The following is a 115,343-nucleotide window of genomic DNA, read 5'->3' on the forward strand; positions in this document are numbered from 1 at the left end:
TTGGAGCGGGAAAAGAGATTCGAACTCTCGACCCCAACCTTGGCAAGGTTATGCTCTACCACTGAGCTATTCCCGCTGATTATCGAATCATCGTGTTGTTAACAACTACTCCGTCTCGATAGGCTGGCTATTTTAGCAAATATTCTGTGGGTGTCAACACCTTTTTTAAAAATTATGGCTAATATTTTCAGTCCAGACCTTCGTTTTTGAGAAAATGCAGCATAAGCAATTGATTTAAAAACAGGAATTACTTTTAGAAAGATATAAATTATTTTACATTAATAATAGCACTTTGAGGTTTTATCTTCTTTCATTGATACCTACTACTTCAGCTAAACCTTACTAGTCTACAATTTACCTTATGTGACGTTTGTACATGACTATAATTTTTTTTGCTATCACTATAAGCAAAACGTTACTTCATTATGAGCAATGTCTGTTTCACTTACAATCATACGCTCTATTGTTACTTTTCCTATCTTGGTTTTACTTGGTTAACATTATTATACTTATCTACAATGACAGCTCGAACAGGCTTTTACTGTCTTAGTAGGTGATTGGACGTCGATAAAAAGCCATAAAAAATAGCGCCATTACCTGTTGCAACGCGATTTACTTTGTTTGATTTTGCTTTTTACCATTTATCGAGAGGATGCTTTTTATGAAAAAACTATTGACCACTAGTGTGATGGCGGCTTCATTGTCCGCGCTGACATTGACTGGTTGTACCAGTACGACCAATACTGGTGCTATCGGCGTCGATCGTCAGCAGTTATTATTGGTTTCTAGCGAGCAAGTATTGCAGCTATCTGCACAGAGCTACGCTAAGACATTGCAAGATGCGAGATCAAAAGGTGTATTGGATACCAATACTGCTCAATTAAATCGCTTGAAAAACATTGCTAATCGTTTGGTTGGTCAAGTGGGTGTTTATCGTGCAGATGCGGCAAAATGGAAGTGGGAAGTACATACGATCAAATCTGACCAGTTGAACGCCTTCGTTATGCCAGGTGGTAAGGTTATGTTTTACTCAGGCATCATTGACCGTCTGAACTTAACTGATGATGAGATTGCTGCGATTATGGGTCATGAAATCTCTCACGCATTACGTGAGCACTCACGTGAACGCATCTCACGCGAGTACGCGACCCAAACAGGTATCGGTGTTGCTGCTAGCATCTTTGGTCTATCACAAGGTCAAGCGCAGCTAGCAAGCGTTGCTGGCGATCTAGGCTTAAGCCGTCCGCACAGCCGTACCCAAGAAAGTGAAGCTGATCAAATTGGTCTTGAGCTAATGGCGCGCGCAGGTTATAACCCGCAAGCCGCTATTACTCTATGGCAAAAAATGCAGCGTGCGAGCCAAGGCGAGCCGCCTCAATTCCTAAGCACTCACCCAACGAGCAGCAGCCGTATCGCGGAGCTACAATCGTTGATGCCAAAAGTAATGCCATTGTATCAAAGGTCGCGTCGTTAATACGTCGCCCTTTACTTTGATGTTTGATTTATCAAGTATGTAGATACAAAAAGCAAGGTATAGCCAACACGCTATGCTTTGCTTTTTTATTGGGGTTTGCTTAGACCGTACAGGCTTTTTAATCACGTACTATACCGATTGCTCTGTCTGTTATAATGCTGATAAATATCATTTGTAGATCGTCCAATAGTATTTAGCACAACATATTGAAGGATTATTATGAGTACCACACCTATCAAAGACGCACTTCACAATGAACTACAAGCGCTAGAACCGCAGTATATGGAACTTATCAACGAGTCGATGGCTCACTCAGGTTATTTTGAGGGCAAAGAGAGTCATTTTAAACTCACTATTGTGAGCAATGTCTTTGAAAATAAGCGGCTGGTGGGGCGTCACCAACTCATATATGGACTAGTTAATCCCCTACTAACCTCACAAGGTGGTCAGGTACATGCCCTTGCCATCCATGCATATACGCCAACAGAATGGCAAGGTCAAAGCCCCGATAGTCCGTTATGCGCAGGTCAAAACATATAGCCAACTATCCTACCTGACGATTCAATATCCTAAACAGGGCTACACGTTGCCATCCTAAAGGAGCAATTCTCAATGAAACATCTACATATGCTGATGGCGGTACTGACCGTTGTATTATTTTTATACCAAAGCTACTTAGTACTCAGCGCAAACCGACGCGCGCCACGCGTGGTCAAAATCGCCACTCATATTATCTATGCATTGCTTATCGTATCAGGCGCCATCATGCTCATGCAGCTGATGAGTGTTAATGCTCCTGTGCAGTGGGTATTTGCCAAAATCATCTTACTTATCGCAGCAATTAGCTCAAGCATCAAAGCCTTTAACGCCCATGCGACATCCACTCAAAGCAAAACAGGCATTCTCATTGCAGCTGTTGCCTATGTGGGCATTGTGATACTCGCCTTTGCTAAACCAGCCAATCTATTCTAATAGGTAGTGGTTATTATGATTATTGATTGTTATAGCGACTCTTCAATATCTCGAGTAACTAAGACCGCGCGGTTAAATGAGGTATCTAGATTGCATAGACAATCATGTTGATGCGGTCAGAAAATATGTATCTCGCTATACTTTTTAAATATCTTAATCACGCTATTTTTGCTATCTTAAATAGACATAAATACAATCACTTAGCCTAATGGAGCCACTATGAAAACGTTTATGACAGCGACACTACTGGCAACAGTTAGCGTTTTTGCGCTCTCAGGCTGTGCCTCTACTGGTAATGTCACGCCGCAATATGTGCCACCAAGTACTTATCAAAACTATGATTGCCAAGCATTGAGCCAAGAGTACAATCGCGTCAACCGTTATGTTGAAGCCGCCCGCAATGAGCAATCTACCTTGTCGGCATCAGGCGTGGGCGTGGGTATCTCTGCAGGACGTTGGGGCATCTCTCCCAATATTAGCTTTGGGGTTGGCAAAAGCAACAATACCAAAGCGCGTGATGCAAAGTTATCGCGGCTCTATGGTGAGCGTGATGCCATCGTACAAACTGCCCGTATTCAACGCTGTAGTTTTGCCAATGGCATCAAAATTTATGGTGAATAAGAGTCGGCAAAGAAAAAAGAGCGGTCATATCTCTAAAGCATGATCTCAAAATAAGCAAAAAAGCCAATACGCGCTCAGCATATTGGCTTTTTTATGGTTATAGCATAGTTATCGCTTTGCTAAGCAGTAAACTGCGCTGACGTATACTACTTTACTAAATTCTATTCCTGCAAGCTTTGCACCCACTGGACGATTTGGTTGCTTGGTAGTGCGCCTGACTGACGTGCAACTTCCTTACCACTCCTAAAAGCAACCATCGTCGGTAGGCTACGGATATTATAAGGGGCAGCCGCTTGCTCATATTTATCTGTTTGTACTTTGGCAAAGACCACATGCGGGAGTTGACCTGCAGCCGCTTTAAATTCCGGTGCCATCATAATACAGGGCTGGCACCAGCTCGCCCAAAAATCCACGACAGTCAATACATCGTTTTTTTGGATGACTTTACTGGCCGTTTGCGCGTTGAGCTCATGCGGACTTGCGGTTAATAATGGTTGACTGCATTTACCGCATTTTGGTGCCGCACTGATACGCGTAGCAGGCACACGATTGGTCGCTTGGCAATGTGGACATACTAAATGAAAACTTTGTTCGCTCATAATTTGATTCCTGTTTTAATTATTCTAATCGCTTTACTTCTTAAAGATTCATTGTTGGTATCTACGAATGAAAGCTGTCCGCAAAAGATGCTTGCATGAATAATTTTAACATAGTTGCTAATACTCGTTCTTTATACCACTTGCTGTGCCACACCGCTATATACGTAGCTCATCGGTCGTGGACCGGGTAAGTACGCTTCGCTCAACTCATCGATGACAAAACCACCTGCTCGAATCAATGCTGGAATATCACGATCTAAATGACAACCGCCTGCCATCGGTTTCCAAAAAGGCGTCAATCGATGCTGCCAGCGCTCGACAGAGACATCTGGTGCTAAGCCATGCTCACAGAACAGCAAGCGACCGTCAGGTTTCAGCACACGCGTCATTTCTTGTAATGCTGAGATCGGATCGTCAATACTGCATAGGGTAAAGGTCATAACAATAGTATCAAACCTATCCGTATCAGCATGAATACCCTGCACATCCACCGCTACCACATCAACTGGAACGCTAATGTCAGCTGCTCGCTGCCGTGCTAACGTCTGCATCTGAGCCGCTGGGTCAATACCGATGATGGTAGAGACTTTTTTGGAATCATAAAACTGCAAATTTAGACCGCTACCAATGCCAACCTCTAATACCTCACCGAGCGCCTGAGGAACAATTTTGGACCGAGCTTTCATTACATTGCCTGTGCTACAAGCGACATCTATCAGCTTCGGCAATACATAACGCTCGTATGGATTCACTGTCCTCTCCCTTTATTGAAACACTTAGCGCTTACAGGTATTCATACCAAGCATGCTATACAGAGGGCAAAAACGCGATAATCCTGTTAGTAAAGGAACTAAGCCGATAACGCCCCACCAACTGCCATAATATATACCTAATGCGATAATCACCACGCCAACAATAATACGTAGTAACCGTTCAGTACTGCCGATATTTATTTTCATGGCTGTGCCTTTTATATGTCATTTATTAGGTAGTAATGGTCACCCATAGCGCAACTTGGCTTATTCACCAAGGACATTAATGGGCACTTTTAGATAACGCGTACCGTTATCTTCTGGCTCTGGAAAGTTCCCCGCATCAATATTCACCTGTACCGCTGGGATAATCAGACGTGGCATGTCCAAGGTCGCATCGCGGCGTTCACGCATCTGCACAAACTCTGCTTCGTTGATACTGTCTTTGACGTGGATATTTTCTAATTTTTGGGCGGCAACCGTGGTCGTTGGGCAATGCTGGCGACCCTTACTAGGATAATCATGACACAGATACATCACAGTATCTTCAGGGAGTGCGAGCAGTTTTTGGATAGAGCGATAAAGCGTCTTTGCGTCACCACCTGGGAAATCACAGCGAGCGGTACCCACGTCAGGCGCAAACAATGTATCGCCGACGAACACCACTGTTTTCTCATTATCAGCAGCCATATAAGCCATATCAGCACGTGTATGTCCTGGCACATACATCGCAGTGATAGTGATACTACCAAGCGCTAACGCCTCACCATCGTCCGTCAAAATATCAAACTGACTGGCGTCAGTGCGGAAACTGGTATCAAAGTTAAAGATTTGCTTAAATATTTTCTGTACTTCAGTGATGTGTTGCCCTATGACTAGTTGTCCACCAAGGCTTTCTTTGACATGGATAGCCGCGGATAAATGATCAGCATGCGCATGAGTTTCAATAATGTATTCGAGCGTCCAATCATTTTCACGTACGAACTCAATGACCTCGTCAACGCTGCTCGTGCTCGTCCTGCCTGATTTTGCATCAAAATTTAATACTGGATCGACAATCGCACACACTTGCTGCTCGACATCGGCAAGTACATGAGTGTAGGTTTCTGTGTCTCTATCTAAGAAAGAATGAACTTGCATGGTTGCCTCTTTACTTATCTATGAATGTTTTTGCTATAGGGCTTTTTTTATCTCTAATTAACCCTTAAGTATGATATTGAGTCGTATATAATGTTTGCTTATATTTACGACTTTTTGTTATCACCAATATAGCAACTGCAATACATTTTATCAATTTATATAATGTAAATAATGATATCTTGCTATGTGGCGCGATATCATTGATAATCAACCATATATTATTAAAAATAATATGGCAGTGACTGCCCTATTATATAAGGAGCTTATTCTGGCTACTTCTAATTCAGCAATGAGTATGTCTACTCACAGCGCTAACGATGATGTGTCATCTGATAGCGCAGACTTTTCATCTATCGATCTTGCTAAACAAATGCAACAAGCCTCGATGCAAGCAAGCCAGCTACTAAAGTCGCTCTCGCACCCTGATCGTCTGCTTCTGCTTTGCCAGTTGACACAAGGTGAATACTGTGTCGGTGAGCTTGAAGGACTGGTCGGTGTTGGACAACCAAGCTTGTCGCAGCAGCTGGGTATCTTGCGTAAAGACGAGCTGGTTGCGACACGCCGTGAAGGCAAGCAAATCTACTATAGCATCGCAAGTGACGATGCCTTGGCCGTACTAGAGCTGCTTTATCAGAGATTTTGTGCCAAAACCGAATAATGCCGTACTCGCCTGACTGTTTTATACTGCTTTCTATCTTGGTGATGTATTGATATGTCTTTTATCGCTGCTCGTCTGATTCCTACTTGGCTGCGCCAATACCAGCTCAAAGCGTTACCGACCGATCTCGTCGCAGGACTGGTGGTGGGCGTACTGGTGATACCGCAGAGCCTAGGCTATGCAGTCCTTGCTGGTCTACCGCCCGTGTATGGTCTATATTCTGCGATCGTGCCTGTGCTCGTCTATGCTTGGCTGGGTTCTAGCAACGTACAAGCTGTTGGGCCCGTCGCGATCACCGCTATTATGACGGCCAGTGGTTTGCTACCTTATGCTGAGCAAGGCACAGAGCAGTATGCTCTGATGGCGAGTTTGCTGGCACTCATGGTAGGGGCGCTGCTGTGGATTGCAGGGCGGCTGAAGCTTGGCTGGATTATGCAGTTTATCAGTCGCGGGGTATCAGCAGGGTTTGTGAGCGGCGCGGCAGTGCTTATCTTTGTCAGTCAGCTAAAGTATCTGATGGCCATCCCCATCGCTGGTAGCAGCTTGGTTGGCTATTTATCTACCATGCAGCGCTATGCCAGTCAGGTGCATCCGCTGACCTTGGTGATTGGTATTATCGCATTTGCGCTTTTGGTCGCTAACCGCTATGCGAGTCAATGGGTATGGCGAACGTGGCTGTCATCATCGTATGCCAAATGGGCCGAACGTTTATTTCCACTGGTTTTACTGGGTATTGCCATTGTTCTGAGTATGCTATTGCACTGGAATTCGCTAGGGGTTGCGACCATTGGTAGTATTCCACAAGGTTTACCCAGCTTTACGCTACCGCATATGACCGACCTGCAAGAAGCGCTCAAGCTCTTGCCGACCGCAGGGTTGATGGCACTGATCGTCTTTGTCTCTAGCAGTTCCGTTGCAAGTACTTATGCACGCTTACGTGGTGAGAGCTTCGATGCCAACCATGAGCTGACTGGTCTTGGTCTTGCCAATCTGTCTGGCGGGCTGTTTCAAAGCTTTGCGGTCGCAGGTGGCTTTTCACGCACGGCGATCAATGCTGACTCAGGAGCAAAGACACCCCTTGCCAGCCTTGTGACGGTGCTGGTAATGATTGCCGCGCTGATTGCCTTTAGTAATGCACTCGCACCCTTGCCTTATGCGCTACTCGGTGCAACCATCATGGCTTCTATCATTGGCCTAATAGATATTGCGACCTTAAAGTCTGCTTGGCAACGCGATCGCTTGGATGGGTCTAGCTTCTTGGCAGCGTTCGTCGGTGTGCTTATATTTGGGCTCAATACAGGCTTGGTCATCGGGCTGATGGTGTCATTTGCCAGCCTTATCTGGCAATCAAGTAAGCCACATGTCGCCATCGTGGGACAGCTGGGCGGTACGGGACACTTTCGCAATATCAATCGTCACGATGTGGTGACTTTTAACAACTTATTGATGCTGCGTATCGATGAGAGTCTGTTTTTCGGTAATAGTGAATCGGTACATCGTCGTATTCTAAATGCCATGCAGCAATATCCAGCAGCGCAGGAAATTATTTTGATTATGGCCGCGGTCAATCATATTGATCTGACAGCACAAGAGATGCTCAGTACCTTGAATAAAGAGCTTGCGCTGCAAGACAAGCGCTTACATTTTAGTTTTATCAAAGGGCCTGTCATGGATGTCATCGGCCAGACTCCGCTCATTAGCGAGCTGTCAGGGCAGGTCTATCTCAGTACGTTAGATGCCGTCGATGCTTTAAAGGATAGATAGCGGCGTCATTATTTTTGTACCACGCTTTTAATCGCTACTGTCGTCTATCGTACAATATCGCTATGATATAGCCTGTGCTATGCTAGACCGACTGAATATAGATAATGGTACATAAACATATATCACCCTGTCGTTTCCGTCTCAACAATGCATGACCTTATTTTTATCATCTCTGCCAAGACCTCAATAATAAATATATATTAACAACGATAACTGAAGCTATTTATGACCGATGACATAACGATTTATAAGCAAATCTATCCAAGCCAATGTATCAAAATTGCCGAGCTTGGCTATCGCTCAGTGCTCAATATACGTCCAGACGCTGAGATCGAGACACAGCCCAACAGCTGTGATTTAGCGACCGCTACAAAGGAAGCAAATCTAACCTATCATCATCTACCATTTGATGATGAGCGTTTGAGTATGCTGACCGTAGAGCAGTTTGCTGACTTTTACCATGCGATGCCAAAGCCCATATTGATGTTTTGCGGTACTGGCGCGCGCGCCAAACTGTTGTATCAAAGCGCATTGATGCAGGGCTTGCTATAGTCATATTGCTCGTTTTGTCTCAATCACCAACGTATTTTACACCACCAACTGAACCAATAAAAAAGGAGCTCCTATGAGCCATGAAGTTAGCTTTACCGGACAGATCACCCCTGACCAAGTCCCTATGATTGCCGAAAATGGCTTTAAAACCATTATCAACAACCGTCCTGACGGTGAAGAACCAAATCAGCCAACCAGTGCAGAGATTGAAGCCGCTGCTAAAGAAGCAGGACTTGCGTATAAAGAAATATCATTTGCAGGTAACGAGCTGAATCAAACCCACGTCGAAGCATTTGCAGACTTCTTCAATCAAGCTGAGCAGCCAATGCTCATCTTTTGCCGTACGGGTAACCGCTCAAACGGTATCTATGAAGCCGCCAAGCAAATGGATTTATTAGACGACTAGTCTTTTGTCAAATTAACAAAATCTCCTACTACTTAAGATTAAAAATACCCGTCCACATATTGGATGGGCTTTTTTTTTGGGATATCATTTAAATGATAGAGATATCACGCAAGTTATAGACTGGTTAATTTTCGACATTGAGCACATAATCAAAAGTCACTGTGATCGTTGAATAGGATTTAAAAATGCAAAAACCACTACTGATTATCGGCAATAAAAACTACTCATCTTGGTCGCTGCGCGCTTGGCTGTTGTTAAAAGCGTTCGATGTTGACTTTGACGAGCAGCTCATCGAATTACTTCATCCATCGGCCCATCCAATACTTTAGGCGCATTCGCCAACGGGAAAAGTTCCTGTATTGGCCTATGGTGAAGGCAATGAAAAAGTCACTGTTTGGGATACGCTCGCCATTGCGATGCATGTTAATGAGTATTTTACGGACATCAATATTTGGACAGGCATCAAAAAATCTGACACTAACGCTCAAACTGACCATCAAAACAGAATCAACAATGCTTATTGCCAAAGCATCATTGCTGAGATGCATTCAGGATTATCAGGTATTCGTAATGAGATGCCGATGAATATCAGAGCAACTACTAAAATACATCCAAGTGAGGCGTGCTTATCTGATATTGCTCGTATTGAGGCTATTTTTGCCGATTGCTTAAAGGAACGTTCAGAAGACAGCTATTTGTTTGGACATTTCACAGCAGCTGATGTCTTTTTTGCCCCAGTAGTGCTGCAATTACAGACCTATGCTGATGCGTCCAATATCACTTTGCAACCATTGACTAAGCAGTATTACCAGACCATGCTGAATAATCAGCATATCAAGACTTGGATTCAAGCAGCACTACAAGAGACACGGATTATCAAAGAAGATGAAGCGGGTGAGATTGTCTCATTATCGGGTGTTTTGTCAGCTAAATAATACTTTCCACAAAAAAACCACTTCAGCTGAGCCAAAGTGGTTTTTTTTAATAAGACGTTGAGCGTATTACTGTTTTTGCTCTAACGCCTCTTTTACTGCTTTTTTGCCCCATGCACTCAGATCGAGATCTAATTTCTCATACTCTTGCGCATCGAATAATGGCTCTTTGACGCCTGATTTTAATTGACGGGCAAAGTCGTCAAGTAAGCGCTTGGCACGTGGGAACAGCATAATTAAGGCGAGTAAGTTGGCTAGTGCGAGTACGCCCATCAATGGATCAGCGAAGAAGAAGACAGTGGTTGCCGCAGGTGCTACCGCGCCCAAGAACAAGATCGCAATCACCACAATGCGTAATACCAAGGTCGCTGCTTTGATATTCTTCTTGACCAAGAAGTTAATCGCATTTTCGCCCATATAGTAGTTATACATGATAGAGCTTAGTGCAAACAGCAATAGCGAGATGGTTAACACATACTGTGACCAGTCGCCCAGCTGAGCGGTGAGCGCTTGCTGCGCCAGTACAATACCATCAACTTCGGCACCTGGTTGATAAACGCCGCTGAGCAAAATCATGAATGCCGTAGCACTACACACAACAATCGTATCAATAAATACCGATAGGGACTGCGAGATACCTTGGCTCACAGGATGCGTGGCATAAGCGGTCGCCGCGATGTTAGGCGCAGAACCCAAACCTGCCTCATTAGAGAACAGACCGCGCTTCATGCCTTGCTCAATCGCCACACCGATACCACCGCCAACGACGGATTCAATACCAAATGCATTTTTAACAATCATCGCCATCAATGCAGGCAGATCGGCGATATTCAACACGATGATAATTAGTGCCATCCCAATGTAAATCAGCGCCATTACAGGAATCACAACGTCAGCGACTTTTGCAATACGCTGGATACCACCAAAGACGATAAATCCACCCGCAACCACCAGTACCGCACCTGATATCCAGCGATCAATCCCGAAGCTCTCAAGCGCGGAACCTGCTACCGTATTACCTTGGAATGCGATAAATCCAATGGAGAAAGATAGGAGTAAAGCAATAGCATAAATGACAGCGAGCCAACGATAATCTTTACCTAAACCGTGTAAAATATAAGTTGCAGGGCCGCCGCGAAAGTTACCATCATTATCTCTGCGCTTGTAAAGCTGAGCCAAGCTACACTCAACAATACTGGTCATCATGCCGATGAGGGCCACAACCCACATCCAAAAAACCGCACCGGGACCACCCAAAGAGATTGCAACGGCAACACCAGCAATGTTACCACCGCCAACACGTCCACCGATCGATACGAGCAACGCCTGACGGGCAGAAATCCCATCGTCTCCTACTTCGTCCGTCTTAAACACACGGAACATACGTTTAAAATATGTAAACTGAGCGAACCTGCCCACAATGGTAAATAATAGACCAAAAATAATTAACATAGGCACGAGTGCCCAGCCCCACGTTAGATCCCCGACTAGGGCAAAAAAAGATTCTATATATTCCATGCCTATTTTCCTTATAGTTCATGACGCTATGATAGGTTTTATTGGGCTTATTATCGCATCTAAGACCCGTATTTGTAACGCAAATGGCGCATTTGTAACGTAAATGATGACATTTTTCGAGAAAAATTGCTTTATTCACTCATCAAAATGACTGGTTTTTAAACTTTAGGCGCTATTCTATAGAAAAATTCCTATAAAAACGCAAAAAAAAGCCACCTCAATTGAGGTGGCTTTTTCTTCTGATACTGAAGCTTACTGCATAACCAAATATTCAAACGCTGACAATGCTGCTTTACTACCCTCACCCATTGCAATATTAATCTGCTTGAATGGTACGGTAGTTACATCACCACAGGCAAAGATACCTTTGCGATCTGTACGGCAGCGCTCATCGATCTCAATCTCACCAAAGCGGTTTAAATCGACAAAGCCTTTGATAAATCCAGTGTTTGGTACGAGACCGATTTGTACAAACACGCCTGATAAATCACGCTCATGCGTCTCGCCTGTGCTGCGGTCCTGATAGACGATGGACGATACTTTGCCATCAGTCGCCTTAATTTCTTGTGTCGCAGCACCAGTGATGAATTCAATATTAGATTTTTCTTTGGCTTTGTTGATTAACACTTGGTCTGCTTTTAACTCATCAGCGAACTCTAAAACCGTGACGTGCTTGACGATACCTGCCAAATCTAGCGCGGCCTCAACGCCTGAGTTACCACCGCCGATGACTGAGATATCTTTACCTTTGAAGAAGGGACCGTCGCAGTGGGCACAAAACGCCACGCCTTTACCGATGTTTTCTTCTTCGCCCGGTACGCCAAGCTTACGCCACTGGGCACCTGTCGCTAAGATAATACTGCGAGTCTCAAACGTCTCACCAGTATTTAGGTTGATGCTGTAGTTCTCTTCTTCTGTCTCGCCGATATCTTTCACACTGACATGCTCTTTTAGCGTGATATTGTACTCAGACAAGTGCTTAACGAAATTGGTCGATAAATCAGTACCATTCGTTAAGGGCACAGAGATTAAGTTTTCGATATCTTGCGTGTCTTTGACCTGGCCACCGATACGATCAGCAACCATGGTCACTTTCAGACCTTTACGCGCGGTATAAATAGCTGCTGCAACGCCCGCAGGACCCGCACCGATGATAGTGACATCTTGCTGCTCTAATTGCTCAGCGTCATCTTCCACATCTGCCAGCAAATCTGGGAACTGCTCTTGTAATTTTCCAATCAATTTAGCCGTGTCGATCAACCCATTTGCAAACGGCTTTCCGTTCAAGAATACGGCCGGTACACCTTGGATTTTGTTTGCTTCGACTTGCTCTTGGAATAGCGCGCCATCGATCATCTCATTGCTGATACCATCGTTTAGTAGCGCAAATTGGTTCAACGCCTGAACCACTTCTGGGCAGCTATGGCACGATAATGACACATAGGTCTGGAACTGTAATGGCTTATTAAAACGCTTGACCAGCTTTTGGATACCGTCGTCCAATTTTAGCGTATGACCACCCGCTTGCAAAATGGCTAGGATCAATGAGGTAAACTCATGACCACCAGGAATACCACTGAATACGATACCTGTGTCAGCAGTCTCTCCATCGATATGACTGACTACTTTAAAACTAATCGCGCTTGGCAGGCTGTCGTCAGTCGCTTCTGCATCGAAGTTAATTTTGTCAGTTGTACCAGCAATCTTGGTCAAAAAATCAATGAGTTCAGCGCGTTTGTTGTGCTCACCGCTACCCAATACAAAAGTAATCGGGCGCGTCATGTTTTCGCTATATGTCTTAACTGCGTCTAATAAATTCTGATCTATCATGTTTGTTCCTCATTATGACTGAATATGTAACGGCAACTGTCATGCTGCACGCCTAAATATGAAATTCTTACACTTAATAATTTTATAAAAAATATTGTATATATCGAGCTTTCGCTCTTGAATGACCCTATTATCAGGTGTTCTCAGCATTTGGGCAAGCTGAGAAACTCAAACCTTACGTTTTATAAAACCAATCGTTAATAGTTTTAATTAATTAAATGCAAATACACTGGTGGATAATAGCGATAGTAACTGGGTTATTTTTTCGCTAAAATCGAGAATAGTTCTTAAGTTAAGCCGTCTTTTTAAAACAATACGCACTGCTTGTGACAAGCTTGCGTTTCATGACAAGGATGAACACATGAGAAAAACAGATACTTTCCACGATAATAGAGATATTATTGCCGAACTGAAGCTCAAAGACAGTCATTTTGCGAGTATTTTTGATGAGCATACCGAGCTTGACCAAAAGATTAATTACCTCGAAAAAGATCTAGTCAAGCATGCTAGCCGTGAAGAAGAAATAGAGCAAATGAAACGGCGTAAATTACATCTCAAAGACGAGATTTATAAGATTATTGATAAAAATAAAGAACAATCTCGCGCCTGATACTACGCCTACTACGCTTATGATCAACAAATAAGACTCATAAGGTTGTAGCTAGCGCCATAAAAAGACCCCATCAACATCAGTTAATGGGGTCTTTATTTGTAGAACTGATTCATACTAAAAGTATGAATCAGTTCTACTTTATCTAAGCGATGAAATAACTACTTAGATTTTACCAACTAGGTCAAGACTTGGCTTAAGTGTATCGCCGCCTTGTTCCCAAGCTGCTGGGCAAACTTCGCCGTCGTTTTCACGAACGTACTGAGCTGCTTTTACTTTACGTAGCATGTCTTTTGCGCTACGGCCGATACCGCCTGCATGGATTTCAGCGACTTGAATCAAGCCATCAGGATCCACTAGAAATGTACCGCGCTCTGCTAGACCCGCTTCTTCGATCATCACGTTAAAGCCGCGAGTGATTTTACCAGTAGGATCGCCGATCATTGGATACTGTACTTTGCCGATTGCTTCTGAAGAATCATGCCATGCTTTGTGCGTGAAATGCGTGTCAGTTGATACTGAGTATACTTCAACACCCAAACCTTTTAGCTCGTCGTAATGAGCGGCCATGTCTTCTAGCTCAGTTGGGCAAACAAACGTGAAATCAGCTGGGTAAAATAGGAAAATTGCCCAGTTGCCTTTTACGTCTTCTGAAGTGATAGTTTTGAACTCACCGTTTACATACGCATCTGCTGAAAATTCTGGGATTGCTTGATTAATAATAGACGCCATGATTGGCTCCTCTCTCGTTAAGTAAATTAAAATTATTTATAGGGATTTTTTAACTAGCCCTTTAGCTTTCTGGGCTACCCGACAAACTATACGCGAATTCTATGGTTAATCCAGTTAAAAGTTTTTAATGTGATGTTTTGTTTTATTAAACTTGTTAAACTATTCTCTCTATATCCTATCATTGGTACATAACTGGTAATTTGCTGCCTTATAAAGGTTGGCTGACATGATAAATTACATTAAAAACCCATTAAAAGAGAGGTTTTATGATTACTTTACGACAACTTGAGTTTGCCCTAGCCGTGGCCAAACATCGTCACTTCAAACGTGCTGCCGAAGATTGTAATATTTCGCAGTCTGCCCTGAGCTTGGGTATCGCAGAATTAGAAAAACAGCTGGATACGCAGATTTTTGAGCGCAATAACAAACAAGTACTGATTACTCCTATCGGTCAAGAAATTCTCACAAGGGCGCAGCGAGTGTTCTCTGAAGTGAGCGATTTGACCACGCGCGCCCATAGCCATCAGACACCGCTGGCGTATCCAATGACTGTTGGTATCATTCCCACGATTGCGCCTTACTTGCTACCAAAAGTATTGCCTGCCCTGCGTGCTCAATATCCAGAGTTCCGCATGACCATCGTTGAGCAGCAAACCGAGCGGTTGCTCGAACAAGTGCGCTACGGTCATATCGATACCGCTATCATTGCGCTGCCTTATGCTGTAGATGGCCTGCACAGTTTTGAGTTTTGGAGTGAAGACTTCTTTGCCGTCTTCCCAAAAGACGATGTACATGCCAAGCTTGATACCATCAATGCTGACGAGTTGGCCACTGCCAATCTCATGCTATTAGGCGAAGGGCACTGCCTAACTGATCAGACGCTATCTGTCTGTCATTTTGACCGTGCACAGATGAAGTCAAGCTTCTCGGATGCTAGTCTAAACACTTTGATTCAAATGGCGCTTGCCAATATGGGCACGACGCTAGTGCCTGAAATGGCGCTCGATCAGTTGCACCTGCAAAACCAAAATGCCGTCGCTGTACCACTGGCTGAAGAAGGACCACACCGCCATATTGCTTTTGTCACCCGCTTAAACTATGCGCGTGTCGATGATGTTAGCTTGCTTGGCGAAGTATTTAATAAAGCGTTTAAAGATGCGGCCAATACAAAATAAGTGGCAGGCGAAAAAGGTTAACTATGAATGAATTGCCACTCATAAATATGGATCTAGGCAATCGTTTTTACTTATGCTTGTCTGCTCTCAATAGTGATGTAATGCCAGACAATGCACAAGCGCTCTGGCAAGATATCTCTGTGCGTTATGGCGAATCACAACGTGCTTATCATACCCTGAGTCATATTGAGCAGTTATTAGTACAATTCGACAATATTAAACACTATTTGGCTGAGCCGCATATTGTGGCGTTGGCACTGTATTATCATGATGTAATATACGACCCAACACGCGCAGATAATGAGCAAAAAAGCGCTGAATATGCAGTAGACGCATTGAGTTCTTATCTAAGCCCAGAGCAGTACGAACATATCTACGTATTCATCATGATGACGGCCAATCATCAAATAGATGAGTCGACAGATAGTGTTAAATACAGTAGTGTTAAATACAGTGATGCGGCATATCTGCTAGATATGGATTTGAGTATTTTGGGTGCGCCTTGGTCTACCTATGAACAGTATGCAAATGCCATACGTCAAGAGTATGCGCATGTTTCAGATATTGATTACCGTGATGGGCGCACTGCGGTATTACAAGGATTATTAGCGCATCCCAAACTTTATCTGACTGATTATTACTATAATCAATTAGAAGCGCAAGCTCGGGATAATATCAACCGTGAGCTTATTTCGCTCGCAGCTTTATAAATAACTCACTGCCCTGCCGTGCTGGATGTGAATTATAGCTCGTCTCCATAATATCGATATCAAAATGGCTTTGAAAACGCTGCTGGTACTCTTCTTTATTGCCACCAAATGGTGGTTCCTCTCGCCCAAAGTCAGTATCAAATAACAAACCCACCAGTTTGCCTTGTGGCTTTAATAACCTTGCCATCTGCTGCACGTATTCATCACGGCGCGCTGGATTAATCGCACAAAAAAACGTCTGCTCAAGTATCCAATCAAATTGATATTGCTCATCTGATAAACTAAAAAAATCCGCACAAATTAACTGCTCAGATGGGAAATCAGGATAGCGCGCTGCAAACGCCTCAATCGGTGCAGGTGCAAAATCGACCAACGTGACATTGGTAAATCCTTGCTCATATAGATAGCCTACCTCGTAAGCATTACCAGCACCTGGTACGAGTATCGCCTCATCCTTGGCACTTTCGGGTAGCTGGTCAATGTAAGCTTTGAGCGGGGGCGATACTTGTCCCATATCCCAGCCAGTGCTGTTTTTTTCGTAGCGCTGCTGCCAAAACTCAGCTTGGTTGACGTTTTCCATATGACATCCCTGTATATAAAACTATTATTTAAACGACACAATTTGTATCGTTATTTCTTATCATATCAGGATTGTCGAAATTATCTACGTTATTTAGATAGTATATTTAATCTAGATATCCTGATTTGCCCGCTAATATATTATGCCATTTTTGATAATCTGGCATCGCGGTTGCTACCGTTTGCCAAAACGCTTGGCTATGGTTGGCGTGATGCAAATGGCACAGTTCATGGACGATGACATATTCTGTGCACTCGATAGGATAAGCGGGGAGATAAACGGACAACCAAATTCGCTTCGCGCGCGTGTTGCAACTACCCCAGCGTGTGTGCATTTTCTTTAATCGTATCTCATTGGCGTAAGTGCCAACGATTGGCTGCCATTTCTCAAATAGCGACGGCATGACATCGGAAAGCTGCTGTCGATAGTAGGCTATTTTTTCATCATGACTTAATGTAAGTGGCTGTATTTTACCCCATAGATAAACAGGGTTCTTAGCAGTTGCAGGATGTGGTGACGCGCTTTGTTTACGCTGGTGTTGCTCTAGTACTTGCGGGTGATTCGCAATCGCCCAAGGTACTCGCTTGGCAACAGCATGAAGTGTTTGCGATGCGCTGATATGGATTGGCACAGAGACCATCAACGTATGAGGCTTTAAACGAAAATTGATATTTTTGACACGCTTTTTGCTGATATGCAGCTCAATTCTTGCCTGTGCAAGCTGCTGTCTAATAGTATCTAAACGGATCTCTAGGCTAATGCTTCATCTCCTCAATGGCCGTAACTGTACCGATGACCACGCACTACAAAGCTTGCAAATGGTTATCAAAGGACATCATATGCAATTTACTATCCTTTATAATACGAGCATGTTGTTCAATATCGTTTGCGTCTAATTTGACTTCTGATGAAACACTTACTCTTAACGCTGTTAACTGCCCTTGCCCGTCACTTACAATAAATCCTGATGACCCGATAGGATCGTCGATTTTGTGAGTTGAGCTACCAGCACTAGATAAGACGGATGCCCCTGCACAATCTGGCAAGCTCATATCATCAATCAACTCTCGAGTATGTAAGTTATAAATTGCCGCACAGCCACCAATCGGTGTCGTCACACAAAGTAAATTGCGGTCGCTATCGACTGCTACGCTCGCGATATATTGGTGAAAGCGTTGCCATTGATTGTTTGGCATAGTTAATGGTGTAAAATTAGCATCACCGCGCTGGTGAGTCAGTACCAACGGTACATTGATGTGCTTTTCGCCTTGGAACTGAATACCGATCATGACAGTGCCATCATTGTGCATCGCTAAATGGCGTATGCTCATCTGATTATGCTCGGGAGTCACTTGCTCAAGCAGTGTGCCATCATAACGATTCAGGTAGACCAGCGATGGTCGCATAGTATCTAAATTTAACTCTTCACGTGAGGCCTGCTCGGTTTTGATGCCCCCATTTGCAATGACTAGCGTTTCGCTATCAGGATGCATAATCAGTTCATGCGGCCCGATACCATAGGAGTCAAACTCTGCTACTTTTTTATAAGCGTCGTTGACATCATAGATACCAATTTTACCTGCCAGACTCACTGTGTCATTTTCAGTTACGTAGAGCAACTTTCCATCTAAGCTATAACAAGCATGACCATAAAAGTGACGGTTTACGTCCGCTTTGATCGCATATTGCACTTGCCCATTTGAGGTACTCAGAACCCAGAACCTTTCGCTTGGACGACGACCCATTACGACGACGTCGCGTCTTTGTTCGACATTGGTATGCTGAGATTGAGTATCCGGTACAGTAACAGGTACAGGCTGAACAACAATGTCGTGGACACGCTCAGGCATAGTCGTTTGCCAAACGATTTGTCTATCGGCATCAATACCTACCACGCCAAAATCATGCTCATCTTGATTCAATGAAGCGGTATTTTTTGGCATAGATGCAACACCGCTGACCCAGCGAACAGGCCGTGCGAGCATCGTCGTTGTATGCATAGCAGTAAGATCAAGCACGTCACTCTCATTATCATCTATCGCTTGATGATAAGCCTGCTGCCATGTCACCGCTGCTTGCTGACAAGCATAGCGAAAACGTTTGAGGTTTGGCGTTGACCCAGTGGCCGGCTGCAATGCTTGTAACTGCGCGCGCATACCCGTCACATAATCTTGCAGGCTGGCATCTGGATGCTGCTGCTTACGATAACGATGGTGAATACCGACCAGAGCCGCGGTGCCGACTGCCGTGAGCATTGACGTCGTCAGGAGCTCACGGCTTACTGAACTGGCTTTTGGCTTATATGAACTGTCATGACGCTCATCTTCTGACATCGTATTGCTTTTAGTAATAAACATTACTTAATCGCCATCGGTGCTATTAAAGCCCACTCGGATACCGAGTGCTGGAATTAGTTCGCGTTTAATCAAGCGAGTGACGGTAGTGAGATGGTCATATAGCGCCTGCTGATCGTCTTTATTTGCGGTTGATAAGTCTTCTGGCATTTGTGCCAATAAAGTGGTCGTGTCAGCCAGTGCCGTCGATAGATTATTAGCGACTGTGCTCTCATCATTACTATTAAGTATCGCCGTCAATACGGGATCCGTCATGGCTTTATTGATGGCGTCTAATTTTGCATTGATAATAGCGCGGCTTTGACCAGCAGTCGCCGCTGGTAAATGACCTTTTGCTTTACCCGTCAGACCGAGTGGCTGGTCAATGGCGTTAGACTTCATGGTCTCAACCAGTGACAGTAGAGAGTTGATCCACTGATTTAAGCCTCTATCGCTCTCTGCTGTTTGATCTATCGCCAATAACTCAGTAGCGTTTTGCTGCCAGTTTTTCTCGATGTCTTTTAGGCGTGTGCTCAAGGCACTACTCGCACTAATCACGTAAGCACATTGTCCAGCATTCAAGCTCTCATTAGCAAACAAGGCCTCTTCCAATCCTGGTACACCTTGTACGATAGCGCTCTCGCCCGCGAGCTGCTCTGGCGTTAGCTTTGGATTGGCAGCAATCAAATCAGCCACGCCACTATGTACGAGTCCGCGCTCATCAGGATAATAGTTGATGTACAAATTGCTCATACTGGCAGTCGCAGGACCAAAATTAATCATCTCAGCACCTGACCATGCTTGTGCCAATACTAACCACTGCGCGCGTAATGCTTGTAGCTCAGCGCCGCTGACTGGTGCTTGCTGACAATGTTTCTGTGCCAATTCATTTAATAGATCACTTTGCTTTGCTGCATCAGCATACGCAGGAATCACGATATCATCTGCCACATGCGTCAAATACGTTTTTTGAGTCTCAGGGCTAATATCTACCGCAACGATCTGCGTAGTGCCTTCCTTACTGCTTTCTGCTGAGCTGTCAGTAGTCGAATTATTCTGTGCAACTTCTTGACTATCCACTTCTGCAGATTTATTGTCGTCGGCAGGTTTAACACAGCTGATCAGCAGCCCGGCACTCAATGCAGATAGCGCCATCGCCAAAGCGTGATTTATTTTCATAGATTTCTCGGTAATGTTATAGGTAGTAATTTATAGCGTTTTTATGCTGACTTTATAATAGTGACTGTATTACAGTGACCTTATTATAGCGACTTTAAGAACGCATTTAGCTCAGCGCGACCTTGCTTGTCTAATTTCAATACTTGTTGCTGTTGCTTTTCGGCTTCTCCGCCGTGCCAAAGGACCGCTTCCATTAGCGTACGAGCGCGTCCGTCATGCAAAAACGTCGCTTGTGGATCAACCGTTTGTGCAAGTCCCACGCCCCAAAGTGCGGGCGTGCGCCATTCATAAGAATTGGCTAAAAACTCAACTTGAGCGTCTTTGGGTGGTAGCTTACCCGCGATGGTACGATCAGCGAGAGCATCACCCATGTCGTGCAGCAATAAATCGGTATAAGGATAAATCACTTGTCCATGCTGCTCAAGATGGTCATCGTCAGTTTTTGGCAACTGATATCTTGGTGTATGGCAGCTTTGACAACCCATGTCATAAAATCGTTTTTTGCCCGCTAGCACAAGCTTATCATCGGCATTGCGGCGATGCGGCACCGCTAAGTTACGGGTATAAAACTCCACAAACTTGGCAACATCATCATTCACTTCCACAGGCGGTTTGCCATTGCCTTGCTCATCAGCGCCTGTTGTCGCATTTAAGCAGGCGGTCTGGGTCGGCATACAGGATTCATGAGGACGAATGTTTGACGTCAAACCCATGTCTTCGTTAAAGGCACTTTGATTTTGGGTAATCAGTTTGGTTTGACCAGCTTTCCAGCCAAACCGTCCAAGCGCACGTTTGCCAGTCTGTGGATCCATTACCCAATTGAACTTACCACTAATGTCGCTATTACCCTTATTGTTTGCTTGTTTCTTAATATCATTATCAGGTATTTGCTCTAGTAGCCCAAGCCCAATCATCGGGAGCGCCACTCGCGGTGATACCATCATCGCTTCGTCAAAAGCGCCATAACCAGGGTTGGTCAGGTTAAAGATTGGCGCACGTAGCGTCTCAACATGCCCATCAGCAAAGATGACTGGCTTATCTGTCCACTGCACCGCAATTCTGGCTTCAGCAGGGACACCCTGAATACCGCGGTCTTGCAATTGTCCACCATACATGGGGTGGACGACCTTTTCAATCAGCGAGTCCTGTAACTGCTTACGCTGTTCATCCGTTGTTGCTGGCATCGATAGACGAAGCAATAAACTGTCCGCGTCATCATCGGCAGTCATAGGGGCATGACCACGACCATCTTTGATATGGCAAGACTGACAAGCAGCAACGTTGAATAGCGCACCAAGCCCATCTCGACTGTCGGTACTGGCAGGAGCGACGACCCAAGGCTGCTTAAAGAATGCATTACCAATGAAAAACGAGCCCTTACGCGACGCTGTTAGATTCGATGAAGGCTTAGAGTAGCTTTCAGCACTGGTAATACTGATACCAGAGTCGCCACCCTGCTTGATCTCCTGCGGATCAAAGCTGATCAGTTGCTGCATCGGCACGCCAGCCAGTGCTTCGATATTTTCGGCACGTTCAGAGGTGAGCGGTTGAGCTTTTTCACTGGTGCTTGCGCTGCTCTCATTATCCGAGGTCTCATTCGACACGCTATCAGCCGGTTGACATGCGCTCAGTGCTACCGTACCCATCATCATAAGTGCAAGTTTGGATGGCAAATTTTGTATTATGCTAGAGGAGAAAAGAAAAGCAGAAGATTTGGTATAAATGGCTTTCATAAAAATTAAATGCCTTGGTTTTAGAGTAGAACCATAAAAGTCGACTACATATCTAGTCATCGACTTTTATGGTTCGGAACACCGACCTATCGGCCTATTTTGATACTTGCAAAAATACGTTGCCGACCGTAATCGACAACGTATATATGAGATCCAATCTATATTTTTATAAAAGTGAGCCTTGTTACTTGATAACAGTTGGCTCAGCATGATGAATATAATAAAAAGCCTTTAATCATCAAAAATGCGCTTAAAACTGTGACCCTGCGTCTGCATCAAGATTATCAATACCAACGGCTTTTGCAGCGTTTTCGATACCAGCGGTCAGTTCTTGCAAGCTATTAATACCTGCTTCTACCCAGCCGCGACGGATATTTTGTTCTTCAGCAGAGACACCTTCTTGACTTGCTTGACCAACCATTGCAATCATTTGGTCAATTTTGATGCCTTCTTTCTCGCCCTTTTCAACCATGACGTTGAATGCACCTTCGACTTTACTAAAGTCAGCAGCCAATTTATCAGCTTCCTCTACATGACCGCTGTCAACGAGATAGTCTTTAATACCATAGCCACCGACTGTTTTACCAGCGACGGTCTGGTAGCTACCATTAAAGACATTTTGGATACCGCGGGCATTGTTGGCATAGCTCAGATGCGTCAAGTCACTAAAGCATTCGTGCTCATCTTCGGTAGACCCTGTGACAAAAGCGACCTGCATACGCTCAGAAGCCAACTCACCCAATGCTAAACTGCCCATTTGGTACATAATTTGACGCAGGCCATTATCATATTTACGCGCCATCAAGTCACTGCGTAAAGTATTTTCGTTATCAGGCTGCCACTGGGCTTCCATCGCCGTCAAATCATCCACCAGTAGTTGAGTCGCGGCTTTTAAAAACTCACCACGGCGCTCACAAATACTGGCATCTTCATTGACCGTATCCCCGCTGGTACATTGTCCATCTTCTGTCATATAGTCGGTGACTGGGCGATTACCCGCGCCTTCTTTTACGCCATTGGTATCTTGACCCCATAGCATAAACTCAATCGCATGGTAGCCAGTCGTTACATTGGCTTCGCTACCACCGATCTCGTTCATTTCTGCAAGCAGCTCAGGTGTAATTGTGCTGGTATCTTGCTTGGTACTACCGACCGTAATGCTGTCGCTATTGATAATGTTTTCTTGACTATTGTACTCACCTTGATAGTCATCACTGACATAATCAATCAGCGCTTCATCCAGTGGCCAAGCATTGATCTGACCCTCCCAGCTATCGATGCTATTGATAGCGCGCTTATCATTTGCCGTCACAAACCCTTCATCAAAACGAAAGATTTCCGTCTGTGAGTACGGCTGGCGCGCAGCTTTATAGGCAGATTTTGCCGCATCAAGGTTGGCTTGAGTTGGCGTTGCGACATAGGTATCTACCGCTGCTTGTAATGCCTTAGCAGTATCTAGCGAGTCTTTATAGGCGGCGTGTGCCATGTTTGCATAGCTGATAACCAGTCTATCAATATGTGCTTTTTCGGCAGCTGATATCTCTGTATTGTCGCCTGTTTCTGTGCTTATAACCTCTGTCTGCGTCTCAGTAGCAGCAGTGTCTTCTTCGGTTTTTTTGGTACAGCCCGATACCATTAACAATCCTGCAAGTGCAACAGCTAAAGTAGTTGGTAAAATCTTACGGCGTGTTTCTGTGGTAATCGTCATACAAATCCTCAAAGAGATAGCAAAATTCGTTTTGGTTAAATGGCTTCCATCATATCGATTATCAAATCACGGCTTAATCAGCTGATTTGATTTCGTATATCTATGCTTATCGCATATTATCAAGCTTGTAACTATTCAGTAATAAAACACTAACAAATTATAGTGTTATTGATAATCATTATCAATACTTAATTTTATATTAATAATCATTAATCCTTATGATGATTTTATAAAACGTTATCAAACGCTAAACGAGCACTATTCTATTTTAGACAGCAGACATTATACCTGCGCTATCCTAACTATCGAGTTTGATTAACCAAAATTTAGCGCATAAAAAAAAGAGCCAGCATATTGCTGACTCTTTTTGCTAGATAAGTGCGTGAAAATCATTCGCACCTATCAGATAACTATATAAAACTGTAAATTAGTTTACGCTTTGTGGTGCATTAACCGTTAGCTCAACACGGCGGTTTTGCTGACGACCAGATTCAGTGTTGTTGGTAGCAACTGGACGTGATTCGCCATAAGCAACTACGTTGATACGGTTAGAAGCAACACCGCGAGCAGTTAGATAGTTAGCAACTGAGTAAGCACGGTCACGTGACAGACCCATGTTGTAAGATGCTGAACCTTGGCTATCAGTGTGACCAGCAATCGTGATTGTGTTCTGGTTATACTGGTTCATGGTTGAAGCAAGCTTGTCTAGCGTTGGCTTGAATGATGAATTAAGCGTTGCATCATCAAACGAGAAAGTGATGCTACCTGGCATAACAAGATCAATGTTACCAGTGGTTGGGTTTTGGTTAACAGTCACGCCTGTACCAGCCATTTGCTGCTCAAGCTGACGAGCTTGACGCTCCATGTAGTAACCAACGCCAGCACCAAGTGCAGCACCGATAGCAGCATCACGACCAGTTTTGTCGCCACCTGTTGCTTTTGAGATAGTTGCGCCACCTGCTGCGCCAACCAAACCACCTAGAGCCGCTTTGTTCAAACGTTGCTGTCCAGTGTTTGGATCAGTCGTACAACCGCTAAGTGCTAGACCTGATGCTACTGCTGCAATCAATAATGTATTACGCATGATATTTCCTCTATAAGTTTAAAAATATTATAAATCGTGCTTTATCAAGATTGTCCGTTAATCTTATTAAGTACTTATTTACTTTTGTCATTATTATGGCAATTACAATCTAACTCTGTGTAATATTTTGTCACACCTATGTATGAGAAGTGCAGATTAACTTTACGGTATTTCTTAGCATCTAGACTATTCAATACCTGTTCCTTGTTATCACTAGTCACGTTTACACTCGTACACTGCGAAACGTTTCTGCTAAAATTATGTGGCCAAATTTCTCATCGTCAAATGGCCGCTGTATCAGGGATTAACCAGCAACGCTTCTATGATTAGCGCTTAGTTCACTGGATTATTGACCATCAATCATATGAGCAGTTTTGGCAATATTTGAACACATCGACTTGTGAAATATATGGCTTACTTATTAATTAAACTGAACCAAGAGGATCAAGCATGCGACTGACATCCACCATTCGAAATCTGCATAAACGCACGCCTAAACTGGGCAAAGCTGTTTCTCTAGCCACGGCAACAGGCGTCATTGCAGCCAATAGCTTCGGTGGTAGTATTCCTTTGTGGTTGATGGGTGTCGGCAAGGTCATCACGGGTGCGCCTATCGCAGATAAAGCGGTCATCAAAATCGCGACTTATTGGATCAGTAGCAACAGCGCCCTAATCGATGACATGCTGCCTCGTAAAGACTGGCGTATTAGCTTACCGGATGATATCCGTATCGATGGTAAATACCTTCTGGTCAGCAACCATCAATCTTGGGTCGATACCAGCATCGTGCAGTATATTGGCGAAAAGCGCCTGCCATTGACGCGTTTCTTTACTAAGTTTGAGTTGATCTATATTCCTATCGTTGGGCAAGCTTTTTACTTTTTAGATTTCCCCATGATGCGCAGGCATTCCAAAGAAGCCATCGCCAAAAACCCTGCGCTCAAAGGTAAAGATATCGAAGAGGCCAAACGTGCCTGTGCCCTTTTAAAAGACAAGCCATTCACCTTGCTAAACTATCTAGAAGGCACGCGCTTTACCAAGGCCAAACATGCCAAACAGAAGTCTCCTTATACGCACTTGCTAAAACCACGAGCAGGCGGCTTATCCCTTGCGATTAATGCCCTAGGCGAGGATATCGATGGGATACTGGATGTGACCATCGTCTATCCTGATGGTGTGCCAAGCTATAGCGATCTGTGGAAAGGCAATATCAAACGTCTGGGTGTGGACCTAAGATATATCGATATACCAAATGCGTTGTTTGAGGGGATTAAGCAAGGCGGCTATGAAAATGATGAAGAAATAAAAGCGCAGATGTTTGACTGGGTTGAACACATCTGGCGTCAAAAAGATCAGCGCATCACCGACATGCTGGCTGATTTTGAGACAAGCCCTGAAACCAGCGCTAAAGCTCAAGACATTTGACAAAGAAAGCATGCCCTTTAATATAAAGCATTAAATACGTTATATACAGGCACAATAAGTCATAGCAAAATAAGTCATAGCAAAATAAGTCATAAAGGCGAGTAGTATTCGCAATGAGTTATGGAGTAATCAATCAAAACGATATTGATAATAATAAGCGAGCATTTTATTTGCGATGCTCGCTTTATAGGTTATAAATTATTATGCGTAAATTTTAATCGCAGATGGGTTGTTTTTTAACCTTATTCATTGATAATGTGACTAATCATGAACTCATAAATTTTTGATGGTTATTTTTGAATCCTCATTAGAAATTTACTCATTTTTTGTACCATTTATCACTTATAAGGTATGACTGTGCCCGCCTCTCCTCCTCCTAGCCCGCCTCTTACGACCGCACCGGTTTCGCCTCATCTTGCAACCAGTGAGCCGCCAAGACCGGATCGCCCGCAGCCCAGTCGCCTAAAGCTCACTTACGACATCGTAATGATCATCGCCATCAGTATTGATTTATTACTGATCAGTATTGACGCAGTACTGATGAGCGATTTTAGTAGTAATGCTGCACAATGGCTGTCAGTCAGCGAGGGGCTCAACTGGTATCAGGCTACCTTGCATGAGCCGTTACGTACCGCTGGTGGGTTTTTTACTATATTTTTGGTTGGTGAGCTGCTGTTACGCTGGGCGATTGCAATCAAAGAAAAAGTCTACTACCGCTGGTTTTTCTTCCCTTTTGTCCATTGGTATGAAGTCTTGGGCTGTTTTCCGCAACTGCGGTTGTTACGGTTATTTAGAGCAGTCGTTATCGGGCGTCGGTTGTACCAGCTTGGCTATCAAGTACTACCGCAGCCATGGATCAACCGTATCAAGTTCTATATTGACCTACTACTAGAAGAGCTATCGGATCGTGTGATCTTGACGACTATCCAAAACTTTAGACAGGAATTAACCAATCCTGAAACGCACAAATCATTCATTGAATCAGCCATCACACGTAACCGTGCTGAGATTGAAGCGGCCGTATTATCTATCCTTCGTTCCGAGCTTGCGCCAAAATTGCAGGAGCTGACTGCCTCATCAGGTGGCGGCAGCATGTTGGCTAGCGACATGGGCAACGCCATTGAAGAAGGCTTAGCCAACACCTCTGAGCTACGACGCTATTTGCGTATGATACCCATCGCTGGTCATTTGATTGAATCACAGCTACAGCATGTCGGACATAATATTGGTGAAAATGTTGTTTATGCGTTAAATAAGCGCCTGCTTGACCCTGAGCGCCTCGACTCATTGATGGTCGCTATTGCCAGTGGTATCGCCCAAATAGATACCGATAATACTGCGCTTGATACATTGATTTCGAGTATCATTGATGACAGTCTGACTGCATTTGAGGCGCAAGTAAAAGTACAGCAATGGAAACACCAAGACATGCTAAATCTATAGTATGTCTACTAACATGACACGATAATAAAAATGACACCGTGAATACAGTGATAGAATTATTTTAAGGGTTTATATATGACAGTTTCAGACAATAATAATCAGACTGCAAGCGCAGCACCAGCCTTGGCCCTATATGGCAAGATGCTGACTTTTTCACGTTTACAGTTCAATACCAGTGAACTAGGCGCTATTGAAGCCCAGCTTGCTGAAACATTGAGCAACAAATCCAGTAATATCCCAATCCTTATCGATAGCGCGGTCGAGCAAGATTTATCGGCCTTAGTAGAGCTATTATGGTCATGGGGGCTGCAACCTATCGGTGTGGTGACAGGCCTACTTGATGATCAAGCGCGCGAGCAACGTTTGGCCATATTTCCAGCAGATGGTAAACGTATCGAACGTATCGTACCTAGCAAAACAGCCCCTACGCCGTCCAATAAACCTAAAGAAGATAATGGCGCAGAATCAGCCAACGCTACTAGCACCGAGAGTGCGACAAATATACCTGCCACTGAAACTACCATCTCTAGTCTTCCAGATGAGACATTATTAAGTGCTCAGCATATAACCAGCCTAATCTATGACCAAATGCTGCGCTCAGGACAAAGCTTGAACCATGTTGGCGGCGATTTAATTTTGACCAACAGTGTCAACAATGGTGCTGAGGCAATAACTGACAATAGCCTGCATGTGTATGGGCGTGCACAAGGTCGCTTAGTTGCAGGCGCAACAGGCGACAAAGATGCCCGCATTTTTTGCCAAGTTTTCAACCCTTCATTGGTTTCCGTTGCGGGGACATATTGCTTACGGGACAATCTACCAGATCACGTGATAGACAAACCGGTGCAAGTCAAGTTTGTGGAAGGTGAAGGTTTAGTATTTATCGTAATGGATGAAGCTTAACTATTACTCGGTTAAAAATAATAAACGGTTAGGTGATTGTCTAGTAAAGTAAACTGGGTAAGGTAAGCCTTAATTATATAAGCTGCTGTGTCAGATAAATAAAACAAGATATATCAAATTAATCGTTACAATTGAGCTATTATTAAGTGTTGGTTTTGACGTTATTTGCCGTATATTTAAATAGCTATCAGGCGGCTAAAAATTATCGCTGTTAACTGTAAAATTTATAAGAAAAAGCCCTTTGTAGCTCATATCTCAGTTGTTTTTCTGCTTTAATATAGACTTGCTATAAATCCTTGTATATTTATGCTAGGCTAGCTTCGCAGATAGTACATATATAATTAGTAGATAAATACCATGCAATTGTGCTATTTATATAAAAGATATCCCATTGATTCATAGGAGTGTGCCATTGTGGCGAAGATAGTTGTAATCACTTCAGGTAAAGGCGGTGTGGGCAAAACCACGACAAGTGCCTCTTTTGCCGCTGGTTTAGCATTGCGTGGCTATAAAACGGTTGTAATTGATTTTGATGTAGGTCTACGTAATCTAGACTTGATCATGGGTTGTGAAAACCGAATTGTTTATGATTTCGTTGATGTCATTACCGGTAGCGCACGCTTGTCGCAAGCACTTGTCAAAGACAAACAGCTTGAAAACCTGTATATCCTTCCTGCTAGTCAGACGCGTGATAAAGACGCACTGACAGACGAAGGTGTCGCAGAGGTCATGACTGAGCTGTCTAAACAGTTTGACTATATCATTTGTGACTCACCTGCTGGTATCGAGCGCGGTGCACAGTTGGCCATGTATCACGCTGACGAAGCCATCATTGTTACCAACCCTGAGATCTCTTCAGTACGTGACTCGGATCGCATCATCGGCATCTTGCAAAGCCAAACGAAAAAGGTTGAAGAAAACCTAGGCTCTGTACGTGAGCACTTGGTCATCACTCGTTACAATGCAGAACGTGCTGCTGCGAACGAGATGATGGACATCGATACTATCTCTAATGATATTCTAAAAGTACCATTGCTCGGCGTTGTGCCTGAGAGCCATTCTGTGCTCGAAGCATCGAACCACGGTGAGCCTGTTATTCATTATACCGACTCTGTTGCTGGTCAATGTTATGATGATATCGTCGCCCGTTTCTTAGGCGAAGAGCGTCCACTACGTCATATTGATGTGAAGAAAAAGAGTTTACTACAGCGCTGGTTTGGGGGTTAATGATGACTAAGAAAAAAGGATTTTGGAGTAGCCTATTCGGTACTGACGATAGCAGTAGCGCAGGCAGTGCCAATCTAGCTACCGAACGTCTCAAGGTTATCGTAGCTAGCGAAAATCGTCTAAATAACCGCCTAACGGTTGATCGTATCGAAAAAATGAAACGTGAAATCTTAGAAGTGGTCAACAAATATGTGAATGGCGTGCAGATTGATGATGTCAATATCAATCATCGCTCGGAAGATAGCTTGGATGTATTAGAGATGAACATCAATTTACCTGAACACAAAAAGTAAATTTGTAATCAGACCTTTAGACAGCAAGCACTTTCATTTATCACTTAAAAAGCCCTAAGTAATGTACTTAGGGCTTTTTTGCATCTTTAAGTTTATTGGTACGGCGTGATGTATACATCGTCCGAACATTGATCAATGGCAGATCATTTCATACGTGATATTAAATTGTCTTTTTTGATAAACTGATGATACAAGGCAGCACCAATATGGAGCGCTGTAAAGCCAATAATCATCGGCCAAATAATATCGGTATGTAAATCATTATAAAAGCGTGCCAAACTCCTATCAGGAGTCACAAACACGGGTATTTGGAATAAACCAAAGATATCGACAGGACGACCACCATATACCGTCATCAATAAACCAGCAAGCGGCATGGCGATTAGAATGGCATAGAGAGCAAAATGCGACAACTTAGAGACCATCGATTGCCATTTTGGCATTGGTATTGATGGTGGCGCTTTGGTAAAGACGCGGTTGATAACTCGCGCAATCATCCAAAACAACAAGCTTATCCCAAACGCTTTGTGAAATCCGATATATAGATTGCTATCGAGATTTTCATACAGCAATATCATTACCCATGTGATCAACAATAAAACTGCACTGATCCAATGAAATATACGACTGCTGAGCGACCATTTTGATACATTAGAATTATTCATGAGCGGCTCTATAGTTTTTATTAAGCGTTATTTATAATTGATATTATATATAGGACAGCAACTCATTCAATAACAAAAAGTAATCAGCATTGCTCGGATACTACCTATGAGGTGAAGCATAACTGAAACTTAGACGAGAATCTAGTTATCTAAATTAACCAAATGATGCGCAATTTTGTCTAAGTCTGGCACCAAATAAACATTGTCGTCAATCATAACGGTTTGATACAGATAAGATAGCACAACGTTTTCGTCGGACTGCCCTTCTGTTTTATCAACACTATTATCCGCAAACTGCTCAGGAAGCTCTGTATCTTTGACGTCAGAAATACGGGCTTGTAATTGGCGCAGCTCACCTGCCGTTTGCAAAGCAAATCGATGCTCTGTGGTATTGCCCTCTAGTACGATGACTTTCTCTGGTGTTCTATCTTGCGGTAACAAGTGAAAGATGGCAAGATTTTGCTCTTGCCACTGATACGTAGATATACGCTCTTGATAATCCTCGACACTCAAAATCAAACTGCTCGGAATGATCCAATCAGGTTGGTTAGATGCTGGCACGATAGTCACATCAAGCATACCATTATTCGTGGTCAGTAAACTTACCGCTTCAAATGAGTGTTTCAAAATTTGTTTCATACGTCGCTCACAATCAGTTAGTGTGAATGGCTTGCTGCCCTTTCACCAATATAATCAGTCAGTTTTTTTGCCAAATCTGTCGGACTACCAACGAAACCACAATACCCTGAATCAATGATAGCCTGAGGTTGACTCGGACATGCACTCAGACTAGGGTCTTGCGCCCACAACTGGCTGTTGTTGTCTTGAACCATATCCAAATACTGAGAGCCATCATTACCCATGCCCGAAAATATAATATTGATTAGATCGCTACCATAAACATCGCTGGTATTTTTAAGAAGCTGACCAATAGCAGGCTTATATTCACCGCTCCACGCCTGCTCCAACAGTATCACCCGACCTGCCGAATCACAGACAATCTGCTTGTCGATCGGTGCTATGAGACATTGCCCTGCTCGCAAACGCTGCGAAGACGCGATAACCTCACAGCGCCAATCATTATGGCGATTGAGTATCCTTGGTAATGTACCAATCATAGTCTGATTGAAGTGATGCGCCAATAAAATGCACACTGGCAGTGTCGCTGGCACATTATCTAAAAACTCTTTTACCGCACTGGGCCCACCCATAGACGCACCCAGAAATACGACATATTGCCAACTTCTTTCAGCATCATCATTTTTATGGGCATCTGTATCCAGTAAAGTTGGTAACGCCAGCAGTTTCGCCAGTTTACGTTTTAACTTACGCTGCCATTTGGCATATTGCTGTGCTTCGTTAAGATAGGGTGCCTGACTAAAACCCACTAAGACAGCAGCAGATTTAGAAGCTGTCGTTGCGGTTGCAACACTATCGTCGTAATCACTGTCTATGAGCCAAATATCGATATCTACATTAGACAGCTCACTTTTTTCTTGCCACTGAGCCCATGACACACAGCCGACAAGCGTGAAACCGCAACTACGTACGGTGTCCGAAAAAGCCACACGCTGGCGATGATCTTCTGCCACCACCAGCACTTTAATCTCATTATTATTTTTTTGTCGCAGTGCTAAAACACGTGCATTATCCTTCATTAGTTAGGCTGACCTCTTCACCAAGTAGTCTTTGGATTTTTTCAAGCAACTCTTTTTCTTGGAATGGCTTACCCATATAGTCATTTACCCCAATCTCTAGAGCACGCTCACGATGCTTTTCGCCAGTACGTGAGGTAATCATAATAATTGGGATATGCTGCAATCGACTATTGAATCTGACCTGAGTCGCCACCTCGAAGCCATCCATACGCGGCATCTCAATATCTAGCAAGATCATATCTGGCGTCGTGTCCTGTAATATCTCAAGGGCATCGATACCATCTTTTGCAACCGCCACATTGAACCCTTGGCGCTCCAAGAAACGAGAGGTCACTTTACGCACGGTCACAGAGTCATCGACTACTAACACCGTCGATTTGGATTCTATACGTCCTCGCTTGGCACTGGCAGATTTCGAACTGTTCTTCACCAACTGCGCATTTCGCATTAACGCAATCAAATCTAAAATGAGCATTACCGAACCATCGCCCATGATAGTAGCAGCTGAAATACCTGGTATATTCGATAATTGCTGGCCTAGAGGTTTAACAACCACTTCAATACGTGATCCTGCAATTTGATCAACTTGTAGTGCGATGTTTTGTCCCGTACGGTTTTTAATAATAATCAGCGGCAGACTGGTGTTGGTATTGACGACTAGCTCATTCAGTTTATTACCTGATAGAATCTCATTTAGGTAGCGTACACGATATTCCGTATCTTCAAAGTTTAGGGTGGCAGCGTCTGACTGATAGTAATCATATAGCTTTTCTGGGTTGACGCGCACCACGCGCTCGATCTGTACCAATGGTATGGCGTAGTAGCGATCTGCTGCGCGCACGACCAAAGCGTCAGACACAGCGACGGTCAATGGCAAACGCATCGTGAAATTAGAGCCTTTGCCAAGCTCTGAAACAACCGAGACGGAACCACCTAATTGACGGATTTCACTGATTACAACGTCCATGCCAACGCCGCGGCCAGAGATCTGTGTCACTTGCTTACTGGTACTCAGCCCAGCATTAAAGATGTATTGCATGATATCAAGATCAGAGAGACTGTCATCGTTTGCATCAATCAGACCTTGAGAGATAGCTTTATTGCGTACCGCCTCTACATCGATACCACGACCATCATCTGATAGTTGGATGACAATCTCGCTACCTTCTCGATGGACCTCAAGCGTAATATGTCCACTACGTTCTTTGCCTGCTTTGAGGCGCGTCGAAGTAGTTTCGATACCGTGATCGACAGCATTTCGTAGCATATGCTCAAGCGGTGAAGTAATACGTTCTAAGATGGTTCTATCCATCTCATCATCAGCATTAATAATGGTTAGCTCAACGGATTTGTTCAACTCATTAGCCGTCTGACGGACAATACGCTCAAGACGCGGTGTCAGACGCGTGAATGGCACCATACGCGAGTTCATCAGCCCATCTTGCAACTCAGTCTGAGTCCGCGATAGCTGTAACAATAGGCTTTCACTATCACGAGTCTTTTCTAATAAGGTATGGTTAATATCAACCAAATCCGAGGCAGATTCTGTCAATGATTTTGATAATTGATTCAGTGAAGAATACTGATCCATTTCTAACGGATCGAAATCCTCATTATCAATGAGCTCATCATCTATCTGTGACAAAATCTGAGCTTCAAGCTCAATCTCCATACGGCGTAACTGATCTGCCAGTCGCTGTACCGTAGTACCCATCTCTTCAATACTGTTAGTCAAGCTACTAATACCCATATCAATACGGGCACGGTTAATCGCTGACTCACCAGATAAGTTAATCATATGCTCAATCAGACCACCTGAGATACGAATCATTTCATTACTACTAGTGCTGTCGTCCTCCTCATTAGTGTTACTGAACATAGATGGCATCTCGCTGATATCTTTTGCAAGATAGTGAGAGTCTTGATTTTCTTTGGCAATCAAAATTGCTTCGCGCTGAGACTGTAGAGATTCTTTAGGAACTTGTTTGAGACTATCAGGGTTTCTCCCAAACTGCACTAACGCCTCGATCAATAGTGCAGGCGTTGGTGGATTGACATTTTGTTGAAGAATAAATATGGCATCAGCAAGCCAATCATGACTGGCAACTAGCAACTCTAATACTTTCTGAGTAGGCGGACGACGGTTACTGACAAAGTCTGTATAAACCGACTCCATCTCATGAGCCAAATCAGCAATACCGGACGCAGTCACCATTCGGGCACCGCCCTTAATGGTATGCAGATCTCGCTGAAGCGCTTGTAATGCTGTGGTGTTGTTTGTGTCGTTTAAGAATAAGTGCAGGTATTTATTGCGATTGGTAAGCTCTTCTGCCTCTTCTAAGAACACCGATAATATGTCTGGATCAGGCAACCCATTAGCCCATGATTGCTTAATCATGGTATCTAGGCTGAGCAATTCTGATGTCTCAGTACTGATATTAGCTTTATCCTCCACTACGTTTTGGACGTCTGGTTCAAAATAGTTTTTCGGTGCTGGTATGATCAGCTCTACCGTTTCTGGTAAAGTTTTTTTCTTTTCAAGTACTTTTAGCTGCTCAATAAGCTCTGAGGTAAAAAAGGATTTTTTATGATTCACGATATGCATTACTTGTTGCGACATCGTGTCTTGCACCATTTGCATAATCTCGAGCCACTGTGTCGTCGGCTCTCGTCTATTTTCTACAAAAGACTCATAAACACTTTCTGCTTCGTGAGTTAGATCACCAATACTACGAATGCCAGCCATCCGTGCGCCACCTTTAATGGTGTGCAAATGACGCTGTAATACTTTTAGCGAGTTGATATTAGTAATATCGTCACGCCATTTATTGAAACTTTCATCTAGCGCGTTATCAAGCTCTTGAGCCTCTTCTAAGAAAATCTCTAATAGCTCAATATCCGTATCAATCGTTTCAAATTGGATTTCAGATGCCGAAATAGCTCGAACTACAAAGCCTTCGTCGTTATCGTCAAGATTATCATTTTGATAGATACCTTGTAGATCACTCATTACCTGCTGGTCTATTTTCAATGACGTACTACCAGCTAGCGCATCGAATAGACCAATCAATTGGGCATGACCTGATAGCAGAATAGATTGGATATCTCTATCTCTCGCTTTATCGATATTATCACTCAGGTAGCTATAGGCATTACCAAGCTCATTCAGAACGGTAATGAATTTTGGAAATGCTTGAGCTTTATCTATCAAACAGGTGATTTGTGCAATTTGCTGCGCGATATAGTCTTGACTGTGTTCTGTTTCAGCATGACCAAGCGCCTCTTCTAACTCCCACTCAGCATCTAATAACGTATCGATATTATTATCTAATAGCTCTTCTATCGTTGGTTTACTATCAGTAACAACGGGCGCATCAGCATCACTAATGAAATACTGCTCAGCCAGCATTGCTTGCAATGACGCTATGTCTTGCTCTTGCTGACTGTGTGAATCTTCTACTATGACACTACGCTGCTGAATATTTTGTTTGTAGCTACGTAAATAACCATTTATCAGCTTGGCAGACTGCGCTAAAGCCTCTAGATGTTGGGCACTCATCGCTGTATCTTGCTGCTGCAATAGCTCCAAACTATGCTCTATTGTTGCACTAACTTCGCTGATAGCAGCCAAAGCACTGGAGCCAGATGCAGCTCGTAATGTGTGAAATGCACGTACTATTTCGTCCGTTATCTCAATAAGCTGCTGATCTTGATTGTCGCTGACAAATTGATCAATGTGATGAAGTAACTCTTCTGCTTCATCAATAAATATCTTACAAAATGCTTTTTCTTCTTCGCTTTGAGGCGTTAGAACGACGGTTGCCTCTGCCATTTTTTCGTTGACAGAATGGAAGGTCTGTAACGTCATGTCTATCGCTTCATTAGTCTCATCATAGTCAGGATTGGCTTCGTCTATACCAGTCTCCAATACGGACTCTTGCGCGGCGTCATCTTCAGAATGGCTTGTTGCTTGCTCATATAATCGAGAGTAACTAAACGCATCACCCTGTTGCTTACTATAGGCATTGGCGCAGGCAATCCATAAAGGTACTAAAGCTGGGTAATCTTGGCTATTATTTTCAAATGCTACTAACATTTCAGGATAAGCGGCCAATACATCTGACATCAGCTGACACATATCGCTTGAGACAACAACACTATGATCCAATACGCGATTAAGCATATTCTCTATCGCCCATGCTAGCTCGGCGGTGTAGTTAGCGCCCACCATGCGGCCAGAACCTTTTAGGGTATGAAAACCGCGACGGATATCTTTTAAGGCGTCTAGGTCAGTCGATGCTAGCTGCCAACCTTCATATAAAGGTACGATTTCGGCAAGTACTTCCTCGGCCTCTTCTATAAATATCTCTTTAATATCAGGATCTGCATCATTCGCATCGGCTGCTAATTGCTCGGTTTCTTGCATAAACGGGACAAGTACTGCTGGAACCTCTAAACCAGATAGCGATGCTGGTGCATTTGTATTATTGCTTTCAGAATCTGTTCCTGCAGCATCATCAACGCTCGAAAGTAATGTTTCTAACGATACATCATCCATTGAATCAGAGTCATTGATACCTAACGCTACTTCAGCTGATGTTTCAGTGATTCCAGTCTCAAACGTATCTAAACCAGCATTAACAGGCTGCTGCGCCATTAGGTTACTACTTTGTAGAATAGTAATAGCAGGATCAGAGCTTGGTAATTGTTGAGCGGCAAAATCTGTCAGTAGCACTGGCAAACGTTCCGCCGTCTCTATCACCAGACGTACGACATCGTCTGTTACAGGGAGTGTCTTATCCAACAGACGGTTAAGTAGGTTTTCTATTGACCATGCCATCTCACTGATGCTAAAAGCACCAACCATACGGCCTGAGCCTTTTAGCGTATGAAAGCTTCTACGCACCTCAGTCAATGGTGTTAAGTCTTGTGCATCCTGCTGCCAAATAGGCAGAAAATCCTCCAGATCATCGATTACTTCAGTGACTTCTTCGATAAAAATGTCACGAATCTCTTCATCAACTTCAAAGTTGTCAGGCTTAACTTGTTCACGAGCACGCAGCAACGCGTCACTCTCTACATTAGGACTCGTATCAGTGGTATCTTGCGCTGCTATCACCGTTTCATCATCTGAACTGAGCACAGGTGCGATCTCACCACTATCATCATAACGAAGCACATTCATCGCGACTGGCTTTTGCGTCAGCCATGTCTCGTTAATCGTTTCTGGTGATGTCACATACGCATGAAGAAGCTGTGATGCTTTCGCTGCATACTCATTTGCCTGCGTCAGTAAGTTTTGATCAAAGACTTGCTGCGCAAGATAGTCGAGTAACAATTCAATCGAGGTCAGACTCTCTGCCAAGGCTTGGGTCACATCCCAGCTAAGTACAGCAATCTCGTGAGTGAGCAGTTGCGTGAATATACTACCTATATTTTCTATCGTCTCACTAATGACTGGCAGTCCCATATCATCAAAAGCATGGGCAATTTTGTCAAAGTCAGCAATGGCTGGTAAAGACTGGATATCTTGACGTTGTATATACTCGTTAAAGCTTTCCTTGATTTCTTCAACGGCAATACGTAGCTCACGTAAGTCACTGTTAGTAGAAACTGACTCATGTCTATCTACACCCTTTACATCACTGATATCGAACGCTTCAGGTATAGTAGCAAAAGAAGCAGCAGCGCCAATTTTGAGTGATATTGCTTGTTCGGTATCATAAATAGCACTATATAGCTCTTGTAGCTTGCGCTCGATATACCATTGCTGCTGCGTAAACTCTGTCTCTGATAAGCGTGCTTGCTCTAAATCTGTAAGGATTGATTCAACTTGCGACGCATATTGTACCCAACCTCGACTCTCAAGCTGGCTCTTTATATGTCGTAGAGGATTTACTAGCGTGTCTGGCTTATCTAGATTAAAGATAAAGGTCTCAATCTCACTGAGTAATCGCGTTAAAAAACGTGAGGTCGCAGGCCCATGCTGTGATATGTCATTAAGGATAGATTGAGTTCGCTCACTACTATTCTCTAAATAGCTGAGCTGGACATAGACACTGGTGATTAAGCTTTTGACAAGGCTCGAAGATAACTGGGCTGATTGAGTAGCAGAGTCTATGATGCGATCAAGCTGACCTAATAGTGGCGCATAATATTCAGGTAACGGCGCTTCATTATGAGCAAGATCACTTAGCCACAACTGAGTCAAATACCATAGGCGCTGTAACTCATCGTCTTGAGTGGTCTGCCATAGATATTGACTAACTTTTTCTAAAACCTGTAGAACAGGTGCCTGATTACTATTGGCAACCAGCAATTTTTGTACTTGCTGTCGCCACACCAGTAACATCTGCTGATAGTGCTGATCTTCCAAATTGGTCGTGACATTACTCGTGGGTACTGCGATCTGAATGCTATTGACAATATCTTCATGAACAATATCTTCTTGAATATCATCGTTATTTCGATGATCGTGCTGGGTATCAGTAGCATCTATAAACGCGCCTGCTTCCACACCTCGTTGCGATAGTATCTGGGCAAGCTCATTAGTCGCTTTATTTATTAGAGCACGGTTGTATTTGCCTACACGCGCATATTGGTTGAGCGCATGTTGCAACAACTTATGAGAAAACTTGCCTATTTGACAGTCTCTAGTAGACAGATCATCACTCTCCCCCAAGCTCGCCATAAGGCTCAACTTATTGGCAATATCTGCTAGTAGAGGCAAGCGAATCATCGTCAGCGCGCCGCTAATCTGATGGTAGTGCGATGTCATCTGTTGATAACTGTCGATGTCAGCACCTGATTGCCAGCCATCAGATATCTGTGATAATTGCTGATTGAGCAGTGGCGACAACCACTCAAGCGTCACTATGTCATTGGGCTGCTTTTTCATAGGTTTATCCTAACTCGTCTAGGCACTAATTTAGGCACTAATTTTTTGCCACACATTCACTTGTGGGTGCGCAATACGGCGCATATTCGAAGGACGCCAAAACAACGCCTCACCTGGAGCCAATATAATATATCCCTCTACCGCACACTGCTCTGATAGCCGTGCCAAAATATCACGCTGATTAAATTTACGAAAATACAGCAACATATTTTGGCAGATAATCACATTTTGGAGATGCGACGTGGGTGGTTTTTGTTCAATAACATTGTGCAAAGCAAAGCTAACATAAGGTCGTAAAGCTGGCGCTATTTGCCAATCAACGTGAGTATTGATAGACTTTTCTACTTTACTAGAAGCATCAGCCATACTCAGCTCATTGCCTGCATTCTTGGTGATCAAAGGGTGAACAAACTGCTGACAATTTTGAGGAATCAATGACTGCTGCCGTTTATCGTATTGTCCTAACCGCGCGTTTGTAATCGCCTGCTCGCTCACATCTGTTCCCAATATCACATGATTGGACAACTGCGCTGCTGTCAGACTCATAGCCAGCGACCAAGTCTCTTGCCCACTTGCACAACCAACGCTCCAAATGCGAAACGGCGTATCCGTTTTATTTGCTCGTTGATAATTTGCTGCATATTTTGTGACAAAGGCTATAGAAGGTCTGTGGCGAAAAAAACGACTCTCATGAATCAGCACCTTATCCAACAACTGCTGGCGAATCTCATTATCTTTAGGCAACTGATGCCAGAGCTGCTGAGTAGTAAGTCCATTTAACGTTGCTGTATGATCAATGGCATTGGTCAACCACTGCAGCTGCATATTTGGCAATATAAAGCCAATCTCTTGTTCTATGTATCGCTGCCACTGCTGCAAATTAGCGCTATCGCCCTGTATCATCTCATCACCCCATACAGGTTCAAATGTATTAGATATAGCCTTTTTTGCTTGTATATGATTGTTCACGTCACCTGCTATTATCACTGCTGCACGGCATCAGTACCTGTACAGCATTTTAATTAAAACCTCATACAAAAAGACGTATCAATACCGCTTTAACATTCAAGCTAAAAGGTTAGACAATTTCTGATAAGGTTCGTTCAGAGTGAATCATTTCATCATCTAACAATTCATCATCGTTCGATACTTTAAAGCCGGTAACAGATTCTTGTAGTGCGGCAGCCATTTCACTCAACTCACCAATAGAACGTGCTGTGGCAAGCGTACCAGATGAGGTTTGTGAAGTAATATCTTGAATGATATTCATAGTATGAGAAATATGACCAGCAGATTCAGCCTGCTGTAATGCAGCATTTGAGATGTTCTGAATCAAATCAGCCAACGTGTTAGAAACGCTCTGTACTTCTTCTAGTGCTTCACCAGCATCTTTTGCCAAACGAGCACCACGTACTACTTCAGATGTCGTCGATTCCATCGACATAACAGCCTCGTTAGTATCCGCCTGAATGGTTTTTACCAAGGTTTCAATCTGCTTGGTCGCATTCGCTGAACGCTCAGCCAGACGCTGAACCTCATCAGCAACAACCGCAAAGCCTCGACCAGCCTCACCTGCCATCGATGCCTGAATGGCGGCGTTTAATGCCAAAACGTTGGTTTGGTCTGCAATGTCGTTAATCAAGCCAACGATATCACCAATCTCTTGCGAAGACTCACCAAGGCGTTTGATACGTTTAGACGTCTCTTGAATCTGATCACGAATAACGTTCATACCTTCAATCGAACGCTGTACAACTTCTGCCCCATTATAGGCAATGGCAACTGAACGCTGAGCAACCGTCGCAGACTCTGACGCATTGTTCGAAACTTGGTCAATTGACACGGTCATCTCATTAATAGCGGCTGATACGCCAGCAATTTCTTGCGCTTGATGTTCAGAAGCTTCAGCAAGCTCAACAGCGTTCATCTGCGTTTGATCTGAAGACTGTGCAACTCGGTCAGCGGTACTGTTAATAACCAAGACCAATTGACGTAATTGGTCAATTGCGAAGTTTACTGAGTCAGCAATTGCCCCTGTAAAGTCTTCTGATACGGTAGCATTGACCGTCAAATCACCTTCTGCCAAATCACCCAACTCATCAAGTAGGCGTAGAATAGCGATCTGGTTACGTTCGTTTTCTTCTTGAATTTGACGAGCTCGTTCAGACTCTGCTTCTGCTTCTTGACGGCGGCGTAACGTTTCTTTTTCAATCAGTAAACGCTCCGATCCACCACGTTGCTTGAGCAACTGATATGAGGCAAACATAATACCCACGGCTCCGACTGCAAATATCGCCGCCGGTAAAACAACCGATTGATCAAAGCTATCAAAGTATTGACTTACCGTTGATAGGGAGTTGATCAGCCAAATCAGACAAGCCAAACTTAATAGCACAAAAAATCCTAACAACAATTTCCATGTACTATCAGAGCTTTTGCCATCTACTGCTGTTTGGCCCACGCCAGCTACAGGTTTTCTTTTAACATCACTCATCTTGCGTATTCCTTTCAAACAATCGTCAAAGTCTTATCGTGACTGACTTTGACAATCTTATTGTTATCAAAACAATGATTAGCAAAGCCTGTATAAATACTGACATCCCACTGTATCGTGTCAGTCGCTATCAATCTGTCGTTACCGAATAAATAGATCTTCTATTATCGATTACTATATCGCAGCATCTGAATACTGCAGATCCTGTGCCAGCAAGCTTGGCATGAAAACGTACCACTCTTGCTCGTCTTTCAAAAACTTACCATGGTTATAAGGTGCAAATGGTGAATTGGAATCAATCGCTTCTGGGCGATATTGTTCCTGAGTGAACTGTTCGATACCAAGCACTTGATCGACCAGTAGCCCTGAAAAGTTATTGTCATGATCGATTACAATAACTTTGCGCTGGCTTAGCTGTGACAAGCGACTCGGCACTTGTAAAAAGTGTGACAAATCCGTCAGAGGTAGTAATCGTCCGCGAATATTGGCAATACCTAGCATCCAAGGCTTTACTAGAGGTAAGCTAGTATATTCTGGCATGGATAATACCTCTGATACCTGACCCATAGGGGCAACTAAGCGCTGCCCACCAATCTCAAATACCACCCCTTGCCAATCAAACTCTTGACCACCGCGGCGACCACTTTTGCGCGCACGTGCCAAGTCTGCTAGACGCAGAAGCTCAATAAATCCTCTAGAGGCCACAAGTTACTCCATCACTTTGCGAATCATATTGACCAATCCATTTTCATCGACTGGTTTATTCATATACTCTTTGGCACCTTGACGCTTGCCCCACACTCTATCGGTTTCTTGATTTTTGGTACTAATCATAATGACAGGTATATGAGCGGTGGTTTTACCACGAGTGATTTTTCGCGTAGCCTGAAAACCGTTCATTTCTGGCATGACTACATCCATTAAGATGACATCTGGCAGGTGATCAGCTGCCATTTGACAGCCCTGCTCGCCATTTGATGCTTCTAATACTTGAAAATTATTTTTGGAAAGCATGTCGCGAAATTTCGCCATTTCTGATGGCGAGTCGTCAATGACTAAAACGGTAGTCATAGGATTTTCCTTTATTTCTAAAATATCTATGATGATATATTGTTGATAAAAAGATTAAAAATGATGCCCAACAACTTATTCGTGATTTATTTTTATGCTAGTCACTTGGTATGCTAGTCACTTAAATAGTGAGTCATTATTTTTAATCTTAGCAATCACTATATTTGAGTCTATAGAGCTGATTAACGGTACTGGTTAATCGCATCAAAGAGCTCATCTTTACTAAATGGTTTGGTCAAATACTCATCAGATCCGACGATGCGGCCACGGGCTTTATCAAATAAGCCATCTTTAGATGACAACATAATCACGGGTTTATTAGCATAATCGGGGTTATTTTTTATGAGTGCACAAGTCTGATAGCCATCTAAGCGCGGCATCATGATGTCGACAAAAATAATATCTGGGTTGTTATCAACAATTTTTGCTAAGGCATCGAAGCCATCTATGGCGGTTACGACTTCACAACCCGCTTTTTGTAGCAAGGTTTCTGCGGTACGGCGAATGGTTTTTGAATCATCAATCACCATTACTTTTAAACCTTCAAAATTATTTTCCATTATCATTATCCTATGAACGACTATTTATTCGTAACGCTCTCTGTCTATATAAAGCTCTAACGGCCATCTTGAGTCATGATATCAGTCAATATTAGACCAATACAAAAGACTGAGATTTTATTAGACATTTTATGACAGTGAATACCTTTTATCAGTGTCTGCCCATCAAACACAGCGTCAACATGAGTTACTATACGCACTTTGCTCGTAATAAGCTCATAAAATTGAGTGCGATTCTTAGCTTTTTAGGCTCAATATTTTACTTCTATAACCATCAAGCAAAGTCGTATTATCTCTTAAAACACTCAAAAAATTTTGAACTTACTTACTGTCAGTGACAACGTCATTCAAACAACGAGGCAACCAACTTTATGATATTCCTGCATTATATAGAATCAATAACCACATTGCTGAATAATTTTCTTTTGTGATAAAAATGTATCACAGTATTTCGTTATGTTTGTTTTAGCACAGTTATTGATGCTTTTCCAGTCATTAGCAAATTAATGTTCTAACTAGTGAGTATCATAAACCGCTGTTCTTATTTAATAAGTCGGCAACCTCGTCTATTTTCTTGCGACAAACGCTTACGCTACTTAAGATTAGTAAGTATGGCGCAATTGTTCCACCGCGTATCTATTCACTATATAATGAAGCGACGACTATAACGGTGACTGCTATGACAGCCTTTAAACATTCCAAAAAAAGCCTTTACTTGCTCAGCGTTTTATTGCTTGCTGCTTGTCAGCCCTCACCACCTGAGAATGGATCAGTCGCTCCTGAAAACACGGCAACGGCAGACTCCCCCGTTGTCATTACCAGTGATAGTGTCACGATGACGCCAGAACATATACTGAGTATCAAGTCTTCACGTTATCAGCCAAGTCTAGGGCTGCAAGGTAGCATCGAGCCTATCAAACAAACCAAATTTGTTGCAGTACATCCAGTCAATATAGAAAAAACATTCGTTAGCGAAGGTCAATGGGTAGAAAAAGGTACGCCTTTACTAGTTGTCAGGCGTTTGGCGGCGGTGAGCGATCCTACCGTAAAATCAGACACATTTGCAGAAGGCAACTCTTCTAAAGAAGAGATATTGACAAGCACTACTAATAATAAGAAACCAGAAAATACACCAAGTATTGACGACAATTCTGACTCTAGCTCTACTAAGGCTTTATCTGTTGATAATGGTACTAATGTAAATAATACTAGCAATGATAAAGAAGAGGCGTTAGCAGCAAACCCTGTGACAGATAATAGTGACAACGCCGATAGTAATGGTGTAAAAGCTGATAATAAAAAACCGAATCCACAATACAATTTGGTTACGATAACTGCTAGCTTTTCAGGTCGTGTAGAAAACCTATATGCTACCACTGGTGAAAAAATGGCGGCGCGCACTCCCCTATTAGAACTTAGTGACGAGACCAAATTGCACTTTGCGGCGACACTTCCCATTCAAGCAGAGCCTCAGCTTTCAGTTGGTCAGACTGTCAATTTTACGACCGAAGGTATCACTGACAAGTTTACAGGTCAGGTCAGTAAGCTTGTGCCTACCAGCCAGCCAAAAAAACTGTTGGTGTATGTTAACGTCATTGACAATGAAGCCAGCCGTGACAAACTAAAACCAGAAATGAAAGTAACGGGGCGAGTCAATTATGGACAAATAGACGTAGGTACTATCGTGCCTAAGCGCGCCTTGCATGATGTTGACTTAACGGAGTTACAAAAACCGCCATATATGCCGCTTAAACCCTTAACAGCCAATGTCTGGATTATTGGTCAAGACCAGCGTTTGACACGCCAACCTATTGAGGTTGTTGAGTATGATCCGACCACGCAACAATATTTGATTGCTGGTGTGAGTAACGATAGTTTAATTTGCTTGGCTGATTTACCTATTGATTCTGAAGGCAAAAAAGTCATCGTGTCATAGCAATTCATGCTGACAGTTACATTTGGTAGAAACATTAACAAAGCCTATCTTGTTTTGTAACAGCATCATTAGGCAATATAGTCGTATTATATATAGCACTATCCGAGTATTTAGGACTATTTTTATCACTACGTATTTTTATCATCATGATAGTTCAGTACTCTAAAACACCTGAAAACTTAGAGGCTCAAAGGTTTAATGGCATAGAATGTAAAAACTATTGATACTTCTATCATAGTTAAGCGACTAGCACACATTAGACCTTTGGCAAATTATAACAACAATTAGAGGATATCCCATGAGCAAGCAGATTTTATTGATTGAAGATGATCCAGATTTAGCAGAGCTGATCAGTGATTATTTGACTATGAATTACTATGACGTCCATCATGCAGGTTTGGGTCAAGAAGGCCTTGATCTGTTAGATACCAAAGAGCGTGATATCGATTTGGTCGTACTTGATTTGATGTTGCCTGACATGGATGGTATGCAAGTATGTCAAAAAATTCGTGGCAACAAGAATAATATGACCAATAAAGTGCCTATTATCATGTTGACCGCAAAAGGGGATACAACCGATCGCGTGTTGGGTTTGGAGATGGGTGCTGATGACTATATCGCGAAGCCTTTCGAACCGCGTGAGCTTCTTGCCCGTATCCGTGCGGTTATCCGTCGTCATGAGCAACCAAACCAAGCAGATAGCCAGTCAGATAGCTTAACTTTTGGTCGTTTGAGTGTGTTCCCTGACAGTCACGAAGTTACTATCGATGATGAGCCTGTACGTTTAACGACGCATCAGTTCCAATTACTACACTATTTTGCTACCCATTCTGGCAAAGTGCTAAATCGCGAGCAACTTTGGCAGGCAATGCCAAACGACGACAGCTCAGATAACATCGATCGTGCCATTGACGTGCATATTTCACGCCTTCGTGCTTTGATCGAAGACAACCCACGTCAACCAAAACGCATTATCACGGTGCGCGGTGTTGGTTATCAATTTGCCACTGATCAGGTTTGATCGTAAAAGATGGATTAGTCGATAGGGAGCATATTAAGCTCAGTCGATATTAGTGTCCAATAACAGAGATTGTTTAATGCAGCAATTGGGTTTTCGTTCCGTATTTGCCAAACTATTTGCCAGCGTTATGCTGGCACTTACTTTATTTGCAGTTGCTATGGTGCTATTGACCCAACTGGTGCATGACAAGGACGCAGGAATCCGCTCAGAGATACTGGCCACGCAGATTTTGGGTCAGATTGATCCATTTCTGCACGAATTGAATATCTCTATTAGTAAAGACAATCGCTTACAGTCACGATTTATGCTGGCTGTTGTCAAAAAAAGCTTTGATATTTTTGATGAATCATTGCAGGCCAAAATGGGCTTGTACGACAGCGAAGGTCGGTTGCTCATGCAAACCGATAATAGCGATTTGCCGCTAGAGCTACCACCTACGCCATCTTTATTTTCACGTGTTTTTCCTTCGTTTGCAGATACCTCCCCTACTAAGCAGGCTCAAGTCTATAGCAGCACTGGCTATACTCTGCTGTATGAGTCACGTTTACCTCCTAAAAAGCCCGTACTTTCTGCAGCGCTGAATCTGTTTACAGGTACGTTGTTGCTGCTCATTATCATGGCAGGTGTTCTGTGGCTGATTGCCCGTACCATGACATGGCGTATCGATCAGTTAAGTCAGCAGATGGCTCAGTTAGGCGATGGGGATTTTACGGTTCGAGTGAACGCGCGTGGTAATGACGAAATTGCCTCATTGGCGCGTGGGTTCAACCAAGCAGCACAAAAGATTGAGCACCTCGTTGATGCCAATAATTTATTACTGGCGCATGCTTCTCACGAGCTGCGTACGCCTATCACGCGCATTCGCTTGCAGGTTGAAATGATGGATATGTTGGCTGGTGCGCTACCGTCTGACACCAAAGCCAAGTTTGATAAACGCGCTCATGCCATCACTCGCGATCTGTCAGGTCTCAATGATTTGGTCGAGAGTATATTGTTGGTCAGCCGTCTAGATGCAGGTCATGCCTTACAACAAATTGAGAACTTGGATTTATACGATCTGGTCAATCAAGAACGTCAGCACTACCCTGAAGCCACGCTGATTGGTGAGCACATCATGATCGACGGTCAATCATCAATGTTGACTCATCTCATTCGTAATCTACTGACCAATGCCATGCTTCACGGCAAGCCGCCTGTTACCGTGTTACTGTACGGCGTTCAGACTATCGAAGAGGCTGGCACTGTTCCTGATTACCTATTACAGACCGTGCTCTCTAGCAGTTTCACCGATTATAATAGTTTGTTGGATTTTGACTCTTATGAAGAGTCGCTTGATACCAACATAGATGCACACGAATCTACTTTGTCCGAAAGTACTGACTCTACTCTGAGCAATAAAGACAAAACGGAGTCAGTCGAGCCAATAGCTGTCTTACCAGCACCACCAATCTACAAGAATGGCGAAAATCTAACAGTCGATGAAGATGTAAATGTTGATATAAATACAGATCTTAATCTTATTAGAAACACCCCAAGCTCTGTAAAACCTGATGCTCATATTGCTAGCACCGATTTAGATAAAGTGATTTGGAAGGCTGTTCCTGATTCTAAAGACACTCTAGATTCTAATGAAGACGCTAAAAAATCCGTACATAATGATTTTATCGAATCTACAGATGAAACAATCGATAATCGTGCGCATGCTCTTAAAAACGATAGCAATAGAAAAACTGACAAAGTGGCAACTGATACAACTATCAGCAAAAATGGCAGCAAAGATAAAGCGAAAAACAGTGCTAAAGCCAACACCCAAAATAATAACGAAGCCTCAGCCACACCGCGCAAAGAAGGCTTATTTGCTAAGCATCTAAAAAAGGCAAAAACTGAGCCTGTGCGCCCACTACCGAAATACGCGGTGCTAGCAGTGATTGATGAAGGCACAGGTATTCCTGAAGAGAAACGCGAAGAAGTGTTTAGCCCATTCGTACGATTGCAGCAGAAAAACAAAGGTTCTGGTTTGGGCTTATCTTTGGTTTCACAGATTGTCACCGCGCATCAAGGGCAGATCACTACTGATACGCTAAACGGTCATACTCGCTTCTTAGTCGCCATACCCGTTAAACATGACCCTCATTACAATCAGCATGAGTAGTCAGCTATATTTGAAAACACATTATTTTGTTGATATTACTCCCACTGATACCCCTCAAACATTCCTTCCTTAATAGCTATTCATCATAAGTCAGTCACGGATGTGCATATCCAAAGTGGCTGATAATATGCTATATTACCGCCCCTTATTATACGGTTATTGACTGTTGTTGTTTTAATGGGCTTCTTATCTAGTAATAGAAGCATAACGACACACGATGACCATTAAAAAATTTATTGAATTTTGAGCCCTCCATGAATGACATGATTGTCTTAAACGATGTGACCAAAAGTTTTTTAAGCGACCGATCAATCAAAGACAAAGACGGCAAACCACATTGGTTCACCGCTGTTGAGCCGACATCTCTGACTATCAAACAAGGCGAGATTTTTGGTCTAATGGGCTATTCAGGCGCAGGTAAATCTACCTTGTTGCGCTTGATTAACATGCTTGAGCGTCCAGATTCAGGCCAAGTGGTCATAGACGGTACTGACTTGACCACGCTATCTGCCAGTGAGCTGCGTATCGCCCGTCACAATATCGGTATGATTTTTCAGCAGTTTAATCTCATGTCTAATCAAACGGTTTTTGACAACGTGGCATTTAATTTAAAAGTGTCAGGCTACCCTAGCCGCGATATTCATAAACGTGTTATGGAATGTCTTGAGATTGTCGATTTGACAGATCGCGCTGGTCATTATCCTGCGCAGCTATCCGGTGGGCAAAAACAACGTGTCGGTATTGCCCGCGCGATTGCACCGAGTCCAAAAGTATTGCTGGCCGATGAGCCAACCAGTGCGCTTGACCCTGCAACGACTCGCAGTTTGCTGACTTGTTTGCGCGATATCAATGAGCAACTTGGTGTGACCATTGTCATCGTAACCCATGAGATGAGCGTCATTCGCAGACTCTGTGATCGCGCAGCATTATTGCATCAAGGTCAGCTATTAGAAGTGGCCGATGTACGAGATGGTCTGATTCAGGCAACTACCCCGATTGGCAAAGGCTTAGTCGTTGAGGACTAATGAGGCAGGAGAAATAGATATGTTAACTGGTACTGAATTATCCGCCTCTATAGACAAGCTGCTTGCCCTACGCAAAGAGATTGTGAGCGCGTTTGTTGATACTTTCGTCATGCTTGGTATTTCAACCACGGTCGCCATCCTTATCGGTGGGCTTTTTGGCGTATTCTTGTTTTTGTCTAGTGATCGCCAGTTTTTGCAAAACAAAACACTATATGGCGTACTCGGCGGCATTACTAACTTTATGCGCGCCTTCCCTTTTGTAATTTTGATGATTGCGATGAGCCCATTTACCAAAGCCATCGTCGGTACTGGTATCGGGCCGATTGCCGCATCGCTCGTACTGGCGATTGCAGGTTCGTTTTATTTTGCGCGTTTGGTTGAGCAAAATTTACGTGAAGTACCGCGCGGTATTATTGAAGCAACCGAATCAATGGGCGCTAGGCCTTTTACTATCATCAAAGTGCTACTCAATGAAGCGCGCTCAGGATTGGTACTCTCTGTCACCATTTTGTGTATCAGTTTGCTATCTTACTCAGCGGCGGCTGGTATGATTGGCGGTGGTGGTTTGGGTGATTTGGCCATTCGTTATGGCTATTATCGCTATCAGACCGAGGTGATGGTTTTTATCGTGATTGTACTATCCATCATGGTTATATCGATTCAAGCCTCTGGCAACTGGCTCGCCAATCGTTTAGACAAACGTTAAACCGCTTTAGAGAATACTTGACATTGCGAGCGACTAGGTTTATTTTTGGCAACACTCAACCCTTGTCTCAGCTATCATAAAAAAGCAGCATTACTATTTATAATGTTGCTTTTTTAATGTATCGACGATAAACGCTTTACTCAATCCCATTCATTATTAAGGACATATTATGAAATTAACAGATATCAGCCGTCAGTTAGCCACCGCATTTGCTGCCGTTGGCGTATCAGGTTTGGTCTTAGTTGGTTGCAGCAACTCATCAGCGCCAGAAGCGACTCAAGAGCCTGTTACCGAAGGTGCCACTGCAGAAACTGCTGCTAGCACTAGCGACATCGACCCTGAACATACCAAAATTGTTATCGGTACGACTGAAGGCGATTTTGCTGATATGGTTCGTAACCAAGTGAAAGGAACTCTTGAAGCTCAGGGTTATGAGGTTGAGTTGATTGCGTTTACTGATTATGTTCGTCCTAATCTTGCATTGGCTGAAGGCGATTTGGATATCAACATCTTCCAGCACAAGCCTTACCTTGATACCTTCAAAAAAGAGAACAACCTTGATCTTGTTGAAGTATTCCAAGTACCAACCGCACCACTTGGTATCTACTCAGGTAAAAAATCTAGCCTAGATGAAGCATTCAAAGGCATGAGTGTGTCTGCACCGAACGATCCAAGTAACTTTGCTCGTGCGTTGGTCATGATGGACGATCTTGGCTGGATTAAGCTAAAAGACGATATCGATCCATTGACTGCATCAAAAGCTGATATCGCTGACAACAGCAAATACAATATCGACATCGTTGAGCTAGAAGCGGCTCAATTACCACGCGCGCGTGATGAAGTTGACTTTGCAGTGATCAACGGTAACTATGCAACTGACTCTGGTATCAAGCTGACTGAAGCATTATTCCAAGAGCCAAGCTTTGCTTATGTGAACTGGTCAGCGATCAAATCTACTGATACTGGTAAGAAATGGGTCGAAGATGTCACCAATGCCTATAATTCAGAAGCTTTCAAAAAGTATGCTCACGAAACCTTCCCTGGCTACAAATACCCAAAAATCTGGGGTTCTGATAACAGCGCAAAGACAGATACTGCTGCCAAAACTGAAGCTGCAGACACTGGTACTACAGAAGCCGCTGCTCAGTAAGACCTTAAAATCATAAGTACCCAAATATAAGGGTATTTCAATGATTATCGGCGCCCATCACTTAATTGTGATGGGCGTTTTTTTATGGCATTGAGTTTGAGGTTTTACACTTTTAAACATTTTATACATTCTAACTGGTGATCAAAATCACGTTACAGCCTGTTTGTCCTTTGTAGGGATGCGTCACACGCTCTTCCACTTTGCTCCAGTTTTTCTTATAGTAGACAAGCTTGATTATTAGATGAGCTAAACAACTGCTTAGGTTCTCTAAGTTTTTCTACTAGTATCAAATGTCTTGTTTAAAAACATTTTTAACTCAAAACATGCTATAAATTATAAATAAAATAAGGATAAAAACATGAGTACTAAAAACTATAATATTCGTACCGCTGGAAAAGCCAATATTCCCGTTCTAGGACTGGGTACTTGGCAGTCAACTGGTCAAGACTGCATAGATGTGGTCAAAAAGGGTCTAGAGATGGGCTATGAGCATATTGATACCGCTCAAGCTTATGACAATGAAAAAGAAGTTGGCGAAGGTATTAAGCAATCTGGCGTGGCTCGTGATAAGTTTTTCTTAACCACCAAAATATTTCCAGATGACATGAAGTTTGAGCCAGAAAAGCTGAAAGCTGCTGCCCAAAAGTCACTAGAAAATTTAGGCGTGGACTATGTCGATCTATTGCTGCTACATTGGCCTGATGACCGCGTACCATTATCTGAGACCATCCCTGCATTGTGTGAATTACAGAAGCAAGGTCTAACGCGTCATATCGGTGTCTCGAACTTTAATATTGCTAACATCACTGAAGCTGAAAAATATGCAGACGTACCTATTGTCGTAAACCAAGTTGAATTTCATCCGTTCATTAAGCAAGATACATTACAAACCTTTTTGAATAATCATCATATTTTGCTAGAAGCTTACTCACCACTCGCTCGTGGCGATGTATTTGATAATGATGTTATCAAAGAGATTGCAGATAAGCATAACGTAACGCCAGCGCAGATTTCATTGGCATGGATTTTGTCAGATAAAGACCGTGTTGCTATTCCGAAAACGTCTAACCCTGATCACTTACAAGGCAATTTAGACGCCATCAAAGTAGAGTTGAGTGCAGATGAATTAGAAAGAATCGGTAAGCTAGCCAGTTCTGATGGTCGTAAGATTGAGCATCCTGACTATAGCCCTGTATGGGATGACTAGTAACCAGTTAAATAGCTGAGTACCATTCACAAAAAAGGCCACCGATTATCGGTGGCCTTTTTATATGTCATCAATACTTATCATCATTACTGTTGCAGGGTTTCAGTTTCATGAATTCTTTCGGCAGGATTATATTGCTCAGAAGAAGGCACTGCTGCCCCACTACGATTATTTTCTTTCATGGATTTGGCGACTTCTGGTGGCATATAGTTTTCATCATGCTTTGCCAATACTTCACCAGCGACAAAAGTATCCCCTTGCATCTTACCGGTGGCTACGACGCCTGAGTTTTCGGCAAATAAGTCTGGCAAAATACCTTGGTAAGTCACAGGTACGGTTGATTGAAAGTCAGTAATCGCAAACTCAACATTCAATGGATTGTCTGCTGCACGCTGCACACTACCTGCAACCACCATACCACCAGCACGGATACGCTTGTCTTGAGGCGCCTCACCTTGAGCGATAGCGGTCGCATCAAAATAATAGTCGGTTTGCTGCCCAATAGCATAAATAACCAATATGACTGCTATAGCTGCACCTGCCAGCGTAAACATCACCCACATCAGCTTTTTCCGACGAACTGCATTCATACCTCTACCTCGTTGATGAGTCTCTGTTTTAAAGACAATTAGCCCATAAAACAGAAAATATTAAAGAAACGACGATTAGAAAAACGCTTTCAATAAACATTGTCAAAAAATCTTTCTAATCGTAATCTTCTAATGATCATATGATAGCATTTTTCGGACAAATCAATAAGCCCTATAGCTACTCGCGAGGTCATATTTTTGTCAGTGAAAGGATAGGGTTTCTTACGCTAAAGCCCTGATATTAAGATAATTTCTCAGTCAGATTGCTTGGTGATCGGTGTGGATGTTTTGGTCGTTCGCTGTGCCTGACGTGCTTGTTGAATAGTCAGCTGCTTGATAAGCGCTTGTCTTTGTCTGCGACTATAAATAATAAAGGCCAGCATCACGCCGATGGTAATCGCCCAACATGACCACACAAAGACCCCATGCTTACCCATGGCGACAAACTCAGATATGCTATAAAAGTAAGGCTGCATAGTAGGTTCCTAGCCGTTATTTGTGTTGAGCACGAATGTATTCTTTGACCCACGCTTTGCCTTGGTCACGATGTAAGATCAGCGTATTGGTACGATAAATCGCCATGGTCGCAACCAGTAAATAACTACCGATAATCATGAGCAACAATGGCATCCACATGTCAGCTGACATCTTCGGTGCTTCGGTCAGACTAAAAGTGGCACCTTGATGCAAGGTATTCCACCATTCTACAGAGTACTTGATAATTGGTAGATTCACCGCGCCCACGATAGATAAAATGGCAGCCGCTTTACCACGATTGGCTGTGTGCTCAAAAGCAGCAAACAGTGCCATCACCCCTGCGTACAGAAACGCTAATATCAGCATTGAAGTAAGACGCGCATCCCACACCCAGTATGTCCCCCATGTTGGCTTTGCCCAAATAGACCCTGTGAGCAAACTGATCACACAGAGCAAAAATCCCATCGGAGCAAGTGCCTGCGCGACCAGACTGGCCGTCTTAATCTTCCACACCAAATAAATCACCCCCAACACCGCAAGGGAGAAATAGATAGAGATAGCTAGACTGGCTGCTGGAACATGGATAAAAATAATACGGTAGCTATTGCCCTGCAAATAATCAGGCGGCGCAAAAGCAAGACCCCATACGCTACCAATAAGCAAGCAAAGACTGGCTAATATCGCGAGCCACTTGACCCAAGGACTAAAAATCCGAAAAAACTGCTTGGTGCCTACGGTGGTCAAGAAGCCCTGCCAAATGCGCTGCCATAGGCTAGGAGACGAGACGTTATTCAGGTTGGGCATGGGAATAAACCTATTACACAGCTTACTGGTCATGACCGATGTGGCCTACAAAAGCACACTATCAGCTCACCTGCTGGCGTTAAACACTGGATAGAATCTACAAAGAGCTGTTTACATATTCAATTGACTATTATAGCAAAATTGCCCGTTTTCAACACGATGTTAATACATGGCGTTCAGATAATTGGATTTAGACAACTGGGTTTTTAATATCTGGCAAATGTATTAATCAATTGAGCCATGACATTTTTAGGGTCAGCGCAATCACCCACGGCATGACCAAGACGGATATAATACTTCCTGCCAGTAATAAGGCCAAGATAGGTAAGCCATTTAGGCCAGTGGCAAATAAATCAACCGCGCCTGTAGCAAAAATCAATACTGGCAACTGCATCGGTAACGCAATCAAAGGCACTAGCACCGCGCCATTCTTCAATGACAGCGTTAAGCTACTGGCGACTGCGGATAGCATCAAAAGCATCGGACTGCCTGTCAGGATAGACGCCATCAATATCCACGCTTCAAACCAACTGAGTTGAAATAGCGGCACAGCAAGAAGACTAAGCGCTGCCACAATACCACTGCTAAAAATCCAATGAATGACCAGTCTAATCAGCACCCATAACGGTAGTGACGCTTTGGCGACGACCAATTGCGCAAGCGTACCATTATCAAGTGCAGGCTTGAATAACCCGTCAACGCCCATAACCAGTGACAGCAATGCAGCAATCCACACGGCTGATACGCCAAGACGCTGCAAAAGCGCAGGCTCACTACCGACCGCTAGTGGGAACAAGGTGATAATCACTAAGAACAGTACCAATGGGTACAACCATTGCACCGCCCCTTGCTGCTTGACTTGCCATTCACGGCGCCACAACTGCATAAACCCAATACTGCGCGGCGTTGTGACAATAACATTTGAGTTTTTATTTGCGGTTATGGTTGTGCTCACTTGCGTTGGACTGTCTGTCATTATTCATCCTTTTACCGATACTGATGGTACTGATAGCAGTCACATTTAGACCATGTAATCTGACAAATCAAGCATTTGATTGGAGACACCCACTGCCTGATGACTGGTCATGAGTATCGAGCCGCCAGCCTGCGCAAAGTCGCATAACCGTGCTTCCATACGTGCCACCATATCGACATCTAGCGCTGTAAATGGTTCATCAAGTAACCAAATCGGTGTGACAGCTGGCGTCAATAAATACAATCGCGCCAGCGTGATACGCCGCGTCTGACCAGCGGATAGATGGCTTGAGCTAATCGTTTCAAACCCTTGTAGACCAACCCAAGTTAGTGCATCGTCGATATCGGTAGCGCTAGGCGTGATGCCATATAAATTCAATAAAAATGTCAGGTTTTGTGCCACGGTTAGATTCGGATGGATACCCAACTGGTGCGAAACATATAACGGTTGAATAGGCAGACCCACCTGTCCTTGATAAGTAACCTCTCCTGACAGAATGGGTAATAATCCTGCCAGCTGCATGAGCAACGTAGTCTTTCCGGTTCCATTTGCCCCAACCAGATGACAGATACTACCGGCAGACAGGTGCAGCGTCACCCCTTCACAGAGCGGTATCTCGCCGCGCTGAACCGTCATCTCATCAAGCGTTAGTACAGGCGTATCCAAAACCGTCATCAAAACCTCTGGTTATTTATCAAGCAGCAGTCAATATTCATCACAAACAAAGGCAATGTTCGTGGCATAATACCCTATGCTCACCACAAACACACAGTATAACAAATTGTCGATTACTCTTACTTCAAAAAGTACGACCTCAAAAAAATACGACCTCAAAATATGACTTCAAAACCTATGCAGACTTCACAAGATAGCCAAAATCAAATGCCTGATGCAGAGACTAACAGTGACAATGCGGATACCAACTTGTCAAAAGCGCCATTAACCAGCCGTTTGACGATAAACAGCTTGATCGATGCGCAAGTTGATTTTATGCAGCAGTGGTTGCACAAGCAGGCCGAGCCTTTAGCAATGGAAGCTTGGCAGTGGTTTGGCGCGCAGCCCTTAAGCAAATACATCACCTGTGACCATTTACAGCATTTAATGAAAGACTGGCTGTTAAATCAGCCAATGACTGAGGTGATGCGTACAGATATCCGTGATATTTTGCATACCATTATCTATCATCCAGTCAATGACAACGTGCCTTTGTCTGAGCTGGTCGATGACACCCAAGTTCAGACTCTTGCTAACTATATTGGTAGCCATGAGCAGCAGCGTAACGTCCTCATTCATACGCTGGTGGGTAACGAAACCTTTGCCGATCTGTTGACCCAAACGCTCTATCACGCTATCAATGACTTTATGGAGACCACGCTTGATAAAGCGGGTGGCGTTGGTAAACTGATGAAGCTTGGGCGCAGCTCGTTTGAGAAAGCGACCAACAGAAACCTCGATGAAAAACTGCAAACGTATTTGCATCGCAATATCAAAGATTTGACGCGTAAAGCTGAGGCCAATGCACAAGAACACTTGTCAAATGAAGAAGTCGCACGTCTGATGGTCATGGGCTGGGATCGTATCAAAGACCAACCAATCAGTGAACTACAAACCTACTTAAGCGATGAGCCTGATAATAGCAGTATCGACCATATCGAAGCGGGTATCCAGCAAAGCTATAACCGCCTGCGACTGTCACCCTATTTGCACAGTTTGGTATCAGCGAGTATTGATACTTGGTATGCTAATCATCAGTCTGATACGATGGCTATCATTGCTGCAAGTTTGCACATCGATGAAGCAGCTATGGCGCAATGTAGCAGCGCTCTATTACCTATCGTATTCGACGCCATTGAAACGCCTTGGTTAACGGCTCATATTCGTGACATGCTAGAAGCATTCTATGCGCAGCCTACTATTAAAGAAGGCTTGGCTCTCAATAACGATTAATTTATAACTCTTACTTGTTAGCATACTATTATGAGTCAACCCAATAAACTCAGCTTATGGCAAAAAATCAAACGATTACTGACGGCTTCTGCACCGCAGTCAGTAATCGAGGGTATAAGCGAGCCAGCACAGCCATCACTTGCTGACGGCGACATTGATAATACTGCCTCTAAAACTGCGCCCGAAGACGACGCTACTCAAAGCAATGAAAAAGCGCAAACGGATGCGTCTCACCTCAAAACTGACAACCTAAGTGCAGAGCCACAAAATCATAGCGACACGCCCATTGTTGACTGCTTAAAGCAATACTTCAATGACAAGCAATGGCACTATACGCATTATCGTCCCAAAACCAACGACAGCCAGCAATCGCATCATTTGTCCCTAAGAATGCGTCATAAAAAAATAGACTGTGGTTATCTGTTTCGTGTTCAAGAAAAAAATAAACTGTTAGCAATCTATGGCATTTTGCCATTTTTGATACCAGAGAGTCATCAGAGCGCTGCCCTACTACTCATCACTCAAATTAACTACGACATGCTCATTGGCAACCTAGAGATGGATGTCAATGATGGGGAAATACGCTACAAAAACGCGATCGATATCGAAGCGGTTGGTATCGATACTGAGATCATTGAGCACTCACTACAAAGCGTTGTTGCGATGACCACGGTTGCAAGCGAGCTATTTGGCGATTTGATTAATAATCAGGACCCTGCTGAAGATATGCAGACATTACTGACAGAGCTGCGCCAGCAATCAGATGCACGCACATTCTTTTTACCGACGCAGTTTGTTCAGTAGTGCGTCAGTTTATTCAGTCATATAGTTTACTCAATAAGGCCGCACTTAACGGTCGCTTATCTATTCATTTGTATATCCAAAAAATTATCAATATTAAGCTAGAATTCTTATGCTAAAAATTGCCTACTCTGACGTCTTTCGTTACTCTGTGCCCGAAAAGCACCGCTTCCCCATGCAAAAATACATCTTGATTCCGGAGCGATTATTGAGTGAGGGCACGATCAGTCAAGATAATTTTTTTGCCCCTGCCTGCTTAAGCGAAGAGGAGATTTTGACCACTCATACAGCAGAGTACTGGTATCAGCTCAAAACCCAAACACTACCACGCAAAGCTGCTCGAGCGATTGGGTTTGAGATGACACCGCAGTTGGTAGAGCGCGGTCGTTATATTGCCCATGCAACTTATGAGTGCGCGCTATATGCTCAGCAATATGGTGTCGCCATGAATGTTGCAGGCGGCACCCATCATTCTTTTGCCGATCATGGCGAAGGGTTTTGTGTGTTCAATGATGTCTGTATCGCTAGCAATTTATTATTGAATCGCGGACAAGCCAAGAAAATTTTGATTGTAGATTTGGATGTTCATCAAGGCAATGGCAACGCCAGCATCATGACGGGCGAGCCACGCGTTTTTGTCTTTAGTATGCATGGTGCCAAGAATTATCCGTTTCGCAAGCAATTATCAGACCTAGACATTGAATTGGAAAACGATGCTGGTGATGACGAATATTTAGACATATTAAAAGACACACTCCCACGATTAATCGCTGAGGTTGCGCCCGATATGATCTTTTATCAATCTGCTGTCGATGTACTCGCTACCGACAAGCTAGGCAAACTTGGACTGACACAAGCAGGATGTAAGGCGCGTGATGAGTACGTATTGCAGCAAGCAAAATCAGCCAATATCCCGATTGCCATTGTCATGGGCGGTGGCTACTCAGAAGATATTGAGGATGTGGTTGAAGCGCACTGCAATACCTTTCGAGTGGCACAGCAGATTTATTTTGGTGAAATGGTTTAATACTAAATTCACTCAGAAGATAAGAGTGATTTCAGAGTTGAACTCGTACTGGCAACCTTAACTATAATAATGCGGTCACGCCTTGCCAGCCCACGCGTACTCCAAGCACGATTAGAATCAATAAAATAAGCTGACGAAAACGCGCTTGTGGCAAATAACGACGTAGACGAATCCCGACTAAAAGCGTAACAATAGATATCACACTGAGCAAGGCAATTAGCTGCCACTCACCGCTACTCAATGCCATAATAGGCTCACGCAGTACAATAATTTGTGCGATCTTTCCTAAGAAATAGCACATGTTACCCACTTTGGCGATGGTGTTTTTATCGTCACTTGCAGAGAGTAGATACATCATCAGGATGGTCGACATCGCATTGGTTGAGCCGCCAATAACGCCTGCACCAAAACCTACGGCTATCAACATGGGCTTCGTATCTGGTAGACGAATTTGTTTGCCGAGCAAGCTACTCCCAACATAAAAGGCAATGACCGCCGCCAACAATAAAAGAATATAAGCGCTATCGACCCATAGCAGTAGCTTCGCACCTAGAATACTGCCTAGCAAGCTGGTAAGCGCAAGCAGCCAATAGCGTCTGCCATAGTAGATAAAATTTTGCCAAATGGTGCGCTCACCACCTGCTAGCCAAGTCATGACATTGACCACTAGCGAAGGGAATATCACCAATACAATGGCATGTGGCAATGGGTACATGCTAGCAAGCGCGGTAGTCGTCACGAGCGTTGCGCCAAGTCCGCTAATACCGTGTAGCAGCGATGCCAGCGCAAAAATGAGCGTCAGCACTAGCATCTGAGTGCTATCGTTACCAGCTATGTTGGTCATATTGTTTATACCATTTGAGGCTTAGCGCCTATATTTATACCACTAGCTGTTTTGACGTTGAGCGATTGTTTCACCAATAATACTGGCTAACTGCTCAGCGATTTTGTCTTTACTGGTTTTGTCTAACGTTACTGCATCACGCTCATAGCGCTCAGAGAAAAATACCTGCATGGCATTATCGTCACTAGCAAAGCCAATATCTGCCCGTGAGACATCGTTACAGGCGATCATATCTAGCGCTTTTGCGGCGAGCTTACTACGCGCATAACGCTCGACATCTTGTGTTTCTGCGGCAAAACCAACGACAAATAATTCCGGATGAGCAAGAGAGATTGTCGCTAAAATATCAGGGTTTTTAACCAAGCTGAGATTCATAGCATCTTGCGTCTTTTTAATTTTTTGCGGTGCGGCTTCTTCAGTACGATAATCTGCTACTGCGGCGGTCGCGATAAAGATATCTGCCTTTACGAATTGGTGTTCAGTATAAGCCTGCGGTAGTTCATGCTCATCACCGCAACCACAATCGCCATGATGGTCATGGGTGTGAGAATGACTATGTCCATGTGCGTGTTCATGTGCGTGCTCATTAGAATGGTCATGCTCATCTTCAAAATCCAGTTGAAGCTCGCTATGCGTTCCATCCACACATTGCTGGGCAGCGATCAGCATATCTTTGGCAGACAGTACATCAATTCGTGTGACATTAAGCGGCGTAGGCAATGCCACTTTTCCACCAGCAATTAAGATCACCTCTGCGCCAGCTGCCACACAAGCGCGCGCTAAGGCAAAGCCCATTTTTCCTGAAGAATGGTTAGACAAATAGCGCACAGGATCGATCGCTTCTACTGTAGGTCCTGCGGTAATAACCACTCTTTTGCCTGCTAATAATTGCGGCGTCGTGTTCATTGCTTTGAACAGGAGCACTTCAGCTAACAACTGCTCAGGCTCAGGCAACCGCCCTGCTCCCACGTCACCACACGCTTGCTCACCGCTAGCTGGCTGGATAATCTGATAGTTCATATCACGCAGGGTTTGTACATTCAGATTCACCGCAGGATGCGCCCACATCTGCTGATTCATGGCAGGAGCGATAATAACTGGCGCTGTTGTGGCAAGGCACACTGTGGTCAACAAATCATCAGCCATTCCCATAGCCAGACGTGCGAGTGTATTGGCGGACGCAGGGGCAATGACAATTAAGTCCGCCCATTTAGCCAGCTCAATGTGTCCCATTCCCGCTTCTGCCTGCTCATCGAGTAATGAGACATGCACCTCGTTACCCGTCAACGCTTGCAGAGTCAGTGGTGTGATAAATGCTTGTGCGCCTGTCGTCATGATGACGCGCACATCAAAGCCTGCCTTAATCAACAAGCGGGCAAATATAGCAGATTTATAAGCGGCGATACCGCCAGTAATAGCAAGCACAATATTGGACATAAGCGTGGCATCAATAAAAAAGTGAAAAAATAAAATTGCGCTTATAGTAACAACTATGAGATAAATTGGGTAAAATTTTCCGTATTTACCTCAGATAACAAGTAGCAATTTATTCTTAAGGAGTGGCAATGGCGATTAAAGACTGGCATGAGGATGACAGACCACGCGAAAAATTATTGAAATTCGGTGCCGCTCATTTGTCTGATGCGGAGATACTGGCCATATTTTTGCGTACGGGTACGCAGTCACAGTCAGCGATTGAGCTCGCGCGTCATTTGATTGATCAGTTTGGCAGCTTAGCTGAGCTATTGGCCGCCCCGCAACAAACTGTTCTTGCTTGTCATGGTATCGGCCCCGCCAAGTACGCTCAGATATTGGCATCGCTTGAGATGGGCACACGTTATCTGGATAGTAAGCTAAAAACGGGGCAAGCGCTAGGTCGCTCGCAAGTGGTCAAAGATTATATCAGCACCCAGTTACGCGGTGAGCATCGTGAAGTGTTTGCAGTCCTCTGTCTGGACAATGCGTTGAACCTTTTGAACTTTGAGATACTTTTCACCGGCGGTATCTCATCGTGTTCTGTCTGTATCAAGCATGTACTACGGCACGCACTAAGCCATGCGGCTAGCCAGCTTATTATCGCGCATAATCATCCCCATACCGATGCCAAACCATCAACAGCAGACAATGTATTGACCTATGAGCTAAAAAAAGCGTGTGACTTATTAGATATCTCTCTTGTTGATCACATAATCGTTGGCCGTAACGATACTTTATCTTATGCCGAAAGCTGCCTTGCGCCTTTTAGTTAGTTCATAACACTGATCGCTTAACTGGTCAGCAAATTTGAGCTGCTTGGCAAACCCTATTCATTAGAGTCTATTGGGCATGATACCTGATACATATTATCGACAGAGCGTAGCATTTTGGCTCTTGATAGTCATCGACAACTGTTTCATATTAGTAAGTAGTCTTATAGTTTGCTTATATATATTTTTATTATCGATGTATCGATTACAATGACATAAGACAAAACAATAATTATCGTTATTCAGACGTTTCTTATCTTTTATATTTTTCACGCTTTTTATTCAGTATTCCACAGGAGATAGTCATGGCAATTGGCTTGTTTATTTTGGCAGTCATCATTCAATTAGCCGTGGTCTTGGCCATCTTTTTGTTGTCCTTATCACGGGTTACGGGCAGCGTCGTTGCCCTGATTACCGTCGTTGTTACCGCGATTATCAGTCCACTGTCTCTAATATTGGGCGTACCGATCGCATTGCTTTGTTTGGTTTTACTCATCACACCTATCCGTCAATCTTTGATTACCAAACCGGTCTACGAAGCGTTAGGCGGTGCGATGCCAAGTATGAGTGATACGGAGCGTGAAGCGCTCGATGCTGGTACTAGCTGGTGGGAAAAAGAGCTATTTATGGGTGCCCCAAATTGGGAAGCTTTTGCTAATTATCCTTATCCGCAGCTGTCAGAAGAAGAGCAAAGCTTCATTGATAACGAAGTAGAAACGTTATGCGCCATGCTCGATGAATGGCAAATCCAGCATAAAGATAAAGAGCTGTCACCTGAAGCGTGGCAATTTATCAAAAGTAATGGCTTTTTAGGGTTAATTATTCCAAAAGAGTTTGGTGGTTTAGAATTTAGCTCTTACGCGCAAAGCCGCGTGATGAGTAAGATCGCGTCGCGCTCACCGACTGCGGCAGTGACCTGTATGGTACCCAATTCGCTCGGTCCTGGTGAGCTACTAATGCACTATGGCACGGACGAGCAAAAACAGCGCTGGCTACCCGGTCTCGCCAAAGGTGATGAAGTACCTTGCTTCGGCTTGACCGGACCTGAGGCAGGCTCTGATGCAGGTGCGATTCCTGACACAGGCGTCGTCTGTTATGGCACGCATGAGGGCGAGCAAGTACTTGGTCTACGTATGAACTTCTCCAAACGCTGGATTACGTTAGCCCCTATCGCTACTGTCGTGGGTTTGGCTTTCAAGATGCATGATCCTGAAGGGCTGCTTGGAGATCCGGACAAAACCGATTATGGTATCACCTGTGCACTGATCCCCGCCAATCATGAAGGGGTGATCACGGGCCCACGTCATAACCCAATTGGCTCGCCATTTATGAATGGTACAGTCGATGGTAAAGATGTCTTTATACCATTAGATTACATCATTGGTGGTGTCGAAAATGCCGGTCGCGGTTGGCGTATGCTGATGGAGTGTTTGGGCGTGGGTCGTGGTATCTCCTTGCCTGCTCTATCAACCTCAGCCAGTGAAATGACCTATCTGTCTGTCGGTGCATTTGCAAAAGTTCGTGAGCAGTTCAAAATCTCAGTCGGTAAGTTTGAAGGTGTACAGGACGCCACCAGCCGCATGGCAAGTAATACCTATATGTTAGAGGCGTTCCGTCATTTGGTGACTTGCGGGTTAAACCAAGGTGGTACTCCATCAGTAATGACTGCAATGGCAAAATATTATGCGACCGAAACCATGCGTAGTGTGGTCAACGACGGTATGGATGTCGTTGGTGGTCGTGCCGTACAGATGGGCCCACGTAACTTCTTGGCAATACCTTATCAAGCGATTCCTGTATCTATCACTGTTGAGGGTGCCAATATTTTGACCCGCTCGCTGATGATTTTTGGTCAAGGCGCGATGCGTTGTCACCCTTATCTATTCGATGAGCTGCAACTGCTACAGAGTGAAGATAAAAAAGCGGCGACTGAAAAATTCGACACGCTTTTCTTCAAACATTTAGGCTATACCTTTAACCGCGGTGTAAAAGCATTTGTCGCAGGTTACGTCGGTGGTAGTGATAATGCGCCACGTTTTGCTGATGCCTTTACTCGTCCTTATTACAAGCACATCAACCGCCTCAGTGCTGACTTTGCATTGACTGCAGATATGGCGTTAGGGCTGCTAGCAGGGGATTTAAAACGTAAAGAGATGCTGTCTGGTCGCTTAGCGGATATTCATAGCCACTTATTTATCGCGACGGCTATTTTGCAATTTTATGAGCATGGTAGTAAATCCGAAGCTGAGCGTTTACATGCTGAAGTTGCACTACAAAACAGCTTGTACACGATTCAAGAGGCCTTTGTATCTTTCTTTGCCAACTTCCCTAATCGCATGGCCGCCAATGTGGTGAGCTTTGTGACTTTCCCAAGTGGACGTATCTTTACACCAGCAAGCGATGAGTTAAAACGCCAGCTGGGTGATACCTTTATGGATGATTTTGCTGCCAATCCATTCCGCGACTATCTCAAAACCATGGTTTATTACAATACCGACCCAGATGATGTGACAGGCCGTATGGAGCATGCTTATCAGACCTTGGTTGAGATCGAACCACTGTGGCAGAAGTTCAAGAAGGCAGAACATCAGGACAGCTTTGAAGGCCTAACCTTCGAAGACCATGTGGTACATGCGAGCCAAAACGGCGGTATTACTGAGGAAGAGGCAGAAGTGCTGATTCAATACAATGCCATGCGTTTTGATTCATTATTGACCGATGTATTTGATAAGCACCTATCAGAAGCTCAAGAGCGTGATAATCCGCATACGCTCGAAAACGCTGTCAATCAACTAACAAATTATGCAGCGCTAAAAAAAGAAGCAAAAGACAAAAGTAGCGTATCGACTGACGGCGATATGCCAGTCACGCATGAGTTAAATGATACGACAAATACAGAACCACAGACGGGTGATGCCAATCCCAATCACGGCTATGAGAGCGATGGTGATGTAGAAATGGTCAGTGAGCAAGATACTGTGAAAGAAATCAAGTCACAGGCAAATTTTGAGAAATCAAATCCTGAAGCCGAAGCGCTTGATCATCGCTACCGTGATGCAGAGTCACACCTCAATGAGCGTATGAGTAACAACCACAGTCGCCACATTGCTCCACCTGATGAAGTCGATGAAAGCGCAAGTGATAAACACCTTCAAACCTCAGATGATCAGACGCATCTGCCGCGCGAACGTGAAGAAGATGACAAGGTATAACTAAAAGGTCAATTCAAACGCGTAAACTCATGAGTATCGTAATTATTCATGACGATAAATATAAAAATTCAAAAGCCAGACTGTCCACACATGACAGTCTGGTTTTTTTTGGAGTTGCCAAAATGTAAATGTATTTTATGACATCAAAATGATAACACTGGTTTAATATCAATAGTTTGATATATCCATTTACCCTAAAAACTCTTTCATGAATATATTGTTTCATATCAGAAACAAACCGTTTACAATAAATAATCACTATTTTATGGGCACATAGTTGTGACAGGGATTGTTCTCTCGGAATAAAATGATAAAAAAAATCTTGCAGTGCCCTTAACTATTCTTTTATATTGTCCTCGAAAATGTGACATCAAGCGACAATCACAAGAACTTAATAGTCATAACACGCATTATAGTTAGATTTGCAAACACGGTCACATAGATTTGGGTGACGCTGACTATAGCGCTGTTATGCACACAAAGGATATGGATATGTGGAAAAATATGGGACTGACAGGCAAGATTATCGTTGCCATGGTGCTCGGTATCATACTGGGTCTATTTTTAAACTACTCAGGATTAAATGGCGAAGGCAGCTTCGTTAATACTTATATCACAAATGGTGCCTTTGCTATTATCGGCAAGCTATTTGTTAACTCGTTAAAAATGTTGGTCGTACCTTTAGTACTTATCTCACTGATTTGCGGTGTGTGTGGCATTGGTGATATCCGTCTGCTAGGACGTATTGGTACCAAAACATTTATGATCTATATGATGACAACCGCGCTTGCTATTGCAACGGCGATTGGATTGGGTGTGCTATTTGGTATCGGTAAAGGCATGAATATCGAATCTGAAGCCACGTTTGAAGCCGCATCAGCGCCGCCACTGCTTGATGTTTTCTCGAACATTATCCCCTCAAATCCCATCAGTGCGATGGCAAATGGCGACATGCTATCGATTATTTTCTTTGCCATTCTAATCGGTATCAGTATTTTGATGGTTGGTAAACCTGCCAAAGGCTTGGTTCAAAGTCTAGAGCTTATCAATGAAGTCATCCTAAAGATGGTGACCATCATTATGAACCTAGCCCCTTATGGTGTATTTGCGCTATTAGCCAAGGCCATGTCTGAGCTAGGCTTTGAGTTAATTTTGTCACTGCTAAGCTATATGGCAGTATTGGTTGGGTCTTTGGCTTTCCATTTCTTCGTTACTATGATGATTGTACTAAAAGTCTCTTCAGGTCTATCTATCAAGACCTTTTTGGCAAAAATGCGCGAAGTACAAATCTTTGCGTTTAGTACGTCAAGCTCAAACGCGACCATTCCTATTACCTTGCGTACCGTTACCAAACGTATGGGTGTGAATAACTCCGTTGCTTCGTTTACCGTTCCTTTTGGTGCCACCATCAACATGGATGGTACAGCCATCATGCAAGGGACAGCGACCATCTTTATTGCCAATATTTATGGTATTGATTTGGGCGTAACCGAATATCTAACCGTTATCTTGATGTCAGTACTGGCCTCTGTCGGTACGGCGGGTGTCCCTGGTGTCGGTCTGATTATGCTGTCGATGGTATTTGCCCAAGTTGGCTTACCAATCGAAGGTATTGGTCTGATTCTAGGTGTGGATCGTATCCTAGATATGCTACGTACTGCCGTGAACGTTGGTGGTGATGCGGCAGTGACCGCTATCGTGGCAAAGTCAGAAGGCAAAATGGATCTGGCTATTTATAATGATCCTAATGCTGGTGCGAAAGACGTATTTGACGGTCATATCGATGAAGACAATGAGCGTGAATTCTCTAAAGTCATGAATGATGGCATCATGGGTAGTGAATACGATGACGTTGATCGTCGCCACTAATCACCTCTGCTAGATAGACCTTCATAAAATAAAAAACCTCAGTCACCTATGCACATGGACTGAGGTTTTTTTTGAGGTAGATCATGAGTGTGGTTACTCTCATTTAGCCAAAAACATATTTGGTCAACATTGCCAAACACACCAGTACAATCATCGGACGAATCAGCTTACTACCGCCTTTAACGACCATATGTGAACCAAAATAGGCACCGATGGTTTGTCCCACCATCATTGCTAACCCCACTTTCCACAGTACATTGCCACCCAAGATAAAGAATATCAATGAGCCAATATTGGTCGATAGGTTCAACACTTTTGCGGTGCCTGTCGCTTCAATAATCTGACGACCACGCAATGCCACATTCCCCAGCGCAAAAAACATTCCTGTACCGGGACCAATATACCCATCATAAAAACCAATCAAAGGTGCCACCCCTTTTTGCCACTTACCCTCTGATATGCGGGGAGCCGCCTCTACCTCACCAAGCCTAGGGGCAAATAAGGTATAAATACCGATAGCGGCAATCAAAAAAGGAATCAGTTTTTCGAGCAAATCTGGCGGCGACATCTGCACGGCAATGGTACCCAAGACTGATCCGATAAACGCGGCAATAATAGCAACTTTAATACGCTGCGGTTTGACGACGCCCTTTTTTATCATAGTAATGGATGCGGCCAATGCGCCAGAAGCAGCTTGTAGCTTATTGGTGCCGAGCGTGAGCACTGGGGGGATATTGGCCAGTAGCATGGCAGGTATGGTCAACAGACCGCCGCCGCCAGCAATCGCATCAATAAATCCTGCCAATGCTGCGACAGCCGTAAGCATCAAAATAATCTCTAGTGAGAAGGTTAAGTCCATAATGCTGACCTACAAAATATGGTGATAAAAGAAAAGGAAGCCTCAGATACTAGGCTAAAAACTTACTAATGACACTACTATCGTTGGTAATAGCTATTATTGGTAATAGTAGTGATAAGACGGTAAATTCCCTGAGAACTTCTTAAGACATGAGATAACGTCATAATGCGTCGATCATTATAGATATAAAACCGCAAAAAAAACCAAAAACGTCACAAAGTCTGCTAGATTTAGCCAATAGTGTTCCAAATCTCTCATATAACGGACAGTTTGTTAAAAAGATTTAACGACTTACAACTATTTTGCTCGTCGCATCGCCTTTATAATGTCACTATCATTGAGACGATATAATAGGCTAATGGCATTATTTCAGCGTATTTTATTGTCTATATTAATAAGAGTGTGAGAAACTGTTTTTATCTGCTTGCTATATCGTCATGAATAGTAGCGTGGATATTTGAGATTATTTAGTAAATTGTACTTAGGAGATGAGGATAATATGGCAATACGAAGGATTAAGGCATTTTTTGAATTTGAGGCAGCGGGCGGTATCGTCTTAGCATTGGCTGCCGTTGCTGCAATGATCATTGCCAACTCCCCTCTTAATGTTTGGTACGAAGGTTTTATTCACGCACCAGTTGCCATTCAAATTGGCGAGTTTGCGATTGCCAAAGATGCTCACCACTGGATCAATGACGGTCTAATGGCTGTTTTCTTTTTCTTGGTCGGGCTTGAGCTCAAGCGTGAAGTATTGATTGGTGAGTTGTCCAACGTCAAGCAGATTATCCTGCCAGCTGGTGCAGCACTGGGCGGTATGATCATGCCTGCGATTGTTTATCTACTCTTTAACTACAATGAGCCTGAGTTTTGGAAAGGTTGGGCCATTCCTGCGGCAACGGATATTGCTTTTGCGCTTGGTATTTTGAGCCTTCTTGGCAACCGTGTACCCAACTCTCTAAAAGTCTTTTTGGTCTCTATTGCTATCTTTGATGATATCGGTGCGATTTTGATTATCGCTCTGTTTTATACCAGCGATTTATCATTAGAGTCGTTAGCATTGGCTGGCCTATGTCTGCCATTCTTGTACCTTCTTAATCGTCGTAACGTCACTAGCATCACGCCTTATCTACTTATTGGTATTATCATGTGGATTGCAGTGCTCAAATCGGGTATCCATGCAACATTGGCTGGTGTGGTCTTAGCACTATTTATTCCTATGTTTGACCGCACTGATCCTGAGCACTCTCCGCTTGAAGAGCTAGAGCATGATTTACATAACACCGTCGCCTTTGGTATTTTGCCAATATTCGCTTTTGCCAACTCGGGTATCTCACTCGAAGGCGCAGGTCTAGCCGAATTATTCCATTCAGTGCCACTAGGTATTGCCGCAGGTCTGTTTATTGGTAAGCAGTTGGGCGTCATGATTATGTGCTGGTTAATCTTTAAGCTTGGTATCTCAACCATGCCAAAAGGTATGAACTATAAGCAAATCTACGGCGCAGCGCTATTGTGCGGTGTTGGTTTTACCATGAGCCTATTCATTGGCGGCCTCGCATTTGCAGGTGATACGACTATGTTTGATGAGCGCTTGGGTATCATCATGGGTTCTATCGTTTCTGGTATCGCAGGTTACATCATGCTCAAAGTGAGCTTGAAAGATAATGTCAGCGGCACATCGGTCGATTTGACTCGCTCTCATTAATAGCAAAACGAGCGACTTATGAGCCTATTAGCTTATAAGTCGCTTTTTATTATCTGCAAAACCTTTTGATGAAAAATAGGTATTCAGCCAAGGTTGATTATTGTTAATGAATCAGCTGTAGCATTAGCAATAATTGTCATGTCAGCAGACGAGAATATCCAATACATCATGCCTGCCCTATCGTTAGTGCGAAAGACGCACGTGCAAGACTGCTATTCTTATCTGATGAAATGCGTGGCCTAAAATCTCGTATCAGTACGATACAAAGACGACTAGATTCCTTGACTCCATCAATTAACGCTTATAAGTGATGGTTATGGATCGCTCATACGATACGAATGTTGTTTTATAGCTGACTTATAAAGGTGTTTGATCATATGGATAAGAAAATCAGCAATACTGCAAATATCCCCACCAATAAGACGCAGCATCCATCAACAGCGTTGTATTTGCGTCATGGGCGTACAACTGCTATCGATGACCATAGTGATTTGCAAGTGTTAAAGCGGATTAAGCGATATCTACTGCCAAAAGACTTTGCTATATCGCCTACGCTACTAGAGGAGATAGTCGCCGGCTATGATATTGGCGATCCACTCGCAGATGCTTTGGCCACTAACAATATCCGCTTTGCAAAGCCCCTGCAACAGATTATCAGCGGCGGCGATGATCTAGACCTAAATAGTGACCTCGCAACCAATGCCTCCTTTAATACACTAACCGAACAATTTAGCAATCATCCTGATTGGTTCGATCCCAAACTCGCGCAAATCGGTGCGGTCGCCTATCGACGCTATCCACTGATGCTGATTTGGCTATTGCGTAATGTCGCGCTGATGGCAGGCTATAGCATCCCAGCGCTATCACTACCACTCATTCAAACTGGCGCGTTGATGCACGATGCGCTACCACGGCTTATGCGTACCTATGCCTATATCTTAGCGGTGTCTGAGCATCCACAATCAGATATGAGCATGCGCAATCACTCTCAACCTATCGATCAAGTATTAGCGATTGGCTCTGAGGGCTGGCGACAATCCATCAAAGTACGTCAGATTCATACATTGGTACGGCAAAACTTGCTCAAAGGTAAGGGCAATGCGGCAGCTGGCGTGATAGCAAACGCCGACCAACATCACAATCCTGATGGTAGCTGGAATACCGATTATTGGGGCGTACCGATTAACCAAACCGACATGATTGCCACCCATTTACAGTTTTCATTATTAATTATGCGCGGCCTACGACTGCTCGGCGCTCGTATTAGCCCCGAGGAAGCGGAAGGTATTTTGCACTTATGGAATCTTGCCAGCTACTGGATGGGCGTTGATTTAGAGCGTTTGCCAAAAGATGAAGCGGCTAGCTGGGAATGGCTGTATACCTACCTATCGATACAACAGCTAGACTTTAAGATGGGTCAGCCACTGGCGAAAGCCTTGCATGATCTGCCGCGTCAGTTAATGGGCGAAGACAATCGACGTGGACGCTTTGTGGAGATGGTCAATGCCAGTGTGACGCGCACCTTGGTTGGTGATGATATTGGTGACGGCTTAGCTTTACCAAAATCAAAGATACGATTTGGTGTATTGTCTTCCGTGCCGATTCTTTTTGCCCTTGATACTGCACGGCAGCACAATACAACGGTCGCCCAAAAATTAGAAGCATTTCGTGCCAAACGCCAAGACAATATGAACTGGTGGCTTAAGAAAAATGATGATTATTATAAGTAGATGATATCTATCAGCGTTTGTTTTCTACGCGGTAATACCATTCTAGCTGACGATCGAATCCTGTTTCTAGCAGGTTAGCAATGACACGCCCTGTCAGTCCCCATACTGTCTCACCATCTACTTGCCAACTCGGCGTCAGTATGGTCGCGGTTTGTTCTTGCATTTTATATTCTACCGCATACTCTACCGTTGGCTGGTTGACTAACGACTCTAAATCCGCCCAAAAAATACGTGATATCTCTCCCACTTCAGGAACTAACACCAGACCTGGAGCGATGAGTGCGACAATTGGACGTACGCTCATACCGCTTTTGGACGTTTGGATCGGCAGTTGCCCCAGCAATTGCACTTTATTAGGTGGTAGCGCCGTCTCTTCACAGGCTTCACGTAAAGCGGTCACGACGTTGTTGCCATCACCTATCTCGTGTTTGCCGCCTGCACAGGATACCTCTCCTGCATGGCTGTTCATATGAGCCGCTCGCCGCGTCAATAATATTTTTGGTTTACGCTCATGAGTGATCGCGACTAATATCGATGCATCAGCAATGGGTGTCTGATATAAGCTATCCAAAATACGCGTACTTTGTGAGGTGTTGCCACTCTCATACATCGCCGGACTCGTAAGCGCATTCAATGTCTCCTGTTGCACTCGCTCGGCCAGTTTTCTGAGTGTGGGATGACGAATAAAGCTTGGGACAGCGACGCTAAACTTATTAAAAAAATCAATATTTTCGGGTACGGTCATTATAAAATCCTATGAGTGGTCATCTTCATATTACTCATGAAAATACCAGTGCCAGCATACCAGTATAACCTGTCACTAGTATGGCAGCCTTTCTTATTAATCAGATTATCGCTTTTATAGATGTATCTCATATTTATGCTGTTTCAGACGAATTGCGATTTATTAATGCATCAGCTGACTGCTATGTATATATGCGGCCACTATGATGAACATAAAACGGCTTACCGCTTGTGTATAAGCTTTGTTATATAGACTGAGTCTCTATCCGAGTGAGCCTTTCAACTAAATGACTATTTTTTGCCGCGTCTTTACATTTTTCCAAATCACCCAATGTCTCATACCGTCTGTCTTAGACGGTGATCGCTTTATTAATTAATATTTTCTCAATATCCTTTTTGCTTGGTATTCACTCATGGTAGTAAGTATCATAACTGCATCTTTAAATTACCAAACATTAACCGAGTAATATTTCAAAAAACGCATTTGGGTATTATGATGACTGCTAGCAAGACTATGAGGCGGACATCCTAAAATAGCATTATAAAAATACTGATGCCAGCGTCATAGGATTGCTGTAATAACAATAAACAATACCTTAAAACGAAGGATACAGATTATGACAGACCAAATCGACAACATGATGCCACCTGCTGAATATATCAATGATAACTATAAAGGCTCAGGAAAACTGGCTGACAAGCGCATTTTAATCACTGGCGGAGACAGCGGTATTGGCCGCGCAGTGGCTTTTCATATGGCACGTGAAGGTGCCAAAGTTGCCATCCTTTATCACTCTGATGAGGAGAGCGCGAATGAGACGCGTGAAGGTATTGAAGCAGAAGGCACAGACGCGCTGGTACTGCAGGGTGATACAGCAGATAGTAATAGTTGCAAAGAGGCAGTCGAAGCTGTCGTAGCAAAATGGGGCGGCATTGATGTGCTAGTCAATAACGCTGGTATGCAAAAGCCGTATCATGATTTGTCTGAGGTCAGTGATGAAGACTGGCAACAGCATTTTGATGTCAATATGGCAGGAATGTTTTATGCAACCCGCGCCGCCCTTGAGCATATGAAAGAAGGTGATAGCATCATTAATACCACCTCCGTTAATGCATACGTTGGCAATGATGTATTGGTGCCGTACACCGCAACCAAAGGCGCTATCGTCGGCTACACTCGCGCGTTATCGCAACAACTACTTAGTCGCGGTATTCGCGTCAATCAAGTGGCACCAGGTCCTGTGGTAAGCGAGATTCAACTGGTATTTAAAGACTTTGATAAAGATATTTTAGAATCCATGTCTTCACCAATGGGGCGTATGGGTCAGCCACGTGAGATGGGCGCTGCCTATGTATTTCTTGCTTGCCAAGATAGTAGCTTCGTGACTGGGCAGACCTTGCACATAAACGGAGGTATGATTACCAATGGCTGATATCATGGATTCTCCTGACTCCTCTGACCTGCTATCTGTCTGTTGGGCAGATAGCAATACTCATCGCCGTTGGTTGCTCGCTGAAGGACAACGTTTGCTCGAACATTATGCCAAAGCGCGCGTGCCCTCAGGGTTTGCTACTTTGGGTCACGATGGCAACATGGTAGATGACACTGCAAAGAGCATCATCACTGCGAGGATGGTGCATTGCTATGCGCTAGCGGCACTAATGGGCATACCGGGGGCGGCAACACTTGCTGACCATGGTATAGACGCGTTACTTGATGGCCCATTACGCGACTCGGTACATGGCGGTTGGTTCAGTGATGCTTCTTCAACTCATGAAAACCCATCACGCAAAAACGCCTATTTGCATGCATTTGTCGCGCTTGCTGGCGCTTCTGCTAGCATTGCTGGTCGCCCACGCGGTTCAGAGCTAATGCAAGCTGCGATAGCAATCATCGATCAGCATTTTTGGTTAGAAGATGAACAATCGATGCTGCCCTCTTTTACCGCTGATTGGTCTGATCCTGAAAACTATCGCGGTGCCAATTGCAACATGCATACGACCGAAGCTTGCTTAGCATTGGCAGATGCCACGGGTGAAACGCGTTGGCTAGACCGCGCACTACACTTAGCCAAGCGTTTCGGTCATCATATGCCTAGTAATTACGATGGTCGCCTACCTGAACATTTTGATAGTGGGTGGAATCTGTTGCCCGACTACGATGCGAATGAACCTTCTGATGACCTGCGGCCTTGGGGGCTCACACCTGGTCATTTTGCAGAATGGGCAGGCCTGCTTCTCAAAGTTGAGTCTGCCTGTATCGCACATGGTTATGACGTACCTGATTGGCTGCTACCTGATGCCGTTGCATTATTTGATAGCGCTATCGATCGCGGCTGGGCACCTGACGGTCAGTCCGGCATGGTCTATACCATTGGCTGGGATGATGAGATTTCAATACCAAACCGTCCTTACTGGGTACAGGCTGAGATGGCTAATACCGCACTGATGCTATCGCGCCGTACGGATGACCCGCGCTTTGAGCATTACTATCGCTTAGCTTGGGATTATATTGCCAGTACTTTGATTGATCTTGAGCACGGCGGCTGGCGTCATGAGGTGGATGCAGATGGCAATTTAAGTACTGTCGTATATCCGACGCGCGAAGATCTTTATCATGACTTTCAAGCCACTGTAACGCCATTGATTCCTATCTCTGCATCGGTAGCTGGTGGACTGCGCACACAAATGCTCGAAACAAAAACCCAATTGCTATGACCTACTTTTTATAACCTAATTCATAAGTAGGATATAGCCGATAAACCAGTAACGCTCTGATGGCGATTGAAATGCGCTGTCAGAACGTTTTCGTTGTAATCATAAAAATTAAATAAAATAGCTTTTCTCATTAAAAGTAAAAGGATATCCTCAAAAGTATTTGTCACTATCGCTGCTGTATACAAAAGCAAACATCAGAACGGCAAAAAAACTTTTAAGATAAGTGGACACACAATATTTACTAATAAAGGTAGTTGGTATGAGCTATTGTCTCCAATGCGGTCATAAAGCAGAACGAAAAATCCCACCTACAGATAATATGCCGCGCTTGGTGTGCCCCAATTGTCAATATATCCACTACGAAAACCCAAAGGTTATCTGTGGCTCGCTAGTCGTACACGAAGACAGAGTGCTACTGTGCCGCCGAGCGATCGAGCCGCAATATGGGCTATGGACGATACCTGCAGGTTTTATGGAAAACGGCGAAACCATGGCTGAAGGCGCCGCACGCGAGAGCTACGAAGAAGCTGATGCCATCGTACTAAATCCGCATCTATACTGCATTTATGACCTACCAGATATTGGGCAGATCTACTCTATCTATCTAGCCGATCTAAAAGATGGTGCTTACGGTATTGGCTCAGAAAGCCTTGATTGTGCGCTGTTTAGTGAAGAAGATATTCCATGGGATACGCTCGCCTTTGAAGCCATTCGCCTTACCTTAAAAAACTATTTTGCTGATCGTAAGCAGTACAACGAGTTGTCAGAATTTCCGATCCATCAAGACAAAATCGGCAAAGATTTGAGTATCAAACGGTACTAAGCAAATACTAAATACAAAAAAGCCAAGCGTCATGCTTGGCTTTTTTGTGCTTAACTTTTAATAAAAAACAAACCTAATTGTCTTAGCTCTTAATTCTACATACTTCAAAACCAAGACCTTTCACTGTCTCTTCTTTATCATAAGGTGCTAATACGGCACGTACATGGTTTTGACCTTGCAAATATTGCTTGGCAACACGCTGCAAGTCATCAAGAGTCACGGCTAGGATAGCGGCGCGCATTTTACGTTGCCAGTCAGCACCACGATGATGCAAGTTGGCAAAGCATGCCTTAATCGCCTCCCCTGCAGGAGAGCCCGGTTTATCCATGCCTGAAATAATACCCAAAATCGCTTCTTCTAATTGCTCATCGGTTTGTGGCTCGTTTAAAATCCACTCGATACTGGCCTCAAAATGCTCAAAGGTTTCAGCGCACTGCGGATCGCGGTAACTAAAGAACTTAAACGCACATGCATTGGCGTCATAACCAGCACCGCCGCCATAGGCACCGCCGCGCTCACGAATGGCACTGTGCAAATAGCCATTACGTAGGTAAGGCGCTAATACCATTAATGCAGCAGTATCAGGATGGTCAGCCGCTGGTACGGTATAAGCGCTGGCATTATGATAAACGTTGGTTGGCACTAACCACGCTAAATCTGCAACATCGAGAGCAGTCCCACTTTCTAATGCTTTGACCGCGTCTTTTTCCCCATTTAGCGCGCTATCTAGATGTAGATTTGCAAATTCGCTAGGGATATTTGCTTCAGTATTGGTTATTTTTTCAGCAGTGGTTGCTGCTTTACTGTCTTTCCAACTATCGACGATCAGGCCACTCAAGCGTTCCGTTTGCTCAGCTTCACAGATAATAACGGCATGCTTAGGCAAGCTGATCAAACGTTGATGCAAGTCCATCAAACTGGTCGCTAAATGATCCCACTGTGCATCATCGGTACTGGCATGACCCAAGAACGCTTTGAGTGCGTTGAGTGCTGGTAAACCACTACGTACATATTCTAGCTGCGCTTGACGACTCATACCACGGCTGGCGGTTTGCATTGCATATGAGTGACCAGAACCTGCCAAATTAGATTGCCAGCTGGCTTGACGCTGCTGCAAGATTTCTTTGATACGGTCATGCTCAGTAAAGATACTGTGCTCCATCACTTCTTTGAGCAAATCAATCGCTTCAGGCTTGCGATTGAGTGCACGCGTTGCCACGACAAAGTAGCTGCTAATGGATTGGCTGTCATCCACATGAGTACGCTGACTGATACGCGCGGTCACACCCGAAGAATGTGCGGCTTGCTTAGCCTGCATTTCATGGGCGCTGAGCGAGTCTGTACCCAGCTCAGACAACAAGCTCAGATAAATAGGCAAGAGTGGATGATTGATGACATCATTCACTGGTAGCTCATCTGCGTTGCCATTACCAATGGCTTCAGTCAGCGGTACAATTACCTGATAGTAATAAATACCGTTAGTACCTGCTTCGTACTCAAATAGCGTACTATCTTGTCCGCTTAAACGCACTTGTTTTTGGTTGCCTTCTTTAAAGCTAATATCTGTTGGTACGTCTTCTAGACCTACCTTTGGTAATAAGCTTAAATCATCTGGCGCAGCTTGACGTGCAGCCAAATCTAAGGCTTGTTGCTTCAAGATAGCCTTATCATCAGCGGTCAGATCCATCTCAATGGTATCTAGACGTACTTGCTCCGCTGCCGCTTGGCGCGCTGATTTTTCACTATCTGGCGTCATTGTGACGCGCACACGGTGCTGATTGTCCAGCAGATGCGTTTTGATTAAGTTCGGTAGCCACTGCGGATCGACGACTTGCTCGCGCAACCACTGTAGATGCTCATCCACTTCCCACACATCGATTGGATTACCATCATGAATGGCAGTACTAAAGCCTTCTAGCATCAGGTTTAGACCATAAGGAACGCTATCACCACCGATGTGGCGCTGATCAATTTCAATCTGGTGCAAAATGGTTTCGATTGTCTCGTCATCGACTGGTGAGTTTGCTACCTCAGTTAGCAAGTCGATAATACCCTGCTCTACCGCTTCGGCATGTTCAGGGTTAGAACCGCGCAGTCCCGTATAAAAGACCATTTCATAATGACTGTCATCCAATCCCAATAGTGGGCTTGGTGCTTTACCCAGTGGATGGCTGTCCAAATAAGCACGTAGTGGCGAGCCTGAATGCTCAATCAGTACGCCTTCGAGCAAACGCAGCGCCAAACGCTGCTTAGGATCAGTGATCGATGGCAACAACCAAGCGACCACGTGGTGAGTTTGATCTGGACCGGCTTCATCAGCAGTGTACGTATCAACCGCACTGATAGGTGCAGACAAACGCTGCTCTGGACGCGAGACATGCTTTTTACCTGCTTCGAATTGAATCAAAGCGTCTTCGTGTATTTTCGCTTGTGTCTCAGCAACAGGAATATTACCAAAACTCATGATCACACTATTTGAGGGATGATAGTGACTCTCATGAAAGGCCGTCAGCTCAGTATGTGTCAAGTCAGGAATCTGGGCAGGATCGCCACCTGAATTATAGTGATAAGTCGTCGTTGGGAATAGATGATGCGCAACCGTATGATAAAGCTGATCAATCTCACCGCTCATCGCGCCTTTCATCTCGTTAAAGACGATACCTTTAAACTGCGGCTTATCATTTTCGTCTAGCTCTACGCGGATGCCTTCTTGTGCAAAATCAAGCGGATGGATATTGGGGAAAAACGACGCATCAAGGTACACAGCGAGCAAATTAAAATAGTCGTTTTTATTTTGCGTGGCATACGGATAGGCCGTCCAATCGGCTGCGGTCATCGCATTCATAAACGTATTCAATGAACGTTTAATCATCGAAAAAAACGGATCGCGGACTGGGAATTTTTTAGAGCCACACAATGCGACGTGCTCCAAAATATGCGCCTCACCTTTTGAGTCCATCGGCTGGGTGCGAAAGCCGACTAAAAACGCATTTTCATCACTTGGGTGCGCTAAATGATAATGCATCGCGCCTGTCTTCACATGCTGACTAATCAGCACATCCATCGATAGCGCCTCAATATGGCGATGCTCAATCAGCTCAAATGCTGGATGCAACGTTAGATCAGCAGTAAATGGGGTATCAGTCATAGTTATCCTTATCGCTTACAATGCGTATCGTGTGCCCTGACTATCAGGGTAAATAGAGTGGTAAAAACTATTGAACTATCAGTCGTAAAAATGGCTATTAAAACATTTTGACTTACATTTTCTGAAAAAACTGAATGCTAAAACCCGATATTGGCTTTTGAACTCAATTATGCAGGTATTTATAGTGACTATATTGGCTAAAAAAGAATTGGCTTAGCGCTATTAGTGGGGTTTGGTCGTTGATAAGTCAAGTCAGCAATCAGGCAATACTCTATAGCGTAGTCAACTTTGATATTTTGATCACCAAACATAATTCCAACAAAAGCCACATTCAAATGATGGTCATATCGCTTAACAGAGACCGTTTGCACTGCTAACATGAAGTTCACTACTAATAGGAGCACCTCATGAGCTACCAACATGTTTTACTGGTTACTGACTTATTATCTGATGCGGACAAGGTTGCCCTAAAAACCAAACGTATACTCGCAGGCTCTCCTGAGGCCAGATTGTCTGTCCTGCATATTGTGGAAGACGATATGGTGCGCTTTGGGTATGAATTAGTACCTTCCTCTAGCCTATCAGGCGATGTCCATAATGAAAAATGGCAAAAAGCACGTGCTAAGCTGGCGCAATTTTTGGAGCGCAACGAGCTAGAAGCAGTCAACTCTGAGGTGACGGCTGCTATTTCTAACAGTAAAGGCATTGTTGACTACTGCCATGAAAAAGAGGTCGACTTACTCATTATTGGACGTCATGAACGTCACGGTATCGCTGCTTGGCTAGTCGGTGCAACTGCCGATAGTATCTTGCCAAACGTCCCTTGCGACAGCCTAGTCGTCAAGCTTGATGAGCCAGTATCAGAATAAGGAGTCTAGCTGATCATTCGAGTTAACCTGTTATTTGTTAGCGCTGCACTAGAGTTTTATTCTATATCAAAGTCTATGTCGCAAAGATAGACAAGCATTACTTAACAGCGCTCTATAGTAGTGCTATAGTAAATACTATCTGACATGAGGAAGACGTTATGAGTTACGAACATATTTTACTGGTCACTGACTTACTCTCTGATGCGGATATCGTCGCGCAAAAAGCCAAGCGCATTGTCGAAAATCGCCCAGGGTCTAAGTTATCCGTTCTGCATATCGTCAAAGATACGATGGTGGGTTTTGGCTATGAGCTGGTGCCTGCGTCAAGTCTTTATGATGAGATTGATGACGAGCGCTGTCAAGAAGCACGCGCCAAGCTGGCACAGTTCCTTGAGCGTAACCAGCTCAATGCAGCGACGTCAGAAGTCACCACTGCCATCTCTAGCAGTGAAGGTATCGTCAGCTACTGTCATAAACACGACGTCGATCTATTGGTCATCGGTCGCCATAAGCGCACTGGTATTGCGGCATGGATCAGCGGCGCAACAGCAGATAATATCTTACCCAACGTACCTTGCGACAGTTTTGTGGTGAGACTGGATAAACCAGTTTCGACGTAAAACCTCACTTTGGCTATATGAGATTATTCATTAAAAATAAGCGCAGTATCATGATTGATGCTGCGCTTTTTGTTTACTACTACTTCTAAATCATAAAACTTACCCTTGTTGAATAATGTCTATAAACGTCTGCCATATGGGGATTTGGTGACGGGCTTTGTGCCAGACCAGCCACCATGTCCGCGACAAATCAATCCCCGCGACCTGCACTTGTACCAGCTCACCTGCTACAAGTTCTGTCTCGATCACATGCTGTGATAGACAACCAAGACCAATATCTGCACTCACCATATGCTTGATGGCTTCTGATTGGTGTATGGCCTTTACCACTTCTGCATTGGGCAAATATTTTAGTAATTGCTCATCGATAATCTGCCGTGTACCCGACCCTGTCTCACGTACGAGTAGCGGCAACTGCGCTAACTGATTAATAGTCAGCTGATAGCAGCCCTCATCTTCGCTATAGGTAGCGACGTTCTTTAGCCATTTGCTATCGCGTTTGGCAAATATCATCAGCGTATCCGTGCGCCATTCGCGCTGCTCAATGGCTTTCATATCTATCGGACGCGGCATCCCTTCTACTAAAGCAATATCGATATTGAGCTGCTCAACCTCACTCACTACCTCTTGAGTATTAGCAATATACATATCGACGTTGGCATCAGGTAGCGCTTCATATAGCTTGCCAAGCAATGATGGCAGCACGTAATTGCCAATCGTGGTACTCGCCCCGATATGAATCTGCCCGGCCTGATACTGATGATAATGCTCAAGCGTGAGCGATTGCCCTAAGATCGCCTGAGCTTGTACATAGATAGGATGGGCATTGGGATGCTGATTAAGCCTGCGACCGACTCGCTCAAACAGCGGCATCTGTAATCTAGACTCAAGCTCTGTCAGCGCACTACTGACCGCTGACTGTGACAGGTGCAGCACTTCACTGGCGCGGCTGGTACTGCCTGTCTGATAAATACTGACAAAAACAGCGAGCTGCTTAAGTGTAATCTTTGGCAATGTCTGTACTGATTTTTTCATTATATTGATGATGCCTTTTGTCAGTTTTTTAATCTGTCCTATCGAATAGGCTTGTCTCTAATCGATATTCATACTTTTGGTATCGATTACCACAATGGTCGTTAACCTATAAAATCGATAATTTATATCTTATCAATCTGTTTTTATTATAAATGTATCGGGCATATACTGTCTATTCATAAGCTTATGCTTATTTTAATATCAGTAACAGGATATGCCCCTTATGCATACACTAGCCAAATCAGTCAGTCGCTCAGTGAGTAACTACATTCCAAGCCAACGCCACTTGGCTGGTCTGATTGTGGTGCTGATCGGTGGTTTGTTTTGCTTATGGTTAAACACGAGTTTGGATGTGTGGTCAAACGGGCGTATCGTTGGCTTATCCTCTTTAACGCTCGCGATCTTGCTGGGTATGATCTTGGGCAATACTATTTATCCCAAGTTTACTGAGCGTCTAAACGGCGGCGTTTGCTTTGCCAAGGGTCAGATTTTACGCCTCGCGATTATGTTTTATGGATTCAAGTTGACCATGACACAAGTAGCAAACGTTGGTATGCCAGCCATTATGACTGATGCGCTCGTACTGACGTCGACCTTTCTACTGACCTATTGGCTAGGTACTAGATGGTTAAAAGTTGATAAAGAAACGGTCATTTTGATTGGCTCAGGCGCAAGTATTTGCGGTGCTGCTGCCGTTATCGCCGCAGAGCCAGTGGTCAACGCGCAAGCCCACAAAGTTACCATCGCTGTGGCAACGGTCGTGGTATTTGGTACTATCGCGATGCTGCTCTACCCTTTTTTATATCAGCTTGGTTGGTTACAGCCTTGGCTCAGCGCCGAGCAGTACGGCATGTACACTGGCTCAACCGTACATGAGGTGGCGCAAGTCGTGGTCGCAGGCAATGCAATCAATACTGAGATTGGTGATACTGCAGTCGTGACCAAGATGATACGCGTTATGATGCTCGCGCCTTTCTTGCTCGTATTATCGTTTGCGCTAACCAAAGATCGCACCGTAGATAATGCCGCTATGGAAGATGAGAGTAGTAAAAACGAGACAGCGTCATTTATGAGCCGCGTTAAGCAAGTCAAAGTGCCATGGTTTGCGTTTATTTTTATCGGTATTGTCTTATTGCATACTTGGATACCGATGTCTAAAAGTATCGAGCAAAGCATGATTATGCTAGATGATATATTGCTGACGATGGCGATGTTTGCGCTAGGTTTGACTACTCATCTAAGTGCGATTAAGCAAGCTGGTGTCAAACCTTTGATTTTAGGAGCGGCGATGTTTGGCTGGTTAATACTGGGCGGTGGTCTGATCAATATCGGTATTGGCTTTATATAATAAGCCAATTGCTCACGCTTATTTACTTACATCATTATCCCATACAAAAATGCCTCTAACTATCCATATAGTCGGAGGCATTTTTACATCTGTCGTTTCATTTAGCATCAAATAACAGACGAAAAAAAACGAACCCAAAGGCTCGTTTTTCTACATCTTTTCATCTATCTGTCTATAAAGACAAATTAGATAGCAACGATGTTATGTGCTTGTGGGCCTTTTTGGCCTTGAGTTACAGTGAACTCAACTTCTTGGCCTTCAGCCAAAGTTTTGAAACCTGAACCAGTGATTTCGCTGTAATGAGCAAAAACGTCTGCGCCAGTTTCTGGAGCGATAAAACCAAAGCCTTTAGCTTCGTTGAACCACTTAACTGTACCTTTTTGAACGTCTGACATAGTATAATCCTACTTTTAAATTTATTAATGGTCTAGTGACCGGTAACGCTTGCAAATAGCTACTGAACGATAAATATTAAAACGAAGGATTATAACTAATACTACGAGGTAATGATTTGGTGCAGAACTGCTCTTAAGCTTGGGCGTATTATAAGGGGTACATTCTAGTATCGCAAGCCTTATCTCACTTTTAGTGTAACAAACGCCATTTATTGACTAGTTTTAGCTAAAAACACCAATGATTTAGGCGTTTGGCAAGCGGAACAAATATATGGCCACCCCGCTACATGCGGCTGCTACCACCCATGCTATCCACATCATATCGGCAGGCAAGCGGTAAAATAACATCGCTGTTGACGCTGCCATCATGACGGTTGCCAAAACCTTGGCATACAGCGGCACGGCATGATTGTTTTCCCAATCCCGCACAAACTTGCCAAAATACTTATGATTGATCAGCCAAAAATGAAAGCGCTTGGAGCTACGTGCCCAGCAGCCTGCGGCCAATAGTATAAAAGGGGCGGTCGGCATCACAGGTAGTAATATACCAATAATACCCAATACAAAAAATATCCAGCCAAGCGTCACGAAGGTCCAGCGCATCATTGGACTTTTGGATTGCTTGGTATTGGGCCTATGATAAAACGCTTTTTTATTATTGGTCATGACAGTCGTATCGTATGGTTAACAGAGGTAGTAAGGGAAAGGACATCAATACATAGGGTTGATATCACTATAGATTAAGCTCTCATCATGCATCAGACATTGTGAGCAAACAAGATTACTTTTGCGTCTTTAGTTTGTGTTTTGTTTCCTTGATTAAATGGCTTCTTTAATTCAACAATCATCGATAATCTATTCATATAGTAGTAGATATTTGTCTTACTTTTAGGCATAATTCACAAATCCTCTAAAATGTATCTTTATGTAACAATCGATAATCATTAACCACGAGTCAGATTTTTATATATAGCCAATCCAAGATAATTTTAGAGATGGTCTTATTAGACGGGTGGTATAACGGCTGATTTTTCTCAGTTATATGCTGTATCCGATGTTGTCTGCCCTTTATTACTCACTTCTCTTCATCACTTATTGGGATTGTTATGATTCATTTTTCTAAAAAAACAGCTACCCTGTCTCTTGCGCTCGCAGCTATCACGCTCTTTAGTGGTTGTGCGACCACCACCAGTCCTGAGGCGCGCTCAGCTTATGACAAGACTCAGCAGTCTTTAAAATCTCAGCCTGTGAGTATCGTTAGTGATGGTTGCCTGATTCGTGTGGAAATGGGTAAAAATGACATTTTGTATCAGCAATCAGATGCCACATCTGTAGCGATGATGCATACCGTTGAGGAAGCCCTGGTCGAAAAAGGACTGCGTGTGACCCGTACTACCGCACCATTTGTCTGTGGTACACAGACTAAGGAAGTACTGACCAAAATGGATATCTTGACCACTGCGGATAGCAAAGATGTGCTAAATACTGACTACCCTATCCTAAGTGCTGATAATACGTTCGATGGTCTCACCAATCAGGCCTATCTCAATCTATTCCAAGCTTTAGACAGCGACACGCGTAAAATGGCTGAAAAATCTAAAGGCGCAAGTGTGGACTTAGGGCTAGATAAGAACAGCTTAGACCTCATTCGCAAATTAGAAGATACGGATAAAGTCTTTGTGTCAATGGTCACAGGTTCAAAACCTTCTTTTGGCTACTCGATGGCAATGGGTGTCACCACTGCAGTTGCGACAGGTGGCACTGGCTTTGCAACACCAAAAACAGGTCAAGTTCATGGCCTATACTTAGTCAATCTAAAAACCAATCAGATTGAAATGGGTAAAGAAACACCATTCGCCACTCAAGTCTTTAAAATGCCGATCCAAGAACGCCTTGCTTACAAAGGGTTGCTTGCACCATTGTATGATAACTAAGCATGAATTTGCTTTCTATTAGCGTTAAAAAACCGCGCGAGCCAAACTAGCGCGGTTTTTTTATTTGCTCTTTGGTTTAGTTTTTACTTAATACTAACCACTCATATACCCGTCAACTGACAGTCCGATTTGCATATCTCAAAATCCAATTTGTAGCGACCTCTTAACATCTCTAGACCCTTTTTTTTCAGTAGCGCATCCTCTGTCGGCGATAGGATAACTTTGGTAATGCTTCTTAAGTCTATACTCACGGGAATATAAGGAATAATCACTCCTGATGCCGAGCGAAATTTGATCGATTTATCGTGCTGATTTAATACCGTCAATATCAGCCTTTTTTCTTTGTCGCCAGAGAACTTGGGATTTTTAACAAGCGCAAACTCTGTTAAGGCTTCTAATATTGAGGAAAACAATATATCAGCGGTCACACTACAGCGATGTTCTGCGCCGTTTTTTTTGCTAGCGCTGAGCTCTCTGATACTTCTCACATCATTGACCAGTGTCTGTTTTTTGCTAAAAAAAACGTCCCTTATCTGGTGCTTATCGAAGTACTTTTTTATACTGTTAGAGTAGCTATAGATAATACTGTCAAACCGGTGCTGAGCTTGAGAGTATCGATTGAGCTTATTATATCTAAAGCTATCTGAGAGTATGTGCTCATCAAACTCAATACAGATGGCATCATCGTGCTCACAATAGGCATCCCAATGCCGTGGGCAATCCTTATTGTGCGTAAAGGAGGTAATATAAAACTGCTGACTGAGTGCCTCTAACATATCTAGCAAGTAGTTGGTGAGCGACATCTCTGTATCGGCGTCACGCTCATAATGATCGCTGGATATCTCCTGTAGGTTCTCGATGATCTTTTTGTAGTCTTGCGACATAGAAGTAAACAGCTTTTCGTCTTCGATATTTTTTCTGACGTAATCGATACCCTTTTTCATTTCTTGATAATCGTCTAAAAAGAAAATATTGGTTGCCCATATATTTGAGTCGTTCACGATACCCAAAAATCCCGCCATACTCGTATAGTGATAGACTTTACTCATAACTTAATTCATCCCCTGTACAGAGGATAATTATGTCATACCTTAGCGGACTACTGTCTAGTAGTTTAAATTTTTAATATTTGTATTCGGGGCATTAACCGATAAAACATGCTGCACATACTAACTAGAAACCAAGCAAAATCTTGCTTTACTGCTCACCAGTCATCTATGATGATAAAGTGGCTATATAAGAAGTGGCTATATACTATAAAGTAGCAATACATCTTGTCGGGGTGCGTTGATTGAGTACTGTAAACACAGTCCACATCATCGCTGAGAGACACCCGTGAACCTGAAGCAGTTAGCACTGACGTAGGAAACAAGCGTGACACGTTTTAATCACTCTCTTAGTGATGCGTTTTTATAACAGCAACTCTCATATTGAGATTTTGCCTTTCTTGTTTTATTTAAACAGCATCAGTCTGATTGTTTTCTATCATTAAAAAGGAAACAACCATGCAATCGACCACCAAACTTACTCTCACTCTCGAATGGTTCTTAAACCCTGATCATCTACCCTTTATCGCGGGTGTGACGACGGGCGCGTATGAGCAGGCAGGGCTTGATATCACCATTATCGAGCCAGATGACCATTATGATGGCTTTGCTGAACTACAGAACCAAAGTATCGATCTGCATGTCAATGAGCCTATCCATCTGTTTGAACATTACGCGCCCAACCTACGTGCGCTGGGCTGTTTTTTTGAGACCGATGGCGGCATACTGATGCAGCAATCCAGTATGGATAAGCTACAGAACAATCAGCCGATTCGCATTTGCACCCCTGCCGCTGAAGAAAAAACCAATCGTATTGGCTTTGAGATATTAGCGCGCTATGCCAAGAAAAATGGCTTTACCATCAGCCGTGACAATGTGAGCTTTGTGCAAAAGGACTTTTATCATATAAAAAACCTGCAAGAAGACCCAAGCCTCGATGGTGCATGGCTGTGCTTTTATAACTTTGAAGGGGTTGAGGCGACGCATGAGAGGTTAGACTTTACGTTTATCGATCAGCATCTGTCACCCTATCCGAACTTCTCGGCGTTAGAGGTTCTCACAACGGATGAGATCTATAGCGCAAAAAAAGACGCGATAGATACCTTTATCCAAGTGACCAACCAGATGACAGCACTGTGCAAAAACGAGCCAGCCACCGCTCACCGTATGTATTATGACTATAGTAAAACTGAAGCCGATACGCTGATGGATGCGATTATTGATAATACGCTGAGCAGATTGATCACGCCGATCACGCCTGATGCCAATAAGTGGGAAAAACTACGCGAGATGCTAGCCGAAATCGATATCGTGACCTTAACCGACGAGCAATATCAGTCGCTGTGGGCGTTGTAGACATCTTAGCAGTTAAGATATTTTGAGTAATAAAAAACCGCCATAGTGTTTGCTATGGCGGTTTTTTAGTCAGTGGCAATTAGTCAGTGATAATAGAATAATAAGATTATTGCTGCACGATATCAAGCTGCTTGGCTTCTTTGAGCCACATTGGGAACTCTTCTAGCATATTTTCATACAAGGCTTCTTCGCTAATGTCATCCAAGTCATCAAGTTCAAAAAAGTCGCAATTATCAATCACGCGTCCTGTCATGTCGTCTAGTTTTTTTAGGATGCCATAACCACGACCACCCAAGCCCACAAACTGCCAAAATATTGGGAGTTTCGCTGCATCCGTCATGACTCTCGTGATACCGCGATTGTCATTCACCCCGCCATCACTGATAAATAGCACGTAGATAGGCACATCTAAGCCGTCCTTTTGATAAAACTCAGTGACGGCTTTCATGACCTCTGCTTCGTTATTAACGCGTGGGCCAAGTGCCCATTTGCGCCAGCCGCCATGAGCATTGTCAATGAAACCCTCATAGTTGCTCAGCCCAATCTCACCCAAATACTGCGGATCTCGAGCAAACGCCCAGCAGTCTAGCGCTTGGTCGTCATCTAAGCTCACTGCCAATGGCAATATGCGGTTGACCACCTCTTGCACGCGGCCTTTTTTATACTGTTTGTTCATTGAGCCTGAGGCATCTAACACCAACGCCACTTTCGCCGTTAATTGTTGTAATTGGCGTTTCTCAAGCGATACCGTGGCTTTTTTGGCGAGGTTAACCAGTTTTGGCGCTTTGTCTAGCATGACCTTCTCAAGCAACGGTTTTGCTTGAACTGGCGTTGCCGTTACGTCTGCTGCTTGCGTGCTGCCCTCTTCTACATCGCCACCGAAATGCTGCACGATGGCGGCAAGTCCACCATTAAAGCCTTGCGCGACGTTAGATACTCGCCACACGCCACTTTTACGGTACAGCTGCATCAACATACTGGCTTGCTGCTGGGCAAAGTCTGCTGCTTGATATTCTGCCTGCACCTTTTGCGACTGCTGCCAAATGCCAATCTCTAACGATTGAATTTGATTAAGCGGCGTGTCGGCTGACAACACAAAAAACAAGCTGTCTATATTATCCGCCAGTTTAGATAAATTCACTTCAAACTCGGCTTGGATGCCTTTATTCGCCGTTGGTTGCGACTCGTAATGGGTGAGCTTGATTTGCCCGCATGGAGAGGTTGGCTGATTATAAAACACCATGTAATCATCATTGATCAGTTTGCCCGCTGCGTCTAAGGCAAAGCAGCTGATGTCCATCTCTATTGGGCTTTGGCGGGTGAACTTGAGCGTGATAGGTGCGGTATCGTCAATAGCAATGTTGCTTAAAGGTGCGCGTTGTCCGACGGTGAGATGGTTCATGGTTTCCCTCAGTACAATTAATATTATTTTGTTAAATTAGAATTTTGTTTTCGCTTATCACATTGAAGATGTTATTTGCTACTATGTTCATAGTAGCAGACAGAATTTAATACTAGGTAAACATCATGCTTGCAGACAACTTAAAAGACATACAAAACAAAGCCAAAGAGCGAACAGTGAAAACTCAGAATATTGAGTATGACTTAGAGACGCTTGTAAAAAAAATAAACAAGGGAATCATAAAACTAAATCCAGAATATCAAAGGAATCATAGGTGGGAGAATAGTACTTCTTCTAAACTAATCGAAAGTCTTATTCTAAACATTCCAGTTCCATTAATTTATATCTCACAAGACGTTGATGTAGACGATGAAGTGGACGAAGGAATAGCTCGCTACTCAGTCATAGATGGTCAACAAAGATTAACTGCTATACATAAATTTCTGATGAACGATCTTATTTTGGAAGGATTGGAGGTTCTTGAAGAGCTTAATGGTTTGAAGCACAATCAACTTCCCTCTTTCTTAATAAGACGACTTGAAGAGAGAACTATTCGCTGCTTACGCATCGACTCAACTATAGATAATCAAGTAAAATATGACATCTTCGAACGTCTCAATTCTGGATCTGTAAAATTAGAACCACAAGAACTTAGAAATGCTACTTGTAGAGGCCCGTTTAAAAAATTGATAAAAGAGTTAGCTAAGAATCATTTGTTCATCTCAGCAACAAAGCTCACTGATAAAAAAATCGATAAAATGGAAGATGAAGAGCTAGTATTGAGATATTTTGCTCTATCTTATAAGGATGGGTACAAGCAATACAAGAGTTCTTTCAAAAACTTCCTTACCAGAAAAATGACAGAGTTCAACGAGCTTAGTTTGGACGAACTATCTATACTAAAGAAAAATTTCATAAACACTTTTCAAATAATTGAAAATTCAGATGTTGAATTGCCCTTTACTAAATACAGAAGTAAGGATGGTCAGCTCGAATGGATGTCTAATTTTAATGTAGCAGTTTATGACTCTTTAGTTGTACCGCTATCTAAGATGCCACCTTCAACCATTTTGAATATAGATACTTTCCGAACCTTATTTCATGACACTGACTACTTTAAAACTGTAGAAGGGAGTACAAATGATGCCTCGAAAGTACATACTAGAATTGATAAGTCTATCGAGACTCTTCTATGAGTCAGAATTACCTTAATCTATTAATAAACGAGCTAGAGAGTAGATGGGACGAGATCACTACACTACTCAAGGCAGCCGAAGATCATAAAGAGACAAATGTTGCTCTGCATGATGCTATCTGTAGATCAGTTACTGTACTTATGGTTGCTAACCTAGAAGGTTTCTATAAGGATTTAATTAGGAATACGATAGATGATTTAAACGATAATTATAGATTTAATGAACTCAGCGAAGCTATTCAAAGGCACTATTGCTCGAAATTTCTAGATAGTCAATCTACTGATAAGGCTAAAAATACGCTGACTAATATTCTAATAGAAGAGTTTAAAGCACTTAACTCCAATATAAATTTCAAACCTTTCTTATACAGTAAAAACAACAACCCTAAACCTCAAGTTATTGAAACGTTATTCGATAATTTGGGTATAAATATAGTATTTCAGGTTTTGAAGTCCTCTCGCTATGAACTAGTTTTTTCAGAGGGAAATAGTTATCTAGAAGATAAGATCTCGGAGTATACTTATGAGTTACATAACTATAGCTTGAATTTTCCTTATCAATATACAAGCAAATCTTTCAATATATTAACAAATACATCTAAACAGCGTAAAGAAAGAACTTTGTGGGAAGAATTTTTAGATCAGTTGAATAAGCGTAGACATGAAGTAGCACATGGAAACGACTTACGAAATATAGACTCAGTTGAAAATCTAACATTTCAGAAGAATAAAATCATTTTCTTACAACTAGCACTAATTCATATCATAATAGAAGAGTTTGGTACGTATACTGCAATATATCATCCACGCTCGATACCTCTAGTAAGTATGTTAGTTCTAAATTAATATATTATCCGGAAAAGTAAAAAGCTACCTAACCAGGTGGCCTTTCTCATATCTAAGTTTTAAAATTCATAAACTAGCTAATTCATAAGTATTAAGATATTCATGCTTATAAAGAGTGTAAAGCTCTATATCAAATTATTAAATCTACATTTAATAATAAGTTTCACTTCCGCAACCGATAACCGCATCAACAAGGTTCTTATAAGATATCTCATCTTCGAAGCAAAGAGCAAAGGCATCATATTTTATGTCTTCCTTAAAGGGAATAGTTGATATTGATGATAAGTTTACAGAACCATCTTCTAAACTTTGCATTCCTAAAGTCTTACCTAATTTATATTCAATTATTTGACATGCTTGCTTTGGGGAGTAGTTAAACCATTCAGATCTTGTTTCTTTCATAAAATGATACTGAGGACTACCCAGAATCTTATGAACATATTTTTCTACAGCTCGAACCTCCTCTTTAATTATTCGATATGCCTTGACAATAGCATAATCAGGATTTCCAGTTTCAGTTACTCTCTTGGAAAGCCATCTAGTAGTGCATCCAACCTTACATTTGTTTGGTTTATATATATCCATACAAATATATACCCAACCATAGCCTTCCATTTCCTTAGCGCTATCCATGACTTTCTCCTATAAAAATTCATTAATAACTTAAAACCAGCACTGATGAGCAAAGTAAAACTCTCAGAAAGCTATGCTTGCTTTTCTCAAGAAATAAAGCAAAATCATAGCACTCTAAGAACGCCCAACTATGACTGAAGGAACAGTTTAGCCCCGATTGTAGCGGAAAGTGGGATTAGCTACTACAACGCCCTCAACTCTTCCATCTGTGCTGTCATTGCGGTCAACTGCCCTTCTAACTCAGCCAGTTTCGCTTTCTCAGCATCGACCACTTCCGCTGGTGCTTTACTGACAAAACTTTCATTACCGAGCTTACGCGCGATACCGTCGGCTTGACCTTTCAACTTATCATATGACTTACCTAAACGCGCCAGCTCAGCTGTTGGATCGATGAGCCCTTTCATCGGTACGAGTACCCGTAGCTGACCGACCATACTTGATGACGAGAGTGGCACCTCATCGCCTTCTTTGACGATCTCTAAGCTCTCAACTTTGGCAAGCGCTTTGAACTGGTTTTTGATACGTGATAGACGCGCCTCTTCGTCGCTAGAGACGTTTTGTAGTAGCACTGGTAGACGTACAGCATTACCCAGTTTCATCTCACCACGGATGTTACGGACGCTCGCGATTAGCTCTTGTAGCCACGCCATATCCGCTTCAGTCTGCTCACTGATTTGGCTATCATCAGTCTGTGGATAGTCAGCGACCACGATGCTGTCAGTGTTTTTGCGACCCAGTAGCGGCGCGATGGTTTGCCAGATTTGCTCAGTCAGATACGGCATAATTGGATGGGTGAAGCGTAGTGCCGTCTCTAGTACGTGCAGTAGTACATAGCGGATTTGCGCTTTACGCTCGTCAGACACCGAGTCATCATTTAGGCTGGCTTTGGCAAGCTCAACGTACCAATCACAGTACTCATTCCAAATGAACTCATAGATATCTTGGCTGACCATATCGAGACGATACTGAGAAAAATGCTGATGAATGTCTTTGATACTAGAGTTCAGACGACTCATGATCCATTTTTCTGGTAATTCCCATACGTCAGGATTCGCCGTTTGATCGATAGGCTTGGCATTACTGTCACCATCGACACAGTTCATGAGGACAAAGCGGCTGGCGTTCCAGATTTTATTACAGAAGTTACGATAGCCCTCGACACGCTTTAGATCAAAGTTGATATCGCGACCGGTACTGGCTAAGGATGTAAAGGTAAAGCGCAGCGCGTCGGTGCCATAAGCTGGGATGCCTTCTGGGAACTCTTTACGCGTTTGCTTTTCGATTTTGGCCGAGTCTTTCGGGTTCATCATATTGCTGGTGCGTTTTTCTACCAAAGCTTCTAGCTCAATACCGTCGATGAGATCAATCGGATCTAAGACATTACCTTTCGATTTTGACATTTTTTGACCATTGCCATCACGTACCAGACCATGCACATAGACAGTCTTAAACGGTACTTGCGGCGTGCCATCTTCGTTTTTCACGAAGTGCATGGTCATCATGATCATGCGCGCCACCCAAAAGAAGATAATGTCAAAACCGGTCACGAGCACGCTGGTTGGGTGAAAGGTATCCATCACGCGTGGATCAGCGTTGACGTCTGCCCAGTCAAGCGTACTGAACGTCCATAGACCCGAGCTGAACCACGTATCGAGCACGTCATTATCTTGGCGCAGTACGACATCATCGCTGAGACTGTATTTGCTACGCACCTCGCTTTCGTCACGCGCGACATAGATTTCACCCGTCGCATCGTCATACCATGCAGGGATACGATGACCCCACCACAGCTGACGGCTGATACACCAGTCTTGTAGATCGGTCATCCACGCCATATACATGTTTTTGTACTGCGCAGGGACAAACTCAATGCTACCGTCTTCTACCGCGTCAATCGCAGGCTTAGCAAGCTCTTTGACCGCGACATACCACTGATCGGTCAACCACGGCTCAACGATCGTACCGCCACGCTCGGCACGCGGGGCTTTGAGTGCGTAGTCTTCGATATCTTCTAGCCAGCCCTGCTCGCCTGCTTGCTCAACAAGGAATTTACGCGCCGCAAAACGCTCAAGTCCTGCATAATCGCTCGGCGTAGTCTCTAACTCTGGCTCACGCGTTTGCAGATCAGGATAGACTTCCATCGCTGGCAAAATATTGGCGCGCTCATCTAGGATGTTGATCAGTGGCAAGCTATGACGACGACCCAGCTCATAATCGTTAAAATCATGCGCTGGAGTGATTTTGACACAACCCGTACCGAAGTCTTTTTCGACATAATCATCAGCGACGATAGGCACGACACGACCCGTAATTGGCAAGGTAATGGTTTTGCCGACCAAGTGTGCATAACGCTCATCGCTAGGATTGACTGCAACAGCCGTATCACCAAGCAAAGTCTCAGGACGCGTAGTAGCAACGACCAGATAGTTTTTACCATCTTGGGTGGTTAGGTCTGTATCCGTGAAATGATAGCGGAAATGCCACAAGCTGCCTTTTTCATCATGGTTTTCTACTTCTAAATCAGACAGCGCGGTTTGAAACTTAGGATCCCAGTTGACTAGACGCTTACCGCGATAGATAAGGCCATCATCGAACAGGCGTACGAACACTTCTTTCACTGCGTTGGACAGACCATCATCCATGGTAAAACGCTCACGTGACCAGTCAACCGAGCTGCCCAAACGACGAATTTGGCTGGTGATATTGCCGCCCGACTCTTCTTTCCATTCCCATACTTTATCGATGAAATCTTCGCGCGTCATATCACGGCGCTTGATACCTTGCGCTTCCAGACGACGCTCAACGACCATTTGAGTCGCGATACCCGCATGATCCGTACCTGGTTGCCACAACGTATTATCACCATCCATGCGATGATAACGGGTCAGCGCATCCATAATAGCGTTGTTAAACCCATGCCCCATATGCAGTGAGCCTGTGACATTTGGCGGTGGTAGCGCAATAGAGAACGACTCGTCTTTGTCAAACGTCGGCTGAAAATAACCGCTTTCTTCCCAGCCTTGATACATACCTGCTTCGACTTGTGCAGGATTATAGGCATTTTCTAATTGATTTAGTGCCGCTTGAATAGAGGCAGTTAGGTTGTGGTTACTCATAATGGCATTATCTTTTATTGATTGAATGTGATCAAAGTTAATTGAATTAAAGAGAATATAAAAATTAGGAAAATAATGAATAGAGTGATTTTAACGCAGATAGGCAGATTTTGTTAGATGGTAAGGCAATTTATAAAGCCTGAAGGTCATTTTTCATGACGTTATTGAACAATTAATAACCCCAATCGGTTAAATGCTCAACAGAACCTGCCACTGTCATGCGCTAAAATAGCGCTGATATCTTTATATTAAAAAATACTAAAAATACGATCTAATCAATAGTGAGACGACCTTGTCCCAAGATACCAAACACAACCAACAGTATAGCCAAAAACATAGCGACAACGCTCAGGATAACCTGTCAGACAGCGAGCGCTTGCCCGCGAGTACCACAAATCATGTCCAGCACAATGATGATGCGAACGATACGCTGAATGGTAATCATGAAAAAGTCAACATGGAGCACAGTCATACGCTACAGCACAGCCACTCTCCAGAAGACAGTCACGCCAACCCTCATGTGGACAGCCATCATTCAGACGAACATATAAAAGCCACCGAAGAGCTGGATAATGATGACCTACCAGAAGAAATCAGCGACGAAGACAAGGAAACCATCAAAAAAGTCGCTGGTGATGACAATCTAAGCCAAGCAAAAAGCTACGCCAGTATCTTGGTCGAGCAAGTCATTCATGCCAAAGAAACCTTTGAGCGCTCGCTTGGCTCGCTCTTTACCAGTGCCTTTACAGCGGGGCTTGAAATTGGTATTAGCTTTTTTGTGATTTTATCCGCATTTGCCTTACTCAATGATGTGCTACCGAGTCGCTATGCGATGGTACTGTCATCCCTGCTGTATCCGATCGGCTTTATTATCGTCGTTATCGGTCAGTCGTTGTTATTTACCGAACAAACTTCCCTACTCAGTCTACCTGTGTTAAACAAGATTGAACCACTGCATAAGCTGCTGCGTCTATGGGGTATCGTCATTGCTGGTAATATCGTCGGTGGCTGCCTGTTTGCTGCCTTAATGGTTGGCTTAGGGCTGCATATGCATCTGTTTACCGACCATGCTATTGATGCTTACGCTGAGCATATTTTGGGGTTTGAGTGGTGGGTTATCTTTGGCAGCGCGGTACTAGCAGGTTGGATGATGGGCGTGGCGGCATGGCTAGTCACATCTGCACGCGATACCCTTAGCCGTATTGTTTTGGTTTCCATTATCACTGGTAGTATCGGGTTTTTGGGCTTACACCACAGTATCGTTGGCAATATCGAAGTGTTTTCAGCATTGCTGTATGGCAATACGGTCAGTCTATGGCACTATTTAGTATTTTTAGTCGTAGTCTTGGCGGGCAATACGGTAGGCGGCGTGGTATTTGTCGCGGTGCTCAAAAACCGCACGTTCTTGTTTGAAATTGAAAGAGTCAAAGAACAGGCAGCCGAGGCGCGAGCAGAAGTAGACAGGCGCAGATTTTAGCGTTGAACGATGCTATCCGTATTGGATCAACTTACCCATTCTAAGAAACTGTAATAAATATAAAAGCCCACAATAACTCTCATCATAGAAAGTATATTGTGGGCTTATTTTATTGAGTAATGTATCCCTTATTTAGCAATGCACTATGGCTAATCTTTTGATTAAACTACATTCTCCGTGCGGCCAACACGCTATTTTCTCTTTCTACTCTATTAGCTTTATTATGTTGCGCGGTAAATACTCTGACCATGATACCTGCGGTTAAGAACATGATTAATGTATAAATAGCTGGGGTTAACGACATCTTATAGTTAGCGAGCAGTGTCAATGCAATGAACATCGATAGCGTACTGTTTTGTAGACCCACTTCCATGGTGATTGATCTTCTCTGCGCAGGATTTAGACCGAACCATTTACTGGTGTAATAACCAAGCGCCATCGTCGATACGTTCAATATGAGCGATACAGGGCCAGTGGCAACTAAGGCCTCGACCAAAATATCTCTTTGCACATATCCTAAGAAAATAACCAAGAAGCTCAAAAATATCACACCAAAACGAGACACCATAACCTGTGCCTTATCTGCGAAGCTCGCCGCATAGCGTTTGATGAGCATACCAATACTAACCGGCAATATCGTTAGAGCAATCAAACTGATCATGGTCTTGGCGACTGGCAACTGAAACTCGCTACCGGCACCCATGAAGTACACGAGCGAAAAACTCAGTACGATAGGAATGGTAAATACGGTGATAACACTGGCAATCGCAGTCATCGTGACCGAAAGCGCGACATCCCCTTTTGCCAAATAAGTAAATAAGTTGGATGTCGTGCCACCAGGACACAGTACTAGTAGCATGACCCCGACGGCATACTCAGGCTCGAGTGACATAAAAGTTGCCAAGGCAAAACCGACCAATGGCAAGAATAGTAGCTGATTGGTCAGTCCGATCGCGACTGCTTTGGGATATTTGACGACTCTTTTAAAGTCATTGGTAACTAAGGACAACCCCATTCCCATCATGATCAAAAAAATACTAATGGGAATGACTTTTGAATTTACAAACGTGACTAACTCCACACCTTCCATAACTACATCCTTGTAGATAGAACCCTTACACGGGCAGGTTTATGACAACGTTGTGATGATCAATCAGCCAATCCTGCTGATATCTTGGGTAAAAGCCACCGACATTGTCAGCGTTTTTATACGACACTTTGTACACAACACTTTTTGGAATCATCACTACTGACATACACCCAAAAAATGTCGAAACATTGAAAGTCAGTATATCGTTGTAAAAGTGTATGTATTTGATTTTTCTGACTACTGGTCAGTCAGCGTTGGGTTTTGTGCTGCGACAACCACAGAGAATAATCTAAATAGCAGTGCTACGAGGTACTAAGAGATGCTAGGAGGTGCAGAAGGTAAACGTGCGGGCGATGTGTGTGTAGCAGAAACAATAGGTGTATGATCAGTACTGATGACTGCCGTGCCATAAGCAATGGCTTCTACCATACTGCCCAATTGGTTGATGTTAGTGACTTCTAGACGTACACCATAAATATGAGTGTAGCCTTTGACTTTCGCTTGTGCACGCATACGAACGATTGCCTCACGGCGCGCGCGATCAAGCAGGGTCTCATAGGTGGTTAGGTTTTTGCCAAAGAGACTAAGCACGCGAGCAATGATCATTTTAAAGTAATCTTGAGCAATAACGACGCTGCCAAGAACTAGCGCGCCCTCACTACCGACAGCCAGCTCAGGACGGTAGAAACGCTCGCTTGAAACCGTAATATCCCCTAGCGCCTGCTCTGCTACTTTTAACTGTGCCAAATGCTGACGCTCATGACGTGAACCAAAAAACCAACCAGCGGCGAATAAAAAGATAAACGGCCCATAATTGATAAGCACTTGCGTGAGTGAGTCATTCATGGCACGTTTCTCGTTATAAAAAGCATTACGGTTTGTAGCATTGTGGTTTTTAATGCTACAGTTTTTAAAGCACTAAAATCAACCAAAAGGATTAAAACGCGGTAGATCATCTGGCGAAGTTTGGGCTTGAGGATTTGGTGTTTGGCCGGACGGATAGTGATTATCGCTTGGTGGGTTCTGGAGCTGCTGCGATACTGGTACCGCTTTGACCGCTGTACCATAGACAAACAGCTCAGAAGCCCCTTGTGCAATACTAGAAGTAGAGAAACGCAAACCAACGACAGCATCAGCACCAAGCGCTTCTGCCTTGACAATCATGCGATCGATCGCTTCTTGGCGTGATTCTTCCAACAGCTCAGTATAAGCGGTCAGCTCGCCGCCAACGATGTTTTTTAGCCCAGCAAACAAGTCTTTGCCCACATGCTTTGAGCGCACCGTACTGCCATACACAACATCAAGGCGCTCGGTAATTTGATAATTGGGTAGGTGTTCAAGATTAGAGAGTTGCACAGCCATAGTAAGACCTTATCGGTGACTTATAAAGTATCTAAAAGAATGACCAGAGCTGCGTGATGCAGTATAAATAAAAGACAGTACTACTAGCAGCACTGTCTTTTAGAATGACTAGTCATTGGTATGAAACAATAAAAACAGCTCGGTCAAATTGCCTTCGATGCTGTTGGCCATTTGTACCATTTTGTCTTCGTCTTTACGCATTGCTTCTAGCTCTGGATCTTCATCATCAATGCCACTCAGCACGATCATTGGCAAGGTCAATACAGCCACGTCTTCTGCCGTTTCTTCGTCTTCAAACCAATCACTTGCTTCATCGCCATACATGGCATCAACAAAACCAATCGACCAAGCCACAATATCTGACTCATCTGAGAAATCAACTGCCACTTCTTCGTCACCAGCATCTTCACCAAATGGCAATTCAATCGGTGTCTCGTTTTTTAGCTCAGCCATGATCGAGTCACGCCAGCGCTTGATACCATCGATGACGTTTTCTGGGATTTCACTCACATGACCTTCAAAAAGCGCATCCATCCAGTTAGGTAGTGGGCGACCAATGACCGTCGCTGTCAAAAAACCATGCGCTGCGACACTATCGAGCACGAACTGGCTCTCTTGGTTATCCAAATAATCTAGTAATTCATCAAAACTTAGTTGGTTACTCATGGCTTGGTAGTCCTTGAAAGATAGCTATCGTCAATCACAGTGATCGATTGGTTAATGGCAAGATATTATGTTGTTTTAAAAAAGGCTGCTTGAATAACCGTAACCAAGCAGCCTTTGTAAAGTAAGTATTATTGAATAGAGCAGATTGCGAGCCATTGTAAAAAATAACAAATAGCGAGCAATCGATACAACTGAGTAGATGATTATCAAATCATTGAAGCACTTTAGTCAGGTGGGATGACTGAAGCCTATCAATTAAAAATCATCATCCCAATCGTCACCGTCTTCATCAAAATTGTCTATATCATCTAGATCGTCTTTTAACTCTTTAGCCAAACGCTTTTCTTCTAGCAAATTATCGATTAGCCGACGCTTCTCAAGACTACTTAAACGCGTACGTACACTTGTCTCAGCTTCTTCAACCATCTTTGCATCGTCATCGTCGACAAAATCATCATCAAAATCGTCGTCAATATCAGCGTCACTCATGACAAACTCCTATCATTTTTAGGCATGGGTATTAAAAATACATCAATATATATATGCCTTATAAAGTCTCTGTTGAAAGTTGTCAATCCTTTTTCTTAATATGTCACATTTAGCCCAAAGTGCCAAGATGAGGATATGAATTATCTAGCAGACAATTGTAGTATAAATTACCCAAAATAGTATCATTAAAAACAGCACTATTAAATAAGCGACTCATCTTCGTCTTCAATCATAAGAACGGCATTACGGACATCAGCTAAACGCTGGATGAGCGAGTCATTACCACCATCGAATATCGCACACTCGCGCTCGTAGACAGTAGTTGGACGCATGATGCTGTGTACTTGTACATGGTTACTGATTTGTTTGAGACCAGCAGTTGGCAGTAATATCAACAGTTGCTCTTTTTTACCGATGCTCTGTAGCAGATGGGTCATTGGCTCTGACTGTACATCATCGCTCACGCCTGCTTTTGCTGGTAGTGCAAAGCGTGATAGCTCGATATGCTTATCATGAATAATTTTATTAAGCATCAAGTATAATTTAGCAAGCATCACCCCTGCCAGCGCCACTTTTGCATGGCTATTATCTGCTTTTAACACCACGCTTGCACCATCGTCCTCAAAGTGTGCTTCATTGGTCGCACTGACACCCAGTAGTAATGGCTGTTTGAGTAGTTCAGTCACGGCTTGGTTGAGCAGTTGCGTACATAGGGCTAGATAAGGCAGGCGCTGCGCTGGTGCAAGGCGCTCAAGCATATTGAATTCATCATGAAAGACGATTTGCACTCTCACGCTATCGACTGCGCGTGTGGCAGACAATTTAGACGTCTGACCACCAGATTGCGAACTATGACGCTTCGCAGTACTAACAGCCTTGTCTTCAGTATCGCCTTCAGACGTAGCCGTTAGACTGCCAGTTTCGTCACCAGTCTCTTGATTTTGCTGATTTCTAAGATATTCGTTGACTTCGTTGTGTACGTTGAATGTGCGCGCGTTCGTTACTTTATTCTCTGTAACGCTTTCAGAAGTACCACCAGATAGTTGACCATCAGCCGGGTTACCAACTGTGCCGCGCTCAAGGTCACGGCTGTAGCCGCGTTGATCGCCCTGATTGTACTGCTCGCGATACAAGTCCTGAATATTACGGCTCAGCGCACTGATTTGCTCTTTGGTCGGACGAGCAAGATAACCGTAGATTAGCCAAAGCAATAAATGCAGCAACATAGTGCCAATCACAAACGGCCACTGCATCGCGATGATTTCACCTTTACTAACGTCTTTCAACGTCAGGGCAACGCTACCAATCACCGCATCGCCATTGGTGGCAATTTGGCGAATTGTATCGCCTTGCTGCATCGGCGCGTTGCCTACAGGCACCAGAATATCGTCGTTGTTGTCTTTAATCAGTATCCGTGTCACGTCTTGCTCGCTAGTATAGCGATTGGCAATCACGCTGAGACTGACACGGTCTTTGTTTTCTAAAGACAACCTTGCTTCATCAATCAGCTGGGCGACCATCTGCTCGCCTTTTAACGCACGACTTTTGCTCAGCTGTTGGTCGGTACTGATGACCAATAACAGCGTCTGCAAACAAAAACTAACCAGAAGAATAATGGCAAACAACCCTTGCCGCGGCGCTAAATACGTCATGATATGTTAAACTTTTTTGGAGAAAAGAAATTAAAAAACGAGTCTATTGCTCATTTTTTGGCTAATTTTTAAACAATTGTAATGCGCGAATATTGATTGATATTCACGGAAAATCGATAGTGTTTCATTGAAATCAGTCATCATATAAAATGCTACTACGTAAAATGACACTCATTTATTGAGCTAAATTTGAACGATGATACTATCGCGCCCTGCCTCATGATTATCGCTGCTATTTTTGCCACAGCATCGTTACCAAGGGGTCAGTTTAAGTCATCTACTATATCACCATAATAAGTCTTATAGCGTTAGTCGATTTATAAATTTATCATAATAACTTTGTTGCATTTCAGCAGACTTCAGGCGCTGACAGGCATTTTTGAACGCCCATGATACTTTGCATGTCATCTATAGGCGCTGCTCAGTAAAACTGTTATTATTCCCAATCTTATATGAGCATACAAGGGACAATTGAGCCATGCCAAAAAATACATCTTATTCGTTACCAAAAGACAGCAAAGCATGGCAACAAGCCGTCGACTCTATTGCAGAATTATTACCTGATGATACCAATCTGCGAGATTTTGATGCGCTACAGTCGCTGCCTGTTTTTGCGCTTATCGTCGTGCTACCGACTCAAGTATCAGCGATGGACATTCATCAATATGTTCAGTCTTGGGTCGATGAACAGCCAAGCTGGCATTTAGTGACGGTCACTGAGGATACTGAGGCGAGCTTTGTTAATATTACGGTTTCTGATACAGAGCCAACGGCAGCCGATGCACAGCGTCTACCCTTTACCAATGCTCAAGTATACCGTTATTTGTTGGTACCTGTGACAGACACGCTGATGCACCCTGGCAAAAAAACCGCCGCCGCTCACATCATTGATGATCAGCTGACCACTCGTCTGCGCCATGACTTGTCTGAAGAATACAACCGCACACGCAGCGCGGACAGTACAGGCAATCTAGATATCGTCGATTGTCACATATTGTCGGTCGGTCATATGCTACGTACTCATAAGCTTGCATGTTTTGACATGGATTCGACGCTGATTGAACAAGAGGTCATTGTAGAACTGGCAAAAACGGCTGGTATTGGTGAGCAAGTTGAGGCCATTACTGAAGCGGCAATGCGCGGTGAAATTGACTTTGATGAATCATTTGCTCAGCGCGTGGCTTTATTGAAAGGTATCTCTACCGATGTGCTTGATGATATTTGCAGCCGCTTGACGTTATCAGTCGGTGCCCGTACCACCATCAGTGCATTAAAAGCATTGGGCTATCATACTGTGCTTGTGTCAGGTGGTTTCACTTACTTTGCCCGCTATATCGCTGAGCAATTGGGCATTGACGAAGTCCATGCCAATGCCTTGGACATCGAAGAAGGCGAAGTGACCGGTCACATACAGCTACCTATCATAAATGGTGCCAAAAAAGCCGCTATCGTCGAGCACACTGCTGAGCGCTTAGGTATTGAGATGTCTCAAGTGGTCTGTGTCGGTGATGGTGCCAATGACTTGCCGATGATGGCACTTGCTGATTTAGGAGTGGCTTATCACGCTAAGCCCATCGTGCAAGCACGTGCCGATGCAGCGATCAATGTGACAGGACTTGAAGGGACGCTTTATGCACTTGGCTATCCAGCCCTCGCTCCTACTCAGTAATCGCTAAGTATTCTAGATTATCCGCTAAGCTGGGTTAATGTCTGTCTCATTAATCCAGCTTTTATGCGTTAGCGCATGTTTCATAAAATGATGTTGCTTTAATTTTTAACTTCCCTCAGTTGTAATAACGCCAGATATTTATTTTTAGATAACACTTATTCTCAGATAATAAAGGACTGTTCATGACGGCACCACAATCTCCACGGCCAAACCAGCCGTCAGCAGCGCAGCCATTAGACGCAAGTACGGTCCCTGTCTCTGTCTCTGTCCCTGTGCATACGGATAACCCAAAAGAGCTGCTTGGGGTTTATGTCAAAGGCATGGCGATGGGCGCTGCTGATATCGTCCCGGGTGTCTCTGGTGGCACTATTGCATTGATTGCGGGGATTTATGAGCGCCTGATTAATGCACTCGGTAGCATTGGCCCCAATCTTTGGCAGATATTTCGACAAGACGGCGGAATCAAAGGACTGATTGCGGTTTGGCGACAGGTTGATGCGACATTTTTATTGTGTTTGATACTTGGTATTGCGACGAGTTTTGCTACCTTGGCCGGTATCATTAAGTATTTGCTGGACAATCAGCCACTGCTCATTTGGTCATTCTTTTTTGGATTGGTCGTCGCAACGGTATTTATCTTATTAAGTGAAATTAAGCGCTGGAATATAGGACGTGTCGCGTTGTTTGCTGCCGGATTTATTGCTGCCGTGGTCATCAGTAGTCTGCCATTACTCGCGGCGACACCTAGCTTACCGTACTTATTTTTTGCAGGCGCGATTGCGATTTGCGCCATGATATTGCCTGGGGTATCAGGGTCTTTTATATTGTTGTTACTAGGTGCCTACGATACCGTATTGGAAGCCGTACATACTCTCAACTTTACAGTACTATTGACTGTGATGGCGGGCATGGCAACTGGATTGTTATTGTTCACCCGTGCTCTAAAATGGTTATTAGCTCGCTACTATCAAGCCACCTTGGCACTGCTGACCGGTTTTATTGCCGGCTCTTTAGTCAAGGTATGGCCGTGGAAAGTAGATGTATTAGGTGCTCTTAACAGCGAAGCGGTCAATAACGTCATGCCATGGCAGTATCCTACTGGTCCGCACTGGCTGACCACAATTGGTCTTATGCTACTCGGTGCTATTTTGGTGTCGTTACTATCTTGGTGGGGCAGACGGACCAATAAGGCTTAGTTGTTGGTCACCCCTGTATAAATATTTGATTAAAAAGCTTTTGTTTAAACCATTACAACGGCTCCTACCCTCCCCAATATAAGCGCCCTTTTTTACGGCGCTTAGCCTACCAGCTAACGATTAAAAATCGTAAAAGCTATCTAAAAAAAATAACTTTAATCTAAAAAATCAAACGTCAACGGTTGTCGCAAAGTCGCCTAGCACCTCTTTAGCTTTGCTCAGCAACCTTTCATAATAGTCTCATTGGAGTTCACCTTATGAATAGCGAGATGAATGATGGCAATGACTATTTTTTCTTTTATTGGCGTAGAGACGTGGAGCAGCTCGGCATGGCTAGGCTATAGCTTGCTAGCAGGTATGATCGTGGCGCTCGCTCTATCATCGCAGCGCTGGCTGTTGCTATATCTGTTTGGTGGTATGGTCTACTGGTTGGCTGTTGAGATGATACAGAATATATTGGTAGGTCGTCCGATGCTGTCTGCGCTTTCGGAATGGCACCGTTATGTCATCGCGATGGGAGTCAGCTGGTTACCTTTGGCAGGCTGGGTACTATACCGAGCATTACGCTACGAGGATGTGAGTGATGCAGTCAGTCGGCAGCGCGAGTTGGAAGCGGCTCGCTATGTCGAACATACGCCTGTCTACGATGATGATTATAAGCCGCGCTTTCATTGATACTGCCATACTGATATGAATACCCTACCCATAACAGTGACATTTAATGTTACAAGATACTTAACGCTTTCTACTTAACTCCTAAAGAGTTGAAATCACTCAGTAGTTTATAATCTAGTTATATATTTATCATAAAAACTGGTATAAAGTACGCTTTATTCTTATGCCCTACCTTTAGGAGTTCCACTATGTTTACTATTCCTGTATTAGATATTAAATCTGACCCATTAGATGCGTTGTTGGCCGTGGTTGGCTATCGTCTGTCTATGCTCGCTGATAGCGACAACGAAGACGTCAAAGTACTCTTTGCTGATCGTAATGTTACGATTGAATTTGCCAGCACCGAATCTGATATCGCGCGTTCTTTTCGTTTTGATAACGGACAGTTTAGTCAACAAAGTGGTCATGCAAAAGCAGCAGATTTGACCATTACTTTCAAAGATTCTATGACAGGCGTCAAGCTATTGACCAAAGGCAGCCTACCTGCATTTATGACTGCCGTGCAAGAAGGCAAATTAAGCATCGAGGGTGACTACAGCCTAATGATGTGGTTTAATAAACTTGCTAAGCATATCGTGCCAGCCGTACCAGAAGAGTGTAAGCCATACCTCCAAAAAGCCAAGCCTTATGCGTATAAAGCACAGAAGTTTGCTGAGCACTGGGTAGGTTTTGCTAAGCATAAATTGGGCAAGTAAATAGCTGACCCTTTCCTATAAATGAGTAATGCATTGCATGATATTCACTGGTAAAATGGCTGAAATAAAATCAAATAGATAGTTACTATTTATGTGCGCTACTGTGACATTTATACATACTCTCTAGCAGTGTTCTGATTTTCTAAAAAGGTTGCGGTATACTATACGGCAACCTTTTTTATTACCTTATAAATGACAATAGACACATACATTGATATTACCTGATACCATTTAATTTTATAAAAGGATTTACCTTATGGCAGGATTGCTTAGCATCTCTGAACCAAACGCCGATAGCACAACTGACCTACTCAACCAGCCTGATACTCACAAAGCCGCTCACACATACAGTCGTGACGATATCGCTCAGTTGTTTGATTTGCCTTTGATGGACTTGTTGTTAAAAGCCCAGACCATTCATAGAGAGCACTTTGTCGCCAACGAAATACAAATCAGTACGCTACTGTCTATTAAGACAGGTAACTGTCCTGAAGATTGTGGCTATTGCTCACAATCAGGTCATCATCGCGATACGACGAAACTTCAGGCAGAAAAACGCATAGAAGTGGACAAAGTCATCGCCGCGGCTAAACGCGCCAAGGCAACCGGCTCATCTCGCTTCTGTATGGGTGCTGCATGGAAACACCCAAGTGCTAAAGACATGCCTTATGTGGTCGAGCTCATCAAAGAAGTAAAAGCGTTAGGACTTGAGACTTGCATGACGTTAGGTATGCTCGATACCGATCAAGCGACGCAACTCGCGGATGCAGGACTGGATTATTACAATCATAACCTAGACACCTCGCGCAGCTATTATGAGCAAGTCGTCAGCACGCGTAGCTATGATGAGCGCTTAGATACCATCGAAAACGTACGCAACTCTGGTATCAATGTTTGTAGTGGTAACATCGTCGGTATGGGTGAGAGCCGTGATGACCGTATTGATTGGGTGCATGAGCTCCTAAAAATGCCTAAAGCTCCTGAGTCGATTCCTGTTAACCTGCTAGTCCCGATTAAAGGCACACCGATTGGCGATAAAGTATTGGCAGAAGGCCAGTTATCAGTGCTAGAGTGGATTCGCACTATTGCCGTGGCGCGTATTTGCTGCCCGACTAGTTATGTGCGTTTGTCTGCTGGCCGTGAAAGCTTATCAGATTCAGAGCAAGCATTGGCATTTATGGCGGGTGCTAACTCTTTCTTTTATGGCGACAAGTTATTGACGACAGGGAATGCCAGTCAATCAGGCGACGACAGGCTCATGCGTGAGCTTGGTCTCACCAAGCAGTTTGCCGCACCAAGAGCGCCAAAAGTATTGCCTGTAATGGATGCGATGAGCGGTCATCAATCGCAAATGGTATTGGCCGATTAGTTCGACTGTGTGCAGCTAACAAGAATGTATGAAAATAAGCCTGATATTACACGGCTGATAATAAGAGATTAAGTAATGGCAGATTATTTTAACTGGATTAAAGCTGCACACATCATCTCGATGGTCTGCTGGTTTGCGGCGATATTTTATTTGCCGCGTCTGTTTGTCTATCATGCGATGAGTGACGATAGCATCAGCCAAGAGCGCTTTACTATTATGGAGCGCAAGTTATATCGCGGTATTATGACGCCATCGATGATAGCGACATGGATATTTGGTCTATGGATGTTAGGACTGGGCTGGGATGTCTATAAAACCCAAGGCTGGCTACACGTCAAGCTATTATTGGTCGTACTGCTATCAGGCTATCATGGCGCTTGCGGCTTTTATCGCAAAAAGCTGATTGATAACCCTCACTATAAATCCCATAAGTTTTGGCGCTGGTTTAATGAAGTGCCTGTTTTTGCCTTAGTGATTATCGTCATTTTAGTGGTCGTTAAACCATTCTAAAATCCAGTCGAAATGCTTATGACTGATGACCTACCAATAAAAAGCGTCCGCCACTTCCATAAGTGACGGACGCTTTTTTATTTGTTTTTTGGACTTTCTACCAAATATTATAGATCAAACACTAGGGCGCATGATTTGATAGACATTGCTCAAATCATAAACGCGATAACGCGCAGGCTCACGGCGGTTTTCACCAGCATAGCTTAATATCAATGCTTGCTTAGCACGCTCATCAACCCAACCGACGAACAGTCCACTGTGCTCAGTGCCATTGTAGCCATGATTGATATAATAAAGCCAATCACCTGCCTCAATTTCACTGCTGCTAGCATAAGGGCCTTGCGCATACGTGCCTTTATGTACGGTATTACGCGAAACTCCCGCTCGATTAAACACCGCATTCAAATAATCCCAGCAGCCGCCTTTGATAATCGTCCGCTCGTTCAGTGCCATTTTACGTGCCATGCTGACCACTTCGCGGGCAGCCATACTGCTTTGCGTCTCCGCACTACTCAATAGCGGTAAATACTCGCTATCGACATTGTCGTAGCTCCCTGATAAAAATGCTGGCAACACGGTAGGTGACTGACGCTGCACTTCAGGGTAACGATAAGTGCTGTTCATCGTTGACTGATTGACATCATTACTCATATTAGAGTAATTGTTATATGTTGGCGAAACTGCTGCATAGTTTCGAGATGAGTTAGCACGTTGAATGGTAGAGTGTGTACTGACTTTGACGGAGGGAACTGCTGGGTAAGAAGACGTATAGCGCGCACTAGAGTCAGACTGGACGGACTTTTGAGCGATAAGGGCACTCATACTATCTGCATGGGCTTGTCCGATGATGCTACAAGTGAATAATAATAAACTGCACGACGCTGCGACTGACGACATAGGCAAACGCGACATGACTAACTCCTGATCAAAAAAATATCAATGACAGTATGGATAATAGTAAAGACTGAATTTTGTAATCTTACTTATAAACCATTTAGACAGGCATCTGCAAGAACTATTCACCTTAGATAGGCGATAGACGGTATAAAAATCATGACGAATGGTCATAATAAAGAAGAGCGTTAAGAAGGGACAAATAAGATAAAGCACGGTGGTGTTAGATAGGATAGAGACTGAAATGACTTTTTCATGAATCAAGCGATTGAGGCATAAAAATACTAATCACTACTCATTTTGATATTTACGTGGCGTTTTGTCAGTGCTTGCCCTTCTAATATGGCTTTAGTCACTTTCGCCTCTTGGGCACTCTCAAAACCAGTAATATGATATTTGCGTGCATCACTGCTATCGACAATCTGCAGCCCATCACCGATAAGCATAACTTTATCGTCGTCAGTCAAGTGAATATGTTCACGTTTGCCTAGATTGTCATGTACCAGCTCAGCAGCTCGCACCCATAATGTACCGCTACTAATCATGCCACTCATGGCTTTTTTATGCTGCTGACGTTTTTTGTTAAAAATAAAACTACCGACGATAAGCAGTGCCAGCGCACCAATAGCCAATCGCTCAGACAATAAGCTCATTGCCATAGCGACTGCCACCGCCCCTATCAGTAATGCAGATCCAAACCAAAACATACCGTTGTCAGCATTATTCGGCTGACCCTGTAAGGTGATTTTAGCGCCATCATCAGTCAGCTTGAGCATGCATTGTTACCTATTGCGAAATGTAAAAAGTATTTTTTATGAAAAAACTGCCTATCAGAGACTAACAGGCAGTTATTAAAACTAAAAATAAAGACAGCAAGTTTTATCTAAATACCAGACTACCAGCCAAGCGCAGTCTGCTGCATTTTAATCAATTCAGCGATGCCTGTCTCAGCCAATGACAGCATAGCGTCTGCTTGAGCGCGAGTGAATGGCTTTTCTTCAGCAGTACCTTGAAGCTCAATAAATTCACCTTTTTGAGTCATCACAACGTTTAGGTCGGTATCACAGCTAGAGTCTTCTTCGTAGTTCAGATCCAGATAGGCTTCACCATCTTTCATACCAACAGAAACCGCCGCAACCAATCCAATCAGCGGATCAGCTTTGAGTTTTTTGCTCTTTTGGATAGTCTCTAACGCATCGATCAGCGCAATTGCCGCACCAGTGATACTAGCCGTACGAGTACCACCATCCGCTTGCAACACATCGCAATCAAGATAGATGGTGTTTTCACCAAGCTTACTTAAGTCAATCATGGCACGTAAGCTACGACCGATCAGACGCTGAATCTCTTGCGTACGGCCTGACTGCTTGCCGCGAGCCGCTTCGCGTTGATTGCGGGTATTGGTTGCGCGTGGCAGCATGCCGTATTCGGCGGTTATCCAGCCTTTACCTTTGCCTTTGAGCCAGCGTGGTACACCAGATTCGACACTGGCCGTACATAGCACTTTGGTATCGCCAAAACTGACCAATACTGACCCTTCAGCATGCTTAGTATAGTGGCGCTCAAAGCTGATAGAGCGAAGTTGGTCAAGCTCACGATTGTCAATACGCATAAAAATTCCTAGTACAATGTTATAAAAGCAGTGTCATAAAACATATGATCGGTGGCTAATGAACCATAAGATCGTTATTTGGCAGACTAAAATCTTAAGATATCCTAACGTGACAGCGGCGCAATAGCAAGATTCACACCTGCCATTGCGCCGTCAGTTAGGCAATAATGGACGATAGAATCTATTCTAAGCCTTCCATCTTACGCAATTCTTTACGTAGGATTTTGCCAACGTTCGACTTTGGTAATTCGTCGACGAACTGTATGTGACGTGGACGCTTATAGCCAGTCAGTTGTTTTTTGCCGTACTCAAGCAGCTCTTTTTCGGTGACATCACCTTTTTTGACCACAAATAGTTTTGGCTCTTCACCGCGCTCATCATTAGGCACGCCAATGGCACCGCACTCTACCACAGCTGGATGCTCACTCATGGCTTCTTCGATTTCATTTGGATAGACGTTAAAACCAGATACTAAGATCATGTCTTTTTTGCGGTCAACAATTTTGATAAAGCCTTTTTCATCCATGATGCCAATGTCACCGGTTTTTAGGTACCCACTAGCGGTAAAGGACTCGGTCGTTTCTTCTGGACGGTTTTGATAACCGATCATCACCTGTGGACCTTTGACGCATATCTCACCGCGATCACCCAGCGCTACGACGTTTTCTTCTTCATCGATGAGCACGACATCGGTGCTAGGGGCCGGAATACCAATCTTGCCCGTAAACTCTGCGATGGTCATTGGGTTGAAAGCGACAACTGGTGACGTCTCAGATAAACCATAGCCTTCAACGATAGGTAGACCCGTGATCTTATGCCACTCTTTGGCAACGCTCGGCAATACGGACATACCACCGCCGATAGAAGCTTTTAAATTAGAGAAATCTAGGTCTGAAAAGCTGTCTTTGTGTACCAAGCCGTTAAATAGCGTATTCACAGCTGGGATAAAAGAAGGTTTGTATTTACCCATCTCTTTGATAAGCCCATCAAGATCGCGCGGATTAGGAATAAGCAAGCCTGTATAACCCTGGTACATACTACATATACCGCATACCATAAATGAGAACACATGATACAACGGCAGTGCCGTCAAGATGACATCTCTACTGTCTATATCATCTTCGAACGCACTATTCATCAGTGCACTAACCTGTAGCATATTGGCGACTAAGTTGCCATGAGACAGCATTGCCCCTTTCGCCACGCCTGTCGTCCCGCCTGTATATTGTAGTAATGCCACATCACTCAAATTCAACTCAGGACGCTCATAATTACTGGCAGAGACTGCGCCTAATGCATCCTTAAAGCTCACGCTATTTGGGATTCGATAAGGAGGAATCATTTTTTTGATATGACGAGCGACGAGGTTGACCACGACCCCTTTGACCGTACCAAGCATATCCCCAATTTTACAAACGACAACATGCTCAATCTGTCCTTTGTCTTCGGCATCTTGATAGGTTTTCGCAAAATTCTCAACGATAAATAAGGCTTTGGCACCACTGTCATGGAGCTGATGGGACAATTCGCGACTGGTATATAAAGGGTTTACATTTACGAGTATCATACCGGCGCGAATGACACCTAACGCGATGATCGGATACTGCAAGAGGTTGGGCATCATGACCCCAACTTTATCGCCTTTAACCAACCCTAGCGACTGCAAATAGCTGGCAATCTGGCGGCTATATAGGTCTAATTGCTTAAAACTAATCGAAGCGCCCATGCAAATATAAGCCGTTTTTTGGCCATAACGGCTAAAGTTACGCTCAAACACATCAAGTAAAGAGGTACTGTCCTCTGGCATCTCAATCGTAGCATCGATGCTATAACGCTCATAAGCGCTCAACCATGGACTGTCGCTGGCGATGCTCGGCATAGTAGGGAATGCATTGTCTTGATAAATGTACTCAGATGCATTGCCTTTATCACTGGTGCCAGCGTTATTGTCTGTTGTCTCTTTATTGATATTGTCCGTCATAATTTTCCCTAAATATTACTGTTAAAAACATAGAATACTTTATATAAAAACTCTGTTTTTTTGATTGTGTAATGTTTGATGCAGCATGGTGAAATCATATTAAATGAGCTCACAGGTCAGCGTAGCTATATCGTTTTTATCATAATCGCTTTGCAAGTCATATTGAGTAAAATCATCACTCTATTATAAATAAATGCAAAAACCTCTTGGCTGGCACTATAGCAGTTTTACTAAAAATTCTCTATCTATACTCCTTATGCCCCACTATTCACAACAAGTACAAAGACAAAAAATGACAAGGCAGCACGAGGCAACCTTATCATTTTGGTTATAACAATAACTAAATCTACTGACTCAGCATATTACAAGTACCACTCAATCATAGAGGTATTTATAAATAGCCAGTGATAAAATTCTATCTAAAGATAAGCCTTCGTAGATTAACCGTGGTTTTTTTCTTCGAGTGCTCGTAGGTCTTTACGTAAGATTTTACCGACGTTAGACTTTGGTAGCTCGTCAATAAACTCAACATGGCGAGGACGTTTGTAGCCAGTTAAGTTTTCTTTACCGTAAGCGATGACTTCATCAGCAGTCAGACTGGCGTCACTACGTACCACGTAAATCTTCGGTACTTCACCGCTCTTCTCGTCATCAATACCGATCACACCACATTCCAAAATCTTTGGATGTGTCGACATGGCGTCTTCTACTTCGTTTGGATAAACATTAAAGCCAGATACCAAGATCATGTCTTTTTTGCGATCGACAATCTTAAAGTAACCGTCTTCATCCATCACGCCAATATCGCCAGTACGGAAGTAACCATCCGAAGTCATGACTTCAGCGGTCGCATCTTCACGCTTCCAGTAGCCTTTCATCACCTGCGGGCCACGGATACTAATCTCACCACGCTCACCCAAGGCCACTTCATTGCCTTCTTCATCCAAGATAGCCATATCAGTGGCAGGCATTGGCAGACCGATGTTTCCTGAGAACTCACCTGTACCATGCGGGTTCGCTGAGGCAACTGGCGAGGTCTCTGACAGACCATAGCCCTGAACGATGATATTGCCCGTGACCTGTTCCCATTTAGTCGCCGTGTCTTTGAGTACTGCCATACCGCCGCCCATAGACATCTCAAGCTTGCTATGATCTAGCGATTGGAATTCTTCGTTATTGGCAAGCGCGGTAAACAAGGTATTTACTGCTGGGAAAAACGCAGGTGGGTAGTCTTTATATGCTTTGATCAAGCTTGGTAGATCACGTGGGTTTGGTACTAGCAGACCGATACAACCACGATATAGGCCAAACATACCGCAGACCGTAAACGAGAAAATATGATACAACGGCAGAGCCGTCATAATCACTGGCTGCTCATTACTCTTCTCAAACTTGTCAAAAGCATCGCCTAGATAGGTATCGCTTTGGATCAAGTTAGCCACCAAGTTACCATGCGTTAGCATAGCGCCTTTGGCCACCCCTGTCGTACCGCCCGTGTACTGAAGTACAGCGACATCATCGAGGCTGATATTATCAGGACGTTTATAGCTTTTAGCAGAAAAGCGGTTCAATGCTTTTTTGAACTTAACACTGCCTTTGATATGATAATCAGGCACCATTTTTTTGACGTGACGTACCACGGCATTGACGATAAAGCCCTTGAGCGGGCTCATCATGTCACCCATTGAGGCAACTACGACATGATCGACGAGGTCTTGACCAATATCTTCATAAGTTTTGGCAAAGTTCTCAAGTAAAATCAAAACTTTGGTATCTGAATCTTTTAACTGGTGTGACAGCTCTTTGGTGGTATAAAGTGGGTTGACGTTGACCAATGTCATGCCAGCACGTAGCACCCCTAGCACCGCAACTGGCAGCTGTAAAATATTAGGCATCATCACTGCCACTTTATCGCCTTTTTGTAGTCCTAATGACTGAAGGTAAGCGGCAACTTGTTTACTATAGAGATCCAACTCTTCGAAAGATAGCTTAACATCCATACAGACAAACGCTGTTTTGCCTGCATGATTGATAAAGTTTTGCTCAATGATATCAATCAATGAGGTGTTGGCTGGTGGCATATCGATATCATACTGAATGCCAAGTTTTTCGTATGTTTTGAGCCATACTTTGTCGTTGCGACGAATAAGGTTACCTTGATTTTCCATAATCTTTTCTCTCCTAGTAATAATACATTACCGTCAGCTCATGCAAATCACAGTGTGATAAACAGACGAAAAACCAGAGCGCAGTCTCACCATCGTGATGGTAAGTAAGGCTGCGATATAATCGTAGGGTGATGAGCAAACAATGCAGTGGTAAATAGCCCTTTGTTCATTAACATACACACTTTATATAGACTACTCAATACAAAAGATTGTTACACGAGTTCTCAAACTGGCTTGACGACTGATATTTTCATTAATATCAATTATTTATATTAACAAAAACTGGCCGAGTCACGGAATTTTACCCACGGTATCTCTTTTATTTTAGTCACAACATTTACATAATAAAACTCCGCTCATGTGTGTCTCTCAAGGGCATTAACTGGCTCAGTTAGCAGCATAAAGTTACGGCAAGCTCCCTCTTTGTCACTGCTCGGTCGAGATGCGCTCATTCTTGTCACTAATTCGGCACTGTCACTCTGAGATATTTATTAAAGATAAAAAAACAAATGTTAGGTTTACTATACTTAACTTTATCTACAAAAGCCACGTACGAGGACATAGTAAGTAAAGTCTATGAAAGCCAGCATAAGCACGTCATGAGCTGTCGTATATTCTGATACATGTCTT

Annotated in this window: 100 protein-coding genes, 1 tRNA gene, 1 pseudogene and 1 riboswitch; of the genes and pseudogenes, 50 read left to right on the forward strand and 52 right to left on the reverse strand. The window is 43.7% G+C overall.

Annotation, left to right across the window (positions count from 1 at the left end; all coding sequences use genetic code 11):
* Position 1: 1 nt before the first annotated feature.
* Positions 2 to 76 (reverse strand) — tRNA-Gly (locus tag QO189_RS11750).
* 585 nt (positions 77 to 661) lie between these two features.
* Between QO189_RS11750 and QO189_RS11755 the strand changes: the two genes are divergently transcribed.
* The 4 genes from QO189_RS11755 (at position 662) to QO189_RS11770 (ending at position 3,067) form a co-directional block, all read left to right on the forward strand.
* A complete protein-coding gene (locus QO189_RS11755; RefSeq protein ID WP_201597965.1) occupies positions 662 to 1,474 on the forward strand; it encodes a M48 family metallopeptidase in 813 nt (270 codons plus the stop codon).
* Between the two features lie 219 nt (positions 1,475 to 1,693).
* Positions 1,694 to 2,014 carry a BolA family protein gene (locus QO189_RS11760; RefSeq protein WP_371532852.1) on the forward strand — a complete coding sequence of 107 codons (321 nt, stop codon included), beginning with the start codon at positions 1,694 to 1,696 and terminating at the stop codon, positions 2,012 to 2,014.
* A 72-nt stretch (positions 2,015 to 2,086) separates the two neighbouring features.
* Positions 2,087 to 2,446 carry a SirB2 family protein gene (locus QO189_RS11765; RefSeq protein ID WP_371532853.1) on the forward strand — a complete coding sequence of 120 codons (360 nt, stop codon included), beginning with the start codon at positions 2,087 to 2,089 and terminating at the stop codon, positions 2,444 to 2,446.
* 219 nt (positions 2,447 to 2,665) lie between these two features.
* Entirely contained in the window at positions 2,666 to 3,067 is a 402-nt protein-coding gene (locus tag QO189_RS11770; protein ID WP_371532854.1) for a hypothetical protein, read from the forward strand.
* 161 nt (positions 3,068 to 3,228) lie between these two features.
* Here the strand turns inward: QO189_RS11770 and trxC are convergent, their stop codons facing one another.
* From trxC to QO189_RS11790, 4 genes are all read right to left on the reverse strand, one after another.
* A complete protein-coding gene (gene trxC, locus QO189_RS11775; protein WP_371532855.1) occupies positions 3,229 to 3,666 on the reverse strand; it encodes a thioredoxin TrxC in 438 nt (145 codons plus the stop codon).
* Between the two features lie 131 nt (positions 3,667 to 3,797).
* Positions 3,798 to 4,418 carry a class I SAM-dependent methyltransferase gene (locus QO189_RS11780; protein WP_371532856.1) on the reverse strand — a complete coding sequence of 207 codons (621 nt, stop codon included), beginning with the start codon at positions 4,416 to 4,418 and terminating at the stop codon, positions 3,798 to 3,800.
* Positions 4,419 to 4,442: 24 nt separating this feature from the next.
* Complete coding sequence (locus QO189_RS11785; RefSeq protein ID WP_201597955.1) at positions 4,443 to 4,625, reverse strand: DUF2892 domain-containing protein; 183 nt, start codon at positions 4,623 to 4,625, stop codon at positions 4,443 to 4,445.
* Between the two features lie 60 nt (positions 4,626 to 4,685).
* Positions 4,686 to 5,558 (reverse strand): MBL fold metallo-hydrolase, encoded by an 873-nt coding sequence (locus QO189_RS11790; RefSeq protein ID WP_371532857.1) that lies wholly within the window; start codon positions 5,556 to 5,558, stop codon positions 4,686 to 4,688.
* A 370-nt stretch (positions 5,559 to 5,928) separates the two neighbouring features.
* Here QO189_RS11790 and QO189_RS11795 point away from each other — a divergent pair, with 370 nt between their 5' ends.
* From QO189_RS11795 to QO189_RS11820, 6 genes are all read left to right on the forward strand, one after another.
* Positions 5,929 to 6,216, forward strand: a complete 288-nt coding sequence (locus QO189_RS11795; protein ID WP_201598179.1) for a metalloregulator ArsR/SmtB family transcription factor — start codon at positions 5,929 to 5,931, stop codon at positions 6,214 to 6,216.
* Positions 6,217 to 6,270: 54 nt separating this feature from the next.
* On the forward strand, positions 6,271 to 7,980 hold the full coding sequence (locus tag QO189_RS11800; RefSeq protein WP_371532858.1) for a SulP family inorganic anion transporter: 1,710 nt from the start codon (positions 6,271 to 6,273) through the stop codon (positions 7,978 to 7,980).
* A gap of 225 nt (positions 7,981 to 8,205) precedes the next feature.
* Positions 8,206 to 8,532: a beta-lactamase hydrolase domain-containing protein gene (locus QO189_RS11805; protein ID WP_371532859.1), complete on the forward strand. Its 327-nt coding sequence runs from the start codon at positions 8,206 to 8,208 to the stop codon at positions 8,530 to 8,532.
* Between the two features lie 73 nt (positions 8,533 to 8,605).
* Positions 8,606 to 8,938, forward strand: a complete 333-nt coding sequence (locus tag QO189_RS11810) for a TIGR01244 family sulfur transferase (RefSeq protein ID WP_058025716.1) — start codon at positions 8,606 to 8,608, stop codon at positions 8,936 to 8,938.
* 185 nt (positions 8,939 to 9,123) lie between these two features.
* On the forward strand, positions 9,124 to 9,267 hold the full coding sequence (locus tag QO189_RS11815) for a hypothetical protein (protein WP_371532860.1): 144 nt from the start codon (positions 9,124 to 9,126) through the stop codon (positions 9,265 to 9,267).
* Between the two features lie 30 nt (positions 9,268 to 9,297).
* Complete coding sequence (locus QO189_RS11820) at positions 9,298 to 9,873, forward strand: glutathione S-transferase family protein (protein WP_371532861.1); 576 nt, start codon at positions 9,298 to 9,300, stop codon at positions 9,871 to 9,873.
* 66 nt (positions 9,874 to 9,939) lie between these two features.
* Here the strand turns inward: QO189_RS11820 and QO189_RS11825 are convergent, their stop codons facing one another.
* Positions 9,940 to 11,388 carry a sodium:alanine symporter family protein gene (locus tag QO189_RS11825; RefSeq protein WP_277077480.1) on the reverse strand — a complete coding sequence of 483 codons (1,449 nt, stop codon included), beginning with the start codon at positions 11,386 to 11,388 and terminating at the stop codon, positions 9,940 to 9,942.
* Positions 11,389 to 11,640: 252 nt separating this feature from the next.
* A complete protein-coding gene (ahpF, locus tag QO189_RS11830; protein ID WP_371532862.1) occupies positions 11,641 to 13,218 on the reverse strand; it encodes an alkyl hydroperoxide reductase subunit F in 1,578 nt (525 codons plus the stop codon).
* Positions 13,219 to 13,579: 361 nt separating this feature from the next.
* Here ahpF and QO189_RS11835 point away from each other — a divergent pair, with 361 nt between their 5' ends.
* Entirely contained in the window at positions 13,580 to 13,828 is a 249-nt protein-coding gene (locus QO189_RS11835; RefSeq protein ID WP_240365428.1) for a YdcH family protein, read from the forward strand.
* Between the two features lie 165 nt (positions 13,829 to 13,993).
* Here QO189_RS11835 and ahpC read toward each other — a convergent pair whose 3' ends face one another.
* The gene (gene ahpC / locus QO189_RS11840; protein WP_058025494.1) at positions 13,994 to 14,560 is read right to left on the reverse strand and encodes an alkyl hydroperoxide reductase subunit C; all 567 of its coding nucleotides are present in this window, start codon (positions 14,558 to 14,560) and stop codon (positions 13,994 to 13,996) included.
* A 266-nt stretch (positions 14,561 to 14,826) separates the two neighbouring features.
* On the opposite strand from ahpC, the gene QO189_RS11845 reads away from it, so the two are divergent.
* On the forward strand, positions 14,827 to 15,735 hold the full coding sequence (locus tag QO189_RS11845; protein WP_371532863.1) for a hydrogen peroxide-inducible genes activator: 909 nt from the start codon (positions 14,827 to 14,829) through the stop codon (positions 15,733 to 15,735).
* A gap of 23 nt (positions 15,736 to 15,758) precedes the next feature.
* Entirely contained in the window at positions 15,759 to 16,445 is a 687-nt protein-coding gene (locus tag QO189_RS11850) for a hypothetical protein (protein ID WP_371532864.1), read from the forward strand.
* On the opposite strand, the gene QO189_RS11855 is transcribed toward QO189_RS11850, so the two are convergent.
* The 7 genes from QO189_RS11855 to QO189_RS11885 form a co-directional block, all read right to left on the reverse strand.
* Positions 16,423 to 17,025, reverse strand: coding sequence for a methyltransferase domain-containing protein (locus QO189_RS11855; protein ID WP_371532865.1), 603 nt, complete (start codon positions 17,023 to 17,025; stop codon positions 16,423 to 16,425). The two genes, QO189_RS11850 and QO189_RS11855, sit on opposite strands and share 23 nt — an antisense overlap.
* 106 nt (positions 17,026 to 17,131) lie before the next feature.
* Positions 17,132 to 17,656, reverse strand: a complete 525-nt coding sequence (locus QO189_RS11860) for a M48 family metallopeptidase (RefSeq protein ID WP_371532866.1) — start codon at positions 17,654 to 17,656, stop codon at positions 17,132 to 17,134.
* 172 nt (positions 17,657 to 17,828) lie between these two features.
* Positions 17,829 to 19,382 (reverse strand): DUF1513 domain-containing protein, encoded by a 1,554-nt coding sequence (locus QO189_RS11865; protein WP_371532867.1) that lies wholly within the window; start codon positions 19,380 to 19,382, stop codon positions 17,829 to 17,831.
* Between the two features lie 3 nt (positions 19,383 to 19,385).
* A complete protein-coding gene (locus tag QO189_RS11870; protein ID WP_371532868.1) occupies positions 19,386 to 20,537 on the reverse strand; it encodes an imelysin family protein in 1,152 nt (383 codons plus the stop codon).
* A gap of 83 nt (positions 20,538 to 20,620) precedes the next feature.
* Positions 20,621 to 22,270 (reverse strand): di-heme oxidoredictase family protein, encoded by a 1,650-nt coding sequence (locus tag QO189_RS11875; RefSeq protein ID WP_371532869.1) that lies wholly within the window; start codon positions 22,268 to 22,270, stop codon positions 20,621 to 20,623.
* Between the two features lie 250 nt (positions 22,271 to 22,520).
* The gene (locus QO189_RS11880; protein WP_371532870.1) at positions 22,521 to 23,978 is read right to left on the reverse strand and encodes an imelysin family protein; all 1,458 of its coding nucleotides are present in this window, start codon (positions 23,976 to 23,978) and stop codon (positions 22,521 to 22,523) included.
* Positions 23,979 to 24,405: 427 nt separating this feature from the next.
* Positions 24,406 to 25,062 carry an OmpA family protein gene (locus QO189_RS11885; protein ID WP_201597918.1) on the reverse strand — a complete coding sequence of 219 codons (657 nt, stop codon included), beginning with the start codon at positions 25,060 to 25,062 and terminating at the stop codon, positions 24,406 to 24,408.
* Positions 25,063 to 25,512: 450 nt separating this feature from the next.
* Between QO189_RS11885 and QO189_RS11890 the strand changes: the two genes are divergently transcribed.
* The 5 genes from QO189_RS11890 to minE all read left to right on the forward strand — a co-directional run bounded on the left by QO189_RS11890 (position 25,513) and on the right by minE (position 30,353).
* Positions 25,513 to 26,487: an acyltransferase gene (locus tag QO189_RS11890; RefSeq protein WP_371532871.1), complete on the forward strand. Its 975-nt coding sequence runs from the start codon at positions 25,513 to 25,515 to the stop codon at positions 26,485 to 26,487.
* Positions 26,488 to 26,838: 351 nt separating this feature from the next.
* Positions 26,839 to 27,930, forward strand: coding sequence for a hypothetical protein (locus QO189_RS11895; RefSeq protein WP_371532872.1), 1,092 nt, complete (start codon positions 26,839 to 26,841; stop codon positions 27,928 to 27,930).
* A 75-nt stretch (positions 27,931 to 28,005) separates the two neighbouring features.
* On the forward strand, positions 28,006 to 28,833 hold the full coding sequence (gene minC / locus QO189_RS11900; RefSeq protein ID WP_371532873.1) for a septum site-determining protein MinC: 828 nt from the start codon (positions 28,006 to 28,008) through the stop codon (positions 28,831 to 28,833).
* A gap of 414 nt (positions 28,834 to 29,247) precedes the next feature.
* A complete protein-coding gene (gene minD, locus QO189_RS11905; RefSeq protein ID WP_058025481.1) occupies positions 29,248 to 30,060 on the forward strand; it encodes a septum site-determining protein MinD in 813 nt (270 codons plus the stop codon).
* Positions 30,061 to 30,062: 2 nt separating this feature from the next.
* Positions 30,063 to 30,353, forward strand: a complete 291-nt coding sequence (minE, locus tag QO189_RS11910) for a cell division topological specificity factor MinE (RefSeq protein ID WP_201597908.1) — start codon at positions 30,063 to 30,065, stop codon at positions 30,351 to 30,353.
* 143 nt (positions 30,354 to 30,496) lie between these two features.
* On the opposite strand, the gene QO189_RS11915 is transcribed toward minE, so the two are convergent.
* From QO189_RS11915 to pilG, 9 genes and pseudogenes are all read right to left on the reverse strand, one after another.
* Positions 30,497 to 31,018, reverse strand: a complete 522-nt coding sequence (locus QO189_RS11915; protein WP_371532874.1) for a cytochrome b — start codon at positions 31,016 to 31,018, stop codon at positions 30,497 to 30,499.
* Between the two features lie 141 nt (positions 31,019 to 31,159).
* Positions 31,160 to 31,657: a hypothetical protein gene (locus QO189_RS11920; RefSeq protein WP_371532875.1), complete on the reverse strand. Its 498-nt coding sequence runs from the start codon at positions 31,655 to 31,657 to the stop codon at positions 31,160 to 31,162.
* A 17-nt stretch (positions 31,658 to 31,674) separates the two neighbouring features.
* The gene (locus QO189_RS11925; RefSeq protein ID WP_371532876.1) at positions 31,675 to 32,676 is read right to left on the reverse strand and encodes a chemotaxis protein CheB; all 1,002 of its coding nucleotides are present in this window, start codon (positions 32,674 to 32,676) and stop codon (positions 31,675 to 31,677) included.
* Positions 32,666 to 39,574: an Hpt domain-containing protein gene (locus QO189_RS11930; protein WP_371532877.1), complete on the reverse strand. Its 6,909-nt coding sequence runs from the start codon at positions 39,572 to 39,574 to the stop codon at positions 32,666 to 32,668. Before QO189_RS11930 ends, QO189_RS11925 begins: the two co-directional genes overlap by 11 nt.
* A 30-nt stretch (positions 39,575 to 39,604) precedes the next feature.
* The gene (locus QO189_RS11935; protein ID WP_371532878.1) at positions 39,605 to 40,543 is read right to left on the reverse strand and encodes a protein-glutamate O-methyltransferase CheR; all 939 of its coding nucleotides are present in this window, start codon (positions 40,541 to 40,543) and stop codon (positions 39,605 to 39,607) included.
* 109 nt (positions 40,544 to 40,652) lie between these two features.
* Positions 40,653 to 41,939, reverse strand: a pseudogene (locus QO189_RS11940) (methyl-accepting chemotaxis protein); the annotation flags it as partial.
* A 303-nt stretch (positions 41,940 to 42,242) separates the two neighbouring features.
* The gene (locus tag QO189_RS11945; RefSeq protein ID WP_371532879.1) at positions 42,243 to 42,773 is read right to left on the reverse strand and encodes a chemotaxis protein CheW; all 531 of its coding nucleotides are present in this window, start codon (positions 42,771 to 42,773) and stop codon (positions 42,243 to 42,245) included.
* Between the two features lie 3 nt (positions 42,774 to 42,776).
* Positions 42,777 to 43,139, reverse strand: coding sequence for a PleD family two-component system response regulator (locus tag QO189_RS11950; RefSeq protein WP_201597892.1), 363 nt, complete (start codon positions 43,137 to 43,139; stop codon positions 42,777 to 42,779).
* Between the two features lie 182 nt (positions 43,140 to 43,321).
* A complete protein-coding gene (pilG, locus tag QO189_RS11955) occupies positions 43,322 to 43,699 on the reverse strand; it encodes a twitching motility response regulator PilG (RefSeq protein WP_057761576.1) in 378 nt (125 codons plus the stop codon).
* 679 nt (positions 43,700 to 44,378) lie between these two features.
* Between pilG and QO189_RS11960 the strand changes: the two genes are divergently transcribed.
* The 7 genes from QO189_RS11960 (at position 44,379) to QO189_RS11990 (ending at position 52,896) form a co-directional block, all read left to right on the forward strand.
* A complete protein-coding gene (locus QO189_RS11960; protein WP_371532881.1) occupies positions 44,379 to 45,635 on the forward strand; it encodes an efflux RND transporter periplasmic adaptor subunit in 1,257 nt (418 codons plus the stop codon).
* 298 nt (positions 45,636 to 45,933) lie between these two features.
* Positions 45,934 to 46,656, forward strand: coding sequence for a response regulator transcription factor (locus tag QO189_RS11965; RefSeq protein ID WP_058025471.1), 723 nt, complete (start codon positions 45,934 to 45,936; stop codon positions 46,654 to 46,656).
* Between the two features lie 76 nt (positions 46,657 to 46,732).
* Entirely contained in the window at positions 46,733 to 48,808 is a 2,076-nt protein-coding gene (locus tag QO189_RS11970; RefSeq protein WP_371532882.1) for an ATP-binding protein, read from the forward strand.
* Between the two features lie 254 nt (positions 48,809 to 49,062).
* On the forward strand, positions 49,063 to 49,833 hold the full coding sequence (locus QO189_RS11975; RefSeq protein WP_058025469.1) for a methionine ABC transporter ATP-binding protein: 771 nt from the start codon (positions 49,063 to 49,065) through the stop codon (positions 49,831 to 49,833).
* A 19-nt stretch (positions 49,834 to 49,852) separates the two neighbouring features.
* Positions 49,853 to 50,539, forward strand: coding sequence for a methionine ABC transporter permease (locus QO189_RS11980; RefSeq protein ID WP_371532883.1), 687 nt, complete (start codon positions 49,853 to 49,855; stop codon positions 50,537 to 50,539).
* A gap of 169 nt (positions 50,540 to 50,708) precedes the next feature.
* Complete coding sequence (locus tag QO189_RS11985; RefSeq protein ID WP_371532884.1) at positions 50,709 to 51,689, forward strand: MetQ/NlpA family ABC transporter substrate-binding protein; 981 nt, start codon at positions 50,709 to 50,711, stop codon at positions 51,687 to 51,689.
* Positions 51,690 to 52,047: 358 nt separating this feature from the next.
* Entirely contained in the window at positions 52,048 to 52,896 is an 849-nt protein-coding gene (locus QO189_RS11990; protein ID WP_371532885.1) for an aldo/keto reductase, read from the forward strand.
* Positions 52,897 to 52,982: 86 nt separating this feature from the next.
* On the opposite strand, the gene ccmE is transcribed toward QO189_RS11990, so the two are convergent.
* The 5 genes from ccmE to ccmA form a co-directional block, all read right to left on the reverse strand.
* Positions 52,983 to 53,486, reverse strand: a complete 504-nt coding sequence (ccmE, locus tag QO189_RS11995) for a cytochrome c maturation protein CcmE (protein ID WP_371532886.1) — start codon at positions 53,484 to 53,486, stop codon at positions 52,983 to 52,985.
* Positions 53,487 to 53,740: 254 nt separating this feature from the next.
* Positions 53,741 to 53,962, reverse strand: a complete 222-nt coding sequence (gene ccmD, locus QO189_RS12000) for a heme exporter protein CcmD (RefSeq protein WP_371532887.1) — start codon at positions 53,960 to 53,962, stop codon at positions 53,741 to 53,743.
* 16 nt (positions 53,963 to 53,978) lie between these two features.
* On the reverse strand, positions 53,979 to 54,767 hold the full coding sequence (locus QO189_RS12005; RefSeq protein ID WP_201597871.1) for a heme ABC transporter permease: 789 nt from the start codon (positions 54,765 to 54,767) through the stop codon (positions 53,979 to 53,981).
* 229 nt (positions 54,768 to 54,996) lie between these two features.
* Positions 54,997 to 55,653 (reverse strand): heme exporter protein CcmB, encoded by a 657-nt coding sequence (locus QO189_RS12010; RefSeq protein WP_371532951.1) that lies wholly within the window; start codon positions 55,651 to 55,653, stop codon positions 54,997 to 54,999.
* A gap of 135 nt (positions 55,654 to 55,788) precedes the next feature.
* A complete protein-coding gene (gene ccmA, locus QO189_RS12015; RefSeq protein WP_371532888.1) occupies positions 55,789 to 56,418 on the reverse strand; it encodes a heme ABC exporter ATP-binding protein CcmA in 630 nt (209 codons plus the stop codon).
* Positions 56,419 to 56,580: 162 nt separating this feature from the next.
* On the opposite strand from ccmA, the gene QO189_RS12020 reads away from it, so the two are divergent.
* From QO189_RS12020 to QO189_RS12030, 3 genes are all read left to right on the forward strand, one after another.
* Positions 56,581 to 57,690, forward strand: coding sequence for a hypothetical protein (locus QO189_RS12020; RefSeq protein WP_371532889.1), 1,110 nt, complete (start codon positions 56,581 to 56,583; stop codon positions 57,688 to 57,690).
* Positions 57,691 to 57,720: 30 nt separating this feature from the next.
* Positions 57,721 to 58,494: a hypothetical protein gene (locus tag QO189_RS12025; protein WP_371532890.1), complete on the forward strand. Its 774-nt coding sequence runs from the start codon at positions 57,721 to 57,723 to the stop codon at positions 58,492 to 58,494.
* Between the two features lie 109 nt (positions 58,495 to 58,603).
* Positions 58,604 to 59,518 carry a histone deacetylase gene (locus QO189_RS12030; RefSeq protein ID WP_371532891.1) on the forward strand — a complete coding sequence of 305 codons (915 nt, stop codon included), beginning with the start codon at positions 58,604 to 58,606 and terminating at the stop codon, positions 59,516 to 59,518.
* A gap of 61 nt (positions 59,519 to 59,579) precedes the next feature.
* Here QO189_RS12030 and QO189_RS12035 read toward each other — a convergent pair whose 3' ends face one another.
* Together QO189_RS12035 and coaBC are read right to left on the reverse strand one after the other, a co-directional pair.
* The gene (locus QO189_RS12035) at positions 59,580 to 60,362 is read right to left on the reverse strand and encodes a sulfite exporter TauE/SafE family protein (RefSeq protein ID WP_371532892.1); all 783 of its coding nucleotides are present in this window, start codon (positions 60,360 to 60,362) and stop codon (positions 59,580 to 59,582) included.
* A gap of 42 nt (positions 60,363 to 60,404) precedes the next feature.
* Positions 60,405 to 61,799 (reverse strand): bifunctional phosphopantothenoylcysteine decarboxylase/phosphopantothenate--cysteine ligase CoaBC, encoded by a 1,395-nt coding sequence (gene coaBC, locus QO189_RS12040; protein WP_371532893.1) that lies wholly within the window; start codon positions 61,797 to 61,799, stop codon positions 60,405 to 60,407.
* A gap of 128 nt (positions 61,800 to 61,927) precedes the next feature.
* Here coaBC and radC point away from each other — a divergent pair, with 128 nt between their 5' ends.
* The 3 genes from radC (at position 61,928) to QO189_RS12055 (ending at position 67,689) form a co-directional block, all read left to right on the forward strand.
* Positions 61,928 to 62,611 (forward strand): DNA repair protein RadC, encoded by a 684-nt coding sequence (gene radC / locus QO189_RS12045; protein ID WP_371532894.1) that lies wholly within the window; start codon positions 61,928 to 61,930, stop codon positions 62,609 to 62,611.
* A 302-nt stretch (positions 62,612 to 62,913) separates the two neighbouring features.
* Positions 62,914 to 65,820: an acyl-CoA dehydrogenase gene (locus QO189_RS12050; RefSeq protein WP_371532895.1), complete on the forward strand. Its 2,907-nt coding sequence runs from the start codon at positions 62,914 to 62,916 to the stop codon at positions 65,818 to 65,820.
* Positions 65,821 to 66,312: 492 nt separating this feature from the next.
* The gene (locus QO189_RS12055) at positions 66,313 to 67,689 is read left to right on the forward strand and encodes a dicarboxylate/amino acid:cation symporter (protein ID WP_201597847.1); all 1,377 of its coding nucleotides are present in this window, start codon (positions 66,313 to 66,315) and stop codon (positions 67,687 to 67,689) included.
* 103 nt (positions 67,690 to 67,792) lie between these two features.
* On the opposite strand, the gene QO189_RS12060 is transcribed toward QO189_RS12055, so the two are convergent.
* The gene (locus QO189_RS12060) at positions 67,793 to 68,548 is read right to left on the reverse strand and encodes a TSUP family transporter (RefSeq protein ID WP_238038848.1); all 756 of its coding nucleotides are present in this window, start codon (positions 68,546 to 68,548) and stop codon (positions 67,793 to 67,795) included.
* Between the two features lie 499 nt (positions 68,549 to 69,047).
* Between QO189_RS12060 and nhaA the strand changes: the two genes are divergently transcribed.
* A complete protein-coding gene (gene nhaA / locus QO189_RS12065) occupies positions 69,048 to 70,250 on the forward strand; it encodes a Na+/H+ antiporter NhaA (RefSeq protein WP_201597831.1) in 1,203 nt (400 codons plus the stop codon).
* Between the two features lie 377 nt (positions 70,251 to 70,627).
* The gene (locus tag QO189_RS12070) at positions 70,628 to 71,980 is read left to right on the forward strand and encodes an oxygenase MpaB family protein (RefSeq protein WP_371532896.1); all 1,353 of its coding nucleotides are present in this window, start codon (positions 70,628 to 70,630) and stop codon (positions 71,978 to 71,980) included.
* A gap of 10 nt (positions 71,981 to 71,990) precedes the next feature.
* Here the strand turns inward: QO189_RS12070 and QO189_RS12075 are convergent, their stop codons facing one another.
* Positions 71,991 to 72,725, reverse strand: a complete 735-nt coding sequence (locus QO189_RS12075) for a CoA pyrophosphatase (protein WP_371532897.1) — start codon at positions 72,723 to 72,725, stop codon at positions 71,991 to 71,993.
* A gap of 616 nt (positions 72,726 to 73,341) precedes the next feature.
* Between QO189_RS12075 and QO189_RS12080 the strand changes: the two genes are divergently transcribed.
* From QO189_RS12080 to QO189_RS12090, 3 genes are all read left to right on the forward strand, one after another.
* Entirely contained in the window at positions 73,342 to 74,157 is an 816-nt protein-coding gene (locus QO189_RS12080; RefSeq protein ID WP_371532898.1) for an SDR family oxidoreductase, read from the forward strand.
* A 4-nt stretch (positions 74,158 to 74,161) separates the two neighbouring features.
* The gene (locus tag QO189_RS12085; protein WP_371532899.1) at positions 74,162 to 75,442 is read left to right on the forward strand and encodes an AGE family epimerase/isomerase; all 1,281 of its coding nucleotides are present in this window, start codon (positions 74,162 to 74,164) and stop codon (positions 75,440 to 75,442) included.
* Between the two features lie 259 nt (positions 75,443 to 75,701).
* A complete protein-coding gene (locus tag QO189_RS12090) occupies positions 75,702 to 76,265 on the forward strand; it encodes an NUDIX hydrolase (protein WP_371532900.1) in 564 nt (187 codons plus the stop codon).
* Between the two features lie 82 nt (positions 76,266 to 76,347).
* On the opposite strand, the gene QO189_RS12095 is transcribed toward QO189_RS12090, so the two are convergent.
* A complete protein-coding gene (locus QO189_RS12095) occupies positions 76,348 to 79,413 on the reverse strand; it encodes an insulinase family protein (protein ID WP_371532901.1) in 3,066 nt (1,021 codons plus the stop codon).
* Between the two features lie 407 nt (positions 79,414 to 79,820).
* On the opposite strand from QO189_RS12095, the gene QO189_RS12100 reads away from it, so the two are divergent.
* The gene (locus QO189_RS12100; RefSeq protein WP_238038841.1) at positions 79,821 to 80,282 is read left to right on the forward strand and encodes a universal stress protein; all 462 of its coding nucleotides are present in this window, start codon (positions 79,821 to 79,823) and stop codon (positions 80,280 to 80,282) included.
* A gap of 158 nt (positions 80,283 to 80,440) precedes the next feature.
* On the forward strand, positions 80,441 to 80,902 hold the full coding sequence (locus QO189_RS12105; protein ID WP_058025444.1) for a universal stress protein: 462 nt from the start codon (positions 80,441 to 80,443) through the stop codon (positions 80,900 to 80,902).
* A gap of 99 nt (positions 80,903 to 81,001) precedes the next feature.
* Here the strand turns inward: QO189_RS12105 and QO189_RS12110 are convergent, their stop codons facing one another.
* Positions 81,002 to 81,937: a LysR substrate-binding domain-containing protein gene (locus QO189_RS12110; protein WP_371532902.1), complete on the reverse strand. Its 936-nt coding sequence runs from the start codon at positions 81,935 to 81,937 to the stop codon at positions 81,002 to 81,004.
* Positions 81,938 to 82,160: 223 nt separating this feature from the next.
* On the opposite strand from QO189_RS12110, the gene QO189_RS12115 reads away from it, so the two are divergent.
* Positions 82,161 to 83,285, forward strand: coding sequence for a YeiH family protein (locus tag QO189_RS12115; RefSeq protein ID WP_371532903.1), 1,125 nt, complete (start codon positions 82,161 to 82,163; stop codon positions 83,283 to 83,285).
* 185 nt (positions 83,286 to 83,470) lie between these two features.
* Here QO189_RS12115 and QO189_RS12120 read toward each other — a convergent pair whose 3' ends face one another.
* Together QO189_RS12120 and QO189_RS12125 are read right to left on the reverse strand one after the other, a co-directional pair.
* Positions 83,471 to 83,680, reverse strand: coding sequence for a cold-shock protein (locus QO189_RS12120; RefSeq protein WP_045453470.1), 210 nt, complete (start codon positions 83,678 to 83,680; stop codon positions 83,471 to 83,473).
* 243 nt (positions 83,681 to 83,923) lie between these two features.
* A complete protein-coding gene (locus QO189_RS12125) occupies positions 83,924 to 84,346 on the reverse strand; it encodes a YbaN family protein (protein ID WP_371532904.1) in 423 nt (140 codons plus the stop codon).
* A 440-nt stretch (positions 84,347 to 84,786) separates the two neighbouring features.
* Here QO189_RS12125 and QO189_RS12130 point away from each other — a divergent pair, with 440 nt between their 5' ends.
* The gene (locus QO189_RS12130; RefSeq protein WP_371532905.1) at positions 84,787 to 85,614 is read left to right on the forward strand and encodes a hypothetical protein; all 828 of its coding nucleotides are present in this window, start codon (positions 84,787 to 84,789) and stop codon (positions 85,612 to 85,614) included.
* A 101-nt stretch (positions 85,615 to 85,715) separates the two neighbouring features.
* Here the strand turns inward: QO189_RS12130 and QO189_RS12135 are convergent, their stop codons facing one another.
* A complete protein-coding gene (locus tag QO189_RS12135; RefSeq protein WP_371532906.1) occupies positions 85,716 to 86,663 on the reverse strand; it encodes a DUF2971 domain-containing protein in 948 nt (315 codons plus the stop codon).
* Between the two features lie 219 nt (positions 86,664 to 86,882).
* Positions 86,883 to 86,999: riboswitch (TPP riboswitch) on the forward strand.
* A 120-nt stretch (positions 87,000 to 87,119) separates the two neighbouring features.
* Here QO189_RS12135 and QO189_RS12140 point away from each other — a divergent pair.
* Positions 87,120 to 88,016 carry an ABC transporter substrate-binding protein gene (locus tag QO189_RS12140; RefSeq protein WP_371532907.1) on the forward strand — a complete coding sequence of 299 codons (897 nt, stop codon included), beginning with the start codon at positions 87,120 to 87,122 and terminating at the stop codon, positions 88,014 to 88,016.
* A 106-nt stretch (positions 88,017 to 88,122) separates the two neighbouring features.
* Here QO189_RS12140 and QO189_RS12145 read toward each other — a convergent pair whose 3' ends face one another.
* Complete coding sequence (locus tag QO189_RS12145) at positions 88,123 to 89,418, reverse strand: VWA domain-containing protein (protein WP_371532908.1); 1,296 nt, start codon at positions 89,416 to 89,418, stop codon at positions 88,123 to 88,125.
* Between the two features lie 125 nt (positions 89,419 to 89,543).
* Between QO189_RS12145 and QO189_RS12150 the strand changes: the two genes are divergently transcribed.
* Together QO189_RS12150 and QO189_RS12155 are read left to right on the forward strand one after the other, a co-directional pair.
* Positions 89,544 to 90,614 carry a DUF262 domain-containing protein gene (locus QO189_RS12150; protein WP_371532909.1) on the forward strand — a complete coding sequence of 357 codons (1,071 nt, stop codon included), beginning with the start codon at positions 89,544 to 89,546 and terminating at the stop codon, positions 90,612 to 90,614.
* Entirely contained in the window at positions 90,611 to 91,459 is an 849-nt protein-coding gene (locus QO189_RS12155) for an MAE_28990/MAE_18760 family HEPN-like nuclease (RefSeq protein ID WP_371532910.1), read from the forward strand. Before QO189_RS12150 ends, QO189_RS12155 begins: the two co-directional genes overlap by 4 nt.
* A gap of 150 nt (positions 91,460 to 91,609) precedes the next feature.
* Here the strand turns inward: QO189_RS12155 and QO189_RS12160 are convergent, their stop codons facing one another.
* Together QO189_RS12160 and QO189_RS12165 are read right to left on the reverse strand one after the other, a co-directional pair.
* Positions 91,610 to 92,092, reverse strand: a complete 483-nt coding sequence (locus QO189_RS12160) for a GIY-YIG nuclease family protein (protein ID WP_371532911.1) — start codon at positions 92,090 to 92,092, stop codon at positions 91,610 to 91,612.
* Positions 92,093 to 92,274: 182 nt separating this feature from the next.
* Positions 92,275 to 95,208: a valine--tRNA ligase gene (locus QO189_RS12165; RefSeq protein ID WP_371532912.1), complete on the reverse strand. Its 2,934-nt coding sequence runs from the start codon at positions 95,206 to 95,208 to the stop codon at positions 92,275 to 92,277.
* Positions 95,209 to 95,500: 292 nt separating this feature from the next.
* Between QO189_RS12165 and QO189_RS12170 the strand changes: the two genes are divergently transcribed.
* Entirely contained in the window at positions 95,501 to 96,685 is a 1,185-nt protein-coding gene (locus tag QO189_RS12170) for a formate/nitrite transporter family protein (protein WP_371532913.1), read from the forward strand.
* A 166-nt stretch (positions 96,686 to 96,851) separates the two neighbouring features.
* Here QO189_RS12170 and QO189_RS12175 read toward each other — a convergent pair whose 3' ends face one another.
* From QO189_RS12175 to QO189_RS12200, 6 genes are all read right to left on the reverse strand, one after another.
* A complete protein-coding gene (locus tag QO189_RS12175) occupies positions 96,852 to 97,775 on the reverse strand; it encodes a bile acid:sodium symporter family protein (protein WP_371532914.1) in 924 nt (307 codons plus the stop codon).
* Positions 97,776 to 98,087: 312 nt separating this feature from the next.
* Positions 98,088 to 98,621, reverse strand: a complete 534-nt coding sequence (locus QO189_RS12180; protein WP_371532915.1) for a YbjQ family protein — start codon at positions 98,619 to 98,621, stop codon at positions 98,088 to 98,090.
* 78 nt (positions 98,622 to 98,699) lie between these two features.
* Positions 98,700 to 99,137: a YbjQ family protein gene (locus QO189_RS12185; RefSeq protein WP_371532916.1), complete on the reverse strand. Its 438-nt coding sequence runs from the start codon at positions 99,135 to 99,137 to the stop codon at positions 98,700 to 98,702.
* Between the two features lie 108 nt (positions 99,138 to 99,245).
* The gene (locus QO189_RS12190) at positions 99,246 to 99,803 is read right to left on the reverse strand and encodes a UPF0149 family protein (protein ID WP_371532917.1); all 558 of its coding nucleotides are present in this window, start codon (positions 99,801 to 99,803) and stop codon (positions 99,246 to 99,248) included.
* A gap of 255 nt (positions 99,804 to 100,058) precedes the next feature.
* Positions 100,059 to 100,292, reverse strand: a complete 234-nt coding sequence (locus QO189_RS12195) for a PA3496 family putative envelope integrity protein (protein ID WP_371532918.1) — start codon at positions 100,290 to 100,292, stop codon at positions 100,059 to 100,061.
* A 200-nt stretch (positions 100,293 to 100,492) separates the two neighbouring features.
* Entirely contained in the window at positions 100,493 to 101,944 is a 1,452-nt protein-coding gene (locus QO189_RS12200; RefSeq protein WP_371532919.1) for a hypothetical protein, read from the reverse strand.
* A 478-nt stretch (positions 101,945 to 102,422) separates the two neighbouring features.
* Here QO189_RS12200 and serB point away from each other — a divergent pair, with 478 nt between their 5' ends.
* The 6 genes from serB to hemJ all read left to right on the forward strand — a co-directional run bounded on the left by serB (position 102,423) and on the right by hemJ (position 108,058).
* Positions 102,423 to 103,613, forward strand: a complete 1,191-nt coding sequence (gene serB, locus QO189_RS12205) for a phosphoserine phosphatase SerB (RefSeq protein ID WP_371532920.1) — start codon at positions 102,423 to 102,425, stop codon at positions 103,611 to 103,613.
* 182 nt (positions 103,614 to 103,795) lie between these two features.
* Positions 103,796 to 104,809: a DUF368 domain-containing protein gene (locus QO189_RS12210; protein WP_371532921.1), complete on the forward strand. Its 1,014-nt coding sequence runs from the start codon at positions 103,796 to 103,798 to the stop codon at positions 104,807 to 104,809.
* 282 nt (positions 104,810 to 105,091) lie between these two features.
* Complete coding sequence (gene aciT, locus QO189_RS12215) at positions 105,092 to 105,484, forward strand: AciT family ciprofloxacin tolerance protein (RefSeq protein WP_371532922.1); 393 nt, start codon at positions 105,092 to 105,094, stop codon at positions 105,482 to 105,484.
* A gap of 188 nt (positions 105,485 to 105,672) precedes the next feature.
* Positions 105,673 to 106,179: an SCP2 sterol-binding domain-containing protein gene (locus QO189_RS12220; RefSeq protein WP_371532923.1), complete on the forward strand. Its 507-nt coding sequence runs from the start codon at positions 105,673 to 105,675 to the stop codon at positions 106,177 to 106,179.
* Between the two features lie 256 nt (positions 106,180 to 106,435).
* Entirely contained in the window at positions 106,436 to 107,548 is a 1,113-nt protein-coding gene (gene bioB / locus QO189_RS12225) for a biotin synthase BioB (RefSeq protein ID WP_371532924.1), read from the forward strand.
* A 75-nt stretch (positions 107,549 to 107,623) separates the two neighbouring features.
* Entirely contained in the window at positions 107,624 to 108,058 is a 435-nt protein-coding gene (gene hemJ, locus QO189_RS12230) for a protoporphyrinogen oxidase HemJ (RefSeq protein ID WP_201602341.1), read from the forward strand.
* Positions 108,059 to 108,172: 114 nt separating this feature from the next.
* Here the strand turns inward: hemJ and QO189_RS12235 are convergent, their stop codons facing one another.
* From QO189_RS12235 to QO189_RS12255, 5 genes are all read right to left on the reverse strand, one after another.
* A complete protein-coding gene (locus tag QO189_RS12235) occupies positions 108,173 to 108,970 on the reverse strand; it encodes a hypothetical protein (RefSeq protein ID WP_371532925.1) in 798 nt (265 codons plus the stop codon).
* A gap of 266 nt (positions 108,971 to 109,236) precedes the next feature.
* A complete protein-coding gene (locus QO189_RS12240; protein ID WP_371532926.1) occupies positions 109,237 to 109,728 on the reverse strand; it encodes a hypothetical protein in 492 nt (163 codons plus the stop codon).
* 119 nt (positions 109,729 to 109,847) lie between these two features.
* The gene (gene rph / locus QO189_RS12245) at positions 109,848 to 110,564 is read right to left on the reverse strand and encodes a ribonuclease PH (RefSeq protein WP_201602350.1); all 717 of its coding nucleotides are present in this window, start codon (positions 110,562 to 110,564) and stop codon (positions 109,848 to 109,850) included.
* 181 nt (positions 110,565 to 110,745) lie between these two features.
* Positions 110,746 to 112,545 (reverse strand): AMP-binding protein, encoded by a 1,800-nt coding sequence (locus QO189_RS12250; RefSeq protein WP_371532927.1) that lies wholly within the window; start codon positions 112,543 to 112,545, stop codon positions 110,746 to 110,748.
* 440 nt (positions 112,546 to 112,985) lie between these two features.
* Positions 112,986 to 114,713, reverse strand: coding sequence for an AMP-binding protein (locus QO189_RS12255; protein ID WP_371532928.1), 1,728 nt, complete (start codon positions 114,711 to 114,713; stop codon positions 112,986 to 112,988).
* Positions 114,714 to 115,343: the final 630 nt, after the last annotated feature.

This window comes from Psychrobacter sp. Arc29 (genome assembly GCF_041431175.1).
GTDB lineage: Bacteria > Pseudomonadota > Gammaproteobacteria > Pseudomonadales > Moraxellaceae > Psychrobacter.

Coding starts and splice junctions, on each gene's coding strand:
- ahpF (WP_371532862.1), bottom strand. CDS start 13,218: ATGATAGATCAGAATTTATTAGACGCAGTTAAGACATATAGCGAAAAC.
- QO189_RS12125 (WP_371532904.1), bottom strand. CDS start 84,346: ATGACCAATAATAAAAAAGCGTTTTATCATAGGCCCAATACCAAGCAA.
- QO189_RS11960 (WP_371532881.1), top strand. CDS start 44,379: ATGACAGCCTTTAAACATTCCAAAAAAAGCCTTTACTTGCTCAGCGTT.
- QO189_RS11845 (WP_371532863.1), top strand. CDS start 14,827: ATGATTACTTTACGACAACTTGAGTTTGCCCTAGCCGTGGCCAAACAT.
- QO189_RS12110 (WP_371532902.1), bottom strand. CDS start 81,937: ATGAAAAAATCAGTACAGACATTGCCAAAGATTACACTTAAGCAGCTC.
- QO189_RS12180 (WP_371532915.1), bottom strand. CDS start 98,621: ATGAATGACTCACTCACGCAAGTGCTTATCAATTATGGGCCGTTTATC.
- coaBC (WP_371532893.1), bottom strand. CDS start 61,799: ATGTCCAATATTGTGCTTGCTATTACTGGCGGTATCGCCGCTTATAAA.
- QO189_RS11855 (WP_371532865.1), bottom strand. CDS start 17,025: ATGGAAAACGTCAACCAAGCTGAGTTTTGGCAGCAGCGCTACGAAAAA.
- QO189_RS12075 (WP_371532897.1), bottom strand. CDS start 72,725: ATGACCGTACCCGAAAATATTGATTTTTTTAATAAGTTTAGCGTCGCT.
- radC (WP_371532894.1), top strand. CDS start 61,928: ATGGCGATTAAAGACTGGCATGAGGATGACAGACCACGCGAAAAATTA.
- QO189_RS12035 (WP_371532892.1), bottom strand. CDS start 60,362: ATGACCAACATAGCTGGTAACGATAGCACTCAGATGCTAGTGCTGACG.
- QO189_RS11950 (WP_201597892.1), bottom strand. CDS start 43,139: ATGACTACCGTTTTAGTCATTGACGACTCGCCATCAGAAATGGCGAAA.
- QO189_RS11870 (WP_371532868.1), bottom strand. CDS start 20,537: ATGAAAATAAATCACGCTTTGGCGATGGCGCTATCTGCATTGAGTGCC.
- QO189_RS11815 (WP_371532860.1), top strand. CDS start 9,124: ATGCAAAAACCACTACTGATTATCGGCAATAAAAACTACTCATCTTGG.
- QO189_RS12060 (WP_238038848.1), bottom strand. CDS start 68,548: ATGGACTTAACCTTCTCACTAGAGATTATTTTGATGCTTACGGCTGTC.
- QO189_RS11800 (WP_371532858.1), top strand. CDS start 6,271: ATGTCTTTTATCGCTGCTCGTCTGATTCCTACTTGGCTGCGCCAATAC.
- QO189_RS12195 (WP_371532918.1), bottom strand. CDS start 100,292: ATGAGTGACGCTGATATTGACGACGATTTTGATGATGATTTTGTCGAC.
- QO189_RS12190 (WP_371532917.1), bottom strand. CDS start 99,803: ATGAGTAACCAACTAAGTTTTGATGAATTACTAGATTATTTGGATAAC.
- serB (WP_371532920.1), top strand. CDS start 102,423: ATGCCAAAAAATACATCTTATTCGTTACCAAAAGACAGCAAAGCATGG.
- ccmA (WP_371532888.1), bottom strand. CDS start 56,418: ATGACGGTTTTGGATACGCCTGTACTAACGCTTGATGAGATGACGGTT.
- QO189_RS12115 (WP_371532903.1), top strand. CDS start 82,161: ATGCATACACTAGCCAAATCAGTCAGTCGCTCAGTGAGTAACTACATT.
- QO189_RS11760 (WP_371532852.1), top strand. CDS start 1,694: ATGAGTACCACACCTATCAAAGACGCACTTCACAATGAACTACAAGCG.
- QO189_RS12050 (WP_371532895.1), top strand. CDS start 62,914: ATGGCAATTGGCTTGTTTATTTTGGCAGTCATCATTCAATTAGCCGTG.
- QO189_RS12220 (WP_371532923.1), top strand. CDS start 105,673: ATGTTTACTATTCCTGTATTAGATATTAAATCTGACCCATTAGATGCG.
- QO189_RS11915 (WP_371532874.1), bottom strand. CDS start 31,018: ATGAATAATTCTAATGTATCAAAATGGTCGCTCAGCAGTCGTATATTT.
- QO189_RS11990 (WP_371532885.1), top strand. CDS start 52,048: ATGAGTACTAAAAACTATAATATTCGTACCGCTGGAAAAGCCAATATT.
- QO189_RS11980 (WP_371532883.1), top strand. CDS start 49,853: ATGTTAACTGGTACTGAATTATCCGCCTCTATAGACAAGCTGCTTGCC.
- QO189_RS12020 (WP_371532889.1), top strand. CDS start 56,581: ATGACTTCAAAACCTATGCAGACTTCACAAGATAGCCAAAATCAAATG.
- hemJ (WP_201602341.1), top strand. CDS start 107,624: ATGGCAGATTATTTTAACTGGATTAAAGCTGCACACATCATCTCGATG.
- QO189_RS11790 (WP_371532857.1), bottom strand. CDS start 5,558: ATGCAAGTTCATTCTTTCTTAGATAGAGACACAGAAACCTACACTCAT.
- QO189_RS12135 (WP_371532906.1), bottom strand. CDS start 86,663: ATGAGTAAAGTCTATCACTATACGAGTATGGCGGGATTTTTGGGTATC.
- QO189_RS12235 (WP_371532925.1), bottom strand. CDS start 108,970: ATGTCGCGTTTGCCTATGTCGTCAGTCGCAGCGTCGTGCAGTTTATTA.
- rph (WP_201602350.1), bottom strand. CDS start 110,564: ATGCGTATTGACAATCGTGAGCTTGACCAACTTCGCTCTATCAGCTTT.
- trxC (WP_371532855.1), bottom strand. CDS start 3,666: ATGAGCGAACAAAGTTTTCATTTAGTATGTCCACATTGCCAAGCGACC.
- QO189_RS12025 (WP_371532890.1), top strand. CDS start 57,721: ATGAGTCAACCCAATAAACTCAGCTTATGGCAAAAAATCAAACGATTA.
- QO189_RS11810 (WP_058025716.1), top strand. CDS start 8,606: ATGAGCCATGAAGTTAGCTTTACCGGACAGATCACCCCTGACCAAGTC.
- QO189_RS12085 (WP_371532899.1), top strand. CDS start 74,162: ATGGATTCTCCTGACTCCTCTGACCTGCTATCTGTCTGTTGGGCAGAT.
- bioB (WP_371532924.1), top strand. CDS start 106,436: ATGGCAGGATTGCTTAGCATCTCTGAACCAAACGCCGATAGCACAACT.
- QO189_RS11875 (WP_371532869.1), bottom strand. CDS start 22,270: ATGAAAGCCATTTATACCAAATCTTCTGCTTTTCTTTTCTCCTCTAGC.
- QO189_RS12010 (WP_371532951.1), bottom strand. CDS start 55,653: ATGCAGTTGTGGCGCCGTGAATGGCAAGTCAAGCAGCAAGGGGCGGTG.
- QO189_RS12120 (WP_045453470.1), bottom strand. CDS start 83,680: ATGTCAGACGTTCAAAAAGGTACAGTTAAGTGGTTCAACGAAGCTAAA.
- QO189_RS12130 (WP_371532905.1), top strand. CDS start 84,787: ATGATTCATTTTTCTAAAAAAACAGCTACCCTGTCTCTTGCGCTCGCA.
- QO189_RS12070 (WP_371532896.1), top strand. CDS start 70,628: ATGGATAAGAAAATCAGCAATACTGCAAATATCCCCACCAATAAGACG.
- QO189_RS11865 (WP_371532867.1), bottom strand. CDS start 19,382: ATGTTTATTACTAAAAGCAATACGATGTCAGAAGATGAGCGTCATGAC.
- QO189_RS12165 (WP_371532912.1), bottom strand. CDS start 95,208: ATGAGTAACCACAACCTAACTGCCTCTATTCAAGCGGCACTAAATCAA.
- QO189_RS12030 (WP_371532891.1), top strand. CDS start 58,604: ATGCTAAAAATTGCCTACTCTGACGTCTTTCGTTACTCTGTGCCCGAA.
- nhaA (WP_201597831.1), top strand. CDS start 69,048: ATGGCAATACGAAGGATTAAGGCATTTTTTGAATTTGAGGCAGCGGGC.
- QO189_RS11805 (WP_371532859.1), top strand. CDS start 8,206: ATGACCGATGACATAACGATTTATAAGCAAATCTATCCAAGCCAATGT.
- QO189_RS11755 (WP_201597965.1), top strand. CDS start 662: ATGAAAAAACTATTGACCACTAGTGTGATGGCGGCTTCATTGTCCGCG.
- QO189_RS12250 (WP_371532927.1), bottom strand. CDS start 112,545: ATGACGGACAATATCAATAAAGAGACAACAGACAATAACGCTGGCACC.
- QO189_RS12255 (WP_371532928.1), bottom strand. CDS start 114,713: ATGGAAAATCAAGGTAACCTTATTCGTCGCAACGACAAAGTATGGCTC.
- QO189_RS12140 (WP_371532907.1), top strand. CDS start 87,120: ATGCAATCGACCACCAAACTTACTCTCACTCTCGAATGGTTCTTAAAC.
- QO189_RS11880 (WP_371532870.1), bottom strand. CDS start 23,978: ATGACGATTACCACAGAAACACGCCGTAAGATTTTACCAACTACTTTA.
- QO189_RS11890 (WP_371532871.1), top strand. CDS start 25,513: ATGCGACTGACATCCACCATTCGAAATCTGCATAAACGCACGCCTAAA.
- QO189_RS12155 (WP_371532910.1), top strand. CDS start 90,611: ATGAGTCAGAATTACCTTAATCTATTAATAAACGAGCTAGAGAGTAGA.
- QO189_RS11850 (WP_371532864.1), top strand. CDS start 15,759: ATGAATGAATTGCCACTCATAAATATGGATCTAGGCAATCGTTTTTAC.
- QO189_RS11785 (WP_201597955.1), bottom strand. CDS start 4,625: ATGAAAATAAATATCGGCAGTACTGAACGGTTACTACGTATTATTGTT.
- QO189_RS11770 (WP_371532854.1), top strand. CDS start 2,666: ATGAAAACGTTTATGACAGCGACACTACTGGCAACAGTTAGCGTTTTT.
- QO189_RS11925 (WP_371532876.1), bottom strand. CDS start 32,676: ATGAAGGATAATGCACGTGTTTTAGCACTGCGACAAAAAAATAATAAT.
- QO189_RS12095 (WP_371532901.1), bottom strand. CDS start 79,413: ATGACTGATACCCCATTTACTGCTGATCTAACGTTGCATCCAGCATTT.
- QO189_RS11920 (WP_371532875.1), bottom strand. CDS start 31,657: ATGAAACAAATTTTGAAACACTCATTTGAAGCGGTAAGTTTACTGACC.
- QO189_RS12160 (WP_371532911.1), bottom strand. CDS start 92,092: ATGGATAGCGCTAAGGAAATGGAAGGCTATGGTTGGGTATATATTTGT.
- ahpC (WP_058025494.1), bottom strand. CDS start 14,560: ATGGCGTCTATTATTAATCAAGCAATCCCAGAATTTTCAGCAGATGCG.
- QO189_RS12150 (WP_371532909.1), top strand. CDS start 89,544: ATGCTTGCAGACAACTTAAAAGACATACAAAACAAAGCCAAAGAGCGA.
- ccmD (WP_371532887.1), bottom strand. CDS start 53,962: ATGCAGCCTTACTTTTATAGCATATCTGAGTTTGTCGCCATGGGTAAG.
- QO189_RS12005 (WP_201597871.1), bottom strand. CDS start 54,767: ATGCCCAACCTGAATAACGTCTCGTCTCCTAGCCTATGGCAGCGCATT.
- QO189_RS11835 (WP_240365428.1), top strand. CDS start 13,580: ATGAGAAAAACAGATACTTTCCACGATAATAGAGATATTATTGCCGAA.
- QO189_RS11970 (WP_371532882.1), top strand. CDS start 46,733: ATGCAGCAATTGGGTTTTCGTTCCGTATTTGCCAAACTATTTGCCAGC.
- QO189_RS11930 (WP_371532877.1), bottom strand. CDS start 39,574: ATGAAAAAGCAGCCCAATGACATAGTGACGCTTGAGTGGTTGTCGCCA.
- ccmE (WP_371532886.1), bottom strand. CDS start 53,486: ATGAATGCAGTTCGTCGGAAAAAGCTGATGTGGGTGATGTTTACGCTG.
- QO189_RS12175 (WP_371532914.1), bottom strand. CDS start 97,775: ATGGAAGGTGTGGAGTTAGTCACGTTTGTAAATTCAAAAGTCATTCCC.
- QO189_RS12145 (WP_371532908.1), bottom strand. CDS start 89,418: ATGAACCATCTCACCGTCGGACAACGCGCACCTTTAAGCAACATTGCT.
- QO189_RS12080 (WP_371532898.1), top strand. CDS start 73,342: ATGACAGACCAAATCGACAACATGATGCCACCTGCTGAATATATCAAT.
- QO189_RS11975 (WP_058025469.1), top strand. CDS start 49,063: ATGAATGACATGATTGTCTTAAACGATGTGACCAAAAGTTTTTTAAGC.
- QO189_RS11795 (WP_201598179.1), top strand. CDS start 5,929: ATGCAACAAGCCTCGATGCAAGCAAGCCAGCTACTAAAGTCGCTCTCG.
- pilG (WP_057761576.1), bottom strand. CDS start 43,699: ATGGAAAATAATTTTGAAGGTTTAAAAGTAATGGTGATTGATGATTCA.
- QO189_RS12185 (WP_371532916.1), bottom strand. CDS start 99,137: ATGGCTGTGCAACTCTCTAATCTTGAACACCTACCCAATTATCAAATT.
- QO189_RS12105 (WP_058025444.1), top strand. CDS start 80,441: ATGAGTTACGAACATATTTTACTGGTCACTGACTTACTCTCTGATGCG.
- QO189_RS12210 (WP_371532921.1), top strand. CDS start 103,796: ATGACGGCACCACAATCTCCACGGCCAAACCAGCCGTCAGCAGCGCAG.
- QO189_RS11825 (WP_277077480.1), bottom strand. CDS start 11,388: ATGGAATATATAGAATCTTTTTTTGCCCTAGTCGGGGATCTAACGTGG.
- QO189_RS12090 (WP_371532900.1), top strand. CDS start 75,702: ATGAGCTATTGTCTCCAATGCGGTCATAAAGCAGAACGAAAAATCCCA.
- QO189_RS12055 (WP_201597847.1), top strand. CDS start 66,313: ATGTGGAAAAATATGGGACTGACAGGCAAGATTATCGTTGCCATGGTG.
- QO189_RS11885 (WP_201597918.1), bottom strand. CDS start 25,062: ATGCGTAATACATTATTGATTGCAGCAGTAGCATCAGGTCTAGCACTT.
- aciT (WP_371532922.1), top strand. CDS start 105,092: ATGACTATTTTTTCTTTTATTGGCGTAGAGACGTGGAGCAGCTCGGCA.
- QO189_RS11965 (WP_058025471.1), top strand. CDS start 45,934: ATGAGCAAGCAGATTTTATTGATTGAAGATGATCCAGATTTAGCAGAG.
- QO189_RS11895 (WP_371532872.1), top strand. CDS start 26,839: ATGACTGTGCCCGCCTCTCCTCCTCCTAGCCCGCCTCTTACGACCGCA.
- QO189_RS12240 (WP_371532926.1), bottom strand. CDS start 109,728: ATGCTCAAGCTGACTGATGATGGCGCTAAAATCACCTTACAGGGTCAG.
- QO189_RS11985 (WP_371532884.1), top strand. CDS start 50,709: ATGAAATTAACAGATATCAGCCGTCAGTTAGCCACCGCATTTGCTGCC.
- minE (WP_201597908.1), top strand. CDS start 30,063: ATGACTAAGAAAAAAGGATTTTGGAGTAGCCTATTCGGTACTGACGAT.
- minC (WP_371532873.1), top strand. CDS start 28,006: ATGACAGTTTCAGACAATAATAATCAGACTGCAAGCGCAGCACCAGCC.
- QO189_RS12200 (WP_371532919.1), bottom strand. CDS start 101,944: ATGACGTATTTAGCGCCGCGGCAAGGGTTGTTTGCCATTATTCTTCTG.
- QO189_RS11765 (WP_371532853.1), top strand. CDS start 2,087: ATGAAACATCTACATATGCTGATGGCGGTACTGACCGTTGTATTATTT.
- QO189_RS12100 (WP_238038841.1), top strand. CDS start 79,821: ATGAGCTACCAACATGTTTTACTGGTTACTGACTTATTATCTGATGCG.